Source organism: Pseudoalteromonas undina, assembly GCF_000238275.3.
GTDB lineage: Bacteria > Pseudomonadota > Gammaproteobacteria > Enterobacterales > Alteromonadaceae > Pseudoalteromonas > Pseudoalteromonas undina.
Map to the genome: position 1 here is coordinate 1 of NZ_AHCF03000003.1, position 115,343 is coordinate 115,343.

102 protein-coding genes and 2 tRNA genes (1 of these 104 running past the window's edge) are annotated in these 115,343 nt (G+C 40.7%); 63 read left to right on the top strand and 41 right to left on the bottom strand.

Annotated features, from left to right (window positions below; translation table 11 throughout):
* Positions 1-6 precede the first annotated feature (6 nt).
* On the top strand, positions 7-1,503 hold the full coding sequence (locus tag PUND_RS03595) for a bifunctional ADP-dependent NAD(P)H-hydrate dehydratase/NAD(P)H-hydrate epimerase (RefSeq protein ID WP_010391668.1): 1,497 nt from the start codon (positions 7-9) through the stop codon (positions 1,501-1,503).
* Positions 1,504-1,559: 56 nt separating this feature from the next.
* Here PUND_RS03595 and rnk read toward each other — a convergent pair whose 3' ends face one another.
* From rnk to PUND_RS03615, 4 genes are all read right to left on the bottom strand, one after another.
* Positions 1,560-1,973, bottom strand: coding sequence for a nucleoside diphosphate kinase regulator (rnk, locus tag PUND_RS03600; RefSeq protein ID WP_010391669.1), 414 nt, complete (start codon positions 1,971-1,973; stop codon positions 1,560-1,562).
* A gap of 175 nt (positions 1,974-2,148) precedes the next feature.
* Complete coding sequence (groL, locus tag PUND_RS03605) at positions 2,149-3,798, bottom strand: chaperonin GroEL (protein WP_010391670.1); 1,650 nt, start codon at positions 3,796-3,798, stop codon at positions 2,149-2,151.
* 49 nt (positions 3,799-3,847) lie between these two features.
* Positions 3,848-4,135, bottom strand: coding sequence for a co-chaperone GroES (locus tag PUND_RS03610; protein WP_008113511.1), 288 nt, complete (start codon positions 4,133-4,135; stop codon positions 3,848-3,850).
* Positions 4,136-4,244: 109 nt separating this feature from the next.
* Entirely contained in the window at positions 4,245-4,724 is a 480-nt protein-coding gene (locus PUND_RS03615; protein ID WP_010391671.1) for an FxsA family protein, read from the bottom strand.
* Between the two features lie 240 nt (positions 4,725-4,964).
* Between PUND_RS03615 and cutA the strand changes: the two genes are divergently transcribed.
* From cutA to PUND_RS03690, 15 genes are all read left to right on the top strand, one after another.
* Positions 4,965-5,285, top strand: coding sequence for a divalent-cation tolerance protein CutA (gene cutA, locus PUND_RS03620; protein ID WP_010391672.1), 321 nt, complete (start codon positions 4,965-4,967; stop codon positions 5,283-5,285).
* The gene (locus PUND_RS03625; RefSeq protein ID WP_010391674.1) at positions 5,285-7,090 is read left to right on the top strand and encodes a protein-disulfide reductase DsbD; all 1,806 of its coding nucleotides are present in this window, start codon (positions 5,285-5,287) and stop codon (positions 7,088-7,090) included. The genes cutA and PUND_RS03625 overlap by 1 nt, the downstream gene beginning before the upstream one ends.
* 229 nt (positions 7,091-7,319) lie before the next feature.
* On the top strand, positions 7,320-7,772 hold the full coding sequence (gene aroQ / locus PUND_RS03630) for a type II 3-dehydroquinate dehydratase (protein ID WP_010391676.1): 453 nt from the start codon (positions 7,320-7,322) through the stop codon (positions 7,770-7,772).
* A 33-nt stretch (positions 7,773-7,805) separates the two neighbouring features.
* Positions 7,806-8,273 carry an acetyl-CoA carboxylase biotin carboxyl carrier protein gene (gene accB / locus PUND_RS03635; RefSeq protein WP_010391678.1) on the top strand — a complete coding sequence of 156 codons (468 nt, stop codon included), beginning with the start codon at positions 7,806-7,808 and terminating at the stop codon, positions 8,271-8,273.
* A gap of 26 nt (positions 8,274-8,299) precedes the next feature.
* A complete protein-coding gene (accC, locus tag PUND_RS03640) occupies positions 8,300-9,640 on the top strand; it encodes an acetyl-CoA carboxylase biotin carboxylase subunit (protein WP_010391679.1) in 1,341 nt (446 codons plus the stop codon).
* A 126-nt stretch (positions 9,641-9,766) separates the two neighbouring features.
* Entirely contained in the window at positions 9,767-10,234 is a 468-nt protein-coding gene (gene tsaE / locus PUND_RS03645) for a tRNA (adenosine(37)-N6)-threonylcarbamoyltransferase complex ATPase subunit type 1 TsaE (RefSeq protein WP_021033095.1), read from the top strand.
* 28 nt (positions 10,235-10,262) lie between these two features.
* Positions 10,263-11,606, top strand: a complete 1,344-nt coding sequence (locus tag PUND_RS03650) for an N-acetylmuramoyl-L-alanine amidase (protein WP_010391681.1) — start codon at positions 10,263-10,265, stop codon at positions 11,604-11,606.
* A 30-nt stretch (positions 11,607-11,636) separates the two neighbouring features.
* Positions 11,637-13,463 (top strand): DNA mismatch repair endonuclease MutL, encoded by a 1,827-nt coding sequence (mutL, locus tag PUND_RS03655; protein ID WP_010391683.1) that lies wholly within the window; start codon positions 11,637-11,639, stop codon positions 13,461-13,463.
* A gap of 10 nt (positions 13,464-13,473) precedes the next feature.
* Positions 13,474-14,391: a tRNA (adenosine(37)-N6)-dimethylallyltransferase MiaA gene (gene miaA, locus PUND_RS03660; protein ID WP_010391684.1), complete on the top strand. Its 918-nt coding sequence runs from the start codon at positions 13,474-13,476 to the stop codon at positions 14,389-14,391.
* 81 nt (positions 14,392-14,472) lie between these two features.
* Positions 14,473-14,736, top strand: coding sequence for an RNA chaperone Hfq (gene hfq, locus PUND_RS03665; RefSeq protein WP_008113494.1), 264 nt, complete (start codon positions 14,473-14,475; stop codon positions 14,734-14,736).
* 16 nt (positions 14,737-14,752) lie between these two features.
* Entirely contained in the window at positions 14,753-16,036 is a 1,284-nt protein-coding gene (hflX, locus tag PUND_RS03670) for a ribosome rescue GTPase HflX (protein WP_010391685.1), read from the top strand.
* A 106-nt stretch (positions 16,037-16,142) separates the two neighbouring features.
* On the top strand, positions 16,143-17,312 hold the full coding sequence (gene hflK, locus PUND_RS03675) for an FtsH protease activity modulator HflK (RefSeq protein WP_010391686.1): 1,170 nt from the start codon (positions 16,143-16,145) through the stop codon (positions 17,310-17,312).
* A 5-nt stretch (positions 17,313-17,317) separates the two neighbouring features.
* Positions 17,318-18,196 (top strand): protease modulator HflC, encoded by an 879-nt coding sequence (gene hflC, locus PUND_RS03680; RefSeq protein ID WP_010391687.1) that lies wholly within the window; start codon positions 17,318-17,320, stop codon positions 18,194-18,196.
* A gap of 208 nt (positions 18,197-18,404) precedes the next feature.
* Positions 18,405-19,718: an adenylosuccinate synthase gene (locus PUND_RS03685; protein ID WP_010391689.1), complete on the top strand. Its 1,314-nt coding sequence runs from the start codon at positions 18,405-18,407 to the stop codon at positions 19,716-19,718.
* Positions 19,719-19,841: 123 nt separating this feature from the next.
* Entirely contained in the window at positions 19,842-20,480 is a 639-nt protein-coding gene (locus tag PUND_RS03690) for a tetratricopeptide repeat protein (RefSeq protein WP_010391690.1), read from the top strand.
* 43 nt (positions 20,481-20,523) lie between these two features.
* Here the strand turns inward: PUND_RS03690 and PUND_RS03695 are convergent, their stop codons facing one another.
* Positions 20,524-22,383: a cation:proton antiporter gene (locus tag PUND_RS03695; protein ID WP_010391691.1), complete on the bottom strand. Its 1,860-nt coding sequence runs from the start codon at positions 22,381-22,383 to the stop codon at positions 20,524-20,526.
* An 864-nt stretch (positions 22,384-23,247) separates the two neighbouring features.
* Here PUND_RS03695 and proB point away from each other — a divergent pair.
* The gene (gene proB / locus PUND_RS03700; protein WP_010391693.1) at positions 23,248-24,354 is read left to right on the top strand and encodes a glutamate 5-kinase; all 1,107 of its coding nucleotides are present in this window, start codon (positions 23,248-23,250) and stop codon (positions 24,352-24,354) included.
* The gene (locus tag PUND_RS03705) at positions 24,351-25,598 is read left to right on the top strand and encodes a glutamate-5-semialdehyde dehydrogenase (RefSeq protein ID WP_010391694.1); all 1,248 of its coding nucleotides are present in this window, start codon (positions 24,351-24,353) and stop codon (positions 25,596-25,598) included. Before proB ends, PUND_RS03705 begins: the two co-directional genes overlap by 4 nt.
* 178 nt (positions 25,599-25,776) lie before the next feature.
* On the opposite strand, the gene PUND_RS03710 is transcribed toward PUND_RS03705, so the two are convergent.
* A tRNA-Ala gene (locus PUND_RS03710) sits at positions 25,777-25,852 on the bottom strand.
* Positions 25,853-26,017: 165 nt separating this feature from the next.
* Here PUND_RS03710 and PUND_RS03715 point away from each other — a divergent pair.
* Positions 26,018-26,404: a hypothetical protein gene (locus PUND_RS03715; protein ID WP_010391695.1), complete on the top strand. Its 387-nt coding sequence runs from the start codon at positions 26,018-26,020 to the stop codon at positions 26,402-26,404.
* Between the two features lies 1 nt (position 26,405).
* The gene (locus PUND_RS03720; protein ID WP_010391696.1) at positions 26,406-26,906 is read left to right on the top strand and encodes a prolyl-tRNA synthetase associated domain-containing protein; all 501 of its coding nucleotides are present in this window, start codon (positions 26,406-26,408) and stop codon (positions 26,904-26,906) included.
* Here the strand turns inward: PUND_RS03720 and PUND_RS03725 are convergent.
* On the bottom strand, positions 26,873-28,021 hold the full coding sequence (locus PUND_RS03725) for an MFS transporter (RefSeq protein ID WP_010391697.1): 1,149 nt from the start codon (positions 28,019-28,021) through the stop codon (positions 26,873-26,875). The two genes, PUND_RS03720 and PUND_RS03725, sit on opposite strands and share 34 nt — an antisense overlap.
* Before the next feature lie 194 nt (positions 28,022-28,215).
* On the opposite strand from PUND_RS03725, the gene PUND_RS03730 reads away from it, so the two are divergent.
* The 4 genes from PUND_RS03730 to PUND_RS03745 all read left to right on the top strand — a co-directional run bounded on the left by PUND_RS03730 (position 28,216) and on the right by PUND_RS03745 (position 31,355).
* Positions 28,216-28,755, top strand: coding sequence for a DUF2058 domain-containing protein (locus PUND_RS03730; protein ID WP_010391699.1), 540 nt, complete (start codon positions 28,216-28,218; stop codon positions 28,753-28,755).
* A gap of 171 nt (positions 28,756-28,926) precedes the next feature.
* Entirely contained in the window at positions 28,927-29,250 is a 324-nt protein-coding gene (locus tag PUND_RS03735) for a c-type cytochrome (protein WP_010391700.1), read from the top strand.
* Between the two features lie 134 nt (positions 29,251-29,384).
* Positions 29,385-30,152, top strand: coding sequence for a class II aldolase/adducin family protein (locus tag PUND_RS03740; protein WP_010391701.1), 768 nt, complete (start codon positions 29,385-29,387; stop codon positions 30,150-30,152).
* Between the two features lie 27 nt (positions 30,153-30,179).
* The gene (locus PUND_RS03745) at positions 30,180-31,355 is read left to right on the top strand and encodes a mandelate racemase/muconate lactonizing enzyme family protein (protein ID WP_010391702.1); all 1,176 of its coding nucleotides are present in this window, start codon (positions 30,180-30,182) and stop codon (positions 31,353-31,355) included.
* 51 nt (positions 31,356-31,406) lie between these two features.
* Here PUND_RS03745 and PUND_RS03750 read toward each other — a convergent pair whose 3' ends face one another.
* From PUND_RS03750 to PUND_RS03790, 9 genes are all read right to left on the bottom strand, one after another.
* Positions 31,407-31,787: a hypothetical protein gene (locus PUND_RS03750; protein ID WP_010391704.1), complete on the bottom strand. Its 381-nt coding sequence runs from the start codon at positions 31,785-31,787 to the stop codon at positions 31,407-31,409.
* 3 nt (positions 31,788-31,790) lie between these two features.
* A complete protein-coding gene (locus PUND_RS03755) occupies positions 31,791-33,353 on the bottom strand; it encodes a S41 family peptidase (RefSeq protein ID WP_010391706.1) in 1,563 nt (520 codons plus the stop codon).
* A 48-nt stretch (positions 33,354-33,401) separates the two neighbouring features.
* A complete protein-coding gene (locus PUND_RS03760; RefSeq protein WP_010391707.1) occupies positions 33,402-34,241 on the bottom strand; it encodes an amidohydrolase family protein in 840 nt (279 codons plus the stop codon).
* A complete protein-coding gene (locus PUND_RS03765; protein WP_010391710.1) occupies positions 34,238-34,966 on the bottom strand; it encodes an SDR family NAD(P)-dependent oxidoreductase in 729 nt (242 codons plus the stop codon). The genes PUND_RS03760 and PUND_RS03765 overlap by 4 nt, the downstream gene beginning before the upstream one ends.
* A 21-nt stretch (positions 34,967-34,987) precedes the next feature.
* Positions 34,988-35,476, bottom strand: coding sequence for an FKBP-type peptidyl-prolyl cis-trans isomerase (locus PUND_RS03770; protein WP_010391711.1), 489 nt, complete (start codon positions 35,474-35,476; stop codon positions 34,988-34,990).
* 66 nt (positions 35,477-35,542) lie between these two features.
* Positions 35,543-36,991, bottom strand: a complete 1,449-nt coding sequence (locus PUND_RS03775) for a transglycosylase SLT domain-containing protein (RefSeq protein WP_010391713.1) — start codon at positions 36,989-36,991, stop codon at positions 35,543-35,545.
* Between the two features lie 56 nt (positions 36,992-37,047).
* Positions 37,048-38,067, bottom strand: coding sequence for an MBL fold metallo-hydrolase (locus tag PUND_RS03780; protein ID WP_010391715.1), 1,020 nt, complete (start codon positions 38,065-38,067; stop codon positions 37,048-37,050).
* 55 nt (positions 38,068-38,122) lie between these two features.
* Complete coding sequence (locus PUND_RS03785) at positions 38,123-38,428, bottom strand: cell division protein ZapA (protein ID WP_010391716.1); 306 nt, start codon at positions 38,426-38,428, stop codon at positions 38,123-38,125.
* On the bottom strand, positions 38,428-38,658 hold the full coding sequence (locus PUND_RS03790) for a hypothetical protein (RefSeq protein WP_008113449.1): 231 nt from the start codon (positions 38,656-38,658) through the stop codon (positions 38,428-38,430). The genes PUND_RS03785 and PUND_RS03790 overlap by 1 nt, the downstream gene beginning before the upstream one ends.
* Positions 38,659-38,896: 238 nt before the next feature.
* Between PUND_RS03790 and PUND_RS03795 the strand changes: the two genes are divergently transcribed.
* Positions 38,897-39,736, top strand: coding sequence for a 23S rRNA (adenine(2030)-N(6))-methyltransferase RlmJ (locus PUND_RS03795; RefSeq protein ID WP_010391717.1), 840 nt, complete (start codon positions 38,897-38,899; stop codon positions 39,734-39,736).
* A 68-nt stretch (positions 39,737-39,804) separates the two neighbouring features.
* On the opposite strand, the gene PUND_RS03800 is transcribed toward PUND_RS03795, so the two are convergent.
* The gene (locus PUND_RS03800; RefSeq protein WP_010391719.1) at positions 39,805-40,611 is read right to left on the bottom strand and encodes an META domain-containing protein; all 807 of its coding nucleotides are present in this window, start codon (positions 40,609-40,611) and stop codon (positions 39,805-39,807) included.
* A gap of 126 nt (positions 40,612-40,737) precedes the next feature.
* Positions 40,738-41,304, bottom strand: a complete 567-nt coding sequence (locus tag PUND_RS03805; protein ID WP_010391720.1) for a PhnA domain-containing protein — start codon at positions 41,302-41,304, stop codon at positions 40,738-40,740.
* A 265-nt stretch (positions 41,305-41,569) separates the two neighbouring features.
* On the opposite strand from PUND_RS03805, the gene PUND_RS03810 reads away from it, so the two are divergent.
* From PUND_RS03810 to PUND_RS03840, 7 genes are all read left to right on the top strand, one after another.
* The gene (locus PUND_RS03810; RefSeq protein WP_010391722.1) at positions 41,570-42,844 is read left to right on the top strand and encodes an EAL and HDOD domain-containing protein; all 1,275 of its coding nucleotides are present in this window, start codon (positions 41,570-41,572) and stop codon (positions 42,842-42,844) included.
* Between the two features lie 53 nt (positions 42,845-42,897).
* Positions 42,898-43,506 carry a paraquat-inducible protein A gene (locus PUND_RS03815; RefSeq protein WP_010391723.1) on the top strand — a complete coding sequence of 203 codons (609 nt, stop codon included), beginning with the start codon at positions 42,898-42,900 and terminating at the stop codon, positions 43,504-43,506.
* A gap of 63 nt (positions 43,507-43,569) precedes the next feature.
* Positions 43,570-43,944: a hypothetical protein gene (locus tag PUND_RS03820; RefSeq protein WP_010391724.1), complete on the top strand. Its 375-nt coding sequence runs from the start codon at positions 43,570-43,572 to the stop codon at positions 43,942-43,944.
* A 108-nt stretch (positions 43,945-44,052) separates the two neighbouring features.
* Positions 44,053-45,378: a TolC family protein gene (locus PUND_RS03825; RefSeq protein ID WP_010391725.1), complete on the top strand. Its 1,326-nt coding sequence runs from the start codon at positions 44,053-44,055 to the stop codon at positions 45,376-45,378.
* A complete protein-coding gene (locus tag PUND_RS03830; RefSeq protein WP_010391726.1) occupies positions 45,368-46,867 on the top strand; it encodes an efflux RND transporter periplasmic adaptor subunit in 1,500 nt (499 codons plus the stop codon). Before PUND_RS03825 ends, PUND_RS03830 begins: the two co-directional genes overlap by 11 nt.
* An 8-nt stretch (positions 46,868-46,875) precedes the next feature.
* Positions 46,876-49,992, top strand: coding sequence for an efflux RND transporter permease subunit (locus tag PUND_RS03835; RefSeq protein WP_010391727.1), 3,117 nt, complete (start codon positions 46,876-46,878; stop codon positions 49,990-49,992).
* A 145-nt stretch (positions 49,993-50,137) separates the two neighbouring features.
* Positions 50,138-50,593 (top strand): hypothetical protein, encoded by a 456-nt coding sequence (locus PUND_RS03840; RefSeq protein WP_010391728.1) that lies wholly within the window; start codon positions 50,138-50,140, stop codon positions 50,591-50,593.
* Positions 50,594-50,663: 70 nt separating this feature from the next.
* Here the strand turns inward: PUND_RS03840 and PUND_RS03845 are convergent, their stop codons facing one another.
* Positions 50,664-51,170: a glycine cleavage system transcriptional repressor gene (locus tag PUND_RS03845; RefSeq protein ID WP_010391731.1), complete on the bottom strand. Its 507-nt coding sequence runs from the start codon at positions 51,168-51,170 to the stop codon at positions 50,664-50,666.
* Between the two features lie 421 nt (positions 51,171-51,591).
* Between PUND_RS03845 and PUND_RS03850 the strand changes: the two genes are divergently transcribed.
* The 7 genes from PUND_RS03850 (at position 51,592) to PUND_RS03880 (ending at position 60,216) form a co-directional block, all read left to right on the top strand.
* On the top strand, positions 51,592-53,826 hold the full coding sequence (locus tag PUND_RS03850) for an ABC transporter permease subunit (protein WP_010391733.1): 2,235 nt from the start codon (positions 51,592-51,594) through the stop codon (positions 53,824-53,826).
* A 15-nt stretch (positions 53,827-53,841) separates the two neighbouring features.
* The gene (gene pstA / locus PUND_RS03855) at positions 53,842-55,491 is read left to right on the top strand and encodes a phosphate ABC transporter permease PstA (protein WP_010391734.1); all 1,650 of its coding nucleotides are present in this window, start codon (positions 53,842-53,844) and stop codon (positions 55,489-55,491) included.
* A 19-nt stretch (positions 55,492-55,510) separates the two neighbouring features.
* Positions 55,511-56,338 carry a phosphate ABC transporter ATP-binding protein PstB gene (gene pstB / locus PUND_RS03860; protein WP_008114812.1) on the top strand — a complete coding sequence of 276 codons (828 nt, stop codon included), beginning with the start codon at positions 55,511-55,513 and terminating at the stop codon, positions 56,336-56,338.
* A gap of 44 nt (positions 56,339-56,382) precedes the next feature.
* Positions 56,383-57,084 carry a phosphate signaling complex protein PhoU gene (phoU, locus tag PUND_RS03865; RefSeq protein ID WP_010391735.1) on the top strand — a complete coding sequence of 234 codons (702 nt, stop codon included), beginning with the start codon at positions 56,383-56,385 and terminating at the stop codon, positions 57,082-57,084.
* Between the two features lie 150 nt (positions 57,085-57,234).
* The gene (locus PUND_RS03870) at positions 57,235-57,909 is read left to right on the top strand and encodes a TIGR00153 family protein (protein WP_010391736.1); all 675 of its coding nucleotides are present in this window, start codon (positions 57,235-57,237) and stop codon (positions 57,907-57,909) included.
* A 39-nt stretch (positions 57,910-57,948) separates the two neighbouring features.
* Positions 57,949-59,217 (top strand): inorganic phosphate transporter, encoded by a 1,269-nt coding sequence (locus PUND_RS03875; RefSeq protein WP_010391737.1) that lies wholly within the window; start codon positions 57,949-57,951, stop codon positions 59,215-59,217.
* Between the two features lie 81 nt (positions 59,218-59,298).
* The gene (locus tag PUND_RS03880) at positions 59,299-60,216 is read left to right on the top strand and encodes a hydrogen peroxide-inducible genes activator (protein WP_010391738.1); all 918 of its coding nucleotides are present in this window, start codon (positions 59,299-59,301) and stop codon (positions 60,214-60,216) included.
* Between the two features lie 45 nt (positions 60,217-60,261).
* Here PUND_RS03880 and PUND_RS03885 read toward each other — a convergent pair whose 3' ends face one another.
* Together PUND_RS03885 and PUND_RS03890 are read right to left on the bottom strand one after the other, a co-directional pair.
* Positions 60,262-60,465: a hypothetical protein gene (locus PUND_RS03885; protein WP_010391740.1), complete on the bottom strand. Its 204-nt coding sequence runs from the start codon at positions 60,463-60,465 to the stop codon at positions 60,262-60,264.
* A 187-nt stretch (positions 60,466-60,652) separates the two neighbouring features.
* Complete coding sequence (locus PUND_RS03890) at positions 60,653-63,184, bottom strand: EAL domain-containing protein (RefSeq protein WP_010391741.1); 2,532 nt, start codon at positions 63,182-63,184, stop codon at positions 60,653-60,655.
* Between the two features lie 504 nt (positions 63,185-63,688).
* Here PUND_RS03890 and queA point away from each other — a divergent pair.
* The 6 genes from queA (at position 63,689) to PUND_RS03920 (ending at position 71,105) form a co-directional block, all read left to right on the top strand.
* A complete protein-coding gene (gene queA, locus PUND_RS03895; protein ID WP_010391744.1) occupies positions 63,689-64,720 on the top strand; it encodes a tRNA preQ1(34) S-adenosylmethionine ribosyltransferase-isomerase QueA in 1,032 nt (343 codons plus the stop codon).
* A 139-nt stretch (positions 64,721-64,859) separates the two neighbouring features.
* Positions 64,860-65,987: a tRNA guanosine(34) transglycosylase Tgt gene (gene tgt / locus PUND_RS03900; RefSeq protein WP_010391745.1), complete on the top strand. Its 1,128-nt coding sequence runs from the start codon at positions 64,860-64,862 to the stop codon at positions 65,985-65,987.
* A 26-nt stretch (positions 65,988-66,013) separates the two neighbouring features.
* Positions 66,014-66,349 carry a preprotein translocase subunit YajC gene (gene yajC, locus PUND_RS03905; protein ID WP_010391747.1) on the top strand — a complete coding sequence of 112 codons (336 nt, stop codon included), beginning with the start codon at positions 66,014-66,016 and terminating at the stop codon, positions 66,347-66,349.
* A gap of 19 nt (positions 66,350-66,368) precedes the next feature.
* Positions 66,369-68,228 (top strand): protein translocase subunit SecD, encoded by a 1,860-nt coding sequence (gene secD / locus PUND_RS03910; protein ID WP_010391748.1) that lies wholly within the window; start codon positions 66,369-66,371, stop codon positions 68,226-68,228.
* A gap of 9 nt (positions 68,229-68,237) precedes the next feature.
* A complete protein-coding gene (gene secF / locus PUND_RS03915; RefSeq protein ID WP_008466355.1) occupies positions 68,238-69,185 on the top strand; it encodes a protein translocase subunit SecF in 948 nt (315 codons plus the stop codon).
* 132 nt (positions 69,186-69,317) lie between these two features.
* The gene (locus tag PUND_RS03920; RefSeq protein WP_041708856.1) at positions 69,318-71,105 is read left to right on the top strand and encodes a GGDEF domain-containing protein; all 1,788 of its coding nucleotides are present in this window, start codon (positions 69,318-69,320) and stop codon (positions 71,103-71,105) included.
* Positions 71,106-71,155: 50 nt separating this feature from the next.
* Here PUND_RS03920 and suhB read toward each other — a convergent pair whose 3' ends face one another.
* Positions 71,156-71,959: an inositol-1-monophosphatase gene (gene suhB / locus PUND_RS03925; protein WP_010391751.1), complete on the bottom strand. Its 804-nt coding sequence runs from the start codon at positions 71,957-71,959 to the stop codon at positions 71,156-71,158.
* 236 nt (positions 71,960-72,195) lie between these two features.
* Between suhB and PUND_RS03930 the strand changes: the two genes are divergently transcribed.
* Positions 72,196-72,612: a VOC family protein gene (locus PUND_RS03930; RefSeq protein ID WP_010391753.1), complete on the top strand. Its 417-nt coding sequence runs from the start codon at positions 72,196-72,198 to the stop codon at positions 72,610-72,612.
* Between the two features lie 46 nt (positions 72,613-72,658).
* On the opposite strand, the gene PUND_RS03935 is transcribed toward PUND_RS03930, so the two are convergent.
* Positions 72,659-73,324 carry a DUF1707 SHOCT-like domain-containing protein gene (locus PUND_RS03935; protein WP_010391755.1) on the bottom strand — a complete coding sequence of 222 codons (666 nt, stop codon included), beginning with the start codon at positions 73,322-73,324 and terminating at the stop codon, positions 72,659-72,661.
* 314 nt (positions 73,325-73,638) lie between these two features.
* Between PUND_RS03935 and PUND_RS03940 the strand changes: the two genes are divergently transcribed.
* The 4 genes from PUND_RS03940 to PUND_RS03955 all read left to right on the top strand — a co-directional run bounded on the left by PUND_RS03940 (position 73,639) and on the right by PUND_RS03955 (position 76,923).
* Positions 73,639-74,208 carry a BON domain-containing protein gene (locus PUND_RS03940; RefSeq protein WP_010391756.1) on the top strand — a complete coding sequence of 190 codons (570 nt, stop codon included), beginning with the start codon at positions 73,639-73,641 and terminating at the stop codon, positions 74,206-74,208.
* A gap of 65 nt (positions 74,209-74,273) precedes the next feature.
* Entirely contained in the window at positions 74,274-74,432 is a 159-nt protein-coding gene (locus tag PUND_RS03945; protein WP_008466367.1) for a YqaE/Pmp3 family membrane protein, read from the top strand.
* 277 nt (positions 74,433-74,709) lie between these two features.
* Positions 74,710-74,786, top strand: a tRNA-Ile gene (locus PUND_RS03950).
* A 259-nt stretch (positions 74,787-75,045) separates the two neighbouring features.
* Complete coding sequence (locus tag PUND_RS03955) at positions 75,046-76,923, top strand: methyl-accepting chemotaxis protein (protein WP_010391757.1); 1,878 nt, start codon at positions 75,046-75,048, stop codon at positions 76,921-76,923.
* Between the two features lie 84 nt (positions 76,924-77,007).
* Here PUND_RS03955 and PUND_RS03960 read toward each other — a convergent pair whose 3' ends face one another.
* Both PUND_RS03960 and PUND_RS03965 read right to left on the bottom strand, forming a co-directional pair.
* Complete coding sequence (locus tag PUND_RS03960) at positions 77,008-77,337, bottom strand: 5-carboxymethyl-2-hydroxymuconate Delta-isomerase (RefSeq protein ID WP_010391758.1); 330 nt, start codon at positions 77,335-77,337, stop codon at positions 77,008-77,010.
* A gap of 115 nt (positions 77,338-77,452) precedes the next feature.
* Complete coding sequence (locus tag PUND_RS03965; RefSeq protein WP_010391759.1) at positions 77,453-79,570, bottom strand: winged helix-turn-helix domain-containing protein; 2,118 nt, start codon at positions 79,568-79,570, stop codon at positions 77,453-77,455.
* Between the two features lie 322 nt (positions 79,571-79,892).
* On the opposite strand from PUND_RS03965, the gene PUND_RS03970 reads away from it, so the two are divergent.
* From PUND_RS03970 to PUND_RS04000, 7 genes are all read left to right on the top strand, one after another.
* Positions 79,893-82,913 (top strand): TonB-dependent receptor domain-containing protein, encoded by a 3,021-nt coding sequence (locus PUND_RS03970; RefSeq protein ID WP_010391761.1) that lies wholly within the window; start codon positions 79,893-79,895, stop codon positions 82,911-82,913.
* Between the two features lie 136 nt (positions 82,914-83,049).
* Positions 83,050-83,520 (top strand): CreA family protein, encoded by a 471-nt coding sequence (locus tag PUND_RS03975; RefSeq protein ID WP_041708852.1) that lies wholly within the window; start codon positions 83,050-83,052, stop codon positions 83,518-83,520.
* A 3-nt stretch (positions 83,521-83,523) separates the two neighbouring features.
* Complete coding sequence (locus PUND_RS03980; protein WP_010391765.1) at positions 83,524-84,306, top strand: hypothetical protein; 783 nt, start codon at positions 83,524-83,526, stop codon at positions 84,304-84,306.
* A 2-nt stretch (positions 84,307-84,308) separates the two neighbouring features.
* Positions 84,309-84,935 (top strand): LysE family translocator, encoded by a 627-nt coding sequence (locus tag PUND_RS03985; protein WP_010391766.1) that lies wholly within the window; start codon positions 84,309-84,311, stop codon positions 84,933-84,935.
* 18 nt (positions 84,936-84,953) lie between these two features.
* Positions 84,954-85,448, top strand: a complete 495-nt coding sequence (locus tag PUND_RS03990) for a gamma-glutamylcyclotransferase family protein (protein WP_010391767.1) — start codon at positions 84,954-84,956, stop codon at positions 85,446-85,448.
* 27 nt (positions 85,449-85,475) lie between these two features.
* Positions 85,476-87,017 carry a serine hydrolase gene (locus PUND_RS03995; RefSeq protein ID WP_010391768.1) on the top strand — a complete coding sequence of 514 codons (1,542 nt, stop codon included), beginning with the start codon at positions 85,476-85,478 and terminating at the stop codon, positions 87,015-87,017.
* Positions 87,018-87,120: 103 nt separating this feature from the next.
* Entirely contained in the window at positions 87,121-88,044 is a 924-nt protein-coding gene (locus PUND_RS04000) for a histone deacetylase family protein (protein WP_010391769.1), read from the top strand.
* Here the strand turns inward: PUND_RS04000 and PUND_RS04005 are convergent.
* Positions 88,024-88,323 carry a DUF4144 family protein gene (locus PUND_RS04005; RefSeq protein WP_010391771.1) on the bottom strand — a complete coding sequence of 100 codons (300 nt, stop codon included), beginning with the start codon at positions 88,321-88,323 and terminating at the stop codon, positions 88,024-88,026. The genes PUND_RS04000 and PUND_RS04005 overlap by 21 nt on opposite strands.
* 76 nt (positions 88,324-88,399) lie before the next feature.
* Here PUND_RS04005 and PUND_RS04010 point away from each other — a divergent pair, with 76 nt between their 5' ends.
* Positions 88,400-90,928 (top strand): EAL domain-containing protein, encoded by a 2,529-nt coding sequence (locus PUND_RS04010; RefSeq protein WP_010391773.1) that lies wholly within the window; start codon positions 88,400-88,402, stop codon positions 90,926-90,928.
* On the opposite strand, the gene PUND_RS04015 is transcribed toward PUND_RS04010, so the two are convergent.
* The 13 genes from PUND_RS04015 to rsmD all read right to left on the bottom strand — a co-directional run bounded on the left by PUND_RS04015 (position 90,901) and on the right by rsmD (position 106,344).
* A complete protein-coding gene (locus PUND_RS04015) occupies positions 90,901-91,716 on the bottom strand; it encodes a DUF2797 domain-containing protein (protein ID WP_010391775.1) in 816 nt (271 codons plus the stop codon). The two genes, PUND_RS04010 and PUND_RS04015, sit on opposite strands and share 28 nt — an antisense overlap.
* A gap of 21 nt (positions 91,717-91,737) precedes the next feature.
* Positions 91,738-94,278, bottom strand: coding sequence for an EAL domain-containing protein (locus PUND_RS04020; protein WP_010391777.1), 2,541 nt, complete (start codon positions 94,276-94,278; stop codon positions 91,738-91,740).
* Between the two features lie 93 nt (positions 94,279-94,371).
* Positions 94,372-95,655, bottom strand: coding sequence for a phosphoribosylamine--glycine ligase (gene purD, locus PUND_RS04025; protein WP_010391778.1), 1,284 nt, complete (start codon positions 95,653-95,655; stop codon positions 94,372-94,374).
* Positions 95,656-95,669: 14 nt separating this feature from the next.
* Positions 95,670-96,488: a class I SAM-dependent methyltransferase gene (locus PUND_RS04030; RefSeq protein WP_010391779.1), complete on the bottom strand. Its 819-nt coding sequence runs from the start codon at positions 96,486-96,488 to the stop codon at positions 95,670-95,672.
* Between the two features lie 109 nt (positions 96,489-96,597).
* Positions 96,598-98,184 carry a bifunctional phosphoribosylaminoimidazolecarboxamide formyltransferase/IMP cyclohydrolase gene (gene purH / locus PUND_RS04035; protein WP_010391780.1) on the bottom strand — a complete coding sequence of 529 codons (1,587 nt, stop codon included), beginning with the start codon at positions 98,182-98,184 and terminating at the stop codon, positions 96,598-96,600.
* Positions 98,185-98,516: 332 nt separating this feature from the next.
* Complete coding sequence (gene fis / locus PUND_RS04040) at positions 98,517-98,807, bottom strand: DNA-binding transcriptional regulator Fis (RefSeq protein ID WP_002957804.1); 291 nt, start codon at positions 98,805-98,807, stop codon at positions 98,517-98,519.
* Between the two features lie 19 nt (positions 98,808-98,826).
* Positions 98,827-99,798, bottom strand: coding sequence for a tRNA dihydrouridine synthase DusB (gene dusB / locus PUND_RS04045; RefSeq protein ID WP_010391792.1), 972 nt, complete (start codon positions 99,796-99,798; stop codon positions 98,827-98,829).
* Positions 99,799-100,080: 282 nt separating this feature from the next.
* On the bottom strand, positions 100,081-100,962 hold the full coding sequence (prmA, locus tag PUND_RS04050; protein WP_010391794.1) for a 50S ribosomal protein L11 methyltransferase: 882 nt from the start codon (positions 100,960-100,962) through the stop codon (positions 100,081-100,083).
* Positions 100,963-101,033: 71 nt separating this feature from the next.
* The gene (gene rpoD / locus PUND_RS04055; RefSeq protein ID WP_010391796.1) at positions 101,034-102,875 is read right to left on the bottom strand and encodes an RNA polymerase sigma factor RpoD; all 1,842 of its coding nucleotides are present in this window, start codon (positions 102,873-102,875) and stop codon (positions 101,034-101,036) included.
* Between the two features lie 124 nt (positions 102,876-102,999).
* Positions 103,000-104,751 (bottom strand): DNA primase, encoded by a 1,752-nt coding sequence (dnaG, locus tag PUND_RS04060; protein ID WP_010391798.1) that lies wholly within the window; start codon positions 104,749-104,751, stop codon positions 103,000-103,002.
* 160 nt (positions 104,752-104,911) lie between these two features.
* Positions 104,912-105,358: a GatB/YqeY domain-containing protein gene (locus PUND_RS04065; RefSeq protein WP_008114877.1), complete on the bottom strand. Its 447-nt coding sequence runs from the start codon at positions 105,356-105,358 to the stop codon at positions 104,912-104,914.
* Positions 105,359-105,377: 19 nt separating this feature from the next.
* Complete coding sequence (gene rpsU, locus PUND_RS04070) at positions 105,378-105,593, bottom strand: 30S ribosomal protein S21 (RefSeq protein WP_002957797.1); 216 nt, start codon at positions 105,591-105,593, stop codon at positions 105,378-105,380.
* A 145-nt stretch (positions 105,594-105,738) separates the two neighbouring features.
* Positions 105,739-106,344 (bottom strand): 16S rRNA (guanine(966)-N(2))-methyltransferase RsmD, encoded by a 606-nt coding sequence (rsmD, locus tag PUND_RS04075; protein ID WP_010391816.1) that lies wholly within the window; start codon positions 106,342-106,344, stop codon positions 105,739-105,741.
* A 205-nt stretch (positions 106,345-106,549) separates the two neighbouring features.
* Between rsmD and ftsY the strand changes: the two genes are divergently transcribed.
* The 5 genes from ftsY to PUND_RS04100 all read left to right on the top strand — a co-directional run bounded on the left by ftsY (position 106,550) and on the right by PUND_RS04100 (position 113,677).
* Positions 106,550-108,610, top strand: a complete 2,061-nt coding sequence (ftsY, locus tag PUND_RS04080; protein WP_198501062.1) for a signal recognition particle-docking protein FtsY — start codon at positions 106,550-106,552, stop codon at positions 108,608-108,610.
* A 93-nt stretch (positions 108,611-108,703) separates the two neighbouring features.
* Complete coding sequence (gene ftsE / locus PUND_RS04085) at positions 108,704-109,381, top strand: cell division ATP-binding protein FtsE (protein ID WP_008114891.1); 678 nt, start codon at positions 108,704-108,706, stop codon at positions 109,379-109,381.
* A complete protein-coding gene (gene ftsX, locus PUND_RS04090) occupies positions 109,378-110,364 on the top strand; it encodes a permease-like cell division protein FtsX (protein WP_008114892.1) in 987 nt (328 codons plus the stop codon). The genes ftsE and ftsX overlap by 4 nt, the downstream gene beginning before the upstream one ends.
* A gap of 241 nt (positions 110,365-110,605) precedes the next feature.
* A complete protein-coding gene (gene rpoH, locus PUND_RS04095; RefSeq protein WP_008114893.1) occupies positions 110,606-111,469 on the top strand; it encodes an RNA polymerase sigma factor RpoH in 864 nt (287 codons plus the stop codon).
* A 336-nt stretch (positions 111,470-111,805) separates the two neighbouring features.
* Positions 111,806-113,677, top strand: coding sequence for a methyl-accepting chemotaxis protein (locus PUND_RS04100; RefSeq protein ID WP_010391820.1), 1,872 nt, complete (start codon positions 111,806-111,808; stop codon positions 113,675-113,677).
* 58 nt (positions 113,678-113,735) lie between these two features.
* Here PUND_RS04100 and PUND_RS04105 read toward each other — a convergent pair whose 3' ends face one another.
* Both PUND_RS04105 and PUND_RS04110 read right to left on the bottom strand, forming a co-directional pair.
* Positions 113,736-114,488: a divergent polysaccharide deacetylase family protein gene (locus PUND_RS04105; protein ID WP_041709615.1), complete on the bottom strand. Its 753-nt coding sequence runs from the start codon at positions 114,486-114,488 to the stop codon at positions 113,736-113,738.
* Positions 114,489-114,545: 57 nt separating this feature from the next.
* Positions 114,546-115,343, bottom strand: partial view of a S41 family peptidase gene (locus PUND_RS04110; RefSeq protein ID WP_010391823.1) — the 3' portion only. 468 nt of this gene lie beyond the right edge of the window; only the last 798 of its 1,266 coding nucleotides appear in the window; its start codon lies beyond the right edge, outside the window; the stop codon is at positions 114,546-114,548.

The window sequence follows — 115,343 nt, forward strand, 5'->3', positions numbered from 1 at the left end:
CTGTTTATGTCATTACTACTAACGCCACCTAAGTGCGAGCAATTGACCTATTTGTCAAAACAAATAAAAGGGTATGAAGAACAAGCAGTCCATGCTACCGGCGCAGACCTTTACACGCTGATGCAGCGTGCCGCGGAGGCTGTTTTTTGCTGTTGGAAAACCTTTAATGCAAAACAAACGTTAGTTATTACAGGTAATGGAAATAATGCTGGAGATGGTTATGAGGTAGCTCGGTTAATCAAACAAGCAGATCGGCATGTAGTTGTTTGCGCGATTAATCCGAATAAAGCCTTATCCGGAGATGCAGCAAAAGCACAAAAGCAATGGATTGATTCCGGTGGTGAAATTTGTAACTTTAGCGCTGATGCACTCGATGAGTGTGATGTGATAATTGATGCATTACTCGGTACTGGTCTTGAGAATACGGTACGCGATAATGTTGCTACTATTATTAAAGCGGTAAATGAAAGCACTAAACCTATACTGAGTATTGATGTGCCGTCAGGTATTAATGCAGATACAGGCTGTCCTCAAGGAACAGCCATTATGGCCACCAAAACAATGACATTAGTTGGGATAAAGCAAGGACTCACCACGGCTAAAGGAAAGCAGCATGCCGGGCAGTTGTATTTCGATGAGTTAGGTATTGGGGAGCAATTTATGAAATTAGCCACCCCTTCTGCTCAGATTATCAATATAGACAGCTTTAAACCTTTGCCTGAGCGCTCAGTGAGTAGCCATAAAGGTAGTCATGGAAAGTTATTATGTATAGGAGGAAACCACGGCTCTGCAGGAGCTATTAGATTAAGTGCTGAAAGTGGATTAAGGTCTGGTGCTGGAATGGTAAAAGTGTATACCCATGAACATGCCGTTTTACCTGTGAGCATCGGGCGACCAGAGCTTATGGTAACTAGTGAACACTTGGATGATGCCCTAGCATGGTCAACGTGTGTAGTTATCGGTCCAGGTTTAGGCCAAGATGAATGGGCCCAAAAAACCTTTGAGCAGGCAATCCGTTATTGCCAGCAAAACAATATCCCTACTGTTATTGATGCAGACGCCTTAAACTTATTAGCTAAGCAATCATCTTCTCATAAATTAAATAATACCGTGCTAACGCCTCATCCTGCAGAGGCTGCACGGTTATTAAACTTAACTACCTCTGAGGTTGAGTCTGATCGTTTTTATTATGCTCGACAATGTGCGACCAACTTCGCAGCGACCTCTATTTTAAAGGGCGCAGGTACGCTAATCGATAATACCGAGCATACTTGGATATGTGAAAATGGTAACCCTGGTTTGGCTGTAGGAGGAAGTGGTGATGTGCTTAGTGGTATAGTTGGGGCGTTAATGGCTCAAGGGTTAAATACCAGTGAGGCAGCATGTTATGGCGTTGTGTTACATGCAAAGGCGGGTGATAGAGCCTGTGAACAATCAGGGCAAAGAGGAATGTTAGCCAGTGACTTATTTGCGCATGTAAGAGCACTGATCAATCATAAATAGTAAAAGCAGCAGTGACTGGCTGTGCTAGCTAATGTCTTCGCTGCTTGTTTTGGCTACTATCTGTGAAGCTCACCAGCTCTTTCAGGCTGATAAGTAACTTCTTTGATGGTTACTGTTACTAATCCACCGCCAGGCTTTGGCCATTCAATTTGATCTCCTTGTGAAAGGCCAAGTAATGCACTACCTACAGGGGCTAAGATTGATATTTTGTCGCCAATTGAATCAATATTTTTTGGGTAAACAAGCGTTAAAGTAAACTCTTCGCCTGTAGATTCAACAACAAAGTTCACAGTTGAATTCATGGTTACCACGGTTGCGGGAACTTCGTGTGGCTCCACTATGTTAGCTCTACCAAGTTCTGCTTCAAGTTCTTTTTCACCCGCAAAGCTGTTTGCAGGCAACGACTCCATCAGTGCATACAACCTATCTGCATCCAGCGATGAAATGATAATTTCAGGTTTTGTATTCAACTTAATATCCTTAATCATGTTAAATAAAATTTACTCTGGTATAGCTTGCAGGAACTCAGTTGCATTGGAATACACTGAGTTAATTTTATTGTTGTTTAGTGAATTTATTTTATCTCTATTGCTAAAAACCCAGCCGAAGCTGGGTTTTTATTTGAGCTAAGTGTTTAGGGGATGATTACATCATGCCGCCCATTCCACCCATGCCGCCCATGCCACCCATATCAGGTGCACCAGCTGCTTCTTCTTTAGGAATTTCAGCAACCATAGCCTCTGTAGTGATCATTAGACCAGCAATCGATCCTGCAAATTGTAATGCAGAGCGCGTTACTTTCGTTGGATCTAGGATACCCATTTCAATCATGTCGCTGTATTCGCCAGTGGCTGCATTGTAACCGTAGTTACCTTCTCCGCCTTTAACTGCGTTAATAACAACTGATGCTTCATCGCCTGCGTTTGTAACGATTTGACGAAGTGGTGCTTCCATCGCACGAAGTGCCACTTTAATACCGTGGTTTTGGTCTTCATTGTCGCCAAGTAGCTCAACTAGCTTGCTAGCAGCACGTACTAATGCAACACCACCACCTGGTACTACACCTTCTTCAACCGCTGCGCGAGTTGCATGTAATGCATCTTCAACACGGTCTTTTTTCTCTTTCATTTCAATTTCAGTAGCGGCACCTACTTTGATTACAGCAACACCGCCAGCTAACTTAGCCATGCGCTCTTGTAGCTTTTCTTTATCGTAGTCTGAAGTCGCTTCTTCAATTTGTGTTTTGATTTGAGCAACACGACCGTTGATACCGTCTTCTTCACCAGCACCATCAATGATTGTTGTATCATCTTTAGTGATTACTACGCGCTTAGCTGTACCTAAGTCTTCAACTGTTGCTTTTTCAAGTTCAAGGCCGATTTCTTCAGAAATTACAGTACCGCCAGTTAATACCGCGATATCCTGTAGCATTGCTTTACGACGATCGCCAAAGCCAGGTGCTTTAACCGCTGATACTTTTACAATACCACGCATGTTATTCACTACTAGTGTCGCTAACGCTTCACCTTCAAGGTCTTCTGCGATGATTAGTAGAGGCTTGCTTGCTTTTGCAACCGCTTCTAATGTTGGTAATAATTCACGGATGTTAGATATTTTTTTATCTACAAGTAAGATAAATGGGTTATCTAATTCAACTGCGCCTTTTTCAGCGTTGTTGATGAAGTATGGAGATAAGTAACCACGGTCAAACTGCATGCCTTCTACAACATCTAGTTCGTTTTCAAGTGATTGACCTTCTTCAACCGTGATAACACCAGTATTACGGCCTACTTTTTCCATTGCATCAGCAATGATTTCACCAATCTCTTTATCAGAGTTAGCTGAAATAGTACCTACTTGTGCAATTGCTTTAGTATCAGAACATGGAACAGAAAGAGCTTTAAGTTCTGCTGTTGCAGCAATGATTGCTTTATCAATACCGCGCTTAAGATCCATTGGGTTCATACCCGCAGCAACCGCTTTAAGACCTTCGTTAACAATAGATTGAGCAAGCACGGTTGCGGTAGTGGTACCGTCACCAGCAGCATCATTTGCTTTAGACGCTACTTCTTTAACCATTTGTGCGCCCATGTTTTCAAACTTGTCTTCAAGTTCGATTTCTTTAGCTACAGATACACCATCTTTAGTGATTACTGGGGAGCCAAATGATTTGTCTAGTACAACGTTACGACCTTTAGGGCCCAATGTTACTTTTACTGCGTTTGCTAAAATGTTTACGCCAGTTAGCATTTTTGCACGTGCGTCGCCTGCAAACAGTACTTCTTTTGCTGCCATGTTTAATTTCCTCTAAATTCTTAAAATGTGTGTTAAACGAAAAGTAGGTTTAGCCTACAATGCCTAAAATATTATCTTCACGCATGATCAGGTATTCTTGACCTTCGATCTTTTCAGTTTTTTCAACATATGAGCCAAATAACACAGTGTCACCGGCTTTCACTTCTAACGCGCGAACGTCACCGTTTTCTAAAACGCGACCATTACCTACGGCAACAACTTCTCCACGAGTTGATTTTTCAGCTGCAGAGCCAGTTAATACAATACCGCCAGCAGACTTGGTTTCTTCTTCTAGACGCTTGATGATTACGCGATCTTGTAAAGGACGAATGTTCATGTTTTTAGTTCTCCTAACAGTTTCTGAACAGTACAGAAAAAAGTGTATCTAATTTGCTTTCATTAATGGGGGTAGAGTGAAAAATTCCAAGAGAAAAAATGATAAATTTTTAATCTTTTCGCTCGTATTCACCATCTATAGTATTGGGACGGTTTTCATCTTGCTCATGATGCATTGATTGATGAGGTTGTGAAAATCCTGAAGTACCTGTTTGATGCATACTAGCGCTCATTCTCACCGTTGCTTGGCTGGCAAGCCCTGCGGCTAATTTATTGCGAATAGCTGGAGTAAGAAGTAGTAGGCCAAATACATCCGTCATAATGCCGGGTGTTAATAAAAGTACACCAGCAATAATCACACAAATACCCGTAAACAACTCTTTAGCCGGCATTTGCCCTTGAGCCATTTGCACTTGTACGTTTTGTAGTGCGCCCATTCCTTGCTGTTTCACCATTTTCGCACCCACAATCGCGGTTAGTACCACTAAAGCGATTGTTGCGAAGCCACCTATCACGTCACTAACCTGAATTAGTAAGGCAATTTCAATAATTGGGATGATGATAAACAGCAAAAATAAAATTCTAAACATAAGACTCTCTAAAAAAATGACACTTATTAAGGTGCTAATGAAATATAAGTGAGGGTTGTCGGGTCTATTTTCAAGCTAATAAGAGTAAGTAATAAACTTTAATGTAAGTAAAGTTGCAGGTGGCGGGTCTAAATCAATTTACTGCAAAGACCCAAAATGTAGACAGAGTTCGTGTCTACACATTACACCCGCTATCAGCTACTATGGGGCTAGACCCCCGTAAACAAGTAAAGGTTCACTATGACAACGCAATTTAAACTTATTTTTACCACTTGCAAAGATAACGATGAAGCCCGTTTATTAGCTATGGCGCTAATAGAAAAGAAACTAGCCGCTTGTGTAAATATTTTACCGGCCATGAGTTCTATTTACATATGGGAAGGTGAAGTAGCCGAGGCAACTGAAGTAAAGCTACTAATTAAAACAAAGGCTGACAAAATGAACGATGTATTTTTAACCTTAAAAGATCTTCACAGCTACGAAGTACCAGAAATACAAGTTGTTGATGTGGCAACGGGTAACTTGGCTTACTTTAATTGGATGGATGAGGTGCTTCATTAATGCGCTTTATTTTATTTTTTTTATTAAGTGTTTTAATGGCGCCTGCTTGGGCGGCACAAAATACCCTTGATGATTTTCTCAAACCTACTCAGCATACATTTTTACCGGTCAATGAAGCGTTTGTATTTGATTTTGACCAGCAAGGCAGCACGTTATTTGTTGGTTGGGATATCGCTGATGACTATTATTTATATAAAGATAAAATAGAAATTATTGCCAAAGGTGCCAGCATTGACGTGCCTGAGTTGGGCTCTGGTGAAGTTATTGAAGATGAGTTTTTTGGTAAAACTGAAGTGTTTTTTAATTCTCTCAGTATTATCAGCAAGCTGAGTAATGTGAGTGAAGATGGCGTTGTTAAGGTGCGTTATCAGGGCTGTGCAAAAGCAGGGCTGTGTTATCCACCTGAAATCATCAGCATTCCATTAAGTGTACTGGCAAGTGAAACTAATACTAATGAAAATACAGCAGCAAGTAGTGCATTTACGGCACTTAGCCAACCTGTAGAAAAACCTGTTACTACAGCAACACCCGAGAAAGAGCTCACCTTTACAGAGCAGTTAGCCAGCCAAAGCTTAATGGTTAATTTAGCTATATTTTTTGCTGTGGGCGTAGGTTTGGCATTTACACCGTGTGTATTTCCGATGTTTCCTATTTTATCTAGCTTAATTGCGGGTCAAAAGAACCTGTCTACCAAAAAAGCATTTGCCCTATCATTTGTTTATATTCAAGGTATGGCGGTTACCTATGCCGCATTGGGGTTAGTGGTTGCTGCATTAGGCGGCCAAGTACAAGGTTACTTACAGCACCCATATGTATTGATAAGTTTTAGCTTATTGTTTGTGTTGTTGGCTATGTCGATGTTCGGTTGGTACGAAATAAAGTTACCTAGCGGCATGATGAACAAGCTAACCCAAGTGAGTAACAACCAAAAAGGCGGTAACTACATTGGGGTATTCCTGATGGGGGTTTTATCAGGGCTTATTGCATCACCTTGTACCACTGCGCCTTTATCAGCCGCATTATTATTTGTGGCACAAAGCGGCGATTACTTAGTGGGTGGACTAACGCTTTATGTACTTAGCCTAGGAATGGGTTTACCGTTGTTACTCCTTGGTACATCGGGAGGTAAGTTATTACCGAAAGCTGGCGGATGGATGGAACAAGTTAAAACCTTATTTGGTTTTATTATGTTAGTTGTGCCACTTATTTTGTTAGAGCGAATTATCGATATCGAGATAATTTTACTATTAGCAGGTCTATTAGCTATCGCCACAGCGCTTTATTTTCATCATTGGCAAAGCGCCCAAGCACAAGGTAAATTAAAAACCTTATTGTGGGTTATTGCTGTTTTATTAGTGCTTACGGGCTTTAATTTAACCAAAAATTATTTTTGGCCAACACAAAACGTGAGCTTGCAAACAACCACGCAAAGCAATGAGTTTAAGCACGTTGCTAACTTAGCCGAGTTGAAGCAAGCAGTTTCACACGCAAATAGTGAGGGTCGTATGGTAATGGTGGACTTATACGCTGACTGGTGTGTAGCGTGTAAAGAGTTTGAGCATTACACATTTCCTGACCCGCAAGTGCAAAGTGAGTTTAGCCATTATCAACTGATTCAAATTGACTTAACCCAAAGCGATAATGAAACAATTGAGCTAATGGAAGCATATTCAGTGTTTGGTTTACCGAGTATTTTATTCTTCAATACTCAAGGTGAAGAGTTAAGTACACAACGTGTAACTGGCTTTTTAAATGCAGATGATTTTGCTAAGCACCTAGCTGCAGTGCGTGCCAGCGCTGAATAACCATTCTTTATGGCACAACATGATTGGTAATGTTGTGCCACTATTCTCCCCTTAAGATAGTCCCCGAAATAGAGATTAGACCAGTATTTTGCTGCTATTTACTTCGAAATCACTATAATAGTTGGTTAACGTGAGAAATTGTTGCTATCTTACTTTTTTCTGCTTACTTTTTAGAGAAAAACTAGTTGGTAACCGCTTAACTCATTACTTATAGGATATATCGCGTATTATGGCTGCAAAATTAAAGATTTTAGTTATAAATGGCCCAAATTTAAACATGCTAGGAAAGCGTGAACCTGATAAGTACGGTTCGCATTCTTTAGAGCATATTGTGAGCGAGTTAAACAGCGCTGCTAATAGTTTAGGTGTGGAGTTAACGCATTTTCAAAGTAATAGTGAACAAGCGCTCATTGAACGCATTCATGATGCTTGGCAAGCGGTTGATTACATAATAATTAACCCTGCAGCATTTACGCACACAAGCGTCGCATTACGTGATGCATTGCTAAGCGTTGATATTCCGTTTTTTGAAGTGCACTTAAGTAATGTGCATGCACGTGAAACGTTTCGCCATCATTCTTATTTTTCTGATGTGGCGCAAGGCGTTATTTGTGGATTAGGTGCAATGGGTTATCACGCTGCTTTAAATGCAGCAGTCAGCCGATTGCAAAACTCAAACTAAATTTAAACTAACAAACTAATAGGCGGGTCGTTTATGGATATTCGCAAGATCAAAAAACTAATTGAATTAGTAGAAGAATCAGGTATTGCAGAACTAGAAATCACTGAAGGTGAAGAATCAGTACGTATTAACCGTAATAACATGAGTGCCGGTCCTGCGTACGCGCAATTCGCACCTCAGCAATACGCCCCAGCAGCACCTGCTCCAGCAGCGACTGCACCATCAGCACCTGCAGCCGTAGAGTCTGAAGCACCTGCAGGCCCTACAGGTCATCAAGTTAAATCACCTATGGTAGGTTCTTTTTACGCAGCAGCTTCTCCAGAAGCACCTGCATATGTTGAAGTGGGTTCTCAGGTTAAAGTTGGCGACACGCTATGTATCGTTGAAGCAATGAAAATGATGAACCAAATTGAGTCAGATAAAGCCGGTACAGTAAAAGCTATCTTAGTAGAAAACGGCGAGCCAGTAGAATTTGATCAACCTTTATTCATCATTGAATAATAGCGCAACGTAAAAGGCCAACTCTCATGTTAGATAAAGTAGTCATTGCAAACCGAGGTGAAATTGCACTTCGTATATTGCGCGCCTGCAAAGAGCTTGGGATCAAAACGGTTGCTGTGCATTCAACGGCGGATCGCGATCTTAAGCACGTATTACTAGCAGATGAAACCATCTGTATTGGTAAACCAGCAGCAACTGAAAGTTACTTAGACATTCCACGCATTATTGCCGCAGCAGAAATTACTGATGCGGTCGCTATACACCCAGGTTATGGTTTTCTTGCTGAAAATGCAGACTTTGCCGACCAAGTTGAGCAAAGTGGCTTTGTATTTATCGGTCCTCGTGGCGATACTATTCGTCTAATGGGCGATAAAGTATCGGCAATCGAAGCGATGCGTAAAGCGGGTGTTCCTTGTGTACCTGGCTCTGATGGTCCGGTATCGGATGATAAAGAACGCAACATGCAAATTGCTAAGCGTATTGGTTACCCAGTAATTATTAAAGCAGCTGGCGGCGGCGGTGGCCGCGGTATGCGTGTTGTTCGCAACGAAGCTGAGTTAATCAATTCAATTTCGCTTACGCAACAAGAAGCAAAGCAGTTCTTTGGCAACAGCATGGTTTACATGGAGAAATTCCTTGAAAACCCACGTCACATTGAAGTACAAGTATTGGCCGACGGTCAAGGCAATGCGGTTCACTTAGGTGAGCGTGATTGTTCAATGCAGCGTCGTCACCAAAAAGTAGTTGAAGAAGCACCAGCACCAGGGATTACTGCAGAAGTACGTAAGTTCATTGGTGAGCGTTGTACTCGCGCATGTATTGAAATTGGTTATCGTGGTGCGGGTACGTTTGAGTTTTTATACGAGAACGGTGAATTTTACTTCATTGAAATGAATACCCGTATTCAGGTTGAGCACCCTGTAACTGAAATGGTTACCGGTGTTGATTTAATCAAAGAGCAGTTAAAAATTGCCGCTGGTCAGCCTTTGTCATTCACTCAAGAAGATGTGGTTATTCGTGGTCATGCTATTGAGTGTCGTATTAATGCTGAAGACCCAGAAACCTTTATTCCATCGCCAGGTAAGATCACCCGTTTTCACCCAGCTGGTGGTTTAGGTATTCGTTGGGACAGTCATATTTACGCTGACTACACCGTTCCTCCACATTACGATTCTATGATTGGTAAGCTGATCACTTACGGTGAAAACCGTGATGTCGCTATCGCCCGAGCACGTAATGCGCTTAATGAACTCGTTATCGATGGTATTAAAACCAATACGCCACTGCATAAACGTATTCTTGCAGATGAAAACTTCAAAAATGGTGGTACAAATATCCACTACCTTGAGAAGAAATTAGGACTGTAAAGTCCATGCTAATTAAAAACCGGCTTAAGCCGGTTTTTTTATCTTTAAAAAAGAGGCAGTATCACCTTAAATAAATAATCTGGTATGATTAACAAATATGCGCTTTTCGTAAATTTTGAGGTAATCATGTCGTGTAGTTTTAATTTTCATTTAGTCGATGAAAATGCCACTGTTGCTATGGGTAATAAATTAGCTGCCATAATAGAGCAGGGCGCAGTTATTTATTTGCATGGTGACTTAGGGGCCGGTAAAACGACATTTACTCGCGGTATAGTGCAAGGTTTTGGTCATACAGGTAAGGTTAAAAGTCCCACCTATACACTTGTTGAACCCTACGAGCTTGTACGTGGCAATGTTTATCATTTTGACTTATATCGATTAGGTGACCCAGAAGAGCTTGAATTTATGGGGATTCGCGATTATTTTTCAGAAACTGCAACTTGTATAGTTGAGTGGCCGGAAAAAGGCGGAGAATTTATTCCTGTTCCCGATCTAAATGCTACGCTAAGTTATGTAGGTGATGAGCGTAAAATTGTTATTAACAGTGCGAGTGAGCGTGGTGTAGCAATTGTCAAAAAACTAAATAATAGATAATAAAATAGTTAAGGCAGTGATTATCAAAATGAGTCGTGGTTTAGTTAAACTTTTTATTTACCTCATGGTTTTTACAGTGAGCTTGCCATTGTGGGCGCAAAACACTATTAATAGTGTGCGTGTCTGGCCATCACCTGATAGCACTCGGGTGGTGTTTGATCTCGATGATAAACCCGACTTCAGTTACTTTATGCTAAAAAACCCAAGTCGTTTAGTGGTTGATTTAGAAAACACTGATGAATTAAAAACATTGCCAGGTGTGCCACCAAAACACCAAATTGTTAGCAAGTTACGTTATTCAAAACCTAAAAATAAACGCAGCGTGCGTTTAGTGTTTGAATTAAATGGGCCAGTTAAACCGGTTATATTTGCACTTGCCCCCACAGGCCCTTATAAAAACAGGTTGGTGGTCGACTTATACGACAAAAGTCAATCAAAAGGGGCGGTTAGTCCGGCACAAACAGCGGCTAAAAAACGCCAGTTAAGCCAAGAACGCGACATTGTAATTGCCATTGATGCAGGTCATGGTGGTGAAGACCCAGGCTCCATTGGCCCATCAGGTACTTACGAAAAAGACATCACTTTGCAAATTGCCAAGCGTTTAGAGCGCATGATTGATGCTGAGCGCGGTATGATTTCGCGTATGGTTCGCAGTGGCGATTACTTTGTTAAACTTAATACACGAACTAATCGCGCTCGCCAGAAAAAAGCCGATTTTTTTGTCTCTATTCATGCAGATGCGTTTACCAGTCCGGGACCCAATGGTGCTTCTGTATGGGTGTTGTCGCTGCGACGCGCCAACTCAGAAATAGGTAAATGGATTGAGGATAAAGAAAAACACTCAGAGTTACTTGGCGGTGCTGCCGATGTAATTAAAGATGCTGCAAATGAAAAGTACTTAGCACAAGCCTTGCTTGATATGTCGATGGATCATTCCATGAAAACAGGGCTAAGTGTTGCAGATGAAGTGATAAAAGAATTAAAAAAAGTAGCAAAAATGCACAAAAAGGCACCGCAACATGCCAGCCTTGCAGTATTGAAGTCGCCAGATATTCCGTCTATTTTGGTTGAAACTGGGTTTATCTCTAATCCCCGTGAAGAACGACTACTAAAAAGCGCCAATCACCAAGAGCGTTTGGCGAAAGCGATGTTTACCTCAATTAAAAATTACTATTTACGCAACCCGCCTGACGACTCACTGTTTGCGTCATTAAAGTCTCAATACCCAACAAAGCACAAGGTACGTCCGGGGGAGTCACTGAGTATGTTGGCTGGTCGATATGGCGTTAGTATCAGTAAAATAAAACAGGTTAATAAGCTCAGTTCAAATACGCTATTTATTGGCCAGGAACTTGATATTCCTCAGAGTTAATTTTAAAAGCGCACAACATTTAAGGTTTTTATGAGTATTGAAATATTACCTGCGCGCTTGGCAAACCAAATTGCGGCGGGTGAAGTTGTTGAGCGTCCCGCGTCGGTGGTTAAAGAGTTAGTAGAAAATAGCCTAGATGCAGGTGCGACACGTATTCAAATAGATATTGAACGCGGTGGTCATAAGCTGATTCGAATTCGTGATAATGGTTCAGGCATTGCAAAAGAGGAGCTCACATTAGCGCTTTCTCGCCATGCTACCAGTAAACTAAAGTCGCTCGATGACTTAGAAAATATTTGCTCTTTAGGCTTTAGAGGCGAAGCTCTCGCGTCTATTAGCTCGGTATCTCGCTTAACCTTAAGCTCTAAGCCCGAACAGCAAGAAGCCGCTTGGCAAGCCTTTGCACAAGGCAGAGATATGGCCGTAGAGGTAAAGCCTGTGGCACATCCCAGCGGTACCACAATTGAAGTAAAAGATTTATTTTTTAATACCCCAGCACGGCGTAAGTTTTTACGTACCGAAAAAACTGAGTTTAGCCATATTGATGAGCTTATAAAGCGGATTGCGCTGAGTCGCTTTGACGTATCAATTACGTTAACCCATAACGAAAAAGTGGTGCGGCAGTATCGCGCTAAAACCGATCCTGCTCAAGCGATTACACGAGTTGCCCAAGTTGCGGGTAAAGCGTTTGCAGAACAGGGACTGCATATTCAATCAGGTGAAGCAGGGCTGCAACTACATGGCTGGGTGCTGCCGGTTGGCTCGGCCAATACCACACAGTACACCTATGTAAATAATCGTATGATGCGCGATAAACTTATTTTGCACGCTATTCGCCAAGCATTTGAAGAAGTCAGCGGTGAGCAAGAGTTACCCGGGTTTGTGATTTATATTGATATAGATCCACGTCAAGTAGATGTGAACGTACATCCTGCTAAACATGAGGTGCGCTTTCATCAAGGGCGCTTAGTACACGACTTCATTTTGCAAGCGATAAAACAAGTTGTTGTGCCCCTGCAAGCTGAGTTTTCAAGCTCCAGTGAAGCTAATGATAATAGCCCACCAGTGGCTGCATTTAATGCACACACTACTACCAGTAGTGAACCGTTTGATTACCCTAAGTCGTCATTACAGCCTAGTCGGTCATCTTCAGCGCATAGCACAACTTATAGTGGTGCAACTCAAGGTGCAGGTAATCAACAACGTGCTGAAAGTCGAAATTACCATGACGTAAATGCGTTTTATCAAGGTGTGAGTGAGCAGCAAGCACATCACTTTGATAATCCAGCACCATTTGTGCAATCAGATGAGACTCAAGTATCAGATACAGCGCTTCGTACTGTCGATATAATAACCATTGAACAGGGCGCTTGTGTGTTTAATGATGAAAACCAACTTTATTGTTCACACTTTAAATATGCGCTAGCGGATGATTGGCTTGCACAAATTAAAGAGCAAGGCAGCCTTGAGGGCAAAGCATTGTTATTACCCGTACGGGTCAATGTCTCAAAACAAGATATCGAACTGCTGGCTACGCAACAATCATGGTTTACTTTGCTTGGCTTTGAACTTTTAATTGAAAAACAATTTGTTATGGTTAAGAAGCTGCCTGTTTGCTTGTACTTACTTGACGTGAGTACCGCGGTAGATGCCTTACTTGATGGGTGTAAAGCTCAGTTAGAAAGTATTGATCAGTGGCTAGCGTGGCAGGTAAATGTAATACCTACACGGTTCTATGCCAGTAAAGCCTTTGCAGTACAGCAAACTCGCTTACAAAATAATGCGCAAACAATTGAACGTTTACGTGAAAAAGCAGTTAAAATAGATCTAAAGTCTTATCTAGCGCAATTTAATTAGGGTATTCGTGTTGAGTAATTTACCGGTCATATTTTTAATGGGCCCCACCGCTGCTGGTAAAACAGCATTGGCAATTTCACTGTGTGAGCATTTAAATACTGAAATTATCAGCGTTGATTCGGCACTGGTTTATAAAGGTATGGATATTGGTACCGCTAAACCGGATGCCGACGAACTAGCACGTGCACCCCATCACCTAATTAATTTACTCGACCCAAGCGAAACCTATTCAGTAGCTGATTTTAGACGCGATGCGATAGAAAAAATTGATAAATTTCATCAACAAGGTAAAGTGCCTGTACTGGTTGGAGGTACAATGATGTACTTTAAAGCCCTTATTGATGGATTATCCCCTCTACCAGAGGCTGATGAGCAGATAAGAGCTGAGCTTGAAGTACAGGCGAAACAGTACGGTTGGCCACATTTATATCAAGAGCTATTAAAAGTAGATCCACAAGCTGCGAAAAAGATGAGTGAAAATGATTCACAACGAATTAATCGCGCTTTAGAGGTTTACCGTATAACAGGTAAAACAATGACTGAATTGCAAAAGCAAAAACAGCCACCTTTACCCTATACTTTTCATCAATTTGCTATTGCTCCAGATGATCGTAAAGAGTTACATCAGCGAATTGCAGAAAGGTTTAAAATAATGATTGAACAGGGGTTTGAAAAAGAAGTTTCGACCCTATATCTACGTGAGGATTTACATCCCAATATGCCTTCTATTCGTTGTGTAGGTTATAGACAGATGTGGGATTACCTTGCGGGTGAAATAGACCATGATGAAATGGTTTTTCGCGGTATTGCTGCCACTCGTCAATTGGCTAAGCGTCAATTAACGTGGTTAAGAAGTTGGCCTGACGTTACGTGGTTAACAACCGGTGATGAAGAAAACTTGCATCGTGTAGTAAGTTCGCTAAGCTAGTAGTAGCTGGACAAAATTTAGCTTTATTAAATTAGTTCAGCCACTTAATTATAATAACACCTAGAACGAAGGAATAATAACATGGCAAAAGGCCAATCGTTACAAGACCCATTTTTAAATGCATTACGCCGCGAGCGCATTCCAGTATCAATTTTTTTGGTAAATGGCATAAAATTACAAGGTAAAATTCAGTCATTTGACCAATTTGTAATTTTACTGGAAAACACTGTTAATCAAATGGTGTATAAACATGCAATTTCAACAGTTGTACCTGCACGCGCAGTCAACTTCCAAGGTGTACAGGGAAATGAAGACACTGAAGAAACTGAACCAGGAAACTTTTAAATTAGGAGCGTAATGCTTGTTTGACCGCTATGAATCTGGCGAACAGGCAATTTTAGTCCATATCGACCTACCTAAAGATGGGGATCGCGAAGATCTTCATGAATTAGAAATGTTGGTATCTTCTGCTGGTGTTAGTAGTTTGGCGGTTGTGCAAGGCAGCCGTCAAGCACCACATCCCAAGCTATTTGTCGGTACCGGCAAAGCGGAAGAAATAGCTGAAATTGTCAAAATCCACAATGCCGATGTTGTCATTTTTAACCATCAGTTGAGTCCGTCTCAAGAACGCAATTTAGAGCGTGTTTGCCAATGTCGGGTACTTGATAGAACAACACTTATTCTTGATATTTTTGCTCAGCGTGCCCGTACTCATGAAGGTAAACTTCAGGTTGAGTTGGCGCAGCTTCGTCACATGTCTACACGTTTAATTCGTGGTTGGACCCACCTTGAGCGCCAAAAAGGGGGGATAGGCTTACGTGGTCCGGGTGAAACGCAGCTAGAAACCGATCGACGTTTATTGCGCGCACGTATTAAAAATATTCGTGCTCGACTTGCGAAAGTGGCTGTACAGCGTGAGCAAGGTCGACGTGCTCGTACGCGCAATGAAATTCCAACAGTGTCGCTGGTGGGTTACACTAATGCCGGAAAATCAACACTGTTTAATTATATTACCGATTCAGATGTATATGCAGCCGATCAGTTATTCGCCACACTAGATCCAACACTGCGTAAACTCGATATTGGTGATGTTGGTTCTGTTATTTTAGCCGATACTGTAGGGTTTATTCGACACTTACCGCATGATTTGGTAGCTGCATTTAAAGCAACTCTGACCGAGACGCGTGAAGCCGATTTACAACTGCATGTGATAGATGTAGCTGATCCTCGCCGAAAAGAAAATATTGAACAGGTACAAGAAGTCCTCAAAGAAATTGAAGCCGACGAGGTACCGCAGTTATTAGTTTATAACAAAATTGATGCGCTGGATGAGGTAACGCCACGTATTGATCGTGATGACGAGGGCCAACCTATAAGGGTATGGCTATCTGCAAAAACTGGCGAAGGCTGTGAATTACTTAGTGAAGCTATTAGCGATTTACTCGCTAAGCAAATGCTTAATGAAACGTTATTACTCGCACCACAATATGGGCGTTTAAGAGCATCACTATTTAATTTAAGTGCAGTACACAATGAGCGGTTTGATGAACAAGGTAATTGGTTGCTTGATGTACGATTGCCTATGATTGAGTGGAACCGTTTAATTAAAGATTTTGGTCCTGAAATTGAAAGTTTTATTAGCTGAGATTAAAAACTGCAAGATTAATGTCGGTTTTAGTATAAGAAACGCAGAAGATTTGTTAGATTTAACACAATTTCCGAATTTATTTAGATAACAATGGAGTATAGCTATGGCCTGGAATGAACCGGGTAATAATGGCAATGACAAAGATCCGTGGAATAACAAAGGCGGACGTGATCAAGGCCCACCTGATTTAGACGAGGTGTTCCGCAAATTCAGTAACAAGTTTAACGGCTTATTTGGCGGTAAAAAATCCGGCAATGGTAGCGGCGGTGGACTTGGCGGAGCCGGTATTTCATTTGTACTTATTATCGCTGCAATTGTATGGGCGTTAAGCGGTATTTATACGGTGAAAGAAGCTGAGCGCGGCGTCGTTCTTCAATTTGGTAAGTTTGACCGAATTGCAGATCCTGGCTTGCGTTGGAAAATGACCTTTGTTGAAACGGTTATTCCAGTCGATATCGAAGCTGTTCGCTCGTTATCAGCATCAGGTTTTATGCTAACCGAAGATGAAAACGTAGTAAGCGTTGAATTTGAAGTACAGTATCGAGTAATCGACCCTTACTTGTACAAGTTTAGTGTCACTAACGCTGACAGCAGCCTTGAAGAAGCATTAGATAGTGCGCTGCGTTATGTTGTTGGCCATTCAAAAATGGACCAAGTACTGACAAACGGCCGTGAAGTTGTACGTCAAAATACTTGGGATGAGCTAAATCAAATCATCGAACCTTATAACTTAGGTTTAATCGTAACTGACGTTAACTTCAAGGACTCTCGTCCACCAATGGAAGTTAAAGATGCGTTTGATGATGCAATTGCGGCCCAAGAGGATGAGCAACGCTTTATTCGTGAAGCAGAAGCGTATGCCCGTGAAATTGAACCGCGTGCGCGTGGTCAAGTGACTCGTATGACGCAAGAAGCTGAAGGTTACCAAGAACGTATTACTTTAGAAGCGCAAGGTGAAGTGGCTCGCTTTGAGAAATTACTTCCAGAATACCAAGCAGCTAAAGAAGTAACACGTGAGCGTTTATACATAGACACGATGCAAGAAGTGCTAGGTAATAGCTCTAAAGTGTTGGTTGATGTTAAAGGCGGCAACAATATGATGTACTTACCACTTGATAAAATCATGGAAAAACAGGGTTCATCAACACGTATTGCTTTACCTAGCTCTAGCGATATCAACGATTTACGTAACAAGGTAAATACGTCACGCAACAGCACTGTTAATAGTGGTAACGATCGCTTTAACAATGATCGCTTTAACGACGGGAGATAAGAGCAATGAAAAACTTTAGTTTAGTAATCCTATTAGCCGCCATTGTGATGTCTTTCTCGTCGGTGTTCGTGGTCTCTGAAGGTCAAAAAGCGATTGTACTTTTATTTAGTAAAGTGCAAAAAGACAGCGACGATGAGGCAGTAGTTTATGGCCCAGGTCTACACTTAAAAGTCCCATTTTTTAGTCAAGTACGTCGTATTGATGCACGTATTCAAACACTAGATGGCACACCGGATCGCTTTGTAACTAGCGAGAAAAAAGACTTAATCGTTGATTCGTTTGTAAAATGGCGCGTAAACGATTTTAGCTCTTTTTACCTGCGTGCACGTGGTGACAAGCAATACGCTGAAACACTGCTTAAGCAAAAAGTAAATAATGGCCTACGTACTAACTTTGGTACGCGTACTATTCGTGAAATTGTATCTGGTGAGCGTAGCGAGCTGATGGAAGAAGCGTTAGTACAAGCATCTGAAAGTGCTAGTGAGCTGGGTATTGAAGTACTTGATGTGCGTGTTAAGCAAATTAACTTACCACAAGAGGTGAGTAGCTCTATTTACCAACGTATGCGTGCTGAGCGTACTGCAGTTGCTAAAGAACACCGCTCTGAAGGTCAGGAAAAAGCAGAAACAATTCGTGCAGGCGTTGACCGTCGCGTAACAGTAATGCTTGCCGACGCCGAACGTAATGCTCGTTCTGTTCGTGGTCAGGGTGATGCTGACGCTGCTGCGATTTACGCTAGTGCATACAATAAAGACCCTGAGTTCTTTAGTTTTGTTCGCTCTTTAGAAGCTTACAAGCAAACTTTCAAAGGAAAGCAAGACGTGATGGTGTTATCACCGGATAGCGACTTCTTCCAATACATGAAAGGCGCGAAAGCTCAGTAATCATAGCTTTAGTTAAACTTGAAAGCCCTGCAATTGCAGGGCTTTTTGTTATCTGAATTTTAAGTTTATAAATGACTGTTATTTATGTGATTATTAACGAAACACTGATGTTTACTACCCGCACGAGGAAAAAATAAGCTAAACGGGGTGAACATTGCTTTAGTTTTCTGGTAAAATCTCGTCCTAATTTTCTCTAAGTGAATTTGCAATGGGTAAAAACGTTGTTGTACTAGGCACCCAATGGGGTGACGAAGGTAAGGGTAAGGTAGTTGACCTCCTTACAGATAAAGCATCTTTAGTAGTTCGTTATCAAGGTGGTCATAACGCAGGCCATACTTTAGTGATCGACGGTGAAAAGACAGTTCTACACCTTATTCCATCGGGTGTATTACGTGACAATGTTAAATGTGTGATTGGTAATGGTGTTGTTTTATCACCAGAAGCGCTAATGAAAGAAATTGGCATGCTTGAAGAGCGTGGCGTACCTGTACGTGAACGTCTTTTAATCAGTGAAGCATGTCCGCTAATATTGCCTTTCCATGTTGCATTAGATGTAGCTCGCGAAACTGCGCGTGGCGATAAACCAATCGGTACAACGGGTCGTGGTATCGGTCCAGCGTACGAAGATAAAGTAGCACGTCGTGGTTTACGTGTTGGTGATTTATTCAATCCTGAATTATTTGCTACTAAGTTAAAAGAAGTATTGGAATACCACAACTTCACATTAGTGAACTACTACAAAGTAGACGCTGTTGACTTCCAAAAAACGTTTGATGATGCAATGGCTGTTGCTGATATTTTAAAAGCAATGGTAGTTGATGTAACCGAGCTTTTAGATCAAACGCGTAACGCCGGTGACAACATCTTATTTGAAGGTGCTCAAGGTACACTACTTGATATCGATCATGGTACTTACCCTTATGTAACATCTTCAAACACCACCGCTGGTGGCGTTGCTACAGGTGCGGGTTTTGGCCCATTACACCTTGATTATGTGCTAGGTATCATTAAAGCGTACACAACACGTGTAGGTTCAGGTCCTTTCCCTACAGAGCTTTACGACGGTCTTGATAAGCAAGACCCAGTCGGTAAGCATTTAGGTGACAAAGGTCATGAGTTTGGTGCTACTACAGGTCGTTTACGTCGTACAGGTTGGTTAGATGCAGTGGCTATGCGCCGTGCAGTTCAAATCAACAGCATTTCAGGATTTTGTTTAACTAAACTTGACGTTTTAGATGGTTTAGAAACACTTAAAATCTGTACTGGTTATAAGCTTGAAGATGGTACTGTGACTAACGTGACGCCATTAGCAGCTGAAGGTTACGATAAAGTAACGCCAGTATACGAAGAAATGCCTGGCTGGTCTGAAAATACAGTGGGTGTAACATCGCTTGAAGGCTTACCTAAAGCGGCAATTGATTACATTAAACGTATTGAAGAAATCACTGGCGTACCTGTTGATATTATCTCTACAGGTCCTGATCGTGTTGAAACGATGATACTTCGTAGCCCATTTGCATAATTGGGTTTAAGTTGAAAAAAGCTGCCATGTGCAGCTTTTTTTATGTCTGCAGAAAAGTGACGCTATTAATAGTGGAACGATCTTTGTATATTATTTGGTAAGTTTATTTTTAAAGTGGTTAATATGCGTTTATCTTCTCGTTGCTCAGTGTGGTCATTATCACTACTTACACTTTCTTTATTTAATATAAGCAATAGCTTAGCTGAAGAAAGCCCTGCAGCTGTGCCGCTGTATACTGAATCTGAGTTAATAGCTTTAATTAATGAGAACACTCATCTAGCGCGCGTAAAGGCAGATAATTGCCAGTTAGTGCAAGATATAGAAGCGCGAGCCAATAAAATGGCATTGCCATCATATCAATTCCTATACGGTGATATGCTCGCTTATAAAGTGTGTGTTGAGCGCGATGTTGCTTTAGGTGTGTATTACATGAAAAAAGCGGCTGAGCAGGGTTTAGCGGCTGCATTAGAGCAACTAGGTCGCTACTACGACGTTGGGCGGTTGGTCCAAAAAGACAAAACCATGGCAATAACCTACTTACGTGAGGCGTCAGCGCAAGGCAATTTAAAAGCGCAGTTACGATTAGTTGGTTTGTTTAATCAAGGTTATGGTAGTCCAAGAGATTTTGAAGATGCTTATCGTTGGTTGTTCAACACCACGGTAGCTGATAAAGCGACACATAAAAAAATAGAGCGAGCATTAACTAAACTTGCTGAAAAAATGCCAGCCAGTGTCGTTACCCGCGCGCGATTACCTATGTAAAAAAGCGAGAGTGCTTTTGCCGCACTCTCGCTTTTTTTAGTTATTACTCGTCTTTTTTATTGTCTTTGACTTTGTTATTGGCAGGATCTTTTAATAGCGATATTTTAGGCGGTTGCAATGCAACTACTCGTTCACCCTCTTGTGGTGGCTTTTCCATATCACTAGTAAAAGGCCTCATTTTCACTGGAGCGTCTTCATCACTGTCTTTATCCCCTTTGAGAATAAACAGTGGAATTGCTTCAGGGTTCATTTCTAAATACTGCTGCCAGCTAAATTCTTCAGATATTCGTGTTGCACTCACTTTACCGCCTTTGGCAATAACGCTGCTTAAGCGTGCATATGCTCCGTTTTCACCAAACAGAATTTGTCGTGATAAGAACGTCGCGCTGTCTTTATTTGCTTTAGCATGTGATGAAGATGAGCGTAGTGAAAATACATTTTTTTCATTCAATAAATGAGAAAAATACTGCACCCCTAATGCGTTATGATGACGATTAGGTGAAAGCGCTAAAACACTGCGAATAGTGGTTAAAGGTAAATAGCGTTCAGCATGCTCAGATTGTGGATTACCGTAATAACAAGGCAAACCATCCATACGTGCCATTTTACAGTTTTCCCAAGCAGGATCTGATAAGTGAACGGGAATGTTTTGTTCCTTTAAACCACGAGCAATAGCACGAGATACATGGTTGGCACCAATAATTAAAATAGTATTAGGGGAGGGCTGGCGCACCCCTAGCAACTTAGCAACAGGGATAGCCGTTAAGCTTTGCAGTACCACAGTGACGATAATAACCGTGAATATCAATGGCACCATTTTCTCAGCATCGGCTACACCGGCTTCTATCATACTTAACGCAAATACAGAGCCTACGGCTGCAGCAACTATACCGCGAGGCGCAATCCAAGCCAGCACCAAGCGAGACTTCATTGGTAAATCGGTGCCAAAGGTTGAAATAGCAATACACAACGGGCGCGCAATAAATAGCACAATAGCTAAAAATATAAATACATCGCTGTCGAGCATCATTAAGTCAGATAGTTGTAATCTGGCAGCGAGTAAAATAAACAAGGTTGAGATCAAAATCATCGACAGATCTTCTTTAAACTCAAGCACCGAATCTATTTCTAGGTCATCTTGATTAGCTAACCAAATACCAAATACAGTCACGGCCAATAATCCTGACTCATGACTTAAATGGTTTGAAATCGAAAAGCTAATTAACACTAACGCTAAAATGCCAAATTTATGTAGCTCAAATGGCAACCATTCGCGGCGCATCAGTTGCGTTGTGATCCAACCCGAAACCACACCAATACTTAAACCAACCCCAACGGTTTTAACTAGTGCAATTATAGTGTGACTAAGTACTTCACCTTGGCCAACTAACATCACAGCTTCAAATACTAATACCGCAAATAAAGCGCCAATAGGGTCTATGACTATGCCTTCCCAGCGTAAAATACGGTCAATATCTTGAGTGGGTCGCATTGAGTTAAGCAGTGGCGCAATAACCGTTGGTCCGGTTACAACAAGCACAGCGCCAAGCACTGCTGCGACTCGCCAATTTAACTCTAATAACCAATAGGCACTTAAGCTAATAACGACACAGGTCATAAGCATACCAATAGAGCAGAGGTTTCTTACGACTTTACTGATCCCTTTAAGCTCCCGAAAATGTAGTGTTAAAGACCCTTCAAATAAAATCACAGCAACGCTTAAAGACACCACAGGAAAAAGTAAATCGCCTAATAAGGCATCTGGGTCTAATACGCCACTAAATGGCCCTAATAAAAGCCCAGTAAGCAACAAAAACAGAATAGCGGGTACTCTGAACGCCCAGGCGACCCATTGGGCTAGCACCGAACACAATGCAATACCGGCTATATAAATTGCTGACATAGAGTAAAAACTCCTTAATATTAATAATGTTTAAAAGTATAACTGTTACCTACCAGTAATACAGTGGGTATACACGTGTAAATTCAATTTAGCTAATAAATAATACTTATTTATTTAGTGTTAACGTCATTTTCTAAAATGTTATCAAATTTATAGTCTATATAATTCATATTTATAGTAGTCTAACCACATGATACTTAATACAAAAAACGCTAGCTTTAGTAGTGTCGACCTATTCAGCTTGAATTTTAGCCTTGATCTAAGCAGCTACTTTAACGTATTATACTTCGTGTTCGAATAATTAGTTATCTAATAAAGTTTGTAGTTTAAATACTAGATTATGTTAGATATAAACACCTTAACTCTCTTACTGATTGTTTTTGCTTTGTTTTGTTATATTTGAACACACAATATCATTTACCGTACTCTTTGGTATGGTTTTGCTCAAAGTGTTTATTTGCTCAATGCAGATAAATAAAAGTTTGAGTTGAACTATTACCTTTCAATATTTAATCCCCATCGTGGCGATTAAATCTCGGTCCTTAAGTCATCACCCTATCTGTTGGTGTACCAGACTTAAGAGGCTCTATGTATGTTGTTAATAAAAAGGCCGCACACAGCTTTTTACAGCGATACATAAACAACACTTTATATTTTTTTAGTTAGTACGATCCGATTTATTTATTGGGTTAATACTATTTATTTTTTGCATCTCAATTTAAAACGCTAGTTTTAGAGACGGTGTACGTGTGTGTAAAAAGTGTGGGCAATGATAAATAAATTCGACGCTGTGTTTATAAACATGGCGACCTGGTTTCATTCATCTATGTGATGAATACAAATTAAATGGAAAGTTGAGCACTTATGCAAAAGTTAAATTGGCGACGTATCGTACTTAAAGTGGGCAGTGCCTTAATTGCACCCGATCAAGATGGCTGTCGTTCACGTTATTTATTAACCATCGCACAGTTTATTGTCCGCTGTCGCGCACGTGGAATTGAGGTTATTTTAGTTTCATCTGGTTCTGTAGCGGCTGGCTCACATTTATTTCCATCAGACCAACCTCGTTCAGTGGTAATGAAAAAAGCGATGGCTGCAGCAGGGCAAACAGAAATGATGGCCATGTGGGATCGTTTCTTTGATTTTCCATCAGCACAGCTATTATTAACTCATGGTGATTTACGTGACCGTGAGCGTTACCAGAGTATCCGTGAAACCGTATTTACATTGCTAGAACACGGCGTGCTACCTATCATTAATGAAAATGATGCAGTAACAACAGATGATTTAAAAGTGGGTGATAACGATAATTTATCAGCCATGGTTGCAGCAGCAGCTGATGCCGATGCATTAATGATTTTCTCTGATGTAGATGGCTTGTATGATAAAAACCCAAATCTGCATGACGATGCCGTATTATTGCCTGAAATAAAATCAATTGATGATTCTATTTATGCTATGGCAGGATGTGCTACCAGTGCGGTAGGTACAGGTGGTATGAAAACCAAGATTGAAGCGGCAGAGAAAGCCACTTCACATGGTATTGCAACTTACATTATTAATGGCTTTAAAGAAGAAACCTTTACTCGCTTGTTAGCCGGTGAAAACCCAGGTAGCGTATTCTTGCCTTATGAAAAACCAATGCAAGATTCTATTCACTGGATGACACATACCGCCAATGAGCAGGGGGAAGTCGTTGTTGAAGGGTCATTTGATGACTCATTAGAAGGTGAAGACGGTTGCTTACGTGGCGATGAGATCAGAGAAGTACATGGCGAGTTTGCTGTGGGCGATACTATCTTAGTTCGCAGTGAAGATGGTACGCGTTTAGCTAAAGCCACAGCAAATTACAGTAGCTGCTTGTTAAACTTTATTGCAGATAACGAGCAGAGTGAATTCAGCGAAAAAATGCAGGATTCAATTGGACCAATTATTTCAGAAAAAGATATCGCATTATTGGAGAAGTCATGAGTTTAATTACGGATATATCACGCCAGGCAGCAAAGGCTGCACATACACTTGCTTTACTCGATACCGAGACTAAAAACAAAGTGTTAACCGATATGGCAGCGGCATTAAGAGAGCAAAAAGAATTTATAATCAAAGAAAATGAAAGTGACCTAAGCGCAGCACGCGACAATAATTTAGCAGCATCAATGATAGACCGTTTAACATTGAATGATGAGCGTATTGAAGCCATGGCTGAGGGTATCGAAGTGATTGTTTCATTAGATGATCCTGTTGGCCAGTTACGTGACATTACTGAACGCCCAAATGGTATTAAAATTCGTAAAATGCGTGTACCACTTGGCGTAGTATGTATGATTTATGAAGCGCGTCCTAATGTAACGGCTGACGCAGGTGCATTGTGCTTTAAGTCAGGTAACGGTGTTATTTTACGCGGTGGTAAAGAAGCGCTGAAAAGCTCACAAGCCATTGCCAGTGTAATGCATAGCGTGCTTACAAAACATGGTCTACCAACTGCGCTAATTTCAGTGATTCCTGATCCTGACCGTGCTTTACTAATGGAATTGATGCAACAACGCGATAGCATTGACTTAATCATCCCTCGTGGTGGTGAAGGCCTAATTAACTATGTTACTGAAAACAGTACAATCCCTGTTATTCAGCATTTTAAAGGCGTTTGTCATTTATATGTAGATAAAGATGCTGATTTAGAAGTAGCACTAAATTTACTGCTCAATGGTAAGACTCAGCGTACTGGTGTATGTAATGCACTTGAGGGTTTAGTGGTACACCAAGATGTAGCTGATGAGTTTTTAAATCTGTGTGCAGTTGTACTTCGTCAAGAAGGTGTAAAAATTAATGCTGACGCCAAAGCGGCTGAATATTTTGATAATGCCACAGTACTTGCTGATAACGAATTTGGTGAAGAGTACTTAGACTTAGAGTTAGCAATTCGTATTGTGCCAAGTTTTGATGCAGCCGTTGAGCACATTGCTCAATTCGGTTCAAATCATACTGAAGTTATCTGTACTAAGGACGATGCGGCGGCAGAGTTATTCCAACGTAGTGTTGATGCGTCGGTTGTTATGGTTAATGCGTCATCACGCTTTTCTGATGGCTCACAACTAGGCTTAGGTGCAGAGATTGGTATTGCAACGACTAAGTTACATGCTTATGGCCCTATGGGACTTGAGTCATTAACCACTGAAAAATATTTAGTTAATGGTGTTGGTCAAGTTCGCGAATAACTAACCCAACTCAATAAATAATAAAAATGCCGGGCTTTGCTCGGCATTTTTGATCTCGATTTAGCAAAATTAAACACTTAAGCAAACAAAGAGATTAAAAAATACAAAGCATTATTAACAGAGAAGTTTATTTAGAATATAAAAATAAGGATATTACTTAAAGGAGAGAGTAGGAAAGTGGTGGAGCTAAGCAGGATCGAACTGCTGACCTCCTGCGTGCAAGGCAGGCGCTCTCCCAGCTGAGCTATAGCCCCACATTCCTAATTTACATGTGCTGTAAATGCTTAAGTGCTGAGTCTTAAGCGGGGTGAACTTTAAATATTTTTACGTTTTTGGTCAAGTATTTTTTCACAAATTTTTCCGTTTTAACTAATTTTTGTTAAACTCGGCCTCAATATTTACTAAAACGACAATACATAATGAAAAAATACGCTTTAGTTTTCATGACTTTTCTTTTTGGCTGTGCCAGCTCGGTAGATGAGCCTCCCTATGAAATTAATAATAAACAATTTTATGACACCCTTGATGAGCAAGGTAATAAGCTTTTTGCCTATGTGGTCTCTGTAAAGGCTAAGAGCCGCGAGCAAATTAATATTAATAAAAAGCTAACCCGAAGCGATGTAAAGCGTTTTGCCGAACAAGAGCACTTTGAAGAGTCGAGCGTGCTCAAGTTACAATTAGAAGATCAAGCGGTAGAGTTTCTCAATAAAGAGCTTGCACAACGTAACTATTGTGCAGATAAGCATGAAATAAACGAAGTACTATGGCGTGATTTAAGTGTGCAATTAAGAGGGCGTTGTTTGTAATATGTTAGCGGATAAACAAAAACTAGCGGCAGTGTTAGCCCAACTAAATATAGAATATGACATAATAGAACATCCAGCGCTACATGGCAGTTTAGATGCCGATAAACTGATGGTAAATCGCCCAGGAACACGCTTAAAAAACCTATTTTTGCGAGACAACGAAGGTAAGCGTCATTTTTTAGTGATCACCGCGCATGATAAACAGTTGGATTTAAAGTCACTTGCTAAACAGCAAGGGCTATCGCGCTTAGGCTTTGCCTCTAATGAGCGCTTGGCTAAGTACTTAAAGGTTGCACCCGGTTGCGTGTCAATGCTCAGCTTAATGAACGACAAACAACGAGATGTAACGCTTTGGCTTGACCAAGATATTTGGTTTGGCGATTTATTTCATTGCCACCCGTTTGAAAATACCCAAACATGGTTATTAACTAAGCCTGATTTACTGCGTTTTTTTGACTTTACTGAGCATCAGCCGCGGGTGATGTTTTTGCCATCGCGCTGAGCCCACAAAATAAGCCCCAGTCCACACAAACACACAGCGAGTAATGTTGCCATAAACGCCGTTTGTCCATGAGTTTGATAAACCACCCCAGGTAATAACGAGCCCAGTGCGCCGCCGCTGTAATAAAATGATACATAGCACCCGTTGGTAACGCTTGGCGGTGCGTGACTGATTTTATTAACCAGTGGTGCCGCTGTGGAATGAATCACAAACATAGCGCCGCAAAAGAGTGTGAATGCAATTAAAAACAACAACAGTGAATGACTCATTAATAACACAATACTGAGGTTATAAAACACGAATACCGCGGCCAACAATCGCCAGGCTGAAGTCATTTTTTTTAATAGCCAAGGAGTGAAAATAGAAGCCAAAGCACCCACCAAATAGCCACTATAAACAAAGCCAATGTCGCGCGTGTTATTAATTAAAAAGGTATTTTTTAAAATAAAAGGCAAGTAGTTTAATAATGCTGCAAAGCAAAAAAACATACAAAAAATGGCACCATAGAGCTTAAGTGCAGAGCCCTCTTTAAGTTGTTTTATATAATCTAATGGTGATAAAACCTCGGTTGATTTAACGAGATTAAAACGTTTATGGGGAATACTTAACGCTAGAATAATCAGCATGGCTGCTATTAGGTAATAAAAACTCTGCCACGACCAAACATCGCTAAAGAGCGCAGCCAATACACGACCAAAATAACCACCGACAATCGTACTACCTATATATAGCGTCATATTTTTTTGTAATGTATCGGCTTGATAGCTCATACCAATAAAGCTGGTCATGGCAGTCAATGCGGCAGGTAAAGTCAGTCCTTGTAAAAACCTTACCAGTAGAAGTAATTCAAAACTCGGGGCATAAATAAATAAGATACAACCCACACCCAGTAACAACATAGCGAAGCGTAATATCAATAAAGGGTTTCGCTTAGCTAAAAACAGTCCATACACCAAAGGGGCAATAGCTAAAGGCAACATAGTGGCCGTCATTAAGCTGCCTGCAACAGCAGGAGCAACATTAAATTCAGTAGCAAATAAACTTAATAATGGCTGTGGTGCGTATAAAACAAAAAAAATGAAAACTGAACAGATGAGTAGGTGAGGTAAGCGCATTAACTGCCATATACATTGCTTATTAGTTGAGCTGCATTATATACAAAACTGCTAGGGTTTTCATAAATTAACCTTTATTGCGCTAAATCATGCTTTGTTTTCAGTAGTTTGTTAGATTAATACCAATAGCGCTGTTATTTACGCTCGTTGGTGATTAAAATAGCATTAATATTCGTTTTTAGTGGGAACACGCCATGGGGTCACTACAAGAGCAATTGCTCCAAGCTGGTTTAACAACATCACATAAAGCTAAAGTTGCTAAATCAGAAAAGCGCAAGCAACAGAAAAAGCAAAAGAAGGGAGCGACGAGCAACCCGAACGATTTACAAAAGCATATTCAGCAAACTAAGTTGGAGCAGCAGCAAAAAGCTGAAGAGCTCAATAAAGCGCGCCAAGAAGAATTAAAGCAGCGCGAGCAAGTCGCCCGTGTTAAGCAAATTTTAGAGCATCATAATCAAGAGTCAATTCGCGGTGAGCGTACCTTTAACTTCACTTATGAAAATAAAGTGAAAGGGCTTGATGTGAATGAGCAAACGCAAAAGGCGCTCTCGGGCGGGCGTTTAGCTATTTGTGTGTTAGAAGGTCAGTTTTACGTATTAGAAGATGAGCCTGCGCGTAAAGTGGCTGAGGTGGATGAAAAGTATATTGTGTTTCATGTTGAGCCTGAAAATAAAGCCAAAGATGAAGACGATCCGTATGCTGATTTTGAAGTGCCAGACGATCTTATTTGGTAAGCCTATTAAGTATCTGCTCAGTTAAAGCAAGCTAGTATGTGTTTTATGAGGGATACACGTATTTGTTCTGATTGATCGTCAAACCTTACCAAGGACGTATGCTTTTTAAAGATTTATTGACTACAATAATCACAACCGTTTTTTTTAACCGTAAAAAGAAGAGTAAATACAATGAGCAAGATAAAAACACTTTTATTAGGCGCGGGTATTGGTTTAGCCGCAAGTTTTTCATTTTCAGCAGCCGCTGCAGATGGCGCTGCACTTTACACAGCTAAAAATTGTCAAACATGTCATGGTGCAGAAGGTAAAGCACCTATTATGGCGATGTACCCTAAACTAAATGGTCAAAACAAAGAATATTTAGTAGCGCAAATGAAAGACATCAAGTCAGGCGCTCGTAACAACGGTATGTCTATGGCGATGAAAGCGATGGTTGCGACTGTGACTGATGAAGAATTTGAAGCGATTGCCGATTACCTATCAAAAGTACAATAACCGTTAACGCTAATTAAAAAGAGCCACACCTATGTGTGGCTTTTTTATTTGGTGATTGCCATCATGCTAATACTCATTTAGACTTCTAAACATCTACAATCACTAGCGCTATGCTGTGTTTTAAAAGGCTTGTTATGTTTGATTTACCCCAGCTCAATTTAAAAAATAAAGTATCAGAACAAGAGTGGCAACTACGTGTTGATTTAGCCGCATGTTATCGATTAGTTGACCATTTTCGTTGGGGGGATTTAATTTATACGCACCTTTCTGCTCGCCTACCGGGCACTGATCATTATTTAGTGAATGCCTTTGGCTTAACGTTTGATGAGATCACTGCATCTAACTTAGTCAAAGTAGATTTAAATGGCCGCATTATTGACGATACACCCTTTAATATTAACCCTGCAGGGTTCACTATTCACAGTGCCATTCATGAAGTACGCGAGGATGCCCATTGCGTAATACACCTACACACCAAAGAAACCATTGCGGTTGCAACACAAAAAGAAGGGCTGTTACCGCTAAGTCAGTATTCGATGTTTTCATTGCCGTCTCTGTCTTACCATGGCTATGAAGGTTTAGCGGTGAATGACGATGAACGTAAACGCCTGCAAACAGATTTAGGCACCACCAATCATATGCTATTGGTCAACCACGGCGGTTTAACAGTAGGCCCGACGGTAGGCGATGCGCTTATGCGCTTTTATGACCTTCAGCGTGCCTGTGAAATACAGTTAGCCATTCAATCAAGTGCGCAAGAAGCGACTGCTGTGCCTCAAGCTATTATTGATAACATTTATAACCAAGCGAACGTCGTTCACAGCGGCAGTACAGGGGGCCAGCTAGCATGGCCTGCCATGTTACGAAAAGCGTATCGTCTTGATCCTAGTTTTGCAAAATAACCCACTGAAGGTTAATAAGGAATTTTTATGAAAGTAAATCGCGTTGAAGTCTTTGATATTCATTGCCCTGATCGTCCTGCATGGACGCCGGTATTTGTTCGAATTCATACCGATGAAGGTATTAGCGGTGTGGGTGAAGCAGGTCTTGCATACGATTTAGGCCACAGTGCAGCTGCTGCGATGATCAAAGAAATGGCCGATGCCTTTTTAATTGGCCATGACCCGTTTCAAACTGAAAAACTATGGTCGCGTATGTTGCGTGAAAGTTTTTGGGGTCTAGGTGGTGGGCCGGTGGTTTACGCAGCAATGAGTGCGATTGATACGGCGCTTTGGGATATAAAAGGTAAAGCATTGGGTTTACCGGTTTATCAGTTGCTTGGCGGTAAAGTTAACGACAAGCTGCGTACTTATGCATCACAGCTGCAGTTTGACTGGGACAGTGAATTTAAAGCGCTGGTACAGCCACAAGAATATGCAGAAGCGGCACTAAAAGCGGTGGCGGAAGGTTACGATGCGGTAAAGGTCGATCCAATTCAATACGATAAAGACGGTAACACCTATTACGACCGCACAAATATTATTTCTCGCCCAGAGATGAAACTATACCGCGCACGTATGCAGGCTATTCGAGAGGCCGTGGGTGACGAAGTAGATATTATTTTTGAATGTCATAGCTTACCAGGGGCGACATCGGCAATTCAAATTGGTGAAATTGCAGAAGAATTTGACTGTATGTATTTTGAAGAGCCGGTGAATTACTTAAACCATTCATTACATGCAAAAGTGGCTGATAAAGTGGCTGTGCCTATTGCAGGCGGCGAGCGCTTGTATAACCGCTGGGGTGTACGTCCTTATTTAGAAGATCAAAGTATTGATGTACTACAGCCAGATATCGGCTTATGTGGTGGCTTTACCGAAACTAAAAAAGTATGTGATTACGCTGATATTTTTGATGTGCGTATTCAGGCACACGTATGTGGAGGGCCGGTTGCAACGGCGGCATCATTGCACTTAGAAACAGCGATCCCTAACTTTTTAATTCACGAGCATCATACTTACGCGATTAAAAAGTGGAATAGAGAGCTATGCTTACAAGATCCACAACCTAAAAATGGTTTTTTTGAAGTATCTGAAGAACCAGGTCTTGGGATTGAGCTTAACGATGAAATTGTAATGCGCTCACAACGCGTAGAAATAAAATAGTTTACTCTGTTGAGAAATAGCCGGTAAGTGAGTTGTCACTTACCGGCTTTTTTATCGCTGTGGGTTTATTTTACAAAGTACTTGTTTTAGTTCAATGGTTGCCTTGCTATCAAGGTGGCGAACAAAACAGCGCTCTCCTTTAGTCACGAGCTCAAATTGATCTGGCATATTAAGTTGCTTGCCCAAAATAGGGTTGCCCTGAGGATCTTTATGATTAAGTTGCTCAAGGGTAACTGTGCTTGAGGTGACAAAAACATCGTCTGCTAATTGAACCTGCGAGCTATGCAGCAGCTGCGCAATTACGTCGGCTACTTTAGCGCTATTAGGCTCAATTAGTAACGCATGTTGCAATTTAGGTGTGGGCTCTGAGCTTTGTGCTAAGCACCCACTTAAAAATAGCGAAATTGCAGTTATTGCTAATAAAATCTTCATTGCTTATCTCATGTTATCGCTAAGAATAATATTCTGTTTAAGTACAGTCTGAATTCGCGCGTCTTTTACTTCAGGCATATCGGTGGCGATAGTGGGCGCAAAACCGAGAACACTATTTATTGAGCTTGGGGCTGGGCAACTGCCGGTTGCTCTATAACTAAGTGCGGTATTAAGTAAGCCTTCACTTGCATCACCTAAGCGTTTGCTAAAGTCATCGGCAACAGCACAGCCTGCAATAAGTACGGGCTGGCGCGCATTATCAATGGTATTTTGCGGTGCAAAGCCATCTGAATATTCACCAAAACCTTTGTTATTTTCGCCAGTAAATTGAATGGTAAAATAAGTAGTGTCGCAGTTATCGGTTGGGTAAAAGCCATACGGTTTACCACAGGTGCCAGCCCCTATCTGAATGATTTCAACATCGGCTCCGCGCAGCCCGTTAATTATAGCCTCACTGGCTGAGCAGGTGCTGCTGGTGGTGAGTACAAATACCCGATCTAAATTTAACGTTGGTAATGGGGTGCCTGCAGCTATTGCAGGGTTATTTTCAAAGCCGACAAAACGATTTGTAAAGGGCATGGGGGTAAGTGTTTGCCCTGTGATAGGGTTGGTATTGGGGTATTTATCGTTAAAAATAGTGCGTTCAAATATTTTGCCTTGGGTATTGCTACCTGCCACCATATAGCCTACTTGGCTGGCCATTTGTAACAAACCACCGCCGTTATAGCGCACATCAATGACTAAATCTTTAATGCTGCTGGCAGCGAGTTGGTTAAAGGCGTTGTAAAGCTGCGTTTCGGCTATCGCGTTGTGGCTATTAAATTGAAAGTAACCCACATCGCCGTTTGCTAAATCAGTACGTACGTTCATTACTGGTTGCGACTCGATATTTTGAGATGTGAGCGTAACAATGCGATTTTCATTAGTGCTGATATCCCTAAATACAAATTCGGTAACTTTACCTGTTTGTTCTGGGAATAAACCTGCGTTAATAATAGCTACCTCGCTTGATGAGGTGGTGTTAATAAAATCAACACCATCAACTTCTAAAAGCTCAAAGCCCCTAATAATATTTTGATTACTAGCAGGGGTATTTGGCTCGGTATAGCTAACAATTGCTTGGCGCGGCGCACTACCAGCGATTATTTTTATATTAAAGCCATAACCAAAGCTTAGGCCTGATTGATTTTGTCTTTGCCACTCATCGGTTGGCAAACTAAAGTGAAAGTTATCTTTTTTCGCACCCGACTCAGTCAGTTGCTCCGTTTTTAAAGTATTAAAGTAATCAATGACGCCTGACGTTAATGCCGGATTAGTATCAATAATTTCGTCGTACCATAAGTAGGTTTCGTTACTCCAAGAGCGTAGCCAGTTTTTTTCATTAATTGCTTGGCATTGACCTTTAAATTGCCCTGAGCTAGCAAATACACCAGAAGCCCAGCCGCTATTGTCTGTTGTTGGGTTAGTCGCATTGTCGCTACCTCCACCGCCACAACCTGTTAATAAAGCGGCTAGCGAAAAAGGGAGTAATGTGTATTTGAGAGAAGATGAATTAAGAATGGCCATACGCATGCTCGTTTTTTAAACTGTTGAGCTAAATATAGCGGTTTTCATTTAGAGTTGATAGAGGCGCGCAGCATTTTTGTAACTCAAATGTTGCCATGTAAGATCATCGCTACATAGGCTTCGATAATGTTGCCATAACTCATTGTAGTTAATGTTAATTTGGCACACGGGGAAGTTGCTGGCAAACATCACTCTTTGCATACCAAAATGCTTTAAAATATGTGTTAAACACTGCCTTTGCTGCTCGCTATTAAGCATAAGCAATTCAAAGCCTGAAAACTTCATCGCAACATTAGGCTGTTGTGCGAGTAATTCAATGGCGCGTTGCCAGTTAGCAAGGTTGTGTGCAAGCCCTGCGTGATTAATGATGATTTGTAAGTCACTAACTTGGTTGGCATAAGAAATAAGTTGCTCGGTGATGTTGAGGTTTTCTATTTCAAATTGCGCTTCAAAATGCAGTTTTAAGTGGCTCAAGTGGCGCAGGTTATCGAGACAATGAGGGTTCAATAAGCGCGTGGCATCATGACCTTCAGTGATATCTCTAATGCCGACAAGGGATGAATGTTTTAGATGTTTAAGTGCTAGTTTAAATCCGTTATTTGGCTGGTTAATTGTTGCAAAGCTAATCGCTTTATAAGGTATAGTTTTAATATGTTTGGCTAACCAGTTTAATTCTTTAACTGGCTGGTTATTATCAAACCCAGCTTCTATGTGCACTAAACCTGCGAGTTCAAAGTTAGTACTTTTGATCAGTTCAGCAGCGCTGATGGGCTGCTTTATTTTATCTAAGTTAGACCAAGCTGGTGGGTTCGCACCTTGTAGCCAAGTGTATTTACCCTCCAGCAAATTAAAAAAGTGCAGATGCGGGTCAATAATTTTAGTGCTCATTGTGCTGTGTAGCCGCCATCAATACGTTGTAAGCTACCAGTAATAAAGCTGGCATCTGCACTTACTAAAAAGCTTACCAGTGCAGCAACTTCATCGGCTTGACCTAAACGGTTGAGCGGTTGTAAGGCGGCTTCTTCTGCAACAATATCGGCTTTGTTAGCACCACTTCTTTTACAATATGCATCAATTGCATTATGAAATAACGGCGTTTCTATGGTGCCAGGGCACACTGCATTAGCGCGAATATTAAAGCTTGCGTAATCCAAGGCGGTGGTTTTAGCCATTGAAGCCAATGCGTGCTTAGTTAAGTTATAAGCAAATGAGTTTTGTTTGCCTATAATGGCCTGATCTGAGGCAATTAACACAATAGCGCCATCTTGCTGTGCTTTCATTGTTGGTAATACGCTTTGTATAGCCGCGTACGCACCTTTAACATTCAGTGCCATTAACGCATCGAATGTCGCTTCATCGGTGTGCTCAATTGTGGCACTTAGATGCTTACCAGCGTTTGAAACAAGTACATCAATACGTTGTGTTTTTTCAATAATAGCCTGTATACACTGGCGTACGGCGGTTACATCACTAACATCACATTGATGAAAAACACCACTCTCACTTGGCTCAATATCTAAGTTATGAACCTGATAGCCGTTAGTTAATAATCGCTGTACCACAGCAAAGCCAATGCCTTTAGAGCCACCGGTTACTATTGCAACTTTTGACATACTTGTTCCTCTAATTAGCAATTAATGTACGTGGCCGCAACCACCTTCAGCATGAACGTGGCCATGAGAGATTTCTTCGCTTGTTGCTTCACGAACTGATACAACCTCAACATCAAAGGTCAGCGTTTTACCAGCAAATGGGTGGTTTAAATCACAATCAGCATTAAAGCGGCCTACTTTTACGATAGTCACTTGATGGCGACCCTGATTTGATTGCACCATTGCAGTCATACCTGGCTTCCACACTTTTACATCGCCTTGTAAATGCTTAAGCGGAATGCGCTGAATTAAATCATCAACACGCTCGCCGTATGATTCACTTGGAGATAACGTTACGCTAAATTTATCACCAGCAGTTTTACCTTCAAGTGCGGTTTCTAAACCGGGTAGCATGCCTTCGCTGCCGTGAATGTAACTTAATGGCGCGTCGTTAAGGCTACTTTCTATTTGTTCACCGGCTTCGCTAAGGGTGTAATGAAATTCAACGGCCGAATTTTTACTGATTTGCATGCATGTCTCTTTAAGATTTAAATAAATTAAAAAGCAATTTTACGCGAAATACTGCGCTTTAGAAACTTAACGGGGATGATTTAATGTATTTTGTAAGTCGAGTAACAGATCTTTTTTAGCCGGTGTGGTTTTAGGTGTCGCAGCTTGGGGTATAAATAAAACTAACTGAGTCCCAGGCTTTAATACGCTAGATGCTGATAACTTATTCCAACGTGCTAAATCGCTATGAGCAACGCCATACAACTGACTTATATTCCACAGGTTATCACCGGGCTTAACGTGGTAATCTACCTCGATGGTTGGAATGACGGGCTCTTTTTGTTCCAAGTAAGGGCTTATTTTATAGTTAATAGTGAGCGATTCAGGTAACGTTTGAGGCTCTCCTAAAATAAGTTTTTCGCCAACACCAATAAAGTTATTTTGCTTATTATTGAGCTGTTTTAGTGCCTTTAAAGGCAAGCCAAAATGCTTAGCAATACCGTATAGTGTGTCATTTTTTTTGACTATGTATTCGCCTGCAAAATTGGCTTTAAAAAAACGGTTTTTTAGTAAAGCTTGTTGCTCAATAGGAAGCAACAAAGTATGCGGGCCATGGGGGGAACTTTGGTTTTTTAAATAACCCCTATTAAGAGCATGTAGCTGTTTTACACCCATACCAGAGAGCTTGGCCATAATTGAAAAATCGAACTGTTTTGCCACATTTAACGAGGTGGTCAGTGCTTTATAAGGAAGCTTTGGGCGTTTAAATTTTGCCTTAGGGTGTTTTACTAAATAGCTTAATGCTAATAGTTTTGGTACATAGTCAGCGGTTTCTTTTGGTAGGGTTAGTGCCCAAAAGTCAGTTGACTTCCCTCGTTTTTGATTGCGTTTTATAGCACGTTTAACTCTGCCTTCACCGGTGTTATAGGCTGCAAGTGCATGCAACCAATTACCATCAAAACGTTTATGTAAATAGCTTAAGTAATCTAGTGCTGCATCGGTTGAGGCCAGTACATCTTGGCGTCCGTCGTACCATTGATCTGATTTAACCCCAAAATGATGTGCAGTTGCTGCAACCAGTTGCCACACACCCACAGCGTGCTCACTTGAGCGGGCGGTAGGTCTAAAGCCACTTTCTACAAATGGCAGTAATGCCAGTTCCATAGGGAGCTGCTTTTGCTCTACTTTTTTTACGATATGATATAAAAAAGGCTCTGCACGGCGAGATACTATTTTTAAATAATTCGGTTGTTTTAAATACCAGTTAATGCGTTTCTTTAACGCCTGATTTTGCTCAACCGGTAAATGTAAGTTATCAGCAATATGTGCCCATAAGTCAGTTGGTTGAGTTACTTTTAGGGCTTTAGGTATTGTTTTTTTATTAATGATTTTTTTGGTGTTTGTAGAGTTCGGCGTGTTTGATTGTGCGGTTTTTTGCTCTACAGGTGCAGGGACTACAGGCGCAATGATCTCTGGCTGTGTGGTTTTACAGCTACATAGCAATACAATGGCAAAGCATAAGATCAGGTGACGCATTTTGTTCCTTTTTAAAAAATATATTTCCATATTTTAACACAATCCATTGTGTTCAGTTATTGACTGTTTTTAGCGCGAAGTAATCCCGATTGCAAAAATAAGTTACTTGATTTTATATCAAGTGGTTCTTGTTGGTAAGGTTTTAGTACTTCACTTGGGAATTTTTTTTGTAATTGCTCAATACTGGCTTCAGGGTTGTTTTTAACCTGCTCCGTAATTGCTTCTAAAAACGTGAGTGACTGTTTTAATTTAATTTTATCGACTAAATTGCCATGGCCAGGAACGAAAAGTGACAGCGAATTATTATTTATATATTTTTTTAATAAACTTTGCCATTGTTTAAGCTCGCCATGCCCAGGGTAGGGAAGCCAGTCAATGATATCACCACCTATTAAGGTTTTACCTTTGTCGGCAAGCAGTGTTAGATCGCCATTAGTATGTGCCTGATGCGGGTTGATAGTTAATACATAATTTCCTAAATCTAATGTTTTAGGCTCACTAATACTCATTTTTGGTGGTGTTAGTTGATAATTCTGCCAGCGAAATAAGCGTGTTTTAGCGCGAGTGAGCTTTTCTCGCCATTGAGCTTGCTCGGCATCGGGTAAGGTGGCTAATCGCTGATAGCTCAACTCAATGCTTTTCTCGAACCCCTCTAGCTTGTCTGTTAATGCTTGCTGATAACGCGAAAAGTCGTTAGCGACTTGTTGGTGAGAAATCAGTTTTGCGTCTGGGAAGTAATGCTGCATAACCGCCATGCCCAGCAAGTGATCGTCATGAAAATGAGTGGCAACTAAGTAACATAAAGGCGTCTTTAGCTGTTGTTTTAGTTCGGTAACCAGTTGTTCTACTGCTGCAAAGTTACCACTGGCATCTACCAGTAAGGCACACTCACTGCCCTGAATTAACACTTGATTAGAGTCGTAAAAACGTAACCTATCTGGCTGCTTGATAAATCGAATATTAGCCGATAACGATTGCCACTCAACTGCTGCATTGCTTTTTGTATGTATAAATAGACAGATTAAAGGCAGTAAGCACTTACCTATTTTTTGAGCTTTAGTTAAAAGTGGTTGCATCTTTTTCTCTAGCTATATTTTGACGGTAAAAACAATAAAAGCGCAAAATGCGCTTTTATTTAGTGTGTTCAGAGTTTGAGCTTAAGTATTGACTCAACTTATCAATCAATTGATCTTGATGCTCAAGCTCAACTGATTTTTGAGTTTTTGCTTCAAGCAATTCGTGGCTTAAATTCAAAGCAGCCATAAGTAATGCTTTTTGATCGTTTCTGACAGTTGAACGTTGTTTCATTTGTTCAACTAAATCATTCAGATTTTTGGCGGCCGCTTTTAGTGCCTCTTCTTGCCCAGCCGGACAAGCAAATTGCTGCTCTTTACCAAGCAATTCAACAGTGACTCGCTGGTTTTGCAGCTCAGACATTAGCTTGCCTGTTGTGCGCTTTGTAATTTATCTAATAATGACGACAAGGTGGTGCTTGCATCTTTTTGTTTTTCTTCATTTTCAAGGGCTTCTAACTGTAATAACTCATTTTCATCAAGCAGTTTACTGTTTTGCTCTTTAAGCTCTGTAATATCAGTTTGCAACTGATTATTACGGGTAATTAGTTGGTCGATCAGTTGTTCGAGTTGTTGAAGAGTATTGTTGTTCATAAATGCGCTCATATAACTGTAATTAATGTCATGCAAATGTAAAGCAAAGTGTGTTTATTTGCCAGCATTTACGCTGGTTTTAGGTGATTTTTATTCTATGTTAAGGGATAATTCATGCTATTGGCTTTTTCATTCAGAAATGGTTCACGTAAACACCCGCTTTTGCTGTGACGATTGCCAAAGCAGTGTGCTTTATGGTTCACTAATTTTATTAAACAGCGTATGGCGAAAATAAATAATGCTTAGTTACAGACACTCCTTTCATGCGGGTAACCCTGCCGATGTACTTAAACATTTAGTGTTAGCGCAAGTGCTGGGTTATCAAACAATAAAAGATAAGCCGCTTGACTATATCGATACGCATTCGGGTGCTGGTTTTTTTGAGCTGGCAGCACCAGACGCGCAAAAAACCCAAGAGTACCAAGATGGCATAGAAAAACTTTGGCAACATACCAGTCAGCACGGTGCCTTAAACGACTACATTGAATTAATAAAATCGTTTAATGAAAGTTCGTCTCTGGCTTTTTACCCAGGTTCACCAAAAATCGCCGAACACTTTTTACGCCGCCAAGATAAGGGCTGGTTTTTTGAGTTGCATCCGCGAGATTTGGTATTACTTGAAGAAAACATGCAAGGTAAGCGCTCTATTCGAGTGCGCGGCGAAAATGGATTTGCGGGCTTAATTGGTTTATTACCGCCAGCCTCGCGCAGAGCCTGTGTGTTAATAGACCCACCTTATGAAATAAAAGACGATTACAATACGGTAGTACAAACCATTGTCAAAGCCCACCAACGCTTTGCGACGGGTACATATATGATCTGGTATCCGGTTGTGGACAGAGAACGTATTGATAATATGGAGCAGGGTTTAATTGACGCGGGAATTAAAAATATTCAATTATTTGAATTAGGTACCGAAGCAGATACAGAAGTACATGGTATGACCGCCTCTGGAATGATAGTGATAAATCCACCATGGAAGCTGAAACAAACGATGGATGACGTGTTACCTGAACTAGTAAACTTGTTGAGTAAGCCTAGTGGTTTTTACCGTAGCGAGCAGCTAGTCGCCGAATAAAAATAAATAAGCCCAGTTTTACTGGGCTTATTTATTTGCTTAGATGTGGGGTATTGTTACGTTCTTAATCAAAAGTAAACAGCGTTAAAGGTAGCAAGTTGGTTGCCTGCCTCATTTTGTAATACTAATTTTTCACCATTAATTTGCCATTGCGTTGCTGCCTGAAGCACAGCCGCCATCGCGCTTTCTTGTTCCATATTGTCATGACACATTTTTTGCGTGGTAGCTAACTGCGTAAAAGTCACTGCTTGCTTCGATACTTCATAACCACCATTAAAGTTATTACATCCTAAAAAGCCGTGTACAGTGTTATCACTATTAAACTGAATAAATGGCTCTTTGGTATTCACTACAACAGGGTTGCCGTCGATTGAAACTGCTTTGAAGTAGGTGTTTACTAAGTCAACGTCTGGCTTTGGCGCTACTTTTGAAACAATAATCTCTAAAGGCTCTGATGAGGCCGTATTATCAAAAGGCGAGTTACTGGTTGTGCTGGTGTATAGCAAGTTTCCTTGATTATTAATGGTTGCACGCACGCTATAGCGGTGAGTTGGGTCAATCTTTTCAAGGTTATACTCAAGCTCTACTTTATAAGGCGGTGCGCCTACTAAATCAATTACCTGCTCAGAGATAACCGTTGCTGCCACATCCATTTTTGACACATCAACCAAGGTAACGGTTAGCTGTGAATTAGGCGCAATTAGGCTGCGATCTAAGTAACTAACTTGCACAGGTAAGGTGGTCATTGTTTGCGCCACAGCACTATTTTGTTGTGCTGCGTCATCGTTACATGCGCTCAGCATAAGTGTGCCACTTGCTAGAAAACACAAGCCTGCAATCGACTTTAACATTGAATTTGGCTTCGATGAGAACATAAGAGTTCCTTGATGGAGTATGGTATAAGGTCGCTAGCATACGGTTGAATTGCTTAATCATTGCTTAACTAGCAAATAAAGAAAGTCGAGATATAAAAAAAGGCGCTAGGCGCCTTGATTTATTACTTATTTTTTTACGTATTTAGTTAAAATTACAATACGCTGTCCATCAACACGTCCTTCAATATGTTCAGGGTTGCTGGTTAAGCCAATATTGCGCACGGCTGTACCGCGCTTTGCTGTTAAGCTGCTACCTTTCACATCTAAATCTTTTATTAACGTGACGGTGTCGCCAGCTTGTAGTACTACACCATTGCTATCAATGTGTTTAATATCATCATCTTCAGCAAGCGCTTGCTGCGCCCATGTTAATGTGTCTTCTTCAAGGTAAATCATATCTAGCGCGTCTTGTGCCCATCCGTTATCAGCTGCTAACTGAGTCAGCATGCGATAAGCAACAACTTGTACCGCAGGTGTTTGACTCCACATACTGTCATTTAAGCAATGCCAATGGGTCGGGGTTAAATCGCTATTGCCTTCAATTTGATCTTTACATGTTTGACAGGTGTAGATGCATTTATCTGAATGAGCTTCGGTAACAGGAGGAACTTCGTATACAGTTAGGTTGTCTGTTGCTGCGCAGAGTTCACATTGGTTACTGCTACGTTCTATTAAGGCTTGTTCAATGCTCATATAAGGGACTCTTTTTTGTGAGTTTATAAAAAATTAATAATCGCATTATACCTTATAACCATAACCTTTGGGTATGCTTAGAGCAGTTGTAAACTCAAAAACCCTATAAAAAATGAGGATACTAATAATTCTGCTCTAGGGTTATAAATTTAGTCTTATTTGTTTGTTTTTAATCTAATTAAAATTGCAGCAAGTCTTTAAAGTTTCACTATACTGGTTAAATAATAAAAAATAATGATGACATCACTGTTAAGTAGGAAGATTAATGCCAAATAATCTAGAGGTAAAAAATTCATCTATTTTGGTTACTCAATATATTGCTAGGCAACCAATTTTTGACGGTGATAAAAGTATTTTTGCTTATGAATTGCTCTATCGAGATTCAGTTAATAATGCTTTTCCTGTAGGAACAACTGACGGGCAAGCCACTGGGCGACTTTTTTTTAATGCGTTAATGCTGGTTGGCATAGAAAAGCTAACGCTCAATCAAACTGCGTTTATTAATTTATCGAGCGAGGGGCTTTTAGAGGATTTGCCTAAATTATTACAGCCTGAGAATACTGTAATTGAAATTGTTGAGCGTACTGAAAATATAGAGCTTGTTGTTGAGAGAGTGATAGAGTTAAAAAAAGCAGGATATGTATTTGCGTTAGATGACTACGACTCACATGAAAAATGGCAACCATTACTCAGTTTGATTGATTATATTAAGCTTGAAGTTGAAGAGCCTGTAATAAAAACAAGCATGTTGCTGAAAAAGCTCAAACGCAATTTTCCTAATATTAAAATAGTGGTAGAGCGAATTGAAACCTATGATGAATTTAGGCAGCTTAAAGAGGCTGGATGCGATTATTTTCAAGGGTTCTTTTTTGCACATCCAGAAATGTTAAGTTACAACAGTATCGAACCTCTAAAAATGGCTGTTTTAGACTTACTGCGTTGCACATCCCGCACAGATTTAGACTTTAATGAAATTAATCAACGCATTTCTAAAGATGTCGGTTTGACTGCACGCGTCCTAAAACTAGTGAATGCTCGCTCTGCTAATAAAAATTTAGTGATAACGTCTATTCCTCAGGCGGTTGTGTATTTAGGGGAAGATTCTATTAGAAAGTTTGTACGAGTATTGGCGCTAAGCGAGCTTGGCTCAGATAAGCCCAGTGAACTTACTCGTTTAGGCTTATGTCGAGCGCAGTTCATGCAAATAATTTTAGAACCAGGCGGAAAAGTCATTGCAGAACAAGGTTATTTAGTCGGCTTAATGTCGGTGCTTGATGCTATTTTAGATATGGAGCTGGAAGCTATTGCTAAAGAGTTTAGTTTAGGGGCTGAGTTATCTGGTGCACTATTAAGTTTTGAAGGCATGATGGGTAATTCTTTACATTTAATAAAAGCGGTAGAGGAAGATAATTGGCAATTGGCTAAAAAGTTGTTAGAAACTATTCGCCCAGCCTCGAATATTGAGACCGTATTTAGCGCCATGTTGGATGCACGCCAGTATGCGGATGAACTATTGGCCACTATTATTGAGCAAGACTAACGCAAAACGTTTGGGTATGATTGGCACATATTGATTTTACTTAGTATTACACCATGCGTTTATTTTTACCTATTACCACTATTTTAATTGCCTTAGCTTTATTAATTCCCGGGGTGACTCAGCCCGTACTGAGTATGGAAGGTAAAATTGATAAGTCTAAACTTGCTGAGGCGGGCATTGAAATGTTGGCAGATGAAGGGAATCAAAACACCCGTAATATGCTAATGATGATCTCGAGTATGTTGGGGTTAGATAAACTTGAAGGCGAGATCAGCGCTTATCAAAAAACGCGCAGTATTTGGGGCACTGTTAACGAACTGGCCGATAACAAAAACTACTTAGTGGCGATATTAGTGGCGTTTTTTTCAATGGTGATCCCAACAATTAAGCTGCTGCTTCAATTGTTGTATTGTGTGCTGAAGGAGACTTCGTTTAAGCACAATCTTGGTAAGGTGATTATCGGTTTAAGTAAATGGAGTATGGTGGATGTGTTTGTTATTGCATTAATAGTGGCTTACATGGCTGGTAATGCAAACGCGAACTCAGAAGATTTACTTAATATGCATGCTGAGTTTGGTACTGGTTTTTGGTATTTTACCGGCTATTGCTTGTTCGCCATTGCGGCCAGTAGCTTTATAAAGCCAGTAGTAAAAACCAGTTAATTATTGAGTTTTAAACACAGTTCCCATAAACTTTAAACGTCTATTTATTTTTAGGTTAATTCATTGCAACGTATTTACTGTATTTTACTCACGCTAACTTTGTTACTCACTTTTGTGGGTCAAGCCGTTGCGTCTGTATCTATGGTATGTGATATGCCGCATACGAACATGGCAACCCATGCATCGATGCAGCATAGTGAGATGGCAATGAGTGACGACGCTGATACAACAACCATGTCTATGGATTGCTGTAGTGAGCAAAGCACGTTAACCCAAGATTGCAGTTGCCCGATGAGTGCTTGTAGTTCGCATTCAGCCTTGCATGTAAACTCACTATTTATAGCCTCCAAATTACCCTCTGAAAAAGTGCAACATGCTGTAATACAGCATCAAGTTAACTTTGCACGTTCTCTTTACCGTCCTCCTATGCCTGCATAATCGCAGGGTAGGTGTATTTAAAATTTAGTTATTTAGCTTATTGTCATCTATCTGCTTATAAATTTAATCGTTTTCATTCGTTATTTTTAAATTTAAGTGGAGCAAGTGATGAATCACTTCGCAGTATTAAAATCCGTGTGTATAAGTAGCTTGTTGAGTATTAGTGTCTCTGTACATAGTGCTGAACTAGGTTTAAATGAGGCAATTAACTATGCCTTAAACCATGAGCCCTGGCTTAAAGCTAGCAAGCAAAAACAATCATCAATTGAAGCAAAAAGTATTGCCGCAGGAACCTTACCTGATCCAGTGCTTACATTAGGGTTAATGAACCTACCAACTAATGGTTTTGCTTTTGATCAAGAAAATATGACCCAATTTAAGGTGGGAATTAGCCAATCACTGAGCCGAGGCGATAGCCTAGCACTTCAACAAAAGGCTCTTTCTCAGTCAGCTGCAGCAGAGCCTTGGCTGCGCAAAGATAGACTCGCGCAAGTAAAAACCGTAGTTACTGAGTCATGGCTCAATGCTTATAGAGCGCAACGAAGCATTGCACTAATTGAGCAAGATAAAGCTTTGTTTACTCAGCTCATTGATATTACAGAATCAAGCTATGTAAGCTCGGTGGGCAAAACACGCCAACAAGATATTATTCGAGCGCAATTAGAGTTAACCCGCCTTGAAGATAAATTAATGCAACTGGAGCAGCAGCTACAAGGTGCTAAAAAGCGGCTAACACAATGGTTGCCTATCGCTATGCTGAGCCTGCCTGTCAGTGATGACTTTTCAGAGCTTACAGCATTAAAAAACTACACCGAGTTAGAGTATCAGCAATTAATGACCATGCTATTAAAGCACCCTGCAATTATGGCAATGGATAATGCAATAGTGGCAAAGCAAACTCAAATTAGTGTGGCTGAGCAAGGCTATAAACCGCAAATTGGCGTTAATATGGGGTACGGTTATCGTGATGACATGCCAATGGGGGGCTCGCGAGCAGACCTTTTCTCTGTGGGTATAAGTATTGATTTACCCCTGTTTACCGATAACCGCCAAGACCAACTTGTAAATGCTGCCATTGCTGATAGCGAGGAGGCTAAAACACAAAAGTTAATAGCTCTTAAAAAGCTACAAGGGATGTACTTTAAGGAAGTTAGTCAGTTAGCGCGGCTTCATCAGCGCGCCGAGCTTTATCAAACCAAGCTGCTACCGCAAATGGCCGAGCAAGCTCAAGCGACCCTGAATGCCTATACCCGCGATGATGGTAACTTCTCAGATGTGATGCAAGCGCGTATTGGTCAATTAAATGCCAAGATAGACGCCCTAAACATTCATGTTGATCAAAAGATAACTATTGCAAGGTTAAATTATTATGCCAGTGCTGATGATATCAGCTTAAAAAAAACACCACAGCAGGAGCCTAGCTATGAATACTAATTTAAAATTATCACTGGCGGCTATATGCAGTGCGGCATTAACTGCGGGGGTTTTCTTAAGCTTGCCTACTGAACACGCTATGCCAACTGATAGCAAAGGCAGTAGCAAAAAAGAGCCGCTTTATTGGGTAGCACCTATGGATAGTAATTATCGCCGTGACGAACCTGGTTTATCGCCCATGGGCATGGATTTAGTGCCTGTTTACGAAGAGTCAGACAGTGAGGCCAATGAAGGGCCTGGCAGTATTAAAATTTCACCCACAGTGATTAATAATTTAGGTGTGCGTACCGCGCCTGTGGCGTTTGCTGCACTTGAAAATGAAGTTAATACCGTAGGTTATGTGCAATACAACCAAGACCAGCTAATTCATATTCATCCGCGAGTAGAGGGGTGGGTCGAAACCCTATACGTTAAAGCCGCGGGCGATCAGGTTAAACAAGATGAGCCACTTTATACCTTATATTCACCACAGTTAGTGAATGCACAAGAAGAGTTTGTGTTAGCGTTAAAGCGTAATAATCCGGTGCTAATTCGTGCCGCTAAAGCCCGATTAAAATCGCTTAATGTGTCTGATGGCTTTATTTCACGCCTGCAAAAAAGCCAACAAGTGCTACAAAACATAACGTTTTATGCCCGCCAAGGTGGCGTTGTTGATGAGCTTAATATTCGTGAAGGATTTTATGTTAAACCAGATACCTCAATGATGAGTATTGCTCAGCTTGATGAAGTATGGGTTGAGGCTGAGGTATTTGAGCGCCAAGCAGGACTTATTCATGTTGGCTTGCCTGTAACCATGACACTCGATTATTTAAGTGGCCAACGTTGGGAGGGGCAAGTGGATTATATTTATCCTACGCTAGATGCCAAAAACCGCACATTAAGAGTACGTTTGCGCTTTGATAACCAAGGCCATCAGTTAAAGCCTAATATGTTTGCTCAAGTCAGTATTCATAGTCAAGTAGCTGAAAAGCAGTTAATTGTACCTAAAGAAGCTGTTATTCGCACTGGTAGCCAAAACCGTGTTGTAGTTGCACTTGGGGAAGGTCGTTTTAAATCGGTCGAGGTAACTTTAGGGCGAAGTGATGCGGCTAATACCGAAATTTTATCAGGTGTTATGGCAGACGATGAAGTGGTTACCTCAGCACAGTTTTTAATTGATTCAGAGTCGAGTAAAAACTCTGACTTTAAACGTATGCAAGCAGTTTCGCATAACAGTATGCAAATGAGTGATGCCAACCCAAATACGGCAACTGTAAATGGGGTAATTAATAGTATTGATGCTAATAATCGAGTAGTGAATATCAGCCGTGAGGCAATTGAAAAGTGGGGCCGAGGACCTGCAACAATGGACTTTATGCTAGCAAAAAATGTAATGATTGAGATGCTTAAGCTAAATGATGAAGTTACTTTTACCTTTAGCATTGAGCAAGGTGAATTTGTGATTCATACAATAACGCCTGTGCATGCTACGCACAGTCAACATCACTAGGAGTGGTTATGATTACTGCAATTATTCGCTGGTCTGTTGTTAACCGTTTTTTTGTTTTATTACTGACCGCAATACTGATTGGTGGTGGCTTGTATGCTGTAAAAAATACGCCTGTAGATGCCTTACCCGATTTATCAGATGTACAGGTTATTGTTAAAACATCTTATCCTGGGCAAGCGCCGCAAGTAGTGCAAGATCAGGTTACATTCCCGATTACCACGGCAATGCTATCGGTACCTGGGGCGCAAACAGTACGCGGCTTTTCGTTTTTTGGCGACTCCTACGTGTACGTTATTTTTGACGAAGACACCGATTTATACTGGGCACGAAGTCGTGTTCAGGAATATTTAAGTCAAGTATCAGCGCGCTTACCTAGTACGGCAATTGCAGAGCTCGGCCCCGATGCCACCGGCGTTGGCTGGGTGTATTTATATGCACTCACTGATACCACCGGTAAGCATGACATCAGCCAATTACGCAGTTTACAAGATTGGTTTTTAAAATTTGAACTGCAAACTGTACCCGGTGTATCCGAAGTGGCATCGGTAGGCGGCATGGTCAAACAATACCAAGTAAACGTTCAGCCCGATAAGCTTCGTGCTTATGGTATTCCGCTAAGCCTTATTCAAACTGCCATTAAGCAAGGCAATCAAGAAATGGGTGCATCGGTAGTTGAGATGGCAGAAGCTGAATACATGGTAACCAGTACTGGCTACGTAAAAAGTGTTGCTGATTTAGAAGCCATTCCTTTAGGTATAAACGCTAACGGTACTGCACTACAGTTACGTGATGTTGCTAATGTGCGTTTAGGTCCGCAAATGCGCCGCGGTGTTGCCGAGCTTAACGGCGAAGGCGAGGTGGCAGGTGGCGTAGTGGTTATGCGCTTTGGTGAAAACGCGCAAAAAACCATAGAGCTCGTTAAAGCTAAATTAGAGTCTCTTAAAAAAGGGCTACCAGAGGGGGTTAAAATTGTACCTGTGTACGACCGCTCTCATTTAATAAAAGACGCAGTTGATAACCTCACCTCTAAATTGATGGAAGAGCTTATTGTAGTGGCTTTAGTGTGTGTGGTGTTTTTATTCCATGTACGCTCATCGCTGGTGGCTATTATTACCTTACCGTTAGGCATACTCACCGCTTTTATTATTATGTATTGGCAGGGAATTAACGCCAATATTATGTCATTAGGCGGGATTGCTATAGCGATTGGTGCTATGACCGATGGTGCGATTGTGATGATTGAAAACATGCACAAGCACATGGAGAAAAAACCGCTAACAGATGAAAACCGTTGGCAAGTGGTGATTGATTCTGCCAGTGAAGTTGGGCCTGCGTTATTTTTTAGCTTATTAATCATTACAGTGAGCTTCATGCCGGTATTTATTTTAGAAGCTCAGGAAGGGCGAATGTTTGCGCCATTGGCGTACACAAAAACCTATGCAATGGCAGCTTCTGCTGGATTAGCAATTACCTTAGTACCCGTACTGATGGGTTATTTCATTCGGGGTAAGGTGATATCTGAAAATAAAAACCCAGTTAACCGTTTACTGGTAAATAGCTATAAGCCGCTGTTAAATCGAGTACTAAAATTTCCAAAAAGCACCTTGCTGATTGCGCTAGTTATCACTTTAGTGGGCTTTTATCCGGTAAATAAAATAGGCAGTGAATTTATTCCACCTCTTGATGAGGGGGATCTAATGTATATGCCGACTACTTACCCAGGAATTTCAATTGGTAAAGCGCGCGAGCTATTGCAGCAAACCGATAAATTGATTGCCACTGTGCCCGAGGTAAAAACCGTATTTGGCAAAATTGGACGAGCGGAAACGGCAACCGATCCGGCACCACTGACCATGATTGAAACCTTCATACAGTTTAAGCCTAAAGATCAGTGGCGCGAAGGCATGACCACTGAAAAGCTCAAACAAGAGCTTGATGCTTTGGTTAAGTTTCCTGGGCTGACTAACGCTTGGGTGATGCCAATTAAAACGCGGATAGACATGCTGGCTACAGGGATTAAAACCCCTGTGGGTATAAAAGTCGCGGGTCCTAATTTGAATGAAATTCAAAAAATAGGTCAACAAATAGAGGTATTACTTAAAGATCTTCCCGGTACGTCGTCTGTTTACTCAGAGCGTGTAGCGGGTGGACGTTATATTAAGGTAGATATTAACCGTGAAAAAGCAGCGCGCTACAGTTTAAATATTGCTGATGTGCAACAAGTAGTCGCCACCGCGATTGGTGGTATGAATGTGACTGAAACGGTTGAGGGCCAAGAGCGCTACCCAGTAAATCTTCGTTATCCGCAAGCGTACCGTGACTCCCCTGAAGAACTGATGCTTTTACCTATAGTTACTCCAACGGGTCAACGTATCGCACTTGCTGATGTGGCGAATGTGTTTATTAGTGATGGCCCTCCTGGAATAAAAAGTGAAAATGCCCGTTTAAATGGTTGGAGCTTTATTGATATTAAAGATACAGATATTGGTAGCTACGTAGCAAATGCCCAGCAGTTGCTAAACGAGCAGCTAATTTTACCCGCAGGGTATTCTATAACTTGGGCAGGGCAATACGAATACATGGAGCGTGCTAAAGCTAAACTGAGTTATGTGTTGCCGCTAACCTTAGCCATTATTGTAGTGCTGCTTTATCTTAACTTTAGAAGCTTCACCGAGGTATTTATTATTATGGCGACTTTACCACTGGCGATGATAGGCGGTATCTGGCTAATGTACTTAGAAGGCTTTAACTTCTCTGTTGCTGTGGGGGTCGGCTTTATTGCCCTTGCTGGAGTGGCCGTAGAAATAGGCGTTATAATGTTGGTGTATTTAAACCAAGCCTATAAAGCGCAGGTAGAGGCTGCTTCTAAAATTGGTAAAAGCTTGAGTATAGAGCAGCTTAAACAGGCGATACTAGAAGGTGCGGGTCTACGAGTACGTCCGGTAATGATGACAGTGGCAACCATAGTGATTGGCTTATTACCGGTGCTTTATGGCAGAGGCACGGGGAGTGAAGTAATGAGCCGAATAGCCGCCCCCATGGTTGGCGGTATGTTTAGCGCTATTATTTTAACATTGCTGGTATTACCCGCGGTGTATTTATTATGGCGAAAGCGCAACCTATAATATTTACACTGATTGTGTAACTTGTACTGAAAATATCAGTACAAGTTAGGCAATCCTTTCTTTATCTACTGATTTTATTGCATTTCTTATTGGCATGATTCACGCATCTATTTAATCAATAGGTTTTAAAAAGTAAGGAACGCACATGCAAGTTAAAACAATTCAAGAAGTGTTCGATTGGACCGTTCAGTTTCATACACAAATGGCGGCTAATTTTTTTAGCGTAAGGGATTTACTTGGAGAGCATAACAAACAGTTAATCGATTATTGTGTTGAGTATGAAAAAAAACTCGCTGAGGATTTAATTGGCTTTAAAGCAATCACTGAAATAAATACTTTAGATACATACTGCTATGAATATTTTTCAGAGCACTCAGAAATCATCAGCTTTACTGATTTAGATCGCAGTAATGAGCTAGATGAACTAGCGATTCAAGAGTATTTATCTCAGCAGCATCAAAAAGTATTAAATGCATACAGTTATTTGGCAGATAAAGCGCAGTCACCAGAGGCTCAAGAAAAGCTAGGGGAGATCTTGCAGCTCGAAGAGCAAGGTTTGAAGCAGATGATGCAAAGTATTAATCGTCATGCAGACATGTAACACTGGGTGTTATGCATAAAAAAGGCGCTATAATTAGCGCCTTTTTCGTGTTCATGATAATAGAGCTGATTTAACTTTGCTCTACATCAACTACTAAGTCACTCGTAATTGACTCAAGTGCATTGATAACTTCTTCTTTATTCAACCCGTTAGGCAGGCTCACGGTGGCAACAGCACTAAATATAGGCACTCCCCAGTTTGGCGCACTTTGCTGCCTAGAGTTTAAGTTTGTGATATTCGCGCCTTTATGGCGAATAACACTTGCTAGTTCTTGCACTATACCAGGGCGATCGTTACCGGTGATCACAAAATTAAGTTGCTCAAGCTCTACAGGCTCAATTTCAGTGTTGCCCTTTTCAATGCGAACATCTAACTTAGGAAGCCCATTGAGCGCATTTTGAAATGTCTGTAAATGCTCTTCAGCCACTTCAACCTGTATAATGCCTGCAAAGTGCCCGAGTAAGTGACTCAAATTACTGCTTAACCAATTGCCATGGTTTTCCAATATAACCGATGAAATACTTTCTACTAAACCGGGGCGATCTTCCCCTAAAATAGTTATTACCAACTGCTTCATAATAGTTCTCTTTTTAAGCCCAAATGAAAAAATAAATGCATAGGCATTAAGTGATGCTATCTAATGTATGTGATTCTAAATGTATGTAAAAGCTAACCACAAAAGGATTGTTACATCTTAAGAGGTTACTTTGTTGTTGTTATATTAGATGCCCATAGAGTATTGTCTTGGATAAATAGTTTGTCCAATTAATAATTGATTTAGTTCATTAAGAACGTATAAATAAATACAATCACTACTACAAACAATACTTTAATCTTATTTAAAGTCGTAATTTTGCTTAAAATCCACTCATAAAGTTGAAAGTTTAATCTGCAAAGACAAACAGACTCTATATAAGTAAAGAATTATTACGACTGTAACATTACTGTCACTTTGATGAAATATAATGCGCCCAACGTTAAGATATAAGGGTGTTTTGATGACTTCAAATCCGAATAAACCGACTTTTAATACGGATCGAAGCCGTCTATTTAAAGACCGGTTTGCTAAGTTTGGCATAACCGCAGGCGGTATAATGGTATTAATAGCACTGCTATTGATCTTCTTTTACCTTCTTTATGTAGTGCAGCCTATTTTCGAGTCAGCTAAAGTTGAAAAACGCGCTAGCTTTAATGTTGCTAATGCTGAGCAAATAGTAGGGCTTGGTGTTGAGGAGCAAACTGAGGTTGCTTATTTACTTGATGATCAAGGTCAAGTTAACTTCTACAGTGTTGATAAAGCAAAGTTTGGTAAAAAACTAAAAACACTTAATGCTACTTTACCCGCGCAGGTAACCAGTTTTGCAAATAGTGCTCCCTTTCAAGGGCATTATGCGTATGGTTTAGAAAATGGCACAGTGACAATTGTAGCGCCTAAGTTTTTAGTCACCTTCCCTAATAATGAGCGTAAGCTAACTCCGCGTTTAGGTTATCCACTGGGTGAAATGGCACTCGAAGTTGATGAGCAAGGTACAGCTATTAAGCGTTTTGCCTTTAGCCATTATGAAGAAAAAACAGCCGTTGTGGCACTTACCGCCGATAAGCGTGTGGTATTTAGTAGCTTTGTAGCCGAAGAAAATATGTTTACCGGTGAAGTTGAATGGCAAGTAGAGCGCACCGAGCTTAACGTTGATGGTCGCGTAGATGAGCTATTAATGTCGCCAGATACCACCCGCACATTTGTTCGCTCTGCCAATCAAATTTACGTATTCGATACCCGCTACCCAAGTGAAGTTGAGCAAATTCAATTATTATCTGCCAATGAAGAAAACGCGAATATAGTGTCATCGCAACTATTGGCTGGTGCAAACTCACTGATGTTGGCCAATGATAACGGTGAAATATCCCAGTGGTTTGAAATCAATACAGACTCAGGGCGTGAATTTCAAAAAATCCGTTCGTTTGAAACTACCAAACAAAGCAAGCTGAATATTTTTACTGAATTTTATCGTCGTACCTTTTTTACAACGGGTCAAAATGGTGAATTAGGGCTTTATTACACCACCAGCGAAGCAAAGTTATGGCAAGGTAAAGTCAGTGATGGTGAAATTGAACAGTTTGCTATTGCTCCGCGTTCAAATGCGGCGCTAATTTTAGCTGATAACAAGCTGACGGTTTTAGAAATTCATAACGAGCATCCAGAAGTAACGTGGTCAGCGCTTTGGCAAGAGGTGTGGTACGAAGGCTACCCTGAGCCGGGTTATATTTGGCAATCTACTTCTGCCAGTGATGATTTTGAATCGAAGTTTTCACTAGTGCCAATTTCATTTGGTACTTTAAAAGCTGCTATGTACGCAATGTTATTTGCTGTACCTATTGCTATTTCAGCCGCTATTTATACCGCTTATTTTATGTCGAGCGAATTGCGCCGTGTGGTAAAGCCAACGGTTGAAATAATGGAAGCTCTGCCTACGGTAATACTCGGCTTTTTAGCTGGCTTGTGGTTAGCGCCTTTAATTGAAGAGCACTTGCCGGCTATTGTTGGTTTACTGGTGTTACTGCCATTGGGTATTTTAGCAACCGCTTTAGGCTGGAATAAACTACCTGCGGTTATTCGCCATAAAATCCCAGAAGGCTCACATTCAATTTTATTAATACCAGTGGTGTTATTTATTGGTTGGTTGTCGTTTGCGATGAGCGAAAGTATTGAGTTATGGATGTTTGATGGCAATGTGCGTCAATACCTAACTAATGAATTAGGCATGACCTTCGATCAGCGTAATTCATTAGTAGTGGGTATCGCGATGGGCTTTGCGGTTATTCCAACTATTTTCTCAATTGCCGAAGATGCGGTATTTAGTGTGCCTAAACATTTATCAAATGGCTCGTTAGCATTAGGTGCTACGCAGTGGCAAACCCTAATTCGTGTGGTGTTATTAACCGCCAGCCCAGGTATTTTTTCTGCAGTAATGATGGGATTAGGCCGTGCCGTAGGCGAAACTATGATTGTACTTATGGCTACCGGTAATACCCCAATTATGGATTGGAGTATTTTCCAAGGCATGCGTACCTTAGCCGCTAATATCGCCGTCGAAATGCCAGAGTCGGAAGTAGGGAGTTCGCATTACCGAATTCTATTCTTAGCCGCCTTTGTATTATTCATATTCACCTTTATTTTCAACACAGTTGCTGAGTTTGTTCGTCAGCAGCTGCGTGAAAAATACAGCTCAATGTAAGTGGAGAAACACGACATGGTAAAGCAGTGGTTTAGGTCTGGTTCTCCTTGGATTTGGATGACCGGTGGTGCTGTCAGCATCAGTTTAATTTCAGTAATTGGTTTACTCGCCATGATTGCATGGAAGGGATTAAGCTTTTTTTGGCCATCTCAAGTTATGCAGTATGAGCTTGAAGGTTCAATTGCGAAGCAAACAGTTATTGGTGAAATTTATGACCGTGAATTAGTACCTAAGTCGCGTTTAGCGGCAACCGGTATTGATGTTTCTAAATTTGAAAAAGACGAGGTTGAGCGTTTACTAATTAAAACAGGTAACCGTGAGTATGTTGATTTAGATTTTCGCTGGATACTCGAAACCGATATCAAACAAAGCTCAGCGCCTAAAGCTCTCGCGGTGTTTGAGCGCAGCAAAAACGGTAATTTTTACGGGTATGTAGAAAGCGTCATTAAAGGCGGTCAGACGGTAACAGCAGATAAAGTTGAAACCTTACATGACCTTGTAGAGCGTGCGGTTGACTTAAACGACGAAGCGCTTGATTTACAAAATGGCGACATAGGGCATATTAACTATGAGCTAGAGCGTTTACGTTTACAGGAAAAAGCCTACTTGCTTGATAACGAGCTAACCGACGAACGTGTTGCTGAACTTGCTCAAGCGCGTGCTGATTTACGTACGAAATATGGCGAATTAGAAAAAGAGTTATTCGCACTGCGTAAACAAGCTAAACGTGACCAAGTAACCGTAAAGGATATGCGTGGTGAGGTTGTTACAATCCCGCTATATCAAGTGTTGGATGTATGGTTTCCAAACGATATGGGCTTTTTTGCTAAGCTAGGTCATTACTTTGTGCAGTTAGGTAAGTTTGTTTCAGATGACCCACGTGAAGCCAATACCGAAGGTGGCGTATTTCCTGCTATTTTTGGTACGGTATTTATGGTGATGTTAATGGCTGTGATTGTAACGCCATTTGGCGTGGTTGCTGCTATTTACTTACATGAATATGCGGCTAAAAACGCAATTACTAAAATGATCCGTATTGCGGTTATTAACTTGGCGGGTGTTCCGTCTATTGTATACGGCGTATTTGGCCTAGGCTTCTTTGTTTATATGGTTGGTGGTAGTGTTGACCAATTATTTTATCCTGAGTCATCGCCTACCCCTGTATTTGGTACACCTGGTGTGATGTGGTCGGCACTTACCTTGGCTATATTAACGTTGCCTGTGGTAATAGTGTCAACCGAAGAAGGTTTATCTCGTATTCCTAGTACAGTGCGTGATGGTTCATTAGCACTGGGTGCGACTAAGGTAGAAACGCTATGGCGAATCATTATTCCTATGGCCAGCCCTGCAATTATGACGGGGTTAATTTTAGCGGTTGCTCGTGCTGCGGGTGAAGTTGCACCGCTTATGCTGGTGGGTGTGGTAAAAATGGCGCCAACGTTACCGCTTGATGGTAACTTCCCATATATACATTTAGACAGAAAGTTCATGCACTTAGGTTTTCATATTTACGATGTTGGCTTTCAAAGTCCGAACGTTGAAGCGGCGCGTCCGCTGGTATATGCAACGGCCTTTTTGTTAGTGTCGGTTATTATTACCCTTAACATCACAGCCATTGGTATACGTAACCATTTACGTGAAAAATTCAGATCGCTTGAGCATTAATTTAGTATAGGTAACAAACATGATTACAGTCGCTCCAAAAGTAAACCAAGCAAAGCCAAGCTTGAAGTTAGATTTAAATAATTTAACAGACGAACAAAAAGCGCTAGAAATTAAAGATCTCGACCTTTACTACGGTGATAAACAAGCACTGAGTAAAGTAAATATGAATATTCCTAAAGGCCAAGTAACGGCATTTATCGGCCCGTCAGGTTGTGGTAAATCAACCTTATTACGTTGTATTAACCGCATGAACGACTTGGTTGATATTTGTCGTATTGAAGGCGAAATCATGCTGCATGGACAAAATATTTACGATAAAAGCGTTGATGTTGCAGCCCTTCGTCGTAATGTTGGCATGGTGTTTCAGCGTCCAAACCCATTTCCAAAATCAATTTATGAGAATGTGGTTTACGGTCTTCGCCTGCAAGGCATTAAAGAAAAGCGTAAGCTAGATGAAGTGGTAGAGCAATCGCTACGTGGTGCGGCTCTTTGGGATGAAGTAAAAGACCGACTGCACGATAGCGCATTTGGTTTATCGGGTGGTCAGCAGCAACGTTTAGTTATTGCCCGCTCTATTGCGATCGAGCCTGAGGTATTACTACTTGATGAACCAACATCAGCACTCGATCCGATTTCAACCTTAGTAATCGAAGAGCTAATTAATGATTTAAAGAATAAGTTTACCGTGGTTATTGTTACTCACAACATGCAACAAGCGGCTCGTGTTTCTGATCAAACAGCGTTTATGTATATGGGTGAGCTGATTGAGTATTCTGATACTAATACCTTATTTACGACGCCTACGAAGAAAAAAACAGAAGATTATATTACTGGTCGTTACGGCTAGTCGGGTTAAAACGCGAAAGCAATGAATTATTAAAGAAGGTCATTATGGAACACAACATTAATAAACATATTTCTGGTCGTTTTAATCAAGAGCTAGAAGATGTTCGTAACCATGTATTAAGCATGGGTGGATTGGTTGAGCAACAACTTAATAGCGCGCTTGATGCAGTAAGTCAAAACGATGCGGTATTGGCACAAAAAGTACGTGAAAACGACTACAAGGTTAATGCAATGGAAGTCAGTATTGATGAAGATTGCACCCGTATTATTGCTAAGCGCCAACCAGCAGCCAGTGATTTACGTTTGGTTATTGCAATAGCAAAAACCATTGCCGATTTAGAAAGAATTGGCGATGAAGCTAAGCGAATTGCTAAAGTTGCACTAGACTCATTTACTAAGGATCAACAAGATTTATTAGTAAACATTGAAAATATGGGTCGCCAAGTATCTAAAATGTTGCATGACGTTTTAGATGCGTTTGCACGTATGGATGTGCAACGCGCATTTGAAGTGCATAAAGAGGATGCTAAAGTAGATAGAGAGTATGAAGCAATTACTCGTCAAATAATGACCTACATGATGGAAGATCCGCGCTCAATTCCAAAAATTATGGATTTAGTATGGTCTGTTCGCTCATTAGAGCGTATCGGTGATCGTTGTCAAAACATCGCTGAATATGTCATTTATTTTGTAAACGGCAAAGATATTCGTCATACATCTCAAGAAGATATTGAAAAATCACTGTAGTGATACGAATAACTAAAAAATATCAAAGGCAGTAATACACTGCCTTTTTTATTTTTTGTAAATAATTGAATAAGAAAAAGCGTTCACAATCTAGCTTAATGCTGTAAAATTCAGGTTGAACAGCATATTGAATTGATTAAAGGGTCAGTTATGCCAACAAATTTTTTAGGTGTTTTTGCAAAATCACCTATAAAGCCAATAGAAGAACACATCAGAAAGGCTCATCAAGCTAGCGAAAGTTTGATACCTTTTTTTAATCATGTTTTTAAAGAAGAGTGGCAACAAGCAGAAGAGCTACGTTTAACCATTCGTAATATAGAACGTGAAGCTGATGAAATGAAAAGAACTATACGTTTACAATTACCTGGCGGATTATTTATGCCGGTAGAGCGTACAGATCTGCTCGAATTAGTAACCCAACAAGACAAAATTGCTAACAAGGCAAAAGACATTGCTGGGCGTGTAATTGGTCGTGAGATGATCATACCAAAAGAGATTCAAGAAGACTTTTTGGCATACGTAACTCGTTGTGTTGATGCAACTAAACAAGCATCTAAAGCGATCAATGAGTTAGAAGAATTGTTAGAAACGGGCTTTAAAGGCAGAGAAGTAACTCTGGTTGAAAAAATGCTCGTAGAATTGGATGCCATAGAACAAGACACGGATGAAATGCAAATTAGAATACGCCGCCAACTACGTAAAGTAGAAAGTGAGCTAAATCCAGTTGATGTGATGTTTTTATACAAAATCATTGAATGGGTTGGCGAGCTTGCAGATATTGCAGAGCGCGTAGGATCACGTCTTGAGCTGATGTTAGCTCGTTAATTTAAAATCAGTTCAAACACGAAAGATTAAGGTTACACAATGGATATCATTGCATCTTACGGCACGGTATTAATTTTAATTGCCGCAGCAGTCGGCTTTTTTATGGCTTATGGTATTGGCGCAAATGACGTTGCCAACGCGATGGGTACATCAGTAGGTTCAAAAGCACTTACCATTAAACAAGCGATTTTTATCGCGATGATTTTTGAGTTCGCAGGTGCTTATTTAGCGGGTGGTGAAGTAACATCAACAATTCGTAAAGGGATTATTGATGCGGCCCCATTTGCCGATATTCCTGAGCTGATGGTTTTAGGTATGATCGCCTCTTTATTCGCCGCAGGCAGTTGGTTATTAATGGCCTCATTTTTAGGTTGGCCGGTATCGACTACTCATTCAATCATTGGCGCTATTATTGGTTTTGCTCTAGTTGCAGTAGGTACAGAGGCTATTCAATGGGGTAAAGTTGCCGGTATTGTAGGTAGCTGGGTTGTAACGCCAGCGATATCAGGTTTTATAGCTTACTTAATATTTATGAGTGCGCAAAAGCTGATTTTTGACACCGACGCTCCACTTAAAAATGCAAAGCGCTTTGTACCAATATACATGGGTTTAGCTGGCTTTATCATGGCTCTTGTGACCATTAAAAAAGGCTTAAAGCACATTGGTATTAATTTAGGTACTATTGAAGGTTTTGCTATTTCTATTGGTATAGCGGTACTGGTTGCTGTTATTGGTAAAATTGCTATTTCTCGTTTAAATATCGATCCTAAAGCGGATAGAGAAATGCAGTTTAACAATGTAGAAAAAGTATTTGCGGTACTTATGGTACTAACAGCTTGTTGTATGGCATTCGCTCATGGTTCTAACGATGTTGCTAATGCAATTGGGCCTCTAGCTGCTGTTGTAAACATTGTTGAAAACAATGGTGAAATTGCGAAGAAAGCCGCTATTGCTTGGTGGATATTACCACTAGGTGGTTTAGGTATTGTTGCCGGTCTTGCTATTTTAGGTAAAAAAGTAATTAAAACCATTGGTGAAGGTATTACTCATTTAACACCAAGCCGTGGTTTTGCTGCTGAATTAGCTGCTGCCTCTACCGTTGTTATTGCATCGGGCACAGGCTTACCTATTTCAACCACACAAACCCTAGTAGGCGCTGTGTTGGGTGTAGGTATGGCACGTGGGATTGCCGCACTTAACATGGGTGTAATAAGAAATATTGTAGTTTCTTGGGTAATTACATTGCCAGTTGGTGCTGCCCTTGCTATTGTTATTTTCTACGTACTAAGAACCGCCTTTGGGGTTTAATAAAAAGTACTTAAAAGACTTTTAGCTTGAAAAGATCTCAATGCCCTTGGTGTTGGGGTCTTTTTATTTGTGGAAAGAAAAATGACCAATCTCCCTAGTATTAAACAGCTGCAGTATTTATTAGCTGTGCATCAACATCAACATTTTGGCCGAGCAGCAAGTGCCTGTTTTATTGGTCAGTCAACGCTCAGTACTGCGATTCAAAACCTAGAGGAAACTTTAGGATGTCAGCTTATAGAGCGAGAAAATCGCAGCCTAATGTTTACCACTATTGGTGAAGAGGTGGTTGAGCGTTCAAGAAAAATAATCAACGATACTATTAGTTTAAAAGAGTTAACTAAAAGCTTTTTAACACCACTTAGTGGTACATTAACGGTAGGTGTTATTCCTACGATTGCGAGCTTTATTGCAGCGCCTTTGTATCACTTTTGTCAGCAAACATTTGTAGATTTAGAGTTGGTATTGATTGAAGACACCAGCGATAAGTTACTTGATAAGTTAGAGCATGGTCAAATTGATTTAGCATTATTAGCGCTGCCCTACGAAACCGATAAATTTCATACCCAAGTATTAGCGCAAGATCACTTTAGTTTAGTGCACCATAAAGACTACACACCAGCCAAAGGCATTGAAGACTTTAATTTATTACCAGAAGCCAGTGTATTTTTACTTGAGCGAGAACACTGTATGACAGGGCATGCGCTCAGTGCGTGCCATTTAAATCGCTCTAGCTGTATAAACCCCTTTGAGGCGGCTAGCTTACATACTTTATTGAGTATGGTTGAGTATAAACTTGGCGTGACGTTTTTGCCGCAAATGGCGATTAATGCGGGTATTTTAGAAAACAAAAACATGCTAGCTACGCCATCGCAAGGCGATGCCTATCGCGATATTGGTGTATTGTGGCGTAAAACAACAGGGCGCATTCGTGACTTTAAATTGTTTAGCCAACAACTAGAGGTCTTTTTGAAAAAGCAGTGCAGTGTTGATTTTAAATAGGTAAAAAAAGCGTATTTTAATTAATACGCTAAATAACACGGGGAATTATAGAGGCTGCTTATGCTGGCTGTGGTAGCTCTCTAGCGGCGGTAAAAATAGTAAGTAAACCCATACAACAACATTAAAGTACGGGACTAGCCCAAGCACTGTAAAGGTTTTTACAGGGTAGCCTTTAATCTGGGCATACTTGTAACATTGAAGCGCAATAGCAAAGTGTATAAACAATAATAACGTGATTAGTTGCGTCATAAACATCCTCCTTATGCCCCTATGTCCACCTTTAACAGTATAGACATCTAGACGATAAGAAATAAAGATGTCACGTAAAATTAAGGTAATCACTTAATTTTCATGACATTGTGCTGCCGATAAGCAAAGTATAGGTTAGATGGGCAAATTTGGAAGTAATAAATTGCTTAAATTTGTTTATTAATGTTTATAGTGACGTGAGGGTGTCTTGATAAAAAATAGGGTTGTTTTTAATTTTTTCTAACTCAATCAGTACCTTGTCAATTGGTACAGGGCGAGCAATAAAGTAGCCTTGCCCATAGTCGATACCAATTTCTTTAAGTGCAAAAAATACTTCTGCAGTTTCTACATATTCGGCAACAGAGCGCTTATCTAGTGAGCGACTGATGTCATTTATGGCTTTCACTAGCGCTAAGTCAATGGAGTCATTGAGCATATCGCGAACAAATGAGCCGTCAATTTTTACGTGTTGGGCTGGTAATTGTTTAAGGTAATTAAAGGTACTGAAGCCGGTGCCAAAGTCATCAATTGAAAAGTGGCAACCTAAATTATTTAGTCGTTCAATCATTTTTCGTGTCGCCGCTAAATTATTAATACTGGCCGATTCGGTTATTTCAAAAATAATTTTCGCAGGAGACACTTGATACTTCTCAAGGGTCGACTCTATTAATGGCAGCAAACGCTCATCTAAAAATGACTGTGCCGATAAGTTTATTGCAATTTGAAGAAGCTCTGGATGTGCAGCAACACTCGCAATGCTGTTACGAATAACACATTGGTCCATTAAAAAGGTATCGTTGAGCATTTCCAATGAGGGAATAAATTGATTAGGGTAAATAAGTTCGTCGTCTAGCTTTAACCTTAGCAGTACTTCAAAGTAGGCAACCTGATTAGTTTTAAAATCCCAAATGGGTTGATAATGAAGCTCTATGCTGTCTTGTTGGAGTGCTTGACGTACCCCATGGCCCCACTCTAAACCCGTTTGCAGCGCATTGTTCTCACCATCTTGTTTTGAATAACAATGTACTAAGTTACGACCTAAATTTTTAGCAATATATAACGCAATATCTGACTGCTTTAAGCATTCATTTGGATCGCAGTTATCAGCGGTAATTTGGGTTAAACCAATCGAGCAACTAATTGAATAGATTTGCTCTTCAGATTTAAATTGGTTGCCTTCAATGGCACTACAAATTCCTTCTGCGATTAAATGTGCATCCAATAAATTGGTATTTTTAAGTATCACCGCAAACTCATCGCCACCGACACGGCAGATCAGATGCTCATTACTTATATTGGCAATAAATAGCTGCGCTACTTCTTTTAAAACAATGTCACCTTGTTGATGGCCTTTACTGTCATTTATTATTTTAAAGTGGTCAAGGTCAATATAAATAAGCGCATGTTCAATATTTGTATGGGTGTTTTCGCTCTGGCAAATATAGTTAAGCTGTTGGTCAAAATAATAACGGTTGTGTAGCCCTGTTAAGGTGTCATGCAGGGCTAAATGGCGTAATTGCAACTCTGCTTGTTTGCGCTCATGAATGTTATCGAGTGTGGCGGTGATAGTGGCGTTGTTGCTGCTATTTTTTATTAACTGAAGCCGACATTCAACCCATACTGAGTTACCGTTTTTTTGGCTCAGTTTAACTTCTATTTTTTGTTTGTTCGCGCCACCTTGTAAAATATCATTAATTGTTGATTGTAATGACTGTTTATATTCTGTGGTACAAAACGCAGTGAGTGGTTGTTGTAAGGTCGACTTAACTCCAAAGCCGCTCAGAGATTCCCACGCAGGGTTTATAAAGCGAATATTCCCTTGTTGGTCTAGTTCAAGTACAACCGTGTTCAAGTGCAATAAAATACGCTGATGCGCTGAAAATAGGTCGCGATATTTAACTTCACTAATACTTAGCTGCTGTACCTTATTAGCAAACTCAGCATAGCTCACCATAAAATCTTCTCGACGAGCAGCATGATCACAGACTTTATTTAAAAATGAGGGATCGTAAGGAGCACGAATAAAATCGGTAACGCCAGAAAGTAATAACTGCTCAGCGTAATCGGCATCGTTTTTATCAATAATAGTAACAATGGCTTGTTGAGGGTTATGCTGCAGAATCTTTTCAACTAATTGATTTGAACTCTCAGCTTGTGCTGCAGTGGCATCGAGTAGCACGATAGCAAACGGCTGCTGATTATAGGCACTTAGCGCGGCTTTTTCGTTAGTAACATGAGTAATTGCAAAGTTTAGCTTTAACTGTTCACTCATATCATTTGCCCTGCTGGCAAAGGGTTCTAATAACAATAGGTTTAAGCGACTACTTTTTTCTAAATGGCTCGACAACACGTTTGCTAGTATTTGCGGCAATATATCTTGGCGTTCAAAAGGCAGTACTGCATCTATACCATAGCTACGCGCGGTAGTTTCGGCGATCCGCTCACAATAAATGGGCGGAATTAGCAAAATAGGCGTGTTTTTCGGCGTTTTAAGTAAACCAGAGCGGATCATACGTGAAAACCGCCAACCATCAATTTTACCTACATCTAAGCCGGTTATGATTATATTTACGCTTTGATTCTTTAAGATTTTTAACGCATCTTGGCTGTCTGAGGCTTCAATAAACTCAAACACACTAAGCCTCTCCAGCGTGGCACGTATAGTCTGGCGCTCATCATTACTTGCATTTAATATTAGCAATTTAAGCTGTTTCGCCACTTAGGTACCACTCCGAGAAATGCAGATCATAAAACTGTAAGAGTAATGATATTTAGCCATAAGAACAAGCGTATTTAACCGCTATTTTAAATGTAGTTCATTAGTGGCCAATTAGGGAGAATATAAGGGATATTTTGAGCTTCATTAGTAATAGTAATTAGGGAGAATATAGGGGGTATCTTGAGCTTCGTTACTAATAGTTAAATACCCAAACCACCTCAAAATGCAGAATTCAGCGCTTCACAAGGGCTTAATATCAAGGCGATACTTTGCAGTAATGGTAGTCCCTTTCAAGAAGTAGCAACGATGAGAGTATGCCCCTGTGAAACGCCCACGGGTTGGTTTAAAAGCGATTTATACTGCGTTATTGATATTAATAATAGAACCACTATTATTTGCAATCAATGCCTTGCCTAAATCGCTTTTAATTCCAACTGAAACTCGCATTTTGAGGTGGTTTGGGTATACACTTGGCGCGATTTTAAATGATGTGGAATTCTAACAATGCGCGTAGCTGATTTTAGCTTTGACTTACCTGATGAATTAATTGCTCGTTTTCCTAAAGCAGACAGAACCAGTAGCCGTTTATTGAGCTTAGATGGGCCGAGCGGTGCTGTTGAGCATAAAATATTTAGTGACATTCTCGAACTGGTTAACGAAAACGACTTATTGGTTTTTAACAACACCAAAGTAATACCTGCGCGTATGTTTGGTCAAAAAGAATCTGGCGGTAAAGTTGAAGTGCTGGTAGAGCGTGTATTAGATGAACACCGGGTTCTTGCGCACATTCGTGCTAGTAAATCGCCAAAACCGGGCAATGTACTCATTTTAGAGGGCAAAGCAAAAGCCATTATGGTGGCACGCCACGATACGTTATTTGAGCTTGAGTTTGACCGCAGTGAAAATGTGCTCGACATTTTAAATGATGTTGGCCATATGCCGCTTCCTCCTTACATTGATCGCCCAGATAATGAAGCGGACCGAGAGCGATACCAAACAGTATATGGTGAAAAGCCAGGCGCCGTTGCAGCACCAACAGCAGGCCTTCATTTTGATGATAAACTCATGGCTGCACTTAAAAATAAAGGCGTACAAATGGCCTTTGTTACCTTGCATGTTGGCGCAGGTACATTCCAGCCGGTTAGGGTAGAAAGTGTTGATGAGCACATCATGCACTCTGAATATATTGAAGTGCCGCAAGCTGTGGTGGATGCGGTTGCAAGCACTAAAGCCAAAGGCGGGCGTGTGATTGCGGTAGGTACAACTTCAGTTCGCTCACTAGAGTCGGCTGCAAAAATACATGGCGGCAAGCTAGATACTTACTTTGGCGATACCGATATCTTTATTTTTCCGGGTTATCAATTTAACGTTGTTGATGCCATGGTCACCAACTTCCATTTACCTGAATCAACCCTAATTATGCTGGTCAGTGCCTTTGCAGGGCAAGACAATATTATGGGTGCTTACAATACTGCGATTGAACAACAGTATCGCTTTTTTAGCTATGGCGATGCGATGTTTTTGACCCGTAAATAATTTACAGCGTTATCGGTTTTTATTTTACTCCTAAGCACAGTGAATTTATCACTGCTAATAGTAATAGGGTGGCAAAAAGGGTAGAATCGAGCGGTTAAATTATAGCTTGTTGGACTGTTTTTCCGACACAGAGGATATTATGAAATTTGAATTAGACTGCACCGATGGCAAAGCACGCCGCGGTCGCTTGATTTTTGACCGAGGTGTAATAGAAACACCAGCGTTTATGCCTGTAGGCACTTATGGCACGGTTAAAGGCATGACACCTGATGAAGTTAAAGCAACGGGTGCACAAATCTGTTTAGGCAATACATTTCACTTAATGTTGCGTCCAGGTACTGAAATCATCAAACAGCATGGTGATTTACACGATTTTATGAACTGGGACTTTCCAATTCTTACTGACTCAGGCGGTTTCCAAGTATTTAGCCTTGGCGCAATGCGTAAAATCACTGAAGAAGGCGTAATGTTCCAATCGCCAGTTAATGGTGATCAAATTATGATGTCGCCAGAGAAATCAATGGAAGTGCAGCGTGATCTTGGCTCAGATATCGTGATGATATTTGACGAATGTACGCCATATCCTGCCACTGAAAAAGAAGCCAAAGACTCTATGGAGCTTTCTCTTCGTTGGGCTAAGCGCTCAAAAGAAGGGCATGGCGACAACCCATCAGCATTGTTTGGTATTATTCAAGGCGGTATGTATCCTGAGCTTCGTGCACAATCACAAGCGGGCCTTGAAGAGATTGGTTTTGATGGCTATGCGCTTGGTGGTTTATCGGTTGGTGAACCTAAAAATGAAATGATTAATATTCTTGATCATTGTGCTTATAAAATGCCAGAAAACAAACCACGTTATTTAATGGGTGTAGGCAAGCCAGAAGACTTAGTTGAGTCGGTTCGTCGTGGTATTGATATGTTTGACTGTGTAATGCCAACGCGTAATGCACGTAATGGTCACTTATTTATTACAACGGGTACCATTAAAATCCGTAACGCAGTGCATAAAACAGATACTGGTCCACTTGATCCAGAGTGTGATTGCCATACCTGTAAAAATTATTCGCGCGCCTACTTGCATCATTTAGACAAATGTAACGAAATTTTGGGTGCACGACTAAACACTATCCATAACTTACGATACTATCAACGTGTTATGGAAGGTTTGCGTAATGCTATTAGCGAAGGTCAACTAGAGACATTTGTCCACGATTTTTACGCTCGCCGAGGCCAAGAAGTGCCAGAGCTAGCTGATACAACAATTTAAAATTTAAAAATTAAAGAGGAAGTATTATGAGTTTATTTATTTCAAACGCGCATGCAAGCGCTGGTGCACCTGCAGCAGGCGGCGGTATGGAAATGCTAATTATGTTAGCGATTTTTGGTTTGGTTTTTTACTTTTTAATTTACCGCCCGCAAGCAAAGCGCGTAAAAGAGCATAAAAGCTTAATGAGCGCGATGGCAAAAGGCGATGAAGTGCTAACCCAAGGTGGTTTAGTGGGTAAAATCGTAAAAATTGCTGAAGATAAAGACTTCATCGTGATCTCATTAAATGAGCAAGCAGAAGTAACAGTACAAAAATCAGCAGTATCTGCTGTATTGCCTAAAGGCACAATGAAGTCGCTATAAAAATAATAAGGACGACCCCGTGTTAAACAAGTTTCCAATTTGGAAGTATTTACTTGTTTTAGCTGTGTTAGCCATTGGCCTTTTATATGCTTCACCAAACCTGTATGGCCGCGATCCGGCCATACAGGTTTCTGGCGCTAAAGGCACCGATGTTGACCTCAGTGTTGTAGACAAAGTAAACGCAATCCTCAAAAAAGATAACGTAAGCGCTAAATCGACAAAGCTTGAAGATGGGCAAATTCTTGTTCGTTTTAAAAATGTTGAAGACCAACTAAAAGCACAAGACTTACTGCGTAACTCGCTAAGTAACGATTATATTTCAGCGATTAATATGGCTCCTGCACAACCGGCTTGGTTAAAGTCGCTGGGCGGTAATCCTATGAAGTTAGGCCTAGATTTAAGTGGTGGTGTACATTTCACCATGGAAATCGATATGGTCACTGCGGTGGATAATCAGTTAGAGCAAATGGAGCAAGATTTCCGTAGCGACCTGCGTGAAGAAAAACTACGTTATCGTAGTGTGCGCCGTGTAGCTGGTTCTGAGCGCATGCGTGTAGAAATGCGTAACGAAGAAGATAAAGACGCTGCAGAGCGCTTTTTAGAAAGCCGTTACCCATTAAACGTTTACATTGATGATAGCAGTAACGATAACGCATTCTTTGCCACTATGAGTGAGCTAAAGCTAAAAGAAATTCGTGACTATGCTATCAAGCAAAACGAAACTATTATTCGTAACCGTATCAACCAAATTGGGGTTGCAGAGCCAAACGTACAGCGTCAAGGTGCTGAACGTATTATTGTGCAATTACCAGGGATTCAAGATACCGCTCGCGCTAAAGAAATTTTAGGTGCTACGGCAACGCTTGAGTTTCGTGAGGTTGACGAAAATGCTGACATAAGCGCCGCTGCTCAAGGTCGTATCCCACCGGGTACTGAAATGATCATGAGCCGTGATGGTTATCCTGTGGTACTAAAAAAACGCATTATTCTTGAAGGCAGCCATATTACTGGTGCGCAGTCAGGTGCAGATGAGTACCAGCGTCCACAAGTAAGCATTAAACTCGATAGTAAAGGTGGGGCAAAAATGAATGCCTTTACCAAGCGTGCTATCGGTAAACGTATGGCTACCGTGTTTATTGAATACAAGCCATCAGGTAAAAAAGACAGTGACGGTAAAGCACTTCCGCCAATTAAAGTGGAAGAAGTTATTAACGTAGCAACCATTCAAGCGCGTCTTGACCGTTCATTCCGCATTACCGGTATTGATAACCCAGCTGAAGCACATAACTTAAGTTTACTACTACGTGCGGGTGCACTAGTTGCGCCTATTCAAATTGTAGAAGAACGTACGGTTGGGCCAAGCCTAGGTCAAGAAAACATTGAAGCAGGTATGACCGCTGTAGCTCTTGGCTTTGCGTTTGTACTGGCCTTTATGCTTATTTACTACAAAGGTTTTGGCCTTGTTGCGAATATTGCACTGGCTGCCAACTTAGTACTTATTATTGGTGTTATGTCGTTAATTCCAGGTGCAACGCTTACTCTACCGGGTATAGCTGGTATTGTACTGACTGTTGGTATGGCAGTTGATGCGAACGTACTTATATTTGAACGTATTCGTGAAGAGTTAGCCGATGGCCGCAGCCCTCAACAAGCGGTTCATTTTGGTTACGATAGCGCCTTTAGTACTATTTTTGATGCCAATATCACCACATTAATTGCGGCGATTATCTTGTTTGCTGTTGGTACCGGTCCTGTTGCAGGTTTTGCGGTAACCCTAGCAATTGGTATTTTAACCTCTATGTTTACAGCAATTATAGGTACCCGTGCGGTGATCAACCTATTTATTGGTGGCAAACGTGTTGATAAACTTTCAATTTAAGGAGCAGACATGCAAATTTTAAGATTGGGCGGAAAAACCCTTCGTTTCATGTCTCTTCGAAAAGTGGCAATGGGCTTTTCTACGTTATTAATTATAGCGTCGCTGGCGTCACTTTTTGTTAAAGGCTTAAATTTCGGTTTAGATTTTACTGGCGGTACAGCGGTTGAGGTGGGTTTTTCGCAACCTGCCGATCTGAAAAAAGTACGTAATGTACTGGCTGAAAATGATTTTGCTGATGCATCGGTGCAGCTTTTTGGCTCAAGCCAAGAGATACTGGTTCGTTTAGCCCCTCGTGGTGATGATGTAAAAGCAGAGGTAATTGGTAACCAAGTGATTGCTGCACTTAAACAAGCCGATGATAGCGTAGTAATGCGCCGCATTGAGTTTGTAGGCCCAAGCGTAGGTGAAGACTTAAAAGAGCAGGGTGGCCTTGCCATGTTAACTGCACTTATTTGTATCTTAATTTATGTGGCGTTTCGCTTTGAATGGCGTTTTGCTGTGGGCGCAGTTGGCGCGCTTTTACACGATGTAATCATTACGATTGGTTTATTCTCGGTGCTTGGTTTAGAGTTTGACTTAACTATTTTGGCAGCAATACTTGCCGTGATAGGTTACTCACTAAACGATACCATTGTTGTATCAGACCGTATTCGTGAAAACTTCCGCAAAGTGCGTATTGACGACACGATTGAAATTATTGATATCTCGCTTACGCAAACACTTAACCGTACCTTAGTAACCTCAATCACTACTATTTTAGTACTGATTGCGTTATTTGTATGGGGCGGCCAAACCATTCATGGCTTTGCTACTGCACTACTATTTGGTGTGTTTATTGGTACTTACTCTTCAGTTTACGTTGCCAGCTCGGTGGCTATTGCCATGGGCGTAAGTAAAGAAGATTTAATACCAGAAGTGATTGAAAAAGAAGGCGCTGATTTAGATCCAATGCCTTAATTGAGATTAAACTATTCTTAAAACAAAACCGCTCCTAGTGAGCGGTTTTTTATTGCCTCCTATATAAGTCACATAATAGTCATACTCAGTTGGTATTTTATTGCTCTTATTAAATTTTTATTTGAGCTAGTAGTGACTGAGCAACGACAAGTCTTAGAATCAATTTTGCAACAAGGAGCAATAACAACCTTGTTCCAACCTATTTTCGATATAGCTAAGCAATCTATTATTGGGTATGAAGCGCTTAGCCGTGGCCCTAAAAATGGTCCGTTAGCCATGCCAAATAAGCTATTCGAAGCAGCTCATAAATACCAATTGATTTCAGAGCTTGAGCTTTTATGCCGTTCTCGCGCCATTGAAAATTTTGTAAAACTCAGTCTGCAAGGGAAGTTATTTTTAAATGTCAGCCCAAAAATTCTACTCGATCCGAGCCACCCTAAAGGCGAAACCTTACATTTAATTGAACAGTTTGGTCTTGCTGCCAATCGAGTGGTGATTGAAGTAACTGAACAAGAAAAAGTAGATGATGGCTTTTTACTGTTAAAAACCATCGCTCATTATCGAGAGCTAGGCTTTACGATTGCTATTGACGATCTCGGTGCAGGTTATTCAGGACTAAAGCAATGGTCGCAGTTATGCCCAGATATTGTAAAAATTGATCGTTACTTTATTGATCATTGCGATCAAAGCGAAGTTAAAAAAGAATTTCTAAAATCAATTATGGTGTTAGCACGGGCAACAAATACAGCGGTGATTGCAGAGGGAATCGAACGTTCCGAAGAGCTAGATTTAGTTAAAAGTATAGGCATAAGTCATGTTCAGGGGTTCTTGTTAGAAAGACCGAGTCAACAGCCAAGTTATGACTACAACTGTAAACAGTTACAATCGCTCACTTCGACCCAAGCCGCCTCAAAGTTTGAACAATCAATGGCAATAGGTGTGCTTGCTGTTGCTCAGCCTGCTATTAGCAGTCATACGCGTTGTAAAGAAGCTCATGCACTTTTTGAGCAAGACAAAAGCATAATCAGCTTACCGGTATTAAATAGCAGTCAGCAGCCAATAGGGCTGTTACACAAAGATCAGCTAACAGAAGTGTTTGCCGCGCCTTATGGGCATGCACTTTATGATAAATGTGAAGTCACTGAGTTAATGGATAAACAACCTTTGGTGGTTGATGAAAATCAAATGCTTGATATTGTCTCCCAGCAAATAACAGAGCAAGACTTTGATATTCGTCGCCATATTGTTATCACCTGCAACAATAAGTATTTAGGCTTGGCACCGCTCAGAGACATACTAAAGCACATTACAGCAGAAAAAATCCGCCACGCTCAACATGCTAACCCTTTGACCATGTTACCGGGTAATGTGGCAATTAGTGAGGTAATAGAGCAGCGTCTACAACATAAACAGCCATTTTCACTAGCTTATATCGATTTAAATCACTTTAAACAATTTAACGATTTGTATGGCTATGCCAGTGGTGACAGCGTAATAAAACTTCTGGCCGATGTTACTGTAAAAGCGTGTGCGCACAGCGCTAACTTTGTCGGGCATATTGGCGGCGATGACTTTATGGTGGTGTTTGAAAAAAAAGATGCGGTGGAGATTTGTAATACCATTATCACGCAATTTGAACTACAGTCACGCGTGTTTTTTACGCCAGAGCATATTGCTGGAAAAGGGTATTGGGCAACTAATCGAGAGGGCGAAAAGCAGTTTGTACCTTTACTTACATTATCGATAGGTTTAGTTGAGCCTGATCTGCAGCAGTGCAAAAATAGTCATCAAGTAGCGGCATTAGCGACAGATGCTAAAAAAGAAGCAAAACGTTATCGTCAAAGCTACTTATTTATATGTAATCGAAGAAGGCCTGCTCCCGCTATTGTACGTTTATCCAATAGTAAAAAAAGTGGCTAACCAAAAGCAAAAAAGGAGCCTAGGCTCCTTTTTTTAGTACGTAATTACGATTAACGTAATAACGACTCAGATAATACTGGGCGCATTTCGCGAACAATTGCCTGTGTTAGCTTAGGTGCACCACAGATTACGTTACCGCTCACGTTGTAGTTATTACCGCCAGCAAAATCAACAACCATGCCGCCAGCTTCTTTAACTAATAACTCACCTGCTGCTGTATCCCAAGGTTTTAAACCAATTTCAAAGAAACCATCAACACGACCCGCTGCAACATACGCCATATCTAGGGCTGCAGAGCCTGCACGACGAATATCAGCTGTGTGAACAAATAACGCTTTAAACGCTTCAGAGTATGCATCTAAGTGATGTTTTTGTTTGAAAGGAAAGCCTGTAGCAAGAACTGAACCAGCAAGTTCAACAGTTTTAGATACACGTAAACGTTTGCTGTTTAACTGTGCGCCTTGACCGCGAGAAGCAGTGAAAAGCTCGCCACGAATTGGATCGTAAATTACGGCTTGGTCTAAACGACCTTTAACTTTAAGTGCAATAGATACTGCGAAATGAGGGATACCCTTGATGAAGTTAGTTGTGCCATCAAGTGGGTCAACAATCCATTGGTAATCAGCATCCTTACCTTTGTGTTCGCCTAACTCTTCACCAACGATGCAGTGATCAGGGTAAGAACGTAAAATAGTGTCACGAATTACGGCTTCGGCTTCTTTATCAATGTTAGTAACTAAATCGTTGGTGCCTTTTTGTTGCACTTCAACTTTTGATAAATCTTCACTTGCACGAAGAATAAGTTTGCCTGCGTTACGCGCAGCGCGAACCGCAATGTTTAACATTGGATGCATGGTATTACCTTTGGGTTGTAAAAGAACGTTTATATATTTAAGCCGGCGTATTTTAGCGGTTTTTGCCATAAAGTAAACCATAAAGCCTAAATACTTGTGAGTGTTTTTTGTACAGGTATGATCTTTCGATATATTTATCGAAATAAAAACAAGCAATAAATTTGTAAATTAGCGCTTTACCTAAAGTGAGCTTGAGGTTTTATGATGTTCTATATTCAATTAACAGGAAGAAAATTATGAAATTAGAACACGTAAATTTAGTTGTCAGTGATATAGACGCCATGCTTAAGTTTTACCAAGCAGCGTTTCCCTATTGGTCAATTAGAAGTGAGGGAGAAGGAACCTGGTATGGTAAAGCAAGGCGCTGGGTACATTTTGGTGATAACGATCAATATATTGCTATAAGCGATCACGGTGAAGGGAAAAATCGTGACTTATCAGGGCATCAAATTGGCTTGGCACACTTTGCCTATGTAACCAATAACTTAAATGAAGTAATAGCGCGCTTAAAGCATGCGGGCTTTGCAATAAGTAAGCAAGGCGCTGTAAATCCATTTAGAAAGAACATTTATTATATTGATCCCGCAGGGTTTGAGGTTGAGTTTGTAGAGTATATGAGTGATGTACCTAGTGAGCGAAATAACGACTTATAATATGAATGAAGCCAACTATTTTGGCTTCATCAAATGTTTAGCATATTTAATAATGTTTACCATTCATACCAAGTTGAGTTTTTAGATCATTTGCAAAGCTAATAAATTTTTCTTTAATAGTGCGCTTAACTTTAACTTCCACAGAGCCTAAAACAGTTTTTCCTTCAATTTGAATCGTTGGCGCTTGGCGTTTATTGAGTGAAACTGTTTTATTTTCAAAACTGCCTAAAATACAAAACATTTTAGAAACTACATTAACGTGCTCAGGTACATATATTTCTTCGCTGCCAAAGTAACAATTAACGTGAATAGTGACATGTTGGTGGGTAAAAATAGCATCCGTAAAATCAAGATTGATTGACCCCATGTAGTTTTCTATATAAATGTTTTGAGGCACCACCCATTGGCCGCTTCGTTCACTTGAACCAAGAATGCTTCTTAATGTAAGTGGCTCTTCATCAGTCTCATGCTGCGCACTATAATTAGGTGCAAACTGCGAGTGCTTTTGTGCCTTATATTGCTGGTCAGTAATTAAGGTTAAATCTTCAACAAGGGCCATAAGCGCGCTATTGTCACTCGCTGCCATTGCATCGTCTAAGCGCCTCTCAAATGCTTCTACAGAAATGACACCATGGCTGTAATTATAAATGAGTTGATCAATTACTTGCTCACGAACTTGCTCGATAGGGCGGTCTTCAATTTTAACAGACATTTAAATTATCCTTTTAAGGTTGCTGGCTAGTTCAAAGCAAGCCTTATACCAAATAATAATTCATTTAAAATCATTGGCTTATGTTTTTTTGTTTTTTCATCCTTTATTATATTAACGACAGATTAACCAAATATACAATTATTTAGTAAGTTTCGCTATTCGAGAAAGTTTTACGCAATGGTCTGTAAATGTTTACTTCGTAGGTTTAAGTCAGTATCGGTAGTTTTAATTTAAACCATTGAAATTTAAGTGTAAAAATAGTTGGCCCGATGTTCGCATTAGTTCAAGTGTCTTTAATCAAAAGGAGAACGATTATGAAAACATTTAATAAGTCTATGATTGCAGCCCTAGTATTAGGAACAACCGCAATGGGCGCTCAAGCAAGCAGCTGGGAAAACGAAAGTAAAGATGCTTGGATTGATGGAAAGGCAGAAACAGTACTGCTGATGAACACCAATCTAAACAACTTTGATATCAACACGGACGTAAAAAACGGCAAGGTAATGCTAACAGGTAAAGTAAACAGCGATGTAGATAAAGAACTTGCTGAAGAACTCGTGCTAAGCCTAGATGGTGTAACTGATGTTGAAAACAGTCTAACTGTGGTAAAAAACACCGACATGAAGAAGCATGATTCTAAAATGATGGGTAACGGTACCGAAAGTGATTTAACCGATGCCAAAATCACAACAGTCATCACAACGCGTTACTTATTTGATTCTGAAGTAGGTGGTACAGACATTGATGTTGATACCGATAATGGTGTAGTAACTCTTAAAGGTTCAGTTGAGTCTGATGCTGAAAAGCAATTAGCGATGGAAATTGCTAAGAACGCTGAAGATGTTCGCAAAGTAGTTGATGAATTAACTGTTATTGCAGAATAATACACTATACTAAAAGCCCAGCCTTGCTGGGCTTTTTGCTTTGCTAACGTTAGAAGGGTTAAATTATGGATATTATCAGGATTATTTTTTCTATTTTATTACCACCACTGGGTGTATTTTTACAGGTGGGGCTAGGGATGCACTTTTGGTTAAATATTCTGCTAACCTTGCTCGGCTATTTCCCAGGATTAATTCATGCGATTTATATTATCGCCAAAAAATAACACCATATCGCAGTAATACATTTAATACTGAGTTGCTAATTGCCATCGTAAGGTATGTGTATTAGTTACTCAGACTACTATTATTTAATGAGTTCGTTTCTTCGAAGTCATCATCAATAAATCTAAAAGCTTACTATTTGAGCAGTTGGCCCTTTGATTGTTAAAATAAAGCTTTTTGCTAGTGACAAGCCCCTAAAAACTTTTTATACTGCAACCCGCTTTAGTCGCTCTGTGGCTAAACGCTTCAAAAATTAACTGCTTACAGTTATACAAAGATGGCCCCTTAGCTCAGTTGGTTAGAGCACACGACTCATAATCGTTAGGTCCCCAGTTCGAGTCTGGGAGGGGCCACCACTTTTCAAAGCTTTCCAAGTAAATAAAAACTCATTTTCCTAGTTTATAAAATTCGCTTTTGTTATTTCTATCGTATTTTCACCAGTACACTGATTTTTTTATTAATTCTATTGAATACATTGCAATAAACACAGTTGAATCTACTATTAAAGTGTTATGGGGTTTTATTATAAAAATCTTTACTTTATGCCCTTTAATGTCGCTACTGTTAATTGTCTGCGGTATATAAAATACTGCTTAGTTACCCCTTAGGTGCTCTATGTTATTAAAACGAAAAGTATACCTCAGCCTTATTCTGGCTGTTGTTGCTCCTTTAGCAATATCTACTCTAATCTTTTCCAATAGTATTCGCTCAAATACAGAAGAAAAACTAGCAAAAGTAGATTTACCGACTGCGCTTAGTGAAGTTAAAAGCCAAATAGAGCTGGAACTTTCTACACCTATTGTTGTAGGCAAAGAAATAGCGCAAAACTTATTTGTGCAGCAATGGATGAATAATAATGAAGATGCGCAAAGTCGAGGTAAATTTATTGATTACCTCAAACATATAAAAAATAAAAACCAAGCCAGTAACGCATATATTATTTCTAAAAACTCCCGTAACTATTACACCGATGAGGGTATTTCCAGGCAAATAGATAGTAGTGATACTTGGTTTGATGCTTTTTTAGCATCGGATAGACCATTTGAAGTAGCGCTCGACATAGATAAAGGCAGCTCTGAGGTGATGGTATTTATTAATTATGCCATTGAGCTTGATGGGCAACGACAAGGAATTGCCGGAATTGGCCGTTCGCTCGATTCTATGGTGGATCTCATAAGTGAATATAGGATAGGTGAGGGCGGCATTGTTTATTTGGTCTCTGGTAGTGGCGAGATTATGCTGCATGGTAATAAAACTAAAATAGGGCAATCTGTTGACTTGACGCCGATTAAAAATGGGGCAATTCAAAGTAAAGTAATTGATGGTGATGACTATGTTGTATCAAGTACGCCTGTAAACTCATTAGGTTGGCATCTAGTTGCTGAAATTCCCCAAGAGCAATTATATGGCCCAATTAATAGTGCTATTAATACTAATATCATTTTTGGTGTAATTATTGCTCTTGTCGGTTTAGCGTCAGCACGCGTGTTGGTAGGGCAAATATTTAGGCCAATCGAAAACATTACTTCAGCAGTGAATGCGTTAACAGAAAAAGATGGCGATTTAACAGCGCGACTTCCTACTGACGATAATAATGAAATTTCAGATTTGGCGATTAAGTTTAATCTGTTTTTAGAGCAGTTACATTATATGTTTAAACAGGTCTCTGAGTCGGCAATTCATGTTAAAGGTATTTCCCAAGATGTACTTGAGCAAGTACAAGGAGCAGCTAATTTAGCTGAGGTACAGTCATCGAGTACACAAACGGTGGCGGCAGCGGTTAATGAGATGGAAGTTACGGTTCAGGATATTTCTGGCAGTGCCAGCAATGCGGCAGATATTGCGACTAAAACCGAAGAAACGACGCATAAAGGCGTTGGTTTTGTGCAAAGCACAATTAAACAAATGGAACAGTTAGAAGCATCGATGGCCAATTCTGTGGCTTCGGTGTTAGAGCTCTCGACAGAGATTAAATCAATTTCTCATGTATTGGATGTCATTAAAGGGATTTCTGAGCAAACTAACTTATTGGCGTTAAATGCGGCAATTGAAGCGGCGAGAGCTGGAGAGCAAGGGCGTGGCTTTGCAGTAGTTGCTGATGAAGTGAGAACGCTTGCACAGCGTACTGCGGAGTCTACAGAGCAAATTAATGAGATGATTGCTTCGTTAAATGCTAAAGCTTCAAGCACGGTAACTGCGATTGAATTGGGCAGCAAAAACACTTTAGAAAATGCCGAACGATTAAAAGAAACAGGCCATACATTAAATGGTATTTCACAGGAAATTGTACTGTTAAGCGAGTTAAATAACTCAGTGGCTACAGCAACGCGAGAGCAAACTTTAGCAACCTCAGAAATTAGCCAAAATATTGTAATGATCTCCGACTCGGCAGAGCAAACCAAAGAAAATATGAAAAAGTCAGAGCAGCTTTGTAATGGTTTAAATAAAGAGTCGAATATTTTAAGGGATTTACTAGGTAAGTTTACGCTTTAAGCGCGGTTTTATAAAAATTAGCAGAGCGGGGATACCATCATAGTTATAGAGCACTTGCCTATAACTATGATGTTTTAATAGCCGTTAATTTTTACGATAAATCTCGTGATTCATTTCGTAAATATTAACGCTTAAGCTATCAGAGGCTCTGCAATATGTTTGTAGGCACGCTAGTAACTGCTCACTTAGCTTTTGCTTTTGCTCAATAGAGCGCCCAGCCATAATATGTACAGCAATATGAATAAACCCTTCTTTACCCACACCTAATTGGTAATGTTGATACGCAATAGCACGAGTTTTTATTGTTTCTAAATCAAATAAGCCACTTTCAAATGTTGTTGTGTGGATTTTTTCCACTAGAACCTGAGGTAATAAAGGCAGATCTTCTGAGTGTTCAATAATAACGTGTGGCATTTAGCGTATCCTCTTTAGATTGGTTTGTTTAATTATACCAAACGGGTTTGTACACGCTAACCCTATAGAGCTTAATTTTTAAAAATTTGGCTTAGCATAGTTCAGGCTGTTGCTTTTAGGGCAAATATTGATGGTTGATACGTTTTATGTCAATTTGTGGTGACTTATACGAAGAGTATACCAGCCAGTTGGTATTTGAAATATAGGTTAAGCCAGAGGTACGACTAAATGCGCGTTCGGGAAGGCGTATAACGTCATGATGGCTTTTGGTTGAGAAGTCGTAATAACTCAAACGGTAATCACCTTGTTTTACATTAAAATAGTAAATACGCGATGTCGCTAAGGTGTCGCCTTCAAAAAAGTACCACGAATTATGATTAGATAAATTAATTTCGCTAACCAGTGGTTGCTCAGTTTGGCTATCAGGATCTTTGATCCATAATTGATTAGTTGCTTGGTTGGCAAAAACTAAAGCGCCTTGCTTGTTTTCATAAGCATATAATGTTGGTGAATCTATGGCTTGTTCGAGTTTATTACCATTTAAATCGAAGCGATACACGTGCTGATCATCAGAGACTAATACGCTTTTACTGTCTGCAGCCCAGCTCGGTTTACCATGATCGCTAAAGCCCGTAGGTAATAATTCACTGGTTTGTTTATTAAAGTCATACAGGTATAACGCATGACCACTAGGGTGCGAGGCAACAAAAGCAATATAATCACCATCAGGCGACCATACTGGGTGGTAAATATTGGCATTGAGATTAGTGAGCTGCTTTCGAGATGTACCGTCTTTTTTTGCGGTCCACAACTCCATTGAGCCCGACTCATTAGAGACAAACGCGAGTTTGTTTCTGGTTTTATTGTAATTAGGAAAGCGGGTACTAAAATGGCTCGATAATACAGGGAAAGGAGAGCTTACAACCGCATTATTAACCTCTAAACGCATTAAAGCCGAGTCTATATTCCACTGATGAAAATACAAACTGCCATCACTGGCAAATTCTGGGTAGCTTAAGCCATCTATGCGGGCATTGATCATTTGTTGTGTTTTAAGGTTGTAAAAGTACCCTTGGCGTTTACCTTTTTTTACACCAGAAAAAACGAGTTGCGCCTTAGAGGGGTGCCAATCAACGCCTCTCATATCAATAAACCCAGTAGTTAACTGCTTTGCATTGCCTGTTTTTATATCGATTAAAAATAATTCTTCAAACCCCGTTGGTAAGTTACGAGATACTACAAGTTGAGTTGCATCTGGGGAGAACACAACCGACTCATCGCTATATTGGCATGCTGAAATACAAGGTATTTGAGTAATTGTGTATGGCGATGAGGTTAAATCAACAAGGTTAAGTTGAGTCAGATTATTTTCATCATCTTCACTAATATAAACCAGTTTAGTGCCTAGGGCATTTATGTCTATATCGGTACTCGCTTTGTTACCACACTTCCCTAAAATAGTGGTATTTCCCGAGGCAATATTTTGCTGAATAACCTCACAGCCTTGACCAGATATACGGCGATAATAATAAATAAAGGTTAAGTCAGAGCTAAATACCGCTCGCCCTTCAATGAATGGGGTGTCGGTAAGTGCTATTGCAGCTTGTTCGGGTAAATGTAAATCACGTAAGTATAAATTTGCTTTATGACCAGGGCGGCGCCAAGAATATGCTAAAAAGTGACTGTCGCTGGATATAGCAGGGAATAGCTCTCGTCCAGGGCTGGTAGTAATGGTTTCAACATGATCGTATAAGCGCTCTGCTTGTTGCGATAGCGCAAGAGGCTTATTTTCATCGCTAAAAGCGTTGTAACCCCAGACTCCAGCGAATAACAAGACCACGATAGCCATGACTACAGCGAAAATATATTTAGGGCGAGTAGAGGATGTATTAATACTGTTCTGCGCGTTTGGCATTATTGGTTTTTGCACTAAGCGATAACCTGTTTTACGCAGTGTTTCTATGTAGGTGTTGTCGGGGTCAAGCTCTTTAAAGCTTTTACGAAGGTGCCATATGGCATTAGTGAGCGCTTTCTCACCCACATATTGATTACCATCCCATACGTTTTCGATTAGTTGTTCGCGACTCACCGCATTTGGATAACACGCTACTAAGTAGGTCAGCAGCTCTATAAATTTAGGTTGTAAAATACAGGCTTTATCAGCACAAAACAGCTTATTTTCAAACGCCGATATTTGGCAATTTCCAATTGAAAAAGGCTGTTGAGTATTCATAGTATGTGTATTTAAACCTCTTCCTAGTATGAGTTATTAGCGATGTTTGTACGTGTTGTTTAATGCAAAGTAACACGATAATTAGTTAATATTCAATTTTACAACATTCTAACACAATAAATATAAGTCCATGATTATAAATAAATAGATATTAAATAGATGTAAAATAGGGATATAAACGAGACACCTCTCATTGTGCTTTTATTCACGATTACTTACAACCTGTTATTAGTAAAACAAACCAATTAGTACAAAACAGATTTAATAACTAAAAAGTTAATAAAAAAGCTACTAATGGGATAATAAAAAATGAGGGAAGTCTGTGAGTAAAATATCAACCAAAAAATGCGCTTTAGCTTTGGCTATAACAGCGAGTCTATCTGGGCATGTAATAGCAAATGACGAGGCAATTGATCGTCAATCAACTGCTAAGGCAAGCGAAGAAGTGGTACAAGAAGTACCAGAGAAAATAACAGTAACAGGCTCGCGTTTAAAGCGTGATAGTTTTTCGGTCACAACTCCGCTGGTTACCATGGACAGAGCATCAATTCAGGATACAGGCTTAGGCAATCTTTCAGATGTATTAATCGATAATATGCCTGCACTGAGCCAAAGTATTGGCAACACAACCAGCCAATCAAGCATTTCGGGTACTGGTTTATCAACAGTCCAGCTTCGTGACTTAGGCGCTAATAGAACGTTGACATTGATTGATGGCCGCCGTGTTGTCTCTAATAGTTACGGTGGTAATTATGTTAGTTTAAATACCATTCCAAGTGGCATGGTAGAGCGCGTTGAAATTATCAGTGGTGGTGCGTCGGCCACTTATGGTGCCGATGCGGTAGCCGGTGTTGTTAATATTATTACTCAGTCAAAAAAAGAAGGTTTTGAATTTCAAGCCCGAGGCGGTGAAACAACCGATGGTGGCGGTCGCGAATTTACGCTTGATTTAAACTACGGAACGTCATTTGCTGATGATCGCGGTTATGTATTTGTCAGCTCAAACTGGGATCGTGATTTTGGTATGACCTTTTACGATCGCGACCGAGCGCAAATAGAAGCGGCGCATAGTTACGATGATGAGCTGATGTGTAATCAAATGTACACTGCTGATGGCTATCAGTGTATGAGTGGTATTACACAAGCTGATTGGGCAAGCAAAAGCGATGGTACCTTAGGTGGTGTATTTTTAGAGAATAATAATAACGACACTCAGTTTTGGTACGACGGTCAAACGCTACGTGATGATTGGAAAGGCAATGAAGAAATTTATGGTATTAATTCACAGCAGTACGTTATGCTTGATGTGCCGAGTGATAACTTTTCGACTGCAATAAAAGTCGATTATGATGTAACAGACGACATCATGAGTTATTTCCAAATTCATTACAGTAAGAGTGGCTCGTTTAACGATAAGTCACCAGAAGATGAATACGAAGGGGCTTACGTACCTCGCTACGACCCAGTGACAGGGGATCCTATCGATGATATTGCGCCAGGTTATATTCCTATTGATAACCCATATGTGCCACAAGAAATTATTGACAGTAACCCATACAAAGACCGTATTTATTGGGATCGTCGTTTTGGTGAAGTAGGTAATATCAGCACCGATAACAACCGTACGACTATTCGTACCTGGGCTGGCCTGCAAGGTATGATGTTTGATGATACATGGGATTGGGATATTTCTGCCGGATATGGTCAATTTAAACAGCATCAAATCCGCAGTAACGAGCTAAACACGGTACGTGTCAACCAAGCTCTGCAAGCTGAAGAATTAGCCGATGGCACTATTCAATGTAAAGACGCCGAAGCGCGAGCGCAAGGATGTGTCCCGCTTAATTTATTTGGTGAAGGGTCTATTACCCCTGACATGGCAGACTGGATCCGTACAAATCCAATTATTGATACTGAGATTCAACAGTACACGGTAATGGGTTATATCACCGGTGACTTATATGAATTGCCAGCAGGTAATGTGTCTGCAGTATTTGGAGCAGAGTATCGTAAAGACTCGCAAAGCTTAGATACCAGTGATGATATGAAAGCGGGCGGTATTACGTTTAACGTTGTGCCTTCTTTTTATGGTGAAGTAGAAGTGTATGAGGCGTTTGCTGAGCTTGCAGTGCCAATACTAAAAGATGCGCCATTTGCTAAAAGTTTGTCGGCAGAAACGTCGCTACGATTAGCAAATTACAGTATTGATAATATCAGCACCGTAGCCAGTTATAAGTTAGGATTATTGTGGCAGCCAATTGATGGATACATGCTACGTGCTAACTATGCGCGTGCACAGCGTGCCCCAACTATTACAGAGCTATTATCGCCCCCTCGCGGCGATTTTGATTCATTTGATGATATTTGTGATGGCTTAACTGCAACATCAACAAACCCAGGGCACGATAACTGTCGCTTAGAGCCAACCTTGGCACAAAAGCTGGCTGATGATCCTAACTTTGAATTTGAAAGTGAAGACAATAACTATTCACCAAATACGGGTAATCCAAACTTAAAAGAAGAAACAGCCGATACCTATACCTTTGGTATTACTGTTTCACCTGAGTTTTTAGATGGCTTTAACTTAGCGGTTGATTACTACGACATTGCCATTGTTGATGCAATTGATGAAATAAGTAACGAAAACATCATGCGTGAATGTTATGACTCAGAGGCTGCGTGGGGTAGTGATAACGAATATTGTAACGATATTACCCGTAACGACGAAGGTAACATTGTAAAAATACTTCAGCGTGAATATAACTTAGATGAGTTAACAGCGCGCGGTTACGATGTAGTTGCAACTTACAAATATGACATAGGCAGCTATGGCAATTTGTCATTTAAGCTTGATTACAATCACATTATTGAAAACTCACAAACCTATGAAGGGTTAGATGGTAACAGTGTTACTTCACAGTATGCAGGTTATGGCCGTTCAAAAGATAAAGCGGCTATGTCGATTGTATGGAAAATGGATGACTTACGTATCCGCTGGCGTACGAATTACGTAGGCGCATTTAAAGCAAGCCAAGAAGATGAGAAAGACTACCTTGAGTATGTTGCTGCAAATGATGAGCGCTGTGCTGCGGGCGATGCAGGTTGTATTGCTAACCCTGAGCCACTGGCATACCAAAACTACGGTTCATTTTTAAAGCATAGTTTATCAGCGTCTTACACTATGGCACTGACTGATAAGAGTGACTTGCGTGTATTTGGCGGGATTAATAATGTATTTGACGACAAAGGGGCATTTTACCCAAGTGGTCGAGGGAACTTCTATAGCCGTTACGGCGGCGGTGCAGGTCGTTATGTTTATCTAGGTGCACAATATAGCTTTTAATAATTTTTAGCTGTATTTGTTTGCAAAGGCACTCCTTCGGGCGTGCCTTTTTTATTACTTATAAAATTTGTTTTATCGCAGTGAAAGCGTTTAGTATAAGGCATAACTTAATTTTATTATGAACGAAGGACTTGCTATGAAGTATCTCAAAATGGGTAGTCTAATTGCGTGTTTAGCAGGGCTTACAGGGTGTTCTGATGATGTTGCTTCAGTGAGTTTAGGGCTGTTTACCACTAAAGATGTGGTGGTTAACTCTCAGCAAGATCCGCTTGTTACAGGGGTTACTTGTCATATTAGTCATATTGAGGCTAATTTAGACTTTTCAGACCCATCAGATATGTCGATTGCTTGTCGCCAAACAGGGCCAATTACCGCAGACCAATTACAGTCTATTGACCGTAGTAAGTCGGGTGAAGTCGTGTTTAAATCATCTAAGAGTATTTTGTTTAAGTCGTTAAAAGTTCGTCGCATTTATGATGCTAAAACCCATACGTTATTGTATTTATCGTACTCAACGAAAGAATCTACAGGTAGTCATCATCACGCGCTTTCTACGGTGCCTTTATACAATACACAAGCATGGCAATGGGCGAAGGGGCAAGAATAGTTTATGTTAACCCTATTTAAATCAAAACCCTTATTGGCAGAACAAGAACAACAGTGGCTAGTTGATACCTTTATTTGGGCTGCAGAAAACTTTGACCTGAATTTTTTTACTAAGCACAGCCAAATTATTTTGCCAACGGTCGAGTTTTTTCCTGATTCGGTTTCAAGCATTGAAGAAATGGCCAGTAAAGTGTTTGCGCGTGTTAAACACTATGCTGGTATGGATGAGTGGCCTATAACACTTGTTGCACCGCAACAATTACAACCTCAGGTGTTTCCACATTTTGAATTTAGTGAGCATCTACGTGGTGAGCACTGCCATTTAATGGTGCCACCAAGCCATACAATTAATGTGTCGTTTAACCCAAACCAAATCAATCAACCACAAGATTTAGTAGCTAGCTTTGCAGGTACTCTTGCTACCATTTTAATTCATCATGTAGGCGTATTACCCCCAGGTGGTAAAGCGTACTTACCTCAAGCAACGGATGCTTTAGCGTGCTTTTTAGGTTTTGGGGTGATGATGAGCAATACTGTGTACCAGTTTAAGGGTGGTTGTGGCTCATGTTACAACCCATATGCCAATCGCGAAGCCACGCTCAGTGAAACCCATACTGTATTTATGCATGCGTTAGTAAGCTACTTTAAGCAAGATAAACACTCTAAAAAACATTTAAAACCGCATTTAAGAGGCCAATTTAAAAAAGCGCAAAAAGAAATAAAAACATTGGTTAACCAGTCGGCTAATCCATTGTTGTTGGCTTTTTCGCCAGAGCAAGCCAGTTAACCATGGTTTATATTGATGAGTTTTTATTAATTGCCATTGCTCACTTTTTTGCAGTGGCCAGCCCCGGGCCCGATTTTGCTGTGGTACTTAAGCAAAGCGTACAATATGGAAGGCATAATGCGCTGTGGACCAGTGCAGGTGTAGGTGCAGCTATTTTATTACACATAGCTTATTGCGTGTTGGGAGTCGCGCTGGTTTTAACTCAATCGCCTTCGTTGTTTATGGCACTTAAATATATAGCCGGTGCTTATTTAGCGTATTTAGGTGTGCAGGCGCTGCGCGCTGCCAAACCTTCAAATACCTCATCAGAACAGACTGCAAAACCCAGCCTTGCAGCTGAGTCATCATGGCATGCGTTTCGCCGTGGTTTTTTTACCAATGCATTAAACCCTAAGGCTACGCTATTTTTTATGTCGCTGTTTACCTTAGTGATTAGTCCTACTACACCAGTAATAGTGCAAGTGGGGTATGGCGTTTATATGGCGCTAGCAACTTGGGCTTGGTTTTCTATTTTATCGCTATTGTTATCAAAAGCACGGGTGCGAAACTTTTTTCAGCAAAGTGGTTATTGGTTCGATCGTGGCATTGGCATTATTTTAATCGCACTGGCTGTGCGAGTTGTTATTTGATAGACCCTAAGGAATAGTATGGCGTTATATAATTTTTCGTTTGGCTCCAATATGTCATCTAATCGTTTATTGGCACGTTTACCTAACGCAAAACGTGTGGGTACGGCGCTTTTAAAAGGCTATAAGTTAACCTTTAATATGGCCTTTGCTGATGGTTCAGGTAAATGCACTATTGTGCCCACTAACGAACCCGATGCCGTGGTATATGGGGTGGTGTATCAGCTTAATGAAGCCGAAAAAGAGATCTTAGATAAAATTGAAGGCCCTAATTACGACTGTGTTGATTTAACCGTGAGCCTTTTAGATGACGATGACATTAATGTGCATTGCTACATAGCAAACACACATGACGACACACTGCTGCCTTATGATTGGTACGTGCAGCATGTATATCGTGGTGCGCTTGAGGCCGGTGTGCCAGAACATTATAGTCAACGTATTTTAGCTTATCCTAGTAAGCAAGATACGAATAAAGCGCGCGCCGACATAGAATTTGCGGTTCATCAAGATTAAACAAAAATAATAACCTAAGGTAACACTATGAAACTAACAAAATTAGCCACAGCCGCATTATTGGTTGGCTGGGCGTTCACGAGCTCTGCAGCGGTTGATACCGATAAAATAGCAGAGGTGATCAATACCTCAATGACACGTTTTGATGTACCCGGAATGGCCGTTGCTATTGTTGAAAATGACAAAGTAGTATTTGCTAAAGGCTTTGGTGTTGCCAACCTCAATACAAATAGCAAGGTGAATAAAGACACTTTATTTGGCATTGCTTCAAATACCAAGGCATTTACCAGTGCAGCACTGGCTAAGCTGGTGGATGAAGGCAAATTAAGCTGGGATGATCGCGTAATTGATCATCTCCCTGAATTTAGATTGCATGACCCGTACGTTACCCGTGAAATGCGAATTCGCGATTTGCTAAGCCATCGCAGTGGTTTAGGGCTTGGTCAAGGTGATTTAATGATTTGGCCAAGTACTGATAAATCGGTAGCCGATATTTTATCGGGGCTGAAATATTTAAAACCTGCGAGCAGTTTTCGTAGCCAATATGCTTACAACAATCTAATGTTTGTTACCGCTGGTGAAGTTGTTGCCCGTATATCGGGGATGAGCTGGAACGACTACATTGAAAAAAATATTTTACAGCCGCTCAATATGAGCAACTCACGGGCTGGCTTTTCGCGTATCGCTAAAAATAACAAAAACTGGGCAATTGGGCACATCCCAATGGACGGTAAATTGCATCCCTTTTTTGTTAATTACCTTGAAGATTTTAGAGGGGCAGGAGCCATTGCATCAAGCGTAAATGATATGAGCCAATGGCTTCGTACTCAACTTGCTGGTGGCAAAATGCCTAATGGCGAACAGCTATTTAGTGAAAAGCAGCAAGCACAAATGTGGCACCCACATATTACCTCACTGGCATCTAAAAGTGCCTATGAAGCGTATCATCAGCAATTTAGAGGTTATGGATTAGGCTGGAGTATAGAGGATTACCACGGCGTTAAGAAGCTGGCACATGGTGGTGGCATTTTAGGTATGGTATCGCAGGTTACTCTTTTGCCAGAGAAAAATGTGGGAATTGTGATATTAAGCAACCAACAAGCGTTTTCTGCATTATCGGCGGTGACTCATGAAGTACTTGAAGATGTACTAGAGCTTGAAGATAAAGACTGGGTTGAAGATTTAGCTAAAAAGCACTTTGCAGGTAAAGAAAAAGCCTATGCTAACGCGGCTCCATCAGTGCCTGCAGATATCCAGCCGGCATTGCCAACCATTAATTACACCGGTACTTTGCATGATGATTGGTATGGCGATGTAATAATTGAAGAGTTAGATGGTAAATTACGCATTGATTTTACCCATACAAAGCGCCTCAAAGGTGAGTTGGAGCATTACACAGGTAATACCTTTATTGTTAAATGGGATGAAAAGCTATTAGAGGCAGATGCCTTTATTCGTTTTTCTATGAGTGCAGATAACCGTGTAGAATCAGCGAAAATGAACGCAGTTTCAACGCAAGTGACCGATTTTAGCTTTGATTTTAGAAACCTTGACTTAAAAGCTAAATAACTAGAACCTTGGTTAAATAGTCGTTTAGTATCAACCAAAGTCGCAAAGCCACCCTCAGGTGGCTTTGTTATACTCGTTAAGCAACTTATTTTTGGAGTTAGCTATGCGCACTGCGATTATTTCTCACCCCCACTGCCGTAAACATAAAATGATTGACGATCATCCAGAGTGCCCTGAGCGTTTGGATGCGATTAACGACCGTCTACTTGCAAGTGGGCTGGATGTCGCTATCGAGCAAAAACAAGCGCCTAAGGCCTCGCGTGAGCACTATTTATTGGCGCATAGTGAACAACACATCAAGCATGTAGAAAGTATGATCCCAACCGAAGGGCTTAGCGATTTGGACGGCGATACCTGGTTATGCCCCGATTCATTGAAAGCAATTGAGCGTGCAGTAGGTGCAGGGTTACTCGCTGTTGATGAGGTTTTAGAGGGTAAGTTAGACGCTGCATTTTGCTCAGTGCGCCCGCCAGGGCATCACGCTAACCGAGATAGCTCTTCTGGTTTTTGTGTGTTTAACAACCTTGCGATTGCGGTTAAATATGCACAAAGCAAAGGGGTTAAACGTATTGCCATTATCGATTTTGATGTACACCATGGTAATGGCACGCAAGATATTTTTATGGATGATGAAAATGTGTTGCTGTGCTCGTTATTTCAATATCCATTTTATCCAAATACCGCCATTAAAAATAACGCCACGTTGGTAAATTCACCTTTGCCTATTGCTAGTGATGGTGCTGATTTAAAAGCGCTTTATGAGCAGCAGTGGCTACCAAAATTAACAGAATTTGAGCCTGAGCTACTTTTCATAAGTGCAGGATTTGATGCGCACCTTGAAGATGATATGGCCAGTTTAAAGTTTGTCGAAAGTGATTATATATGGCTTACTGAGCAGTTAGCGCTATTTAGCCAACAACATGGTTGCTTAGGTATTATCTCTTACCTAGAGGGAGGATACTCACTGTCTGCCCTCGGGCGCAGTGCGATTGCACACGTTAAAGCCTTAGTTGATTTCGGCGAGTAACCTAAATGCCTGTTCAGGAGTAAGCTGCTCTATTTTACTGAGGCAACATTGCCCTTCTTTTGCTAAATATTCCTTTACCAATTGCGCTAATTGTATTGCACTGAGTGCATTATGCGCATCGCCATTTAAACCTTGATAGCCACTTACCTTATCTAAAATAACCACGTTTTTCTGCTCATTCACGTCCATAGTATAAATAAAATCATGTAACTCATCTGCATGCTCTAATAGCTCAATCTCATTATTATAAATAATAATTAATGGGTAACTGATGCTCATATATTGTCCTAAATCAAATTGTCATTTACTGAATAATTTATAATCGTGCATTGGTTTAATTTTGGAAGTAAAAGCAATGCCCCACACTAGCCGCTATCAAAAAGTATGCGATGTTTTTACCAATAAGGTGATCGCCTGTACCAAGGATACCCCTTTAATTGAAGCGGTGAAACTAATGCGTGTGCACAATGTTAGCGCTATTTTTGTTAAACATCAGCAGCAAATAGTGGGGGTGTGGACTGAAACTGATTGCTTAACGCTTAACTTTTCTGATCTGACACTTAGACAAATAATGATTGAAAAGGTAATGTCGAGCCCGGTGTTGAGTGTACCCAGCCAGCAATTATTAACCGATACCGCCATGGTGTTTAATAAGCATGGCGTAAGACACTTACTGGTAACCGATGCGAATGATAACCCAAGCGGGGTGATTAGTATTACTGATATTGTGAGTAATCAAGGATTAGAGCATTACCTGCAATTTAGACCGATAAACGAGCAATATAATAAAAATATTAGGGTAGTCCCAAGTTCATTAGCCATCAATGATGCTGTTAACTTAATGCGCAAATACGCCGAAAAAGTTATTTTAGTATTTAATGAAGATGAAAATATCCATGGCATTATTACCCAGCGAGATTTACTAAAACTCATCACCGAGCAGCATAATCATCTTATTTGTTGGGATTTAGCGAGCCGTCCTCTTTATAAAATAAGCCCTCAAGACAGCCTTTTTGATGCTTACAGGTTGATGTCGGAAAGTAATATTCGGCATTTAGTAGTAAGCGAAAATAATCAAATAAACGGTGTATTATCGCTTGAAAACTTAATTAATGAAATTGAAACGGCGTATTGCTGTGAGCTTGAAAAGGTACTTCAGCAGCGAGATATTGCACTGCAGCACTCACAGCGTAATTTATTTTTAGCCAATAAAATTATCGACTCCTCTTTGGATGGCATCATGATCACCGACTCGAATGGGGTGATTATGCAAGTAAATCCTGCATTTACTCATTTAACCGGCTACAAAGAATATGAGGTGATAGGTAAGCGGCCTAATATGTTGAGTTCAGGACGTCATGATAAAAACTTTTATATAAAAATGTGGGATTCACTGACTAAAACAGGCGTATGGCAGGGGGAAATTCATAACCGTAAAAAATCTGGCGATATTTATATTGAGTGGCTCAGTATTATAGAAATAAAAGAGCCAAGTCATAGTGATGTTACTTATGCCGCTATTTTTAGTGACATAACAGAGCGAAAGAGTGCAGAAGAAAAAGTAGTGCAGCTAGCATATTTTGATGAACTAACCGGTTTACCTAATCGGCGCTTATTTAACGATAGGCTCTCTATGGCACTGGCCTCTGCTCACAGAGATAAACAAATGCTAGCGGTAATGTTTATTGACCTTGACCGTTTTAAAGAGGTAAATGACAGCTTGGGCCATAACGCCGGTGATACCTTATTAAAATTAGTTTCTGAGCGCATTATTAACACCCTTAATGAGGGGGATACACTGGCACGATTAGGGGGAGATGAGTTTATTGTTTTGTGTGAGGTTGAAAGCGTAGCAGCTGTTATCAGACTTGCAGAGGGTATTTTAAATCACTTAAATACCCCCTTTAAATTGGAAGGATTTGAAGTGGGTGTTACCGCCTCTATAGGTGCAGCGGTTTATCCAGATGATGGCTTAGACAGTGAAACATTATTAAAGCATGCTGATATTGCCATGTATCGCTCAAAAGATGTGGGGCGTAATTCGTTTCAATTGTTTCAACCCTCAATGAATGCCCGCTCCCTTGAGCGCTTGGCAATGATGAGCCGCTTTCAACATGCACTTGAAAATGATGAGTTTGAGCTTTATTTTCAGCCTAAACAGTGTTTAAAAACAGGGGGGATTATGGGGGCTGAAGCACTACTGCGTTGGCAAGACCCTGATTTAGGCACTATTTCGCCAGCGCAGTTTATTCCGCTTGCTGAAGAGTTAGGTTTAGTTGTTCGTCTCGATTTATGGGTTATTAACCAAGCCGGTAAGGAGTTAACTCTTTGGCAAGCACAAGGAATGAACCCCGGACGTTTAGCGATTAATGTATCTGCTTGCCACCTAAGCCAAGGTAAGTTAGCTGATAACATTAAGGCCATGCTTAATCGCTATCAATTACCTGGGAGTTTACTTGAAATAGAGCTGACCGAAAGTAGCTTTATAGGTTCTTTTTCACAGGCAAAAGAACAGTTACAACAGCTTAAAACGTTAGGTGTACATATTGCGCTTGATGATTTTGGCACGGGGTATTCGGCATTAAGCTATTTAACCAAACTGCCCTTTAACACGTTAAAAATTGATGCCAGTTTTATTGCTAAAATTCCTGATGAATACGGCAATAGCCAAATTGTAGCGGCTATTATAGCCATGGCGACAAGTTTAGGGTTAGATGTGGTTGCTGAGGGAGTTGAGCATGCCTCGCAAGAGACACACTTAGCAACGATAGGCTGTAATATTATTCAGGGTTACCATTATTGCTATCCATTAACACGACAGCAATGGATAGCATTTTATAACCAAGCAGCAAAAGGTTACTCTGAGTCTACGCTCACTTCATAAGAGGTGAATTTTCGAATATTAATCACACCGCTATCAAAAATTAAGTACTGACCTTTTATACCTTGTAAAATACCGCTAACAACAGGGTTTTTATCAAAGTTAAATGAGCTAATTTTAGTTGGGTATTCACTAACTGGAAAATCAAGGTTTACTACGTCTTCATCAAGTTGTTCAATGGCGGTTGCGCCAAACAGCTCACTCAGCTCTGTAAGCTTTTCGCTTATTTGTGGAATAAGTTCGGCGGCTGCTGCTTTTAAATCAAGCGTGTCGTTTTGCCCTTTAAGCATATTACGCCAATTGGTTTTATCAGCAATAAACTGTGCCAGCGCTACTTCAACTAAGCCCGATTGCAAACGAGTCTGCACTTTAAAAATAGGTAAGGCCTGGGTTGCTCCTTGGTCAATCCAACGGGTAGGAATTTGTGTATGGCGAGTAATACCTACTTTTAATCCTGAGGTATTTGCTAGGTAAACATAATGCGGGATCATGCAATTTTCTTCGCCCCACTCTGGCTCGCGACAGGTGCCTTGGTCGTAATGGCAGGTTTCCGGTTTCATGATACACATATCGCAACTGGCAAGTTTGCGCATACACACAAAGCAGTGCCCTTGAGAATAGCTTTTTTTGGTTTTTTTACCACAGTTAGAGCACAAAATTGTGCCACTAAAAGTAAGGGTCAGCTGTTTGCCAATTAAGGCATTTAAATCAACCAGTTCATCACCTATAGGTAGGTGGTATTGAACCGGCTCTGTTAAGCTCGACTTTAATTTACGCAGTGTACCTTGCATCTTTTCTTGGCCCCAAAGATGTTAAAAAGGGGAGTTTAACATTTTTAGGCTGTATTGGCTTTTTAAGAAGTCTAAATAATTATCATAAGAGAGTGCTTTGGCATACAGGTAGCCTTGAGTACGGTCGGCGTTCATTGTTGTAAGTAGCTGATGAACCTCTTGAGTCTCTACGCCCTCAATCGTGATAGTTAGGCCCAGATTATGTGCCATATCTATGGCTGTTTGCACAATAACCTGATGCGCACGATTATCAGTTAAATCAAACACGAATGACTTATCTACTTTAAGTTCGCTAAAGTGATAGTTAACCAAGTAGCTAAGCGATGAATAACCAGTGCCAAAGTCGTCTAGTACTACTTTAACGCCCAAAGTAGCAAGCTCATCAACTAAGGTGACTAATGCATCTTGATTTTCGACAAAAGCAGACTCAGTCAGTTCAAACTTTAATAAGTGAGGAGCAACCTGATACTTAATCAAAATATTCTCTACTTTTTCGGTCAAATTAGTAATGGCTAGATTTTTTGCACTTAAATTAATACTAATACTATGATTGCTTATGCCATCGGATGCCAGCTTTGCAATGTCTTTACAGGCTTGTTCAATAACCCAAATTGTTAATTCATTAATAATACCAGTGTGTTCGGCGAGTATAATTAGCTTTTCTATCGAAATATTTTTAAAGTCAGCATCTGGCCAGCGTAGTAGGGCTTCCGCGCCGTGTATACTGCACTCCTCTAAGCTCACTTGTGGTTGATAATAAAGGGCAAGTTGATCCTCTCTTATCGCTTGCTGTAGCTTGGCTGCAAGAGCAACGTCCATGGTAAGGTTGTCATGCGCAAGTGATGAGCTTACTTTGCTTAGGTTATGTTTAGCGTCGTGTAATGCTAAATAGCCTCGTTTTAACCAAAACTCAAAATCATCACGTTTACCGTAACCACTAATGCCAACACTGTAATTAAGTTGTAAGTCTAGACCTTTAATTTGATATGTTTTTGGTAACTTATTTAAGATCTGTTTGAGTAATTCTTCGAGCGTATGCTGACTCTGGTTTTTAGTGGAAATACAGGCAAATACGCCACTGCCTAAATCAGCAATTTTAGCTGGCTGATTAATACCACTGTTGAGATGGAAAAACTCTCGTTCAAAGCTTAATTGGCATTCAAGTTCGTGAGCAACATGTTTAATTAGCTCATACCCTTGCGAGGGCGTAATAATGGTATTTAGAGAGTTAAAATGACGTATTTTCACCAAGCATAAAGTGGTAGAGCGTCGCTGGGCTTTGAGTGCCATAAAGGCATACTTTAGTTTAGCGCTATTAAGTAGCTTAGTTTGCTGGGTATGTGTTGCATGATATAGCGCTTGCTCACGCTGATAACGAATCCGATCAGCAAGTGCCATTGCCATTAGGACAATTTCACACAAAATGGCCATTAAAAAAGCATGGCGTATTGAAAAACTATAGGAAATAACGCCTGTGAGCTCTAGAGGTTGGATAGCTGCGCCAATGATCAGTGGCACCCACGAAAATACGTAAAACTTAGCCCAACGAAAACCGCTTCTTAATTTGTTGTAAATTAAAATGAAGCAGACAATATAGAGCGATCCTAAAATCACAAAAAATATCGGTGCGGCTATATTTTCAGGAATGAAAAAACTCAATATCCCTAGAACTAGCATCAGTCTTAATAAGCCGATGCTTAATTTATAGCGCCAGCAACCGTCTTTATGATAACGTAAAAACAGTGTGCAAAAGGCGAGGGTAAAAAACGCAATGGTGTAGTTGACCACAATGACTTTTTCGTGAATAAATAACTGCCATTCAAGCGGCCATAAATAAAAGCCAAACCCCAGCACGGTGCCCATTAATGCAATAGCGCTAATAATGTAGCCAATGTAAACTAAATATACGCGGTCTTTAATACCAAAATAAAGTAATAGGTTATATAGCGAGGCCATTAATAGTACGCCAGCAAAAATTCCCCAAATGCCTGTTTGTGAGCGAACTAAGTCAACAAATACGGTATGGCGATATAAGTGAATTGGGGTTTTACTGATCCCCACGGTATCTATTTTTATGATTAATTGTTGTTTAGACTGACCATCTAGTTTAAAGCGAATATGGGGCACGCTGTACTTAAATAAAGTAAGACGCGGCTCTTTATCACCAAGCTTATAAGTGTCGAGTAGCTGGTTATTACTATTGAGCCTATATATAGTGAGGTGATCCACCATCGGATTATCAAAATGCGCCACCACATCTTCTTGTTGACTGCTTTTGTTTTCTAAATCAAGGCGTAACCAATAATTTTGCTGTTGAAAACTCCAAGGAATATCGTTAAATTTTTGCTGTGTAAACTGCGCTTTATTATTCATTACTTCTGCGAAGTTTTGTGTTTTACTCTTGTCTATGTAATATGCATGATCAAGATAAACAGGGGTTATTTTATCTATGGTATAGCGAGATGGCATCACAAAGTTTGTTGCCAATGTGCTGATAATAAAAAAGATAAAAATAAGTATTACGACCGCTATCGCATGATAGCGCAAGGTTTTAAATTCCAATATTAACCTGTGCCCTGATTGTTTTTTTATAGTGTAGCAGTAAAAAGCGCAGATAATCTGCGCTTATAAAGTTTAATGAGTAAAACTCAATAATTATTGTTCACGAGCAATTGCACGATAGGCTATATCTGTACGGTATTCCATGCCGTCCCAGCTGATTTCATCAACCAGTTTATAGGCACGTTGTTGCGCTTCGGTAACGGTATTACCTAGTGCCGTTGCACATAATACTCTACCACCGGCAGTTACTACGTTATCGCCATCTTGCTTAGTCCCTGCGTGAAAAACTTTTTCGCCTTCAGGGTAAGTTACTTTCAGGCCACTAATCGCATCGCCTTTCGGGTAGCTATCTGGGTAGCCTTTGGCAGCTAAAACAACACCTACAGCAGCGCGTGAATCAAACTCAATGATAGTTTTATCAAGCTCTACACGGTTAGCAGCTTCAATCAGCTCAACTAAATCTGATTGCAAACGTAGCATCATAGGTTGTGTTTCAGGGTCGCCAAAACGACAGTTATATTCAATTACTTTTGGTGTGCCGGTGTCATCTATCATTAAGCCTGCATATAAAAAGCCAGTGTACGGGTGGCCTTCGCTAGCCATACCTTCTACCGTAGGGTAAATCACTTCATTCATAATGCGTTGATGAATTTCATCAGTCACTACCGGTGCCGGAGAATAAGCGCCCATACCGCCAGTATTTGGGCCAGCATCGCCATTGTAAGCACGTTTATGATCTTGGCTAGTTGCAAATGGCAGTACGTTTTCACCATCAACCATTACGATAAACGACGCTTCTTCACCTTCTAAAAACTCTTCGATGACAACGCGACTGCCAGCTTCACCAAAGGCATTACCCGCAAGCATATCGCGAATGGCTTCTTCTGCATCGCGTTCATCCATAGCTACAATCACGCCTTTACCTGCCGCTAAACCATCGGCTTTTATAACAATCGGTGCGCCTTTCTCTTTTAAATAGGCAAGCGCAGGGTCGATTTGTTCAAACGTTTGGTAATCAGCGGTTGGGATAGCATGACGTGCTAAAAAGTCTTTAGTGAACGATTTAGACCCTTCAAGCTGGGCAGCGCCTGCTGTTGGGCCAAAAATAGCTAAGCCGTGTTCACGAAACTTATCAACAACACCTAATACTAGCGGCACTTCTGGACCAACAATGGTTAGCTCAACATTATTTTGTTGTGCAAAGCTAAGTAGCCCATCAAGATCTTCAACGTTAATTGCTACGTTCTCAAGTTTTGGCTCAAGGGCTGTGCCCGCATTACCTGGAGCAACATAAACAGTGTTTACTTTTGTATTTTGAGCGGCCTTAAACGCAAGTGCGTGTTCGCGGCCGCCGCTGCCAATGACTAATACATTCATGGCGAATATCCTATTTAAAGCGGTTTTTTAAATTTCAGCGTCATACGGTCGCTTTCACCTATGGCTTTATATTTAGCGGCATCTTGCTCGCCAAGTCTAAGGCTCGGTGGAAGGGTCCATACCCCTTTAGGGTGATCGGCTGTATCAAGAGGGTTTGCATTAATATCGCTTTTTGCTTCAAGTTCAAAACCTGCCTGTTCAGCAAGTGCAATAACCACACTCTGCTTCATATAACCTGATGACTTTTGCATTTCATCGGCTTGCTCTTCGGGTAGGCGATGTTCAACTACGCCTAAAGTGCCGCCAGGTTTAAGTGCTGTATAAAAAGACTTAAATGCATTGCTTGCTGCGTCTTTGTCTTTACTCATGAACCAGTTATGGACATTACGAAAAGTAAGTACCATATCGGCGCTACCTGCAGGGGCAATATCTAAATGAGTAGAAGGAGCAAACTCAGTAAGTTTAACGTGACTAAAGCGGGCATCTTCAGCGATTTTAGCTTTAAAACCAGCAAGAGAACGTTGGTAGTAACCTACCGATGAATCAGCAGGAAAATGCGCGGCATAATAGGTGCCTTGCTCTTTTAATGCTGGCGCTAAAATTTCACTATACCAACCACCGCCAGGCGCAATTTCTACCACAGTCATTGTTGGTTTAAAGCCAAAAAACTCGAGGGTTTCTACAGGATTGCGGTATTGGTCACGTTCACTGCTGCGCTCGCTTGCTTTAACTGCATTTGTTAATGCTGAGTCGTGGCCATGGTTGTGTGCTAATGCCATTGTTGAACTTAATGACAGCGTGGCAACCAGTAGAGATTTTAGTGCAAATTTCATCGTCTAATCCTTCACATTATAATTGTTAGTCATGGTTATAGAATAAGCAGAATACGTGAATTTGATGCAAACAAAAAGAGCTAACTGAAGCAGTTAGCTCTTTAAGCGATTAATGGCGGAAATGGCGCATACCCGTAAACACCATTGCCATACCGGCTTCATCAGCGGCGGCAATTACTTCTTCATCGCGCATGGAACCACCCGGTTGAATAACCGCGGTAATACCTGCTGCAGCTGCAGCATCAATGCCATCACGGAATGGGAAAAATGCATCTGATGCCATTACCGAGCCTTTTACTTCAAGGTTTTCATCAGCGGCTTTAATACCGGCAATTTTAGCTGAGTAAACACGGCTCATTTGGCCTGCACCTACACCTATAGTCATACCGTCGCGGGCATAAACAATGGCGTTTGATTTTACAAATTTAGCCACTTTCCAGCAGAACAGTAAGTCTTTAAGTTCTTGCTCAGAAGGCTGGCGCTTAGAGACAACCGTTAAGTCGCCTTGCGTTACCATACCTAAATCACGGTCTTGAATTAGAACGCCGCCATTAACGCGTTTAATGTCATGGCCTGTGCCTTTAGCAGAGAACTCACCACACTCTAATAAACGTACGTTTTGTTTAGCTGATACTATTTGAGCGGCTTCTGCACTCACGCTTGGCGCAATAATAACTTCAACAAATTGACGTTCAACAATCGCTTGTGCAGTTTTTGCGTCAAGTTCTTGGTTAAAAGCAATAATGCCGCCAAACGCTGACGTTGGATCAGTTTTAAAGGCGCGATCGTATGCTTCTAAGATATTTTCGCCAATTGAAACACCACATGGATTAGCATGTTTTACAATAACACACGCCGGTACATCAAATTCTTTAACACACTCAAGTGCGGCATCGGTATCGGCAATATTGTTAAACGATAATGCTTTACCTTGTAGCTGAGTCGCTGTCGCCACAGACGCTTCAGTGATGTCGTTTTCAACATAAAACGCGGCATCCTGATGCGAATTTTCACCGTAACGCATATCTTGCTTTTTAGTGAATTGCATATTAATAGTACGTGGGAACTTAGTATCTTCAGCGGCTTCTTCTGTGTAATCAGGAACCATTTTACCGAAGTAGTTAGCAATCATACCGTCGTATTGCGCTGTGTGCTCATAGGCGGCAATAGCTAAATCAAAGCGGGTTTTGTAGGTGGTTGAGCCGTTATTATTTTGCATTTCGCTGATAACACGGTCGTAGTCGCTTGCGTTAACAACAATCGTCACATCTTTGTGATTTTTAGCTGCTGCACGCACCATGGTTGGGCCACCAATATCGATGTTTTCAATAGCATCTTCAAGGCTGCAGTTTTCTTGAGCGACAGTGTTCGCAAAGGGGTATAAGTTAACTACAACGATGTCGATAGCAGCAATGTTGTTATCTGCCATTACGTCTTCATCTTGGCCACGACGAGCAAGGATACCGCCATGAATTTTTGGGTGAAGGGTTTTTACGCGACCATCCATGATCTCAGGGTGACCGGTGTGATCTGATACTTCAGTCACTTTAATAGCATTATCAGCAAGTAGTTTACATGTGCCGCCAGTTGAAAGTATTTCAACACCTTGTGCTTCTAGTGCACGGGCAAATTCAACAATACCGGTTTTGTCTGACACACTCAAAAGTGCGCGACGTATAGGACGATGTGTATCCATTGTAGTTTGATTTCCTCAGTTAATGAGCTAGCTTAGAAGCGCGTATTTTAACTGATTCCGACTCAAAAAACGACTTATAACGACCCATAAAGCGTGAGCATTTTGCAATTTCGTTAATAAATTTTACAGATAAAAAAAGCACCCTAAGGTGCTTTCTGCTCAATATACTTTATACCAGTTGTATTGGATTAGTAAGCAATTATAACGACAGATAAATAAGTCAATAACAAGGAAAAAATTTTGCTGTGTAGTTATTCTACATAAAAAATTTTTAACGCAGTTAGGGACTTATTTAGCTCGTTAGAATGATTACGGTTTCAATATAGCTGGTATCAGTTCATACCGTATTTTTTTAGCTTTTTACGTAAAGTACCACGGTTGATACCTAGTAAAATTGCCGCACGAGTCTGGTTGCCACGTGTGTAAGTCATTACTTCTTCAAGCAATGGCGCTTCTAGCTCAGAAAGAACAAGGTCGTAAACGTCTTGCACATCTTGACCGTTAAGCTGTTTTAAGTAGTGGTGAACAGCTTTTTTTACTGCATCACGCAATGGCTGCGGTTTCTCGTGTGACTGAACATGAGGGTTTGTGATAAATGGAGAAGTCACGTTTTGTTCGAACATTATAAAGTCTCTTTCTTTCTTAGTTAGCTGCTAGTGTTTTAAAGTATTGCTCTAATGCGACGACCTGTTCCTCGGAATTGTCGAGCGCATTAAATACTCGCCTAAACTGACCGTCACTGTCATGGGTTTGCAAATACCAAGATACATGTTTGCGAGCGATTCGTGCTCCCATTGGCTCACCGTAAAACATATGGAGGTTGGTTAAATGCTCCATTAAAATACTGCGCACCTCTGCAATAGCAGGTGGCTGCATATGTTCACCAGTTCGCAAATAGTGGTCTATCTCCCTAAATATCCAAGGGCGACCTTGGGCGGCTCGACCAATCATGATGGCATCTGCACCCGTATAGTCCAAAACCTGCTTTGCTTTTTCAGGTGATGTAATATCACCATTAGCAACCACAGGTATCGACACTGAACGTTTTATATCCCTAATTGTGGCGTACTCAGCATCACCTTTATACATACATGCGCGCGTGCGCCCATGTACAGCCAGTGATGCAATGCCATAACGTTCAGCTATTCTTGCAATCTCTACACCATTACGGTTGTCCTGATCCCATCCAGTACGGATTTTAAGTGTTACAGGTATATCAACCGCATTAACGACGGCATCAATAATCTCTTCCACGAGTTCTGGAAACTGTAATAAGGCTGAGCCTGCAAGTTTCTTGTTCACTTTTTTTGCTGGGCACCCCATATTGATATCTATGATCTGTGCACCGTTTGCAACATTGAATTGTGCGGCCTGTGCCATAAGCTCAGGGTCTGCTCCTGCAATTTGCACCGCACGTATACCCGACTCACCAGAATGATCCATTCGGTTCATCGACTTTTCGGTTTTCCAAACCTTCGGATTAGACGACAGCATTTCAGACACAGCAAGGCCAGCGCCTAAACGACGACATAACTGTCTAAATGGTCTGTCTGTTATGCCCGCCATAGGCGCGACAATGACATTATTCTCAAGTTGGTATGAACCGATACGCACGATATTCAATAGGCCTCTTTTCAAGGGGCGCTAAGTTTACGGCTTTTTGCGCAAAAATCAAAGGCTATAAATTGAACAAAAGTGACTTTTTTTTGCTCTTTTCGTATTGACATTTGATAACCGTATGACGAAGCGGTTTATTTGTGTGAATTTTGAACGGTCGTTGTTTTTATAATAAAAAATCTTTATTTTTTATTATGTAAAAAAATAGTAAAGCCTGTTAAATACAGGCTCTAGAAACGACTTTTGAGTTAATACTCTAAACTTTGAAAAAACGCACTATTATACTTTTTTAATGCCACTGACTCGGGTCCAGTCGCCTTCAATGGCAATCTCATCAAGTTCAATAAAGGGCGCATATATATCGGCAACCGATTTTGCTTGCTCTTCTAAAATGCCCGACATGGCAATTTTACCGCCTGGTTTTAATAATCCTAAAATCACACTATGAAGCTCACGCAGAGGTTGCGCTAAAATATTTGCCACAACAATATCGGCTGTAAATTCAGGTTGGTTTTCTGGTAGATAAACTTCAAGCTTGTCAGCAACGCCATTACGGTTAGCGTTATCTAAGCTTGCTTCTAGCGCTTGCGGGTCAATGTCTATCCCTATCATGCGCTCTGCACCTAGTTTAATTGCTGCAATGCCTAATATGCCTGAACCACAACCAAAATCGACTACCGTTTTGCCGCTTAAATCTTGGCTTTCAAGCCACTTTAAACACAGCGCGGTGGTGGCGTGCGTGCCAGTACCAAATGCAAGACCTGGATCAAGTAGTACATTGACTGCGTCAGGGTCTGGAATATCGCGCCAGCTAGGGCAAATCCATAGTTTTTCGCCAAATTGAATAGGGTGGAAGTTATCCATCCATTCACGTTCCCAATCTTTGTCTTCGAGTTGCTCGATTTTGTAAACTAAATTGTCTTTGAGCTCATCATGGCGCTTTAATAACGCAACCACGGCGTTCATATCGTGATTAGCTTCGAACAGACCAATTACTGTGGTATCAGCCCAAAAAACGACAGTGCCAATTTTGGGTTCGTAAATAGGGGTGTCTTTAGCATCAATAAAAGTAACAGAAGCACTACCAGCTTCCATTAATAAGTCACTAACTGCATCTGCGGTTGCAGCATTGGCATTGATACGGATTTGGATCCAAGCCATGTTTATTTCCTTGAAATAGAAAAAAGGCCGCTACAGCGGCCTTTTAAGTTAACTCATAATGTAACGCTAGGTTATTTAGCGTCTAAAAAGCTTTTCAGTAAATCAGAGCGAGAAGGGTGACGTAATTTACGTAGTGCCTTCGCTTCAATTTGACGAATACGCTCACGTGTTACATCAAACTGCTTACCTACTTCTTCCAATGTGTGATCGGTATTCATATCAATACCAAAACGCATACGTAGTACTTTCGCTTCACGGGCAGTTAAGCCAGCGAGCACATCGTTAGTTGCGCCACGAAGAGACTCCATTGTTGCCGAATCGATAGGCGAATCAATAGTCGTATCTTCAATGAAGTCGCCTAAGTGCGAATCTTCATCATCACCAATCGGTGTTTCCATTGAAATTGGCTCTTTTGCAATCTTAAGTACCTTACGGATTTTATCCTCAGGCATCATCATGCGTTCAGCTAATTCTTCTGGATTTGGCTCACGACCCATTTCTTGTAACATTTGACGTGAAATACGGTTCAATTTATTGATCGTTTCAATCATATGTACTGGAATACGGATCGTTCTTGCTTGGTCAGCAATAGAGCGAGTAATTGCTTGGCGGATCCACCACGTAGCATAAGTTGAGAACTTATAACCACGACGGTATTCAAACTTATCAACCGCTTTCATCAAACCAATATTACCTTCTTGAATTAAATCCAAGAACTGTAAACCACGGTTGGTGTATTTTTTAGCGATTGAAATTACCAGACGTAAGTTCGCTTCTACCATCTCTTTTTTAGCACGGCGCGCTTTCGCTTCACCAATACTCATGCGACGGTTTATATCTTTAATACGTTCAATGCTTAAGCCAGTGCTTTCTTCCATTGAAGAAAGTTTGCTAATACAACGAAGTATTTCAGGCTTCACTTCTTCAAGTTTAGCTGAATGCTTTTCGTTAGCTGCAATTTCAATATCAAGCCATGCTGTGTCAGTTTCGTTGTTTGCAAAATGCTTAACAAAGGTTTTCTTTGGAAGCTTTGAGACTTGTACTGCATGCTTCATGATAAGACGTTCTTGAACGCGAACTCGGTCCATCATTTCACGCATGTTATTAACCATGCGGTCAAATTGTTTAGGCACAAGTTTAAAGGTTCTGAACAACTCACCAATTTCTAAAATTGCGGCTTGAGATTCTGGATGAGAGCGACCTTTTTTATCGAATGTTTCACGTGCTTTAGTGTATAAATCACGTAAGTTTTCGAAATGGATGCGCGCTTCTTCAGGATCTGGACCTGTATCTACTTCTTCTTCGTCTTCATCATCGCTGTCATCATCATCGTCGCTGTCATCAAGCTGTTTTTCGCTTAATTCAGAACCAATGTTAGTGGCAGCAATTGGCGGTGCTTCGTCTGCATCAGGATCGAAAAAGCCAGAGATAATGTCGCTAAGGCGCATCTCTTCTGCTTCAAACTTATCCCACTGTTCAAGTAGGTAAGTGATCGCTTCTGGGTATTCAGCAACCGAAATCTGTACTTGGTTAATGCCTTCTTCAATACGTTTAGCGATAACAATTTCGCCTTCACGGGTAAGAAGTTCAACAGTACCCATTTCACGCATGTACATGCGAACAGGGTCTGTTGTACGGCCGATTTCTTTTTCTACAGTAGCAAGGGCTGCAGCGGCAGCTTCCGCTGCGTCTTCGTCTGTCGTGGTTTCTTGCATCATTAATTCATCAGCATCAGGCGCGTTTTCGCTAACCTTGATACCCATGTCATTAATCATGCTAATGATATCTTCTACTTGATCTGAGTCGATAATATCTTGTGGAAGGTGATCATTAACTTCTGCAAAAGTTAAGTAACCTTGCTCTTTACCTTTTTGAATCAGAAGTTTTAATTGTGACTGAGGAGTTGGATCCATAGAGATTGTTTCTTCCACTCTGATAAGTTGATACAACAGGCGCCATCATGGAGTTTGCTCAAAGGCTAACCAGAATAATGTGACGCAGTGAATAGCACAGTATAACAGCCTAAATCAAATCTGACTAGCCGTTAGTCGTTTTTAACGCTGTCATTAGCAAATGACATTCTAGTCGTTCATCGCTATTTAAGCCCTGTGTCTTGTCTTTTATTAATAGGGTCTCTAGTCGATAATTTAAACACTGATCTTCAATAAATTTAAAAGTATTTTGAAAAACAGTCTCTAAACGCTCTTCATCTATTTGATGTTGCCATGTCGCCAACTTAGTTAATGGCTCATAGTCATCAGTGTCTCTAAATGATTCGAGAATTTGTGCAGTGGTAATGCCATCTTTTTGTAAGGCTTGATGTTGTAGGCGTAATAACAAGCCGATCCCTGCAATATTCATTTGTGTTAAATCAGGCAAGTAGGGCACGCTTTTCGCCAAATTAGGGTGCTGAACTAAAATGCCTATCGCTTGGCGCATCGGTGTAATTTTAAATTTACGTTCAATTGCCTGCTGCTGTTTTGGTGTTTTTAAATGATTATTAAGTTGCTCACGGGTGCGACCAATTAATCTGCCAAGTTGCTCCAAGATATTTTCTTGATAGAACTCACTTGGGATTTTTTCAATTAATGGCAGTGCTGCACTGAGTAACTTAGCCTTACCGGAATCGAGCGTTAAATCAATCTCTTTACTTAGTTTATTAAACAGCACTTTAGTGAAGTCATCGGCGTTTTCTAGCCGCTGCTCAAAAGCCTCTTTACCTTCTTGTTGAACGAGTGAATCAGGGTCTTCACCATCGGGTAAAAATACAAAATGCAGTGCTTTGCCATCGTTTAAGTAAGGAAGTGCATTTTCCAGTGCACGCCACGCGGCATCTTTACCTGCACGGTCACCGTCGTAGCAACAAATAACTTTGTCAGTGGTTCTAAATAAGGTGTGCATATGCTCGCTGGTTGTCGCTGTGCCGAGTGCGGCAACTGCGTATTCTATGCCTTGTTCAGCCAGCGCAACGACGTCCATATAACCTTCTACTATAAGTACATGATCGAGTCTTTTATGTGCTTGTTTTGCTTCATAAAGGCCATAAAGTTCAAAGCCTTTGTGGAATATTCGTGTTTCAGGAGAGTTTAAATATTTTGGCCCCTGATCTGCTTGCATTACACGGCCACCAAAAGCAATTACGCGACCGCGTTTATCACGAATAGGAAACATTAAACGATCACGGAAAAAATCGAATTGCTTACCTGGCGTTTTTTCAGATGCGAGCTTCAGCTCAACTAATTGCTCTTTTTGTTCTTGATTACGTCCAAGCTGTTGGCAGAGGCCTTCCCATTCGCTGGGCGCATAGCCCATCATAAACTTTTTAACTGTTGCGCCGCTTAAGCCGCGACCTTTTACATAGTCTATTACTGTTTCAGAATTACTATGATGTTTTAACTGGTGTTGATAAAAACGCGCTGCATGGAGCATTAAATCGTAGTCTGAACGTTTTTGTGCTGCGGTGCGTTCTGGGCCATTACTACTTCCTTGTTCGCGAGGAACATCTAGGTTAAGTAAACTGGCTAGCTCTTCAATTGCATCAACAAACTCAAGTTTGTCATATTCCATAACAAAAGAAATAGCATTGCCGTTAGCGCCACAGCCAAAGCAATGATAAAACTGTTTATCTTGCGATACAGTAAACGAAGGCGATTTTTCATTGTGAAAAGGACAGCAAGCTTGATAGTCTTTGCCCGCTTTTTTCAACCCTACCTTTGAGTCAATCAGGTCGACAATATCGGTTCGTGCCAATAAATCATCGATAAAGTTGCGTGGGATCTTTCCAGCCATTGTTTAAAGTACAGCCCTAAGGTAAATATAAAAGTGTTAAAAGCGAATTATAATACGCAGAGATTGGAACACAAATGCATATTTTTTTGAAGTGCTCTAAACGAAGAAACCGAGCTCAAGGCTCGGTTTACTTCAATCATACTTAATGTATGTGGGAGTATCAGGCAGTTAATCGTTGCTTAATTAAACCTGAGATTTTGCCCATATCGGCACGACCTTCGGCTTTGCTTTTGATTATACCCATTACTTTACCCATGTCTTGCATACCTGCTGCGTTAGTATCAGCAATAGCCGCGTCAATGAGAGCAATGATTTCTTCTTCACTCAATTGTTGAGGTAAAAAAGCTTCAAGTGCTGTAATCTCATTGGCTTCAATTTCAGCTAAATCATCACGCCCAGCATCTTTGTACTGAGTGTAAGAGTCGCGACGTTGTTTAACAAGCTTCACTATAACGGAGGTAATACCTGCGTCGTCTAGTGTTATTTGCTCGTCAATTTCACGTTGCTTGATTGCAGCAAGTACCATACGAATAGGGTTAAGACGTTGTTTGTCTTTAGCTCTCATCGCATCTTTTTGCGCATCTTTTAGCGTTATTAAAAGGCTCATTTATACAAGACCTAATATATTAGTATAATTTAACGCGACGAGCGTTATCACGAGAAAGTTTTTTCATGTGACGTTTAACAGCAGCCGCTTTTTTACGCTTACGCTCAGCTGTTGGTTTTTCATAGTGCTCGCGACGACGAACTTCTGAAAGGATACCTGCTTTTTCACATGAACGCTTGAAGCGACGAAGTGCTACGTCAAACGGTTCGTTCTCTCTTACTTTAATTACTGGCATTAAAAATTCACCTACCTAAATTATGAGCGTTGCTCAAGTTGATCAAACATTGATCAAGTGGTTCAAAAATGGTGCGGTATTGTAATCCGAAGCAACACCACATGTAAAGGATAATATTAACAGAAACCCGACGGCTAAAACAGTGCTAATTTATATGCCGTTGGTATAGCCTGCAAAAAACTTGCCCAGCTTTTTTCTCTTTTATTAACAACCAGTTATTAGGTGCTTTAAACGAAGTTAACTCGGTTTCTACTTCAACATATATTAGTGCGTCAGGGTCGAGCCATTGATTATTTTCTAATAAATCACAGCATGATTGGGCTAAATTTTTGCGAAATGGCGGGTCAATAAAAACTAAATTAAATGTGTCATTGGTGTTTTTGCTTTCAAGAAAGGTCAGGGTATTAGTATTGAGTACCTGTGCATTTTGCGCATTAAGGGTGGCAACATTTTGCGTTAGCTGTTTTGCTGCTAACGGATCAAGCTCTAAAAATGTGGTGTTTTTAGCAAAGCGAGATAGCGCTTCGAACCCTAAACCTCCGGAACCGGCAAAGCAATCGAGAATGCGCGCATCGCGGGTATCGTGCATTAACCAATTAAATACTGTTTCTTTTATTCTGTCGGTTGTAGGGCGCAAGCCTTGAACGTCTTTTACTGGCAGTTTTCGACCGCGAAATTGGCCGCTAATGATTCTAATAACGCCATCGACTGATTTATGGGTGGTGTTATTTGGTGTGATTTTTTTTCTCATTTAACTCACTAAAAATTGGTATCTATGATCTAGCTCAGATAATATTGCAATCATATCACGGCGTGTCATTTTTCAACTGCGCTAAAAGTGTTACTATTATGCACCCTCGAGGATAACGTGTTGCTAAAAAGCAATTATTTAGGCTTAAAAGCACGCTATCATTATCGTTAGTTTATCAGATTTTTATAAGTGGTTATTAGCAAGTATGGCAAAAAAAAGTAAATTCATGTCGTGGCTCGGTTTTGGCAAGTCAGATAAAAAACAAGCAGAAGCTGATAAACAACAAGCATTAGCAAACGAGCAGGCAGAAAAAGCCGAACAAGAGCGCTTAGCAGCAGAACAAGCCGAGGCGGAGCGTTTGCAAGCTGAAGCCGAAGCTGAACGTTTAGAACAAGCCCGAATTGCAGCTGAACAAGCTGAAGCAGAACGTTTAGCGCAAGAGCAAGCTGAAAAAGCCGAACAACAAATAGCTGCCGAAAAAGCAGAGACAGAGCGTTTAGAGCAAGAAAAACAGGCGCAAGCACAACGCGCTGCGGCAGCAGAAAAACAAGCGATTGAACAAGCTAACGCTGAGCTATTGGCTAAACAACAGGCAGATGCCGAGCAGCAAAGACAAGAGCAAGCTAAACGTTTAGCAGAGCAAGAAGCGCAAATGTTGTTAGAGCAAGAGCGTATAGCAGCTGAAAAAGCAGAAGCTGAACGTTTAGAGCAAGAGACACAGGCGCAAGCACAACGCGCTGCGGCAGCAGAAAAACAAGCGATTGAACAAGCTAACGCTGAGCTATTAGCTAAACAACAGGCGGATGCAGAGCAGCAAAGACAAGAGCAAGCTAAACGTTTAGCTGAACAAGAAGCGAAAATGTTGTTAGAGCAAGAACGTATCACGGCTGAACAAGCTGAGAATGAGCGTTTAGAGCAACAGCGCATTGCAGCAGAACAAGCTGAAAATGAACGTTTAGAGCAACAGCGTATTGCAGCAGAGCAAGCTGAAAATGAGCGTCTAGAACAACAGCGTATTGCAGCAGAGCAAGCTGAGAATGAGCGTTTAGAGCAACAGCGCATTGCAGCAGAGCAAGCTGAAAATGAACGTTTAGAGCAACAGCGCATTGCAGCAGAGCAAGCTGAAAATGAGCGTCTAGAACAACAGCGTATTGCAGCAGAGCAAGCTGAGAATGAGCGCTTAGAACAACAGCGTATTGCAGCAGAGCAAGCTGAGAATGAACGTTTAGAGCAACAGCGTATTGCAGCTGAAGAAGAGGCTGAGCGTCTAGAGCAACAGCGACTGACCGCAGAGCTTGCAGAGGAAGAAGCAAAGAAAGCGGAGAAACCTAAAAAAGAAGGCTTTTTCTCTCGTCTCAAAAAAGGCTTACTTAAAACTCGAGTGAATATTGGCTCTGGTTTTTCGTCAATTTTTAGCGGTAAAAAAATTGACGACGAGTTATTTGAAGAGCTAGAGACTCAGTTACTTACTGCTGATCTCGGTGTTGATACCACCATGAAGCTCATTGATAACTTAACTGATGCAGCCGATCGCAAGCAACTTAAAGATGGTGATGCGCTTTATGAGCTTATGAAACAAGAAATGGCAACTATGCTAAAAACAGCAGAGCAGCCTTTAGAAATACCAGCAGATAAAAAACCTTTTGTTATTTTAATGGTAGGGGTAAACGGCGTAGGTAAAACCACCACCATTGGTAAAATGGCCAAGCAATTCCAAAATCAAGGTAAGTCGGTCATGCTTGCTGCCGGTGATACTTTTAGAGCTGCAGCGGTAGAGCAGCTTCAAGTATGGGGTGAACGCAACAGCATTCCGGTAATAGCTCAACATACAGGTGCTGATAGTGCATCGGTAGTATTTGATGCTTTTCAAGCTGCAAAAGCACGTAATGTCGATGTGTTAATTGCTGATACAGCAGGGCGCTTGCAAAATAAAGATAACTTAATGCAAGAGCTGGAAAAAATAGCCCGTGTAATGAAAAAAGTAGACCCTGATGCACCTCATGAAGTGATGCTGACTATTGATGCTGGTACAGGCCAAAATGCAATTAGCCAAGTAAACTTATTTAATCAATGTGTAGGTTTAACCGGTATCACATTATCAAAGCTTGATGGTACTGCTAAAGGTGGGGTTATTTTTGCCGTTGCTGATAAGTTTAATATTCCTATTCGTTACATTGGCGTAGGTGAAAGTATTGATGATTTGCGTACCTTCAAGAGCGATGACTTTATTGACGCGCTATTTAGTCAAGATGAGGACGACGCTTAATTTACCAAAAGGGAGCCTGCTCCCTTTTTAATTGCGAGGAATACCATTTTATTTTAGAGCCTAAGGCTAACAATAAATTGGCAATAATAAAAAATGATAAATTTTCAGCAAGTAAGTAAAACCTATGCCGGTGGACACCGCGCGCTTGAAAAAGTGAACTTTCATATAAAGCCTGGCGAATTGGCCTTTCTAACTGGCCACAGTGGGGCTGGTAAAAGTACACTATTAAAGCTTATTAGCTTAATGGAACGTCCTTCTGCAGGAAACGTGTTTATTAATGGCGTGGATTTAAATAAATTAAATTCCCGTCAAATTCCGTATGCACGTCGCGACATTGGTATTATTTTTCAAAATCATCGATTATTAGAGCGATACACGGTATTTGATAACGTTGCTTTGCCCTTAATTATTGAAGGTACTCACCACAAGCAAATTGCCAAACGTGTGCATGGAGCGCTTGATAAAGTGGGCTTGTTAGATAAAGTGCGCTGTCACCCTTCTACACTTTCTGGTGGTGAACAACAACGAGTAGGGATTGCACGAGCCATCGTCAATTCGCCACCTATATTGCTAGCCGATGAACCTACCGGTAACTTAGACCCTGAATTATCAATGGAAATATTACGACTGTTTGAAGACTTTAATAAACATGGCACCACGGTTTTAATTGCCACTCATGATTTGGGCTTAGTGTCACGGATGAAGTACCGCAGTTTAACGCTTCATGATGGACGAATGAGCCAAGATCCACTGGCTGAGGGGGTATTATGAGTTTACTGTTCAAAAGCCGTCAAAATAGTAATGATAAACAAAAAAAGTCAGTATTCTCTGGCGGTTACTTTTTTATTATTAATATTTTTCGCCAAGGTGTGTACAGTCTAGGAGAAATGTGGCGCACGCCATTGGCTTCAATGATGACCATTGCAGTACTCGGTTTGAGTTTAACGTTGCCTGCAACACTATATTTAGTGGTAAAAAATGTGCAGCAAGTGAGTAGTGGTTTTGAGCAAGCCAGCGAAATATCCTTGTTTGTAAAAGAAAATATGAGCGAGCAAGAAACGCAAACCTTAGTTAAACGTTTAGCGCTATATCCCGAAATACAAACTGTGACTTTTATTTCTCGCACTGAGGCTTTGGATGAGTTCAAAGAAATGTCTGGCTTTGGTCAGGCTTTAGAGTATTTAGATACCAACCCGTTACCGAATGTAGTTTTAGTCACACCAACACAACGACATAGCCAACCTAATGCAGCTAAGCAATTGCTTAAAAAACTTGAAGCCGAACGCGAAGTTGACTTTGGTAAGCTTGATATTGCTTGGCTTGAGCGCCTAAATGCATTACTAAGTTTGTTAAAAGAGAGTGTAATTACTATTGCGCTATTATTACTTACCTCAGTGACGCTTATTATAGGCAATACAATTCGTTTATCTATTATGGATAAAAAAGAAGAAATACAGGTAATGAAGCTAGTAGGGGCAACCAATACCTTTATACACGCTCCCTTTTTATGGACTGGCATTTGGTATGGCGTGATTGGCGGATTGTTTGCCTTTATTTGTGTAGCATTAATGATGTGGTGGCTATCTGCTGCAGTAAGCAGTGTTGCAGGGGTGTATCAAACCAGTTTTACGCTAATAGGGCTTAGTCTTAATGAGTTTGGCGCGTTGGTATTACTTGCTACTAGTTTAGGTTTTATTGGCTCTTACTTATCGGTTAATCGTTACATCTCAGAAATAGAACCTGATAAGGTTTAGGGCCCTAATATAATTCTTAAAACTGTCATGTTTTGAGTTTAAAATAATAAAAAAGCCAAAGCAAAAAGGTTATTTTTGTTTTGGCTAAATCAATTCATAGGTTATTCAGTCGCCTAGCGTAGACTGACTTAACACTAAAAAAACCACTTGATTTATGATTCAAAAAAGTTTTAAATTCAAGTTAGCACTCTTACTAAAAGAGTGCTAAGATGGTTTCAAATGTTTATCACCGAGGTGAAAAATGAGTAAAGATTTATACGCAATGGCACTTACAGTTGGGCAACAAAGCGCAAGTATGGACGGCTACCTTCAAGCTGTTAGTACTATTCCTATGCTTAAAGTTGAGCAAGAGCAGGAACTTGCAAAAAGACTTCAGGAAGAAGGCGATCTTAGTGCTGCAAAGCAACTCATTATGTCGCATTTGCGCTTTGTAGCGCACATAGCTAAAAGCTACTCGGGTTACGGGTTACCTCAAGCTGATTTAATTCAAGAAGGTAACATCGGACTGATGAAAGCAGTAAAACGTTTTGACCCATCAGTGGGTGTACGTTTGGTTTCATTTGCCGTTCATTGGATTAAAGCCGAAATTCATGAGTTTGTGCTTAAAAACTGGCGTATCGTTAAAGTAGCGACGACCAAAGCACAACGTAAATTGTTTTTTAACTTACGTAAAAATAAAAAGCGTTTAGGTTGGTTTAATCAAGCTGAAGTGAGCACAGTAGCTAGCGAGCTAGGTGTGAGTGAAAAAGAAGTACGTGAAATGGAATCGCGTATGAGCGGCCAAGACATGGGCTTTGATTTAACTGGCGACGATAATGATGACGCGCCAACTAGTACTTACTCACCGGTACAGTACTTAACCGATGGTTCTGCTGATTTAGCTGACGACATTGAACAGCAACAATGGCAAGAACAGTCACATACGCGTTTATTTAGCGCTTTGAAAACTCTCGATGAGCGTTCTCAAGATATTGTTAGTGCTCGTTGGTTGTCAGACGATAAAGCAACACTGCAAGAGCTGGCTGAAAAATACAGCGTATCAGCAGAGCGTGTTCGCCAGCTGGAAAAAACAGCAATGAAAAAATTACAAAGCGCGATGAGTTAATCGCACTAAAAAACTGATTAAGCCCTGCATGAAAATGCGGGGCTTTTTTTTAACTAAAAAAGCTAACTAAAAAGGTTAATAGAAAGTATCGTTTTTCTTGTTCTGCTTACCTCTAGTCACATCTATGTATCTTTTAATTAAATATACGCTATTTAAAATTAATGAATAAGTTTGGTTTTAATTTAAATACATGATTTTAGTTTGTTTTTAATTTGGGTATATGAAAATATTCGCGCACCTGAGCGACTTATCGCTCAAATCGTAGCCTAAATTAAGTCATTTAATTGCTGGTTTGTTGCCTTTCAATTTCATTTAACGCGAGTATTTACACTCAATATGAACTCATATTCACTAAAGAAAAAAATCTTGCTATCGGTCGTTCTTGCCCTAGCCGTTATTATTATATTGCTGTCGTGGAATAGCTATACCTCTCAAAAAGCGTTACTGCTAAAAAGCAGTATTGATAACGTAAGCCAATCTGGTAAGCAACAGGCTACGAGTATTGAAGATTGGCTAGCTAGTCGTCAGCAGATAATTAAATCGGTTGCGAATAAGGTTGAGGGCAACACGCTCAGCGCACTTCAGCAAGCAGCATTTTCAGGTGGCTTTCAGTTAACTTACTTTGGAGATAGCAGCGGAAAAATGACTGACTCTGATCCCAGTATTGATCGCACCGGCTACGATCCGCGCACTCGTCCATGGTATAAACAAGCACTGCTTCAAAGTAGCACCGTAATTACCAAACCTTATTTAGATACCGCGTATAATCTGTTGGTTGTTTCTATTGCTAAAACCACGCAAAGCGGAGTGGTTGCGGGGGATTTATCGATTGAGGCCTTGGTTGATAGCGTCAATACAATGTCTTTGCCTGCGGATGGGTACGCCATTATGATGCATAAAGATGGCACTGTGATTGCCTACAAAGACGCTAGAAAAGTAATGGCAGATATTACGCGTATTGACTCGAAAATAAATCATCAATTAATTTTATCTAACAGTCAAAACGGTGAATATACTCCTGTTTACTTTGAGAGTGAAGGCCGAGATAAGCTAGTTTGGGGTGAAAACATTAACAATACAGATTGGCAGTTGTTGTTTGTATTGGATAAACAAACTTTAGAGGCTCCGCTTATTAGTTTATTGTTGACCCAATTAGTGCTGGTTACAGTAGCACTTTTACTGAGTGTGTTGGCTATTTCATGGTTATTGGGTGTATTGCTCGCCCCTTTGAGCCGAGTGTCGCAAGCTTTATCAACAATTGCAGATGGTAACGGTGATTTAACCCAGCGTATAACTGTTGATACGCAAGATGAAGTTGGGGTTCTGGCTGATAGTTTTAATCGTTTTGTTAGCAGCCAACATGAACTGATCAGTCATATTCGTCAATTAGCTACTGACTTAGACTTTGATGCAGAGAAAAGCTTAATCACCAACCAAAGCAGTGTCAGTGAGTTGCAGCGTCAGCAACAAGAAGTGGCTATGGTTGCTACCGCGGTCACAGAAATGGCGAGTGCAACCCATGAAATTGCCGCTAATGCAGAAAACACTGCAACCGCATCGCAACAATCGGCACAAAGTAGCCGTGAAGGTAAGCTGTTAGTTGATAAAACCAGAAACACGATTAATTCACTCGCGGGCGAAATAGACCAAACTACCACAGTTATTGGTGAATTAAGTTTGCATGCTCAGGCTATATCGAGCATTTTAACTACCATTCAAGAAATTGCTGAGCAAACAAATCTCTTAGCGCTTAATGCTGCAATAGAGGCCGCCCGTGCGGGAGAGCAGGGGCGTGGTTTTGCTGTGGTTGCAGATGAGGTGCGCGTGCTCTCAAGAAGAACACAAAACTCTACAGCCGAAATTTATACCACTATAGAAACCTTACAAAACACCACTAAAAAAGCAGTGAGCTTGATGGGCAGCAGTAAGGGCTATGCCAACAATAGTGTGGATGATGTAAATGCTGCCGCACACGCACTAGAAGAAATTACTTTGGCGGTAAATGAGATTTCTGATATGGCGGGTCAAATAGCGGTTGCAGCAGAAGAGCAAACGCAAGTGACCAATGAAATTACTAGAAATACGGTTGCTATTAAAGATGTAACCGATGAAATAACTACCTCAGCTACCGCGCATTTAAGCCAAGCCGAAGTATTAAAAGACAGAGCTACAGATCTAAATGCCAAGGTAGCGACATTTGTTTTATAAATACCATACTTATAATTGAGTTAAATTAACTGTTGGGGTAAGGCGTTCGCTTACTCCATCAGTTTAATGAAATGGCTTGTTGTTGGGCTATTTGTACATACTTACGTTCTACCAGCTGTGATACTGGTACCAGTTCAAATCCTTGCTCGATTAATTGCGGCAAAGCTTGGCGTAAAAAATCGATAGTTTCGGGGTAGGGGTGTGCTATTGCAATGGCAAACTGATATTTAGTTGCTTTTGACTTTAGCTCTTCCAGCCTAAATTGTAGCTGCTCAGGGGTAGTTATATTATCTAAAAATACATGCCGACCAATATTTTCTACCCCCAAAAAGTTAGCTGCATTTTGCGCCTGGCTTAATTCGGTTGTTCGGCTATCTAGAAAATACAACTGACGCTTTTTAAGTACTTCCATGGTCCACTTCATTGCTTGGCTTTGCTGAGTGAGTGCAGAACCCATATGATTATTAACCCCTTTCACTTGTGGCAAACTCGCCAGTGCATTACCGAGTGTTTGTTGAAGTTGTGCTTTATCCATATTTAAAGTAAGCGCCCCAGGGCCTAGCTTTTTGCCATTTAAAGCTTGCATAGGCACATGCAACAGAAGCTCTTTATTTGACTGACTAGCAAGGGTTGCAAATATTTGAGAATAGGGAGTATGAGGCAAAATTGAATAAGACAATTGCCCAGGTAAACTTAGGAATTCTAGGTCACGTTGATGATAACCTATGTCATCGATCACTATGGCTATTTGTTTGGCTTTAACACCATAGGGTGTAGCAAATAGGATTAAAAAAAGCCCAGCTAACACCATTAAATTTATAATTTTCACGTTTTATAATTTTTATTATCTTTAAATAGTTTACCGTTTTTATTGCATGCTAAGTAGCTGTTTTGCTTTTACTAACTGGATATCGGCTAATTCTTCAGCGTTAAAAACGGTGTTTTGTTCTAATTGTTCATTTTTTATTATAACGGCTTTATTTGTTTGTGGAAGTGTTGTTTGATTAATCGCCACATTTGGAGTTACGCCAATCCCTTCAATAGACTCTCCCAGTGGCGTAAAGTAACGTGCGGTGGTTAGTTTTAAGGCGGTATCGCCGTCGCCTAATGGAATAAGTGATTGCACTGTTCCTTTACCAAACGACTGACTCCCTACTATTTTTGCACGTAGATTTTCTTTTAACGCTGCAGCCAGTATTTCTGCTGCTGAGGCTGAATTTTCATTAATCAGGACAACAATCGGAGCACCTTTCAAAATATCGCCGCGTTTAGCGTAAAAAGATTGGTTCGAATCATAAAAGCGCCCTTTGGTCGTTACAATTAAGCCATCTTGAAGAAACAGGTCTGCTACCGCAACTGCACTCTTTAAAGTGCCTCCCGGGTTATCTCGTAAATCAATAATTAGGCCTTTTAATGAATGGCCATAATGGTTTTGCATGGCGGCTATTTGCAAGGCAACTTCATGCAAAGTGTGATTAGAAAAGTTATTAATAGCGATATAACCGCTACCTGAGTCAAGTAGTTGCTTAGTTACACTCGTTAGCTTAATTTGTTTTCTACTGAGATTAAATATTAGCGGTGTTTGAGTGTTATTACGGGTAATACTTAGCTGTACTTTACCGTTAGCACTGTCTTTGATGTATTGTGCAACTAAATCAATCGGACT

Coding starts and splice junctions, on each gene's coding strand:
- rpoH (WP_008114893.1), top strand. CDS start 110,606: ATGAGTAAAGATTTATACGCAATGGCACTTACAGTTGGGCAACAAAGC.
- tgt (WP_010391745.1), top strand. CDS start 64,860: ATGAAATTTGAATTAGACTGCACCGATGGCAAAGCACGCCGCGGTCGC.
- PUND_RS03695 (WP_010391691.1), bottom strand. CDS start 22,383: ATGTCAGCAATTTATATAGCCGGTATTGCATTGTGTTCGGTGCTAGCC.
- pstA (WP_010391734.1), top strand. CDS start 53,842: ATGGTAAAGCAGTGGTTTAGGTCTGGTTCTCCTTGGATTTGGATGACC.
- PUND_RS04010 (WP_010391773.1), top strand. CDS start 88,400: ATGCCCCACACTAGCCGCTATCAAAAAGTATGCGATGTTTTTACCAAT.
- PUND_RS03850 (WP_010391733.1), top strand. CDS start 51,592: ATGACTTCAAATCCGAATAAACCGACTTTTAATACGGATCGAAGCCGT.
- aroQ (WP_010391676.1), top strand. CDS start 7,320: ATGGCTGCAAAATTAAAGATTTTAGTTATAAATGGCCCAAATTTAAAC.
- accC (WP_010391679.1), top strand. CDS start 8,300: ATGTTAGATAAAGTAGTCATTGCAAACCGAGGTGAAATTGCACTTCGT.
- PUND_RS03990 (WP_010391767.1), top strand. CDS start 84,954: ATGGCGTTATATAATTTTTCGTTTGGCTCCAATATGTCATCTAATCGT.
- PUND_RS03735 (WP_010391700.1), top strand. CDS start 28,927: ATGAGCAAGATAAAAACACTTTTATTAGGCGCGGGTATTGGTTTAGCC.
- PUND_RS04100 (WP_010391820.1), top strand. CDS start 111,806: ATGAACTCATATTCACTAAAGAAAAAAATCTTGCTATCGGTCGTTCTT.
- phoU (WP_010391735.1), top strand. CDS start 56,383: ATGGAACACAACATTAATAAACATATTTCTGGTCGTTTTAATCAAGAG.
- rpsU (WP_002957797.1), bottom strand. CDS start 105,593: ATGCCAGTAATTAAAGTAAGAGAGAACGAACCGTTTGACGTAGCACTT.
- cutA (WP_010391672.1), top strand. CDS start 4,965: ATGACAACGCAATTTAAACTTATTTTTACCACTTGCAAAGATAACGAT.
- hfq (WP_008113494.1), top strand. CDS start 14,473: ATGGCAAAAGGCCAATCGTTACAAGACCCATTTTTAAATGCATTACGC.
- PUND_RS03940 (WP_010391756.1), top strand. CDS start 73,639: ATGAAAACATTTAATAAGTCTATGATTGCAGCCCTAGTATTAGGAACA.
- PUND_RS03835 (WP_010391727.1), top strand. CDS start 46,876: ATGATTACTGCAATTATTCGCTGGTCTGTTGTTAACCGTTTTTTTGTT.
- PUND_RS03745 (WP_010391702.1), top strand. CDS start 30,180: ATGAAAGTAAATCGCGTTGAAGTCTTTGATATTCATTGCCCTGATCGT.
- PUND_RS03785 (WP_010391716.1), bottom strand. CDS start 38,428: ATGTCTGAGCTGCAAAACCAGCGAGTCACTGTTGAATTGCTTGGTAAA.
- suhB (WP_010391751.1), bottom strand. CDS start 71,959: ATGCATCCAATGTTAAACATTGCGGTTCGCGCTGCGCGTAACGCAGGC.
- PUND_RS03965 (WP_010391759.1), bottom strand. CDS start 79,570: ATGAATACTCAACAGCCTTTTTCAATTGGAAATTGCCAAATATCGGCG.
- PUND_RS03870 (WP_010391736.1), top strand. CDS start 57,235: ATGCCAACAAATTTTTTAGGTGTTTTTGCAAAATCACCTATAAAGCCA.
- mutL (WP_010391683.1), top strand. CDS start 11,637: ATGAGTATTGAAATATTACCTGCGCGCTTGGCAAACCAAATTGCGGCG.
- ftsY (WP_198501062.1), top strand. CDS start 106,550: ATGGCAAAAAAAAGTAAATTCATGTCGTGGCTCGGTTTTGGCAAGTCA.
- proB (WP_010391693.1), top strand. CDS start 23,248: ATGCAAAAGTTAAATTGGCGACGTATCGTACTTAAAGTGGGCAGTGCC.
- PUND_RS03615 (WP_010391671.1), bottom strand. CDS start 4,724: ATGTTTAGAATTTTATTTTTGCTGTTTATCATCATCCCAATTATTGAA.
- groL (WP_010391670.1), bottom strand. CDS start 3,798: ATGGCAGCAAAAGAAGTACTGTTTGCAGGCGACGCACGTGCAAAAATG.
- PUND_RS03840 (WP_010391728.1), top strand. CDS start 50,138: ATGCAAGTTAAAACAATTCAAGAAGTGTTCGATTGGACCGTTCAGTTT.
- PUND_RS03880 (WP_010391738.1), top strand. CDS start 59,299: ATGACCAATCTCCCTAGTATTAAACAGCTGCAGTATTTATTAGCTGTG.
- PUND_RS03805 (WP_010391720.1), bottom strand. CDS start 41,304: ATGAGCATTGAACAAGCCTTAATAGAACGTAGCAGTAACCAATGTGAA.
- PUND_RS03795 (WP_010391717.1), top strand. CDS start 38,897: ATGCTTAGTTACAGACACTCCTTTCATGCGGGTAACCCTGCCGATGTA.
- purH (WP_010391780.1), bottom strand. CDS start 98,184: ATGGATACACATCGTCCTATACGTCGCGCACTTTTGAGTGTGTCAGAC.
- PUND_RS03980 (WP_010391765.1), top strand. CDS start 83,524: ATGTTAACCCTATTTAAATCAAAACCCTTATTGGCAGAACAAGAACAA.
- PUND_RS03765 (WP_010391710.1), bottom strand. CDS start 34,966: ATGTCAAAAGTTGCAATAGTAACCGGTGGCTCTAAAGGCATTGGCTTT.
- PUND_RS03845 (WP_010391731.1), bottom strand. CDS start 51,170: ATGAAGCAGTTGGTAATAACTATTTTAGGGGAAGATCGCCCCGGTTTA.
- PUND_RS03985 (WP_010391766.1), top strand. CDS start 84,309: ATGGTTTATATTGATGAGTTTTTATTAATTGCCATTGCTCACTTTTTT.
- fis (WP_002957804.1), bottom strand. CDS start 98,807: ATGTTCGAACAAAACGTGACTTCTCCATTTATCACAAACCCTCATGTT.
- prmA (WP_010391794.1), bottom strand. CDS start 100,962: ATGGCTTGGATCCAAATCCGTATCAATGCCAATGCTGCAACCGCAGAT.
- PUND_RS03730 (WP_010391699.1), top strand. CDS start 28,216: ATGGGGTCACTACAAGAGCAATTGCTCCAAGCTGGTTTAACAACATCA.
- PUND_RS03750 (WP_010391704.1), bottom strand. CDS start 31,787: ATGAAGATTTTATTAGCAATAACTGCAATTTCGCTATTTTTAAGTGGG.
- PUND_RS03775 (WP_010391713.1), bottom strand. CDS start 36,991: ATGCGTCACCTGATCTTATGCTTTGCCATTGTATTGCTATGTAGCTGT.
- ftsX (WP_008114892.1), top strand. CDS start 109,378: ATGAGTTTACTGTTCAAAAGCCGTCAAAATAGTAATGATAAACAAAAA.
- PUND_RS03930 (WP_010391753.1), top strand. CDS start 72,196: ATGAAATTAGAACACGTAAATTTAGTTGTCAGTGATATAGACGCCATG.
- PUND_RS03650 (WP_010391681.1), top strand. CDS start 10,263: ATGAGTCGTGGTTTAGTTAAACTTTTTATTTACCTCATGGTTTTTACA.
- yajC (WP_010391747.1), top strand. CDS start 66,014: ATGAGTTTATTTATTTCAAACGCGCATGCAAGCGCTGGTGCACCTGCA.
- PUND_RS03720 (WP_010391696.1), top strand. CDS start 26,406: ATGTTAGCGGATAAACAAAAACTAGCGGCAGTGTTAGCCCAACTAAAT.
- purD (WP_010391778.1), bottom strand. CDS start 95,655: ATGAATGTATTAGTCATTGGCAGCGGCGGCCGCGAACACGCACTTGCG.
- tsaE (WP_021033095.1), top strand. CDS start 9,767: ATGTCGTGTAGTTTTAATTTTCATTTAGTCGATGAAAATGCCACTGTT.
- PUND_RS03955 (WP_010391757.1), top strand. CDS start 75,046: ATGTTATTAAAACGAAAAGTATACCTCAGCCTTATTCTGGCTGTTGTT.
- ftsE (WP_008114891.1), top strand. CDS start 108,704: ATGATAAATTTTCAGCAAGTAAGTAAAACCTATGCCGGTGGACACCGC.
- PUND_RS03790 (WP_008113449.1), bottom strand. CDS start 38,658: ATGAACAACAATACTCTTCAACAACTCGAACAACTGATCGACCAACTA.
- PUND_RS03755 (WP_010391706.1), bottom strand. CDS start 33,353: ATGGCCATTCTTAATTCATCTTCTCTCAAATACACATTACTCCCTTTT.
- PUND_RS03595 (WP_010391668.1), top strand. CDS start 7: ATGTCATTACTACTAACGCCACCTAAGTGCGAGCAATTGACCTATTTG.
- PUND_RS03935 (WP_010391755.1), bottom strand. CDS start 73,324: ATGTCTGTTAAAATTGAAGACCGCCCTATCGAGCAAGTTCGTGAGCAA.
- PUND_RS04000 (WP_010391769.1), top strand. CDS start 87,121: ATGCGCACTGCGATTATTTCTCACCCCCACTGCCGTAAACATAAAATG.
- PUND_RS03800 (WP_010391719.1), bottom strand. CDS start 40,611: ATGTTCTCATCGAAGCCAAATTCAATGTTAAAGTCGATTGCAGGCTTG.
- PUND_RS04030 (WP_010391779.1), bottom strand. CDS start 96,488: ATGAAATTTGCACTAAAATCTCTACTGGTTGCCACGCTGTCATTAAGT.
- rsmD (WP_010391816.1), bottom strand. CDS start 106,344: ATGAGAAAAAAAATCACACCAAATAACACCACCCATAAATCAGTCGAT.
- PUND_RS03810 (WP_010391722.1), top strand. CDS start 41,570: ATGCCAAATAATCTAGAGGTAAAAAATTCATCTATTTTGGTTACTCAA.
- PUND_RS03995 (WP_010391768.1), top strand. CDS start 85,476: ATGAAACTAACAAAATTAGCCACAGCCGCATTATTGGTTGGCTGGGCG.
- PUND_RS03825 (WP_010391725.1), top strand. CDS start 44,053: ATGAATCACTTCGCAGTATTAAAATCCGTGTGTATAAGTAGCTTGTTG.
- secF (WP_008466355.1), top strand. CDS start 68,238: ATGCAAATTTTAAGATTGGGCGGAAAAACCCTTCGTTTCATGTCTCTT.
- PUND_RS03610 (WP_008113511.1), bottom strand. CDS start 4,135: ATGAACATTCGTCCTTTACAAGATCGCGTAATCATCAAGCGTCTAGAA.
- accB (WP_010391678.1), top strand. CDS start 7,806: ATGGATATTCGCAAGATCAAAAAACTAATTGAATTAGTAGAAGAATCA.
- queA (WP_010391744.1), top strand. CDS start 63,689: ATGCGCGTAGCTGATTTTAGCTTTGACTTACCTGATGAATTAATTGCT.
- PUND_RS03875 (WP_010391737.1), top strand. CDS start 57,949: ATGGATATCATTGCATCTTACGGCACGGTATTAATTTTAATTGCCGCA.
- PUND_RS03770 (WP_010391711.1), bottom strand. CDS start 35,476: ATGCAAATCAGTAAAAATTCGGCCGTTGAATTTCATTACACCCTTAGC.
- PUND_RS03945 (WP_008466367.1), top strand. CDS start 74,274: ATGGATATTATCAGGATTATTTTTTCTATTTTATTACCACCACTGGGT.
- PUND_RS03960 (WP_010391758.1), bottom strand. CDS start 77,337: ATGCCACACGTTATTATTGAACACTCAGAAGATCTGCCTTTATTACCT.
- PUND_RS03715 (WP_010391695.1), top strand. CDS start 26,018: ATGAAAAAATACGCTTTAGTTTTCATGACTTTTCTTTTTGGCTGTGCC.
- PUND_RS03815 (WP_010391723.1), top strand. CDS start 42,898: ATGCGTTTATTTTTACCTATTACCACTATTTTAATTGCCTTAGCTTTA.
- PUND_RS03625 (WP_010391674.1), top strand. CDS start 5,285: ATGCGCTTTATTTTATTTTTTTTATTAAGTGTTTTAATGGCGCCTGCT.
- PUND_RS04065 (WP_008114877.1), bottom strand. CDS start 105,358: ATGAGCCTTTTAATAACGCTAAAAGATGCGCAAAAAGATGCGATGAGA.
- PUND_RS04105 (WP_041709615.1), bottom strand. CDS start 114,488: ATGGTGTTAGCTGGGCTTTTTTTAATCCTATTTGCTACACCCTATGGT.
- PUND_RS03685 (WP_010391689.1), top strand. CDS start 18,405: ATGGGTAAAAACGTTGTTGTACTAGGCACCCAATGGGGTGACGAAGGT.
- PUND_RS03690 (WP_010391690.1), top strand. CDS start 19,842: ATGCGTTTATCTTCTCGTTGCTCAGTGTGGTCATTATCACTACTTACA.
- PUND_RS03830 (WP_010391726.1), top strand. CDS start 45,368: ATGAATACTAATTTAAAATTATCACTGGCGGCTATATGCAGTGCGGCA.
- hflC (WP_010391687.1), top strand. CDS start 17,318: ATGAAAAACTTTAGTTTAGTAATCCTATTAGCCGCCATTGTGATGTCT.
- pstB (WP_008114812.1), top strand. CDS start 55,511: ATGATTACAGTCGCTCCAAAAGTAAACCAAGCAAAGCCAAGCTTGAAG.
- PUND_RS03725 (WP_010391697.1), bottom strand. CDS start 28,021: ATGCGCTTACCTCACCTACTCATCTGTTCAGTTTTCATTTTTTTTGTT.
- PUND_RS03975 (WP_041708852.1), top strand. CDS start 83,050: ATGAAGTATCTCAAAATGGGTAGTCTAATTGCGTGTTTAGCAGGGCTT.
- PUND_RS04015 (WP_010391775.1), bottom strand. CDS start 91,716: ATGCAAGGTACACTGCGTAAATTAAAGTCGAGCTTAACAGAGCCGGTT.
- PUND_RS03780 (WP_010391715.1), bottom strand. CDS start 38,067: ATGCAACCACTTTTAACTAAAGCTCAAAAAATAGGTAAGTGCTTACTG.
- hflK (WP_010391686.1), top strand. CDS start 16,143: ATGGCCTGGAATGAACCGGGTAATAATGGCAATGACAAAGATCCGTGG.
- PUND_RS03740 (WP_010391701.1), top strand. CDS start 29,385: ATGTTTGATTTACCCCAGCTCAATTTAAAAAATAAAGTATCAGAACAA.
- PUND_RS03705 (WP_010391694.1), top strand. CDS start 24,351: ATGAGTTTAATTACGGATATATCACGCCAGGCAGCAAAGGCTGCACAT.
- PUND_RS04005 (WP_010391771.1), bottom strand. CDS start 88,323: ATGAGCATCAGTTACCCATTAATTATTATTTATAATAATGAGATTGAG.
- PUND_RS03760 (WP_010391707.1), bottom strand. CDS start 34,241: ATGAGCACTAAAATTATTGACCCGCATCTGCACTTTTTTAATTTGCTG.
- PUND_RS03885 (WP_010391740.1), bottom strand. CDS start 60,465: ATGACGCAACTAATCACGTTATTATTGTTTATACACTTTGCTATTGCG.
- dnaG (WP_010391798.1), bottom strand. CDS start 104,751: ATGGCTGGAAAGATCCCACGCAACTTTATCGATGATTTATTGGCACGA.
- rpoD (WP_010391796.1), bottom strand. CDS start 102,875: ATGGATCCAACTCCTCAGTCACAATTAAAACTTCTGATTCAAAAAGGT.